We start from the raw sequence: 112,363 nt of genomic DNA, 5'->3' as shown, positions 1-112,363 counted from the left end.
AGCGGTTCGCCCGGTCGGGGGCCGCCGACCGGGACGTGGCGCCCCCGCGCGGTCGGCCGGTCTCACTCCAGGGTCAGCAGGGCCGGTCCCGGTGCTGCCGGGGCGTGTGAACTCGCCCTTGCTGTAGGGAAGTTACCGGCCCTCCCGGTTGGCGTCCCGTCCGTCGTCCGGAGGGGCGGAGACCGGCGGGGCGGCGCCGTCGCCGGGACCCCGGCCGGCACCCCGTGGGCCGGACGGGACCCGGCTCTCGGGGCGCCGGCCCGGCAGCGGGCGGCCGTAGGAGTGCGCGGCGATCCGGCCGGCGTGCAGGGAGTTGAGCCGCCGGATCACGAAGGCCGCCACGGCGGTGAGGACCATGTACGCGGTGAGGGTCAGGACGACCTCCACGACCGTCACGTCCCCGCGACGAGGGGAGCGGGCGGACCGGGGGCGACCACGGGCACGGCAACCGCGCCCGCGACCGCGTCATCCTCCGGCACCGGCGTCGACTCGTCCCGTACGGGCGCGGACGGCGCCGGCGTGGACTCGTCCCGAGCCGACGCGGATGGCACCGGCGTGGACTCGTCCCCAGCCGACGCCGACGGCACCGGCGGGGCCTCGTCCCGTACCGGCGTCGTCTCTGTGTCTGTCCCGGGCGCATCGGCACCGTGCCGGGACTCCTCCGCTGCGATCAGCGCGCTCGCGGTCAGCGGGGCGGCGCCGGGATCGGACGCGGCGGCCATGAGGCGCTCGGCCGCGGCGGTCCCGGTGCCGGGCGGGACGACGAGCAGGTCCCAGCGACCGACGGAGTACGACAGCAGCAGGACCTTGTGCGGATCCAGCTCCTGCGTGAACCAGCCGACCTTCACCACGTGCCCGCGACCCGCCACGTGGCGGGGGACGGCATCCCAGTGGGCTGGGTTGACGGCGACGCGCGTGACGCGGCCCCACAGCGGTTCGAGGGCATCGACCAGCCCGGGCAGCTCCCGCGCGAGGTCGCGCGAGCGCGGCCACCAGGCACCGTCCAGGAGGCCGCCGGACGCGGTGGGGCCCTTGAGCGCGAGGCGGGGAGCGATGTCGTCCTGCTGCTTCTGCCGCGGCAGCTCGCGGTCTTCGTAGGTGGCGGACATGGTGCCGACCCGTCTCCGGGACGGCCTGTGGACGGCCCGGTGTCACCTTTTCTCACCGAGAACGATCCCGGCGTGGCAGCCGGTATGCGAAATGCCCTCGGTATCTCAAAGCTACTCCGCGGCGCGGACGGGCGCGTCGTCCTGGAGGACCGTCTTTCCCGCCGTGACCGTTGACGACGGCGACGTCGGCCCCGCCGGCGCCGCGTCCCGGCCGGAACATCGTGGGCCGGACATGCGGGCCCGACGCGGCGCGCGCGTCGCCGTCAGCGCAGCGTGCGTCGCTCGGTGTGCCCGGAGAGCCGGGCGCCGGCCAGGACGAGGGCGACGGCGCCCGCCCGGTCACAGCCGCAGGAGTCGCTCCGTGATCTCCCGGTACTGCCGCAGCGCGTGCCGGAACTCCTCCGCCTGCGCCTGGGCGTCCTGGTCCTGCCAGCCCGCCCGGAGGCTGCGGCGCCGTTCCGCGAGGGCCTTCGCCAGTTCCGCGGTGACGTCGTCGAGGGCGCTCTCGGCCGACTCCAGGGCCTCACGAGGGGTGTCGGCGAAGTCGAGGAGGGCCTGCCGCAGACGCTGGGAGACCCGGTCCCGTTCCTCGGCGGGGAGCAGCGGCTCCGGCCCCGGTACCCGGCGTGCGCCGGCTCCGGAACCCTTGTCCGGGGGCTGCTGGGCGCGTGCCTGGTCGTACATCATCGTGTCGTCACTTTCCTGTGCGTCGCGCCGACCGGGTGCCGGCCGTGCCCTCGTGCGGATCAGGCCGAGCCCGCGGGCCCTGTTACGCGCCCAGGACCCCGACATCCGGACGGGGGTCCTCGACGCTCCCCGCCCGCCCGGTCGGCCCGCACCGTCCCGCCAGTCAACGCCCGGCGACGGCCGCTGTCAACGAACTCCTGGCGACGGAGAGTTGCGGGCCGGTCACCTGCCCGGGAGGCGAGTCGTGGCCCCGGAGGCACGTCCGGCCGTTCTCGGCGGCCGCCCTCCGCGCCCTTCCCGCCGTCAGGGGCGGGCCGGGAGCCAGCCCCGCTGCACGGCACGGACCCCGGCCTCGAACCGGCTGCGCGCGTTGAGCCGGTCCATCAGTTCGGACGCGATCCGCCGTGCCGTACGAGGGGAGACCCCGAGGCGTTTGGCGATCGCCTCGTCGGTGTGGCCCTCGGCCAGCAGCCGCAGGGCGGTCGCCTGCTGGCCGGTGAGCCCGTTCCGGTCGACGGGGACGACCTCGCCGAGCGGCCGGGCGGACTCCCAGGTGGTCTCGAAGAGCGCGCACAGCGCGGTGAGCGTGCCGTGTCCGGTCAGGAGGACCGCGCCCGCGGCCGTGTCGTCGCTGCTGACCGACATCATGGCGATCCGCCGGTCCATGAGGATCATCCGGGTCGGCAGGGACGGCACCGTACGGACCTGACCGCCCAGGCCGGCCAGCCAGTCGGCGTGCTCGACGGTCGGCCGGCTGGTGCGGACGCTGTCCAGGTAGACCGTGCGCATACGCACCCCGCGGCGCAGCAGGTCCTCGTTGAGCGGCCGGGACGCGGCCATGTTCTCCGCGGTCTGCGGCCCGCCGGGGGCGAAGGTCAGGAACTCCTCGGTGACCTCACGGGTGAGCACGGCCAGCCGGTCGCGTATCTGGTCGAGCCCGACGAGCTGTTCCACTCCGGGATGGCTGGTCGCGGGGCGGAGCTCCGCGTACTCGGAGATCAGCTGGGCGGCGGCCGCCCGCGAGGCTTCGAGACGGTGCTGGTGCGCTGCGAGCTGCGCCTGCTGCCGGGCCATCAGGACCTCCATCCCGATGTCGGGCGACACGGCGCGCAGACGGCCCGCGTCCCCGGCGGCGGGGCGCACCAGGGCCAGCTCGCTCAGGGTGTCGAGGGCGTCCCGCACCTCCTCCTCCGACAGCTCCACGACCGCGGTCAGCGCGGTGACGCCGGCCGCCGGGTGTCTGAGCATCGCGCGGTACACGGTCTCCGCGACGGAGTCGAGGCCAAGTGCGGTCGTCATGTGATCCCCCAGATCCCTGCGTGGAACATCCCCTGCCCGTCGGGGATCTTCGCAGAGAGTGGGTGAATCGTCACAGAGGGAGGGACGGAACAGGCCCAGGCCGCAACCGTCCAGCCCGCGAAACTCCCGCGACAGCGCCCGCGTTGAGACGCTGGAGCGCATGTATCTGGTCCACGCGCAGCTGGAGTTGCCCGACGCCGCGCAACTCCCGCCCGGCATAAGGGCATCGGTGCGACGCGCGATCGACCCCGCGGACCGTGTCGAGCACGTCGCCGTGCATCCGCGCCCGCCCCGCGGGCTCATCCTCGGCCTCTATCTGCTGGCGGGCGCCCTGGAGGAGGCGGAGGAGCGGGCCGTCCTGGTCTGCGAACGGCTGCTGCGCGCGATGCCCGAGCTGGCCGGGGCCCGGCTGACCGGCGCGGGGGTGCCGGTCCTCCCGCTGGCGTTCGTACCGCAGCCGGTGGACTGAGGGGGTCGGGGAGCCGTATCAGGACGGGTACGGGGCGGGCGCCGGATGGCCGATGACCGTCCGGGGCGGTCGGCGGACACGAGTCCGGGACGGTTGACGGCCGACGGATACGGCTTCGGGGGCCGGGCGCCGGATACGGGCGGTCGGTGGACGCGGGTCCGGGGCGGTCGCCGGATACGAGCCCCGGGGTGGCGGACGCGAATCGAGGGCCGGATGTCCGGGGGACGGCGCCGTGGACGGAAACGGCCTGCGTGGACGCATCAGTCCAAGGCCCTTTCCGTCCATCCGTGAACCCTTTCCGCGGGCCTGAGCTGCGACGAACCTATGGGGGACCGGCCAGGCCGACCGCCACCGCGGAGCGCGACGCCAGCCGGACACCACCGCTCACCCCGGAAGGAACGGAACCCGTCATGCTGCGTACTCGCATCGCCCAGGCCGCCGCGGTCGCCACTCTGGCCGTCGCCGCGTCTCTCGCCGCCCCGGCCCTCGCGGCCGTGGCCGGAACGGACACGGCTCCGGCCTCCTCCGTCCTCGCGGACGCCGGTTGGCAGGTCACCCCGCAGGACGCGGGCTGGCAGACCGCCCCGGCTGACGCCGGCTGGCAGTAGGCGAGCGGCCGGCCGTCGGCGCGTACGCACCGGCCGCCGGGACCGACACCGACGGGGCCACGGTCACCGGCCCCACCCACAGGCGCAGTCCGCCCCTTTCGGCACGCCGACACGCCTGCGAGCAGCACGCCTCCTCATACGTCCGTACGACCACAACCGCCCCAGGGGGAACGGGACATGATGAACATCCGCACGACCGGCCGCAGAGCCGCGGGCATGCTGGCCGCAGGAGCCCTCGGCGTCGGGATGCTCACGGCGACCGCCGGTACGGCCGACGCGGCCACCACCTGCTCGGGCGGCGTCAGCATCTACGGCGTACTCGACGACGGCAGGCTGACGTACAGCCAGATCAACCCGGCCACCGGCGACCTCGCGAAGGTGCTCGTGGGACCGGACCTCGGCTTCGAGCCGAAGGCGATGGCGACTCTGAACTTCAACACGGTGCTGGTCACTTCGACCTCCGGCGCCCTGTACCGCGTCGACGTCAGGACCAACAACCTGAGCCTCGACCTGATGAGCGCGCCGGTGCGGATCGCCGACAGCGGCTGGACCCACGACAAGCTCACCTACGACGGTCACGGCCATCTCTACGGCACCACGGCCGCCGGCCTGCTCCTCCGCTACAACGTGACCGAGGACAAGCCCGCCGGCTCCCAGCACATCGGCGTACGCACCGAGGTCGGCACGGGGTTCGTTCTGAAGGCCCTCACCGCGACGGGCGACGACCGGCTCGGCGCCACCACCGAGGACGGGCGGCTGCTCGACTACTCGATCGCGGGCGCGGGTTCCTGGAAGAGCAACGCGCTGAAGCCGTCGGGCTGGTCCGGTTTCAACCAGCTCGTCTCGCCCGGCGGGGGCCTGTACTACGGCCGCCTGTCCACCGGCGCCATGTACTGGTACAAGGACGCCAACCCGATCGACGGATCCGGTACGGACATCTCGTACCACCTCGACGACCCGGTCAACACCAGTGGCTGGACGCAGAAACTGCTGTCCGCGCAGCCCGCCACGTACAACTGCACCACCACCACGACCACGGTCGACCGCGACGACATCGCCGCCGTCAAGGCCGCCGGCCGGCAGATGATGAACAACAAGGACGCCTCGTGGGCCACCTCCGCCCAGTGGTCCTGCCTGGAGACGCTCTGGGACCACGAGAGCAACTGGCGCTGGAACGCGACGAATCCGTCCTCCGGCGCCTACGGCATCCCGCAGGCGCTGCCCGCCACCAAGATGGATGTGGCCGGTGACGACTGGCGGGAGAACCCGCTCACCCAGATCAAGTGGGGTCTCAGCTACATCGACGGCCGCTACGGCTCCCCGTGCGGAGCGTGGAACTTCTGGCAGGCCAACCACTGGTACTAGAAACGCTGTTGGCCCCAGGTCGTGTCCGCCCCCCTCGGTGGTGGCGGGCACGACCTGGGGCCGTCGCCGCAACGCGAGGAGGTGGCGCCCCCGGCCGGGGACGCCACCTCTTCGCGTGTCCGCTCAGTCCACCGGGGAGATGAAGCCCGCGATGTCACCGGCGTTGAGCGGGTTGTTGTTGGTCTTCCAGTTGTACGTGGTCTTCTTCACCATGTCGCTCTCGTTGCCGCCGACGGTGGTGACGTAGTCGCCGCTGACCGCGACCACCAGGTTCACGTGGTTGGCGTCCCCGCCGCCGTGGTAGCCGTAGACGACGGCGTCGCCGACCTTCGGGGTGCTGTGCAGGGTGCCGTTGTTCTGGCCGTAGGTGTAGAGGCTGCCGGCCTCCGGGGTGACCCCCGTCGTCTTCACGCCGACGTTCGCCCACACGTAGCGGACGAACTCCGCGCACCAGGCGCCGTTGTAGTGGAAGTCGAAGTCGTAGAAGTCCTTGCCGACCTGGGCGTTGGCCACCTTGGCGATCTTCTCGCCGGTGGTGGCGGTGGGCGCCGGGGGCACGTAGGCGCAGTTGTTCGCGTAGGCCGACAGCAGGGTCTGCGTCCAACCGGAGGCGTCCACCGGGTCGTTGGGGTGGTAGGCGATGTCGGAGCCGTCGCCGTCCGTCGGGTCGACGTCGTGGTACCAGTACATGCCTCCGCTCGTACGGCCGTAGTACAGGCCTCCGCCGGGGGAGGTGAGCGAGTCGACCGCGGGCCAGCCGTCGCTCTTGAGCGTGGCGCGCGTCCAGTCGTTCACGCCGTCGATCTTGTAGCTGTACAGCTGGCCGCCGGAGGTGGAGGCGATGATGCGGTCGTCGCCGGCCGCGGCGAGCGTCTTGAGGACGAAGCCGGTGTCGATGACCACGTGCTGGCCTATGTGCGCGGACCCCGAGGGCTTGGGCTGGGACACGAGGTACTGGTGGAGCTGGCCGTCGACCGTGCCGTAGAGGTGGCCGGCGCCGTCGTACACCATCTTGTCGAAGGTCCAGCCGCCGTCCCAGATCTTGGTGACGGCGGCCAGGGTCAGCGAGGTGTTGTTCGTCTGGACGTCGACCCGGTAGAGGTCGCCGGTGGTCGAAGTGACCAGAACCGTATTGAAGTTGAGGGTCGCCATCGCCTTCGGCGTGAAACCGAGGTCCGGACCGGTCAGCGTCTTCACCCGGTCGCCGGTGTTCGGCTCGATCTGCGTGTACGTCAGCCGGCCGTCCGAGAGCGTGCCGTAGATCGACACGTCACCGGTGCACGAGGCGGCGGCCTGCGCGACCTGGCCGGTGACGGTGACCAGCCCGAGGGACATCGCACCGACCGCGAGGGCGGCGGAGGCACGGCGGACGGCGTTGCTCAGCTTCATGTTCTCTCCTGCGGCATGGAAGTCGAGCGGGCAGGCCACGTCCCTGACCCGGACAGCTGCCCTGCAGGTGCAGCTGTGAGGGCCGTGACGGGTGTGGCGCCCGGTGGCAGAAGCCACTTTCGCCGCAGGTCACGGCAGGGGGAAGGCGATCCGCGTGGACGCAAGAGTCCCTGGCCGGTTGCGTCCTGAGGCCGTCCAGAGGGGCACGAGGACGCCCGCGGGCACGGGGCGCAGGCGGGAAGGCTGAAGCCGGGTGCGCGGGGGTGGGAGGGGGCGCGCGGGGGCGCGGGAGAGCCCGGGGGCGGCATGGAGGGAGAGAGAGGCGGCCGGCTGTCCGTCCGGGCCGAGAGCTATGGGCTACGGGCTGCCCGGCCGAGGGCTACGGGCTGCCCGGCATGGGGCGGGACAGTGGGCGCGGGTCCGGCGTGGCCTGACGGGTCCGGCAGGCGTGTGTGGGGGGGTGTCCACGCGAGCCGTGGGCGAGGGCGCCGCGTGTCACCGGCGGGGCGCGGCTGCGCGCCCGGTCCGGCCGGGACCCCGACCGCAGCGGTTCCGGCTGCTACGGCTGACGCGGAGGCCGCAGAGACCACGACACCCCCAGGTTCACGACCTGGGGGTGTCTCTGGCACCGGGCCGGGGGTCGGCCCCGGCCGCGGACTGGATGATCAGTGCCCATGGGGCGCGCCCGTACCCGGACCGGATGCGTACGCATCGTCGGACAGGACGGACTCGTCCTCCCCGAAGTCGGGCGGAGCCTGGAAGGGATTCGTCACCGGGGTGGGCGACGCCGCGGCGGAACCGCGAGGTGCTCCCTCCGGAGCGGAGAAAAGCGAGTTCAGGTCGACGGTGGGTCTCCCATTCGGACAGGGGCAAGCAGGAGGCCGGCGTGCCCGGTACGGGCACGGGGCGGTCCTACAGCTTGCTCATCTTGGAGTACGGGCTCATGATCCGCTTCTGCACGGAGCCGAAGTCGACGAGCACCGCGATGCCGTCCTCGATGCCGATCACCTGGCCGAGGCCGTACATGTCGTGCGTGACCCGGTCGCCCACGGCGAACTCGCTCACAGGCGGCGTGACCGGGACCTTGAAGGGGCTGGTAGGCAGATAGCGCTTCGGTGCGGCTGGCTTAGTCATTGACTCCAGTATGCGCCTGCCCGAATCCGGCCGCTGCGGCCTTCGCGTCCGATACCCGCCAAAGACCCGGACCGAGGGCAGCACTTCGCAAGATCGAACAGGGCTCGCCGGGACCGGACGGGGCTACGGAATGCCCGCCAGGCGCCGCCGCGGGCAGCCGGTGACCTGCGCGTGCGAGGTGCGCGGACCTGCCTGACGGGACCCCCGGCAGGCTCCCATCCGGACGTGTTACGCAGGTCACGGGCGGTCTCCGCGGGTTCCAGGCGATCGCTGCGAACGGACGGGACGTACGGCCTGGCCCCCGCTCCGGGCTACGACGCCCTGACCTGCGGCACCGCGTTGATCACGCCGGCCTGGCACGGCCAAGCCGGCCAGCCCTCGACTCCGGTGTCCAGAAATCCGTCCCGGCCGACACCTCACGAGCCGGGATCGCCGGCCCGCAGCCCCCACAGCCCAGCTCCGCCGCTCCCCCCCCCGGACAGTCGGAGCGGCGTAGGACGGGGCTCCCACCGCATACCTCCGACAAGGGGCCTGTTTGGATCAGCGCATGACAGCAGTGGACTCACCGGACGAGACGCGCCAGACGCGGGCTGAGCTGGCGGTCTGGTTCGGCGGGGCGTCCACGGGGTGCTGGCTCGTCTGCCCGTTCTGGATCCTGGTCGCCTTCGTGGCCCTCCCCCTGGCACTGGTGGGCCTGGTGCGGGCGGGCATCGAATACCGCGCGTCGAAAACGGGCGCGACGAGCAGGCGGCGAGCGGTGGTGGGCGGCGCCCTGTCGCTCCTGGGCGCGACGGCGGCGATCGCCTACATCACCTTCCTGGCAACTCACCCGAACCTCCCGGTCCAGGGCCTGGGCCCGAACTGACGGGTCTGCGTACTCCTGCGCGGAGGGCGAGAACGGCGAAGGGCCGTCAGCACCGGAACCGTACGGTGTCGCCCTCGACGTGGATGAGGAAGTCACCGATCTGCTCGGTGCCGGGCGAACGGAACCAGGGCCAACCGGTAGTCCGGCGTCGGGCGTTGGCGCAGGTCACCACGTGTCATGGCCGAACTGGGCCGCTGCTAGTATCCGGCCACCCGGACGATGGTTCGGACATCGACGTCTTGTCGTGCGGCCCTGCCCCGCCATCCGTCGTACGAGTCCCCCGCTTTCCTTGCTCTCCTGGCTTTCATCTCCCTCAACTCCCGTCTCCTGTGGAGGAACCGAGTGGGCAGACGTGCCCTCATACGCGGTGGTCTCGCCGCCGCCACCTCACTCACGCTGGCCATGGGCCTCGGACCGCTGGTCCTCGACGCGCACGCGGACGGACCCGCCGAGGTGATCATCCCGGCGGAGACCTCGCTGCGGCCCCAGACCGTCCTGTTCAGCGCGGGACCTTCGGGGTTCCTGCGCTATGAACCCGGGCGCGGACACCTTTGGACCACGTACACCGGTAAGGACACGGTGGTGGACCCCTCGGCTGCCGAGGTCTGGGGCATACCGGAGTTCGGCGCCGGTTCGGACGTCGTCGCCCGTTACGACGACGACGCGCGGACCGTGACACTGCGGGACATGGCGGCCGGGGGGACGGCCACGACGATCCCGCTCCCGAGCCGGCACACCTACCAGGGGACGCTCGGACGGACCGTCGTGACGACCGCTTGGGCGGGGACGGGCGACGACCTGACGTGGCATCTCTTCGACGTCCGGGCCGACGGTACGGTGCGCGACCGCACCGTGGCGGGCGTCCCGGCCGGCATCACCTCGGTGACCGGCGGCGACTCACCGGTGGCGGACGCCCACGGCATGGTGGTCCTGTACAAGGCCGACGGGACGTTCCGGCGCGGCTGGCTCGACGCCGACCAGGGCCGGCTGGTGGAGCTGCTTCACGACCCGACGGGCAACGGGAGCGGGACCGTGATCCTCACCGCCACCCATCTGCTGTCGTGGAATGGCACCACCGTCTCCGTCTATTCCCGCGACGACCTGAACGCCGTCGTCCGTACCGTGCCCCTGGCGAACGACGGGCCGACGCACCTGCTGGGCATGGTCGGCGACACGCTCCTGGTCTCCCGCTACGACTCCTCGCTGGGCGCCATGGACGGCGCCCTGCCCGTCTGGCGCGTCGACGCGCTCGCCACCGACGGGTCGACGACGGGGACCGTACTGGCTCGCTCGCGCAGCGTCTCCCCCGCCGTCCCCACCCCCGACGGCGGCCTCCTGATACCCGGCAGCGGGTCCGCCACCGCTGACTGGGGAGTGAACCTCGTCCGCGCCGGCGCCGACGGCACTCCCGAGGTCGAGAAGGTGGCCGCCGCCGAACTGGAGCCCGTGGCCGACCCCGTGCAGGAGCTCACCCTGGCCGGCGGGCGGCTGACCGTGACGGAACACGACTGGGACCGGGGCCGTACGTACATGTACGGCCGGACGATCGACGTGACCGGTGGCACCCTGGCGGCCGGCTCGCGCACAGCCCAGGGCGTCACCGACGACAACCCCCACCTCGTCGGCACCGGGGACGGCCGCACGGTGGTCTGGAACCCGTGGGTGTCGGGCGGCGACCGTGTGCCCCGGTCCGTGGGACCGACGGGCTCGCTGCCCGGCACACCCGTCGACGCCGAGCACGACTACGTCCGCGTGTGGGACGCCGGCGGCCGGCACGTCGCGATGGCCGCCGAGTACACCGACGAGACGGCGCCGCAGACGCGCGTGATCGACCTCGACACGGGCGACACGGTGCTGGCCTCGCCGGAGCAGGGTACGGCGATATGGGGCACCACCATGTGGGTGCGGGACGGCAACGACAGTGCGGTGCCCGTCGACGTCCGCACGGGCAAGCGCGGCGAACCGGTGTGGTTCGGGCGAGGGTGCCTGCTGGAGGACCTGCAGGCGGCCGGACGCTGGCTGCTGTGGTCCTGCGTGGGGTCGGCGGAGAGCCAGGGCGTCTACGACACCGTCGCCAAGACCAAGCTGACCCTCACCGAAGGGGCCTGGGAGACCGCGAAGCTCGGTGACGGGTTCGTCGTCACCGGCGTCGGCGACCGGTTCGAGGTCACCGACGTCCGCAGCGGCACACCCGTCACGCACTCGGCGGGGGCCTTCCAGTCGGGGCAGCCCTGGGACGTCGACCCGTACACCGGTCTGATCGCGTACGTGGACGCCAGGGGTGACACCCATGTCGTGTCCAGCGGCGTCCCCGTCTCGGCGCTCTCCCCGCTCGACGCGGCCGTCGCGGGCACGGCCGACGTGAAGGGCGGTGCCGCGAGCTGGAACCCCAAGTGGTGGCTGTCGAAGGCGGCCTCCTCCTGGCAGCTCGTCATCAGGAACAAGGCCACCGGTGGCACCGTGCGCCTGCTCACCGGCGGTGCGGCACAAGGCGTGATCCCGGCGTCGTGGAACGGGAAGGACGGCGCGGGCAAGCTGGTCGGCAACGGTGCCTACACCTGGACGCTGACCGCCGCCCCGGCCGACGGACAGGGCGCGGCCCTGACGCAGACCGGCACCGTGAAGATCACAGGCGCGACGCCGGTCCGGCGGGACTTCGCGACCTCGGACGGCTTCGGTGAGCTGCTCACCCTCAACAGCTCGGGCGGACTGACGTACCAGTACGGCACCGGCACCGGCACCCTCACCGGCAAGAAGACGGGTTCCGCATGGCCGACGAACGCGAAGTTCGTTCCGTACGGCGACGTGAACGGCGACCGGTGCAACGACGTGCTCGTGCGCTACGCCGGCGGCACACTGCGCGCCTACCACCCCGCTTGCGGGGCGGCGGTGACCCCGTCGACCGCGTACACCTCGCTCGGCACGGGCTGGGAGCAGTACGACGTGCTGACCTCGCCGGGGGACGTCAGCGGTGACGGCCGGGCGGACCTGATCGCCCGTCAGTCATCGACCGGGGACGTCTACCTCTACAAGGCGACGAGCACGGGGAAGCTCTCGGCCCGGGTGAAGATCGCGTCCAAATGGACGGGTTACAAGAAGATCCTCGGCGCCGGTGACCTGAACGGCGACGGCCACGGCGACCTGCTGGCGCAGGACAAGTCGAATGACCTGTGGCGGTACGACGGCACGGGGGCGGGCACCTTCAAGAGCCGGGTCAAGGTGTTCGACGACTGGGGCTCGTCGTACAACGTGGTCGTGGGCGCGGGCGACCTGACCGGCGACGGCAAGGCCGACTTCGTGGCGCGCGACACCGCGGGCAACCTGTGGCGCTCCAACGGCACCGGCAAGGGCACCTTCGGCAGCCGTACGAAGATCGCCACGGGCTGGCAGGGGTACAAGGGCGTGTTCTGAGCCGGAGATCGTCTCGTCGGACACCGAGCCCCTGGGGTCGGTGCCCGACGAGGCGACATCACTCCGGCGACTGACGGCGGACAGTAAAAGGCCCCGGTCGGCGACCTGGGCCTTGCTCATGGAGCGGGTGACAAAGACAGACGATCACTCGTACCGAAGTCCGGGAACCGTCGCCTGGGACACCTACGCGGCGCCGGTCTCCGGGTCCTGGTCCGCAGGACGGGGCTTCCGTGCCAGGCTCAGGAGGCCGACGCCGAGCATCGCGACGGCGCATCCGTACTGTGGGTCCGCCCACAGGCCGGTCAGGAAGCCGACGCACACCGCGAGCGCGGCCGCCGCCCACCACCGAGGCCGGGCCAGCTTCCCGAGGTTCAGGATGGACACGGGGACGCGCCCCGCGACCAGCGCCCAGATGGCCAGAGCCACCACCCCGCCCACACCGACGGTCAGGGCGACCTTCATGACGAACACTGGCTTCCCCCCACTTCCGGCGACCGCGCAACGATAGCGGTGCCTAGTGTCGGAGGTCGTGGCTCGACGACCGTTTCGGCTCTCGCCGGTCACGGCTTCAACTGGTGCGCGGTCGCAAGGGGCCCAGGATGCCGGCGGCCTCGGTGCGGACACCGGCGTCTCTGCGCCGACGACGGGCGCCGCGTTCAGTGTTCGCGGAGGCCGCATTCAGCCGCGTACAGGGTTGATCCCGGGATGATCCCAAGCGGGGTTCGAGTCAGTTGAATGCACGCGGCGCCGGTCGAGTCGGCCGTCAGCGCTTCGATGCGTACCGTCATTGCAGGCTGCACGAAGGGCGGCACGTGCAGTTCGGCCTCAGCGGGCGGCGGGAGGGGAGTGCCTTCGAGGACGCCGATGGCCGTGAGAGTGCCGTCGGTTTGAGGCTCCGTCTCCTCGATGGTCAGTCGCCAGTGAAGGTCCGCTTCGGCGAGGAGTTGCCTCCCGTAGCGTCCGTGGGCGAGAAGGACGGCGTGACTGCCGCGCATACGTCGCGCCATGGCGCAGCAGAGCGGGACATCGGTGCCGTAGACGGTGTCCACCCGATTCCGGTCGGCGGGCGGCAGGGCGCACAGTGCGTCAAACAGGAGGCCCAGCGCTGCGTCTTTGATGCGTGGCCGTTGGCCGTGCTCGACGAGATCGAGCAGGATCGGGGTGGCCGCGTAGGCGGCCGGGAACACCATGCCGGCGTGGTCACACACGAAGCCGCCACCGGCGAGAAGGGATGCCGCGTCACCCGTCTCGTTGGCGGTGGTGGACACCGTCAGCCGCCGCAGTGCGTGGGCTACGCGCTCTGGATCGTCGCACTGGTGGCCCGTCGGGTTGGGTATCGCGGACCAGTTCACGGCGTCGACGGCGTCGAGGGACACACTCGCATTCTGCCGGAGCCCGCTACGGGCAGGGTAGGCACAGCGCGGATGACCAGTGCCCCACACCCGGGACCCCGACTGTCTTCGCCAAGGACGCCGAGGGCACCTAGCAGCTCTTCCCCGACCCGCGCCCGGTCACGACGGCCGTGCGCGGCCCCTCTTCACGGAACTAGTCCGGCACCGGGGCGGGGCCCGTGAGGTCGGCCCGGCCGGTCCTCGGCAACGGGACGCAGGTGGGCGCATACATCAATCCGGTACATGGACTAGTGTTGGTACATGTCCATGAAGCGCACGAACGTATACGCGGACCCCGAGGACCTGGCGATCATCAAGGAGGCTGCCAAGCGCCGGGGTATAAGCGAGGCCGAGATCATCCGCCAGGGCATCCACCTCGCAGCCATGGCGAACCGGGTCTGGGACGAGCCGCTGTTCTCGCGCACCTTCGAGGGGCCGGGGCGCACGTTGCCCAAGTCGGAAGTCCGCGACACGGTCGCCGATGCCATCCGGCGTGAGACCGGCTCGGGCTCCGGATCCGCCGCGTGATCATTGTCGTCGCCGATACGTCCGGCCTCCTGGCAGCGCTGGATTCGGCTCACCCGGAACACCGGGCGGCGAACGAGGCCATCATGGCGGCGGGCTTGCTGGTCGTGTCCCCGCTCCTGCTGGCCGAACTGGATCACGTGGCGACGCGCGAGCTCGGCAGGGAGGCTGCCATCAGCGCGGTCGACGACCTGCGGCGCTGGGTGAGCCGGGGCCGTGTCGTCCTGCCGGAGATCACGGAGGACCACCTGGGCGCCGCCCAGTCCGTCCGTGTCCGCTACGGTGCGCTGGACCTCGACCTCGCCGACGCGGTGAACGTGGCGCTTGCCGCCGACTACGACACGGACGCGATTCTCACCCTCGACCGACGAGACTTCCGGGCCGTACGCCCGTTGGGCCACTACAAGGCGTTCCGGGTGCTCCCCGACGACCTCCCGCTCTGACGCAGGACCCTCGACGGTCAAGTGCCCGCTCCCACAAGCGGCTTGGGCCCCGCCGCGCAGCAACGGCACCCCGATTGAAACAAGCCCCAGGCCGCTGGCCTGGGGCTTCAAAAGAGCGGGTGACGAGAATCGAACTCGCGCTCTCAGCTTGGGAAGCTGAGGGCATTTAAGGCTTGCTCTCGGCCTGACCTGCGACGGAGGCAAACAGGCGCACGGTAGACCGTCGATCGGTTACCCGCTATTCCCCGTGGTTCCCCGCTCGATCTGGCACGGGTCTGGCACGACCTCTTCGTCCCGAACTCTCGGCAGGTAGTCCCCGGAAGGGTCTTGGGTGCTCAATCAGCCGCGGATGGCTCTTGAGGTACAGCCTTGGTCTTTGAGGTTGCTGTACTTCCGTGCTGTACAGCAGTACGCGTAGGTGGTGCTCTGTTGCGTCAGGTTGCTGAAGGCTCGTCGGCGATGAGGTCCAGAAGCTGGTCGGGGGTGAGAGCGGCGAGCTCGACGGAGCGGTCTGCGCATACGAGCCGTGCCGCCACCTGCTGCGCCCTGAGGTCTTGGGCGCGTTCGATGAGTTCGCTGGCGCGGCGCCGTTTGCGGATGCGGTCGGCGATGTCCGCGACCGCGAGCATGGCAGATGGGATGGACACGACCAGGGACGTCACCGCGACGGGATCGACGCCCTTGGTGTCCGGATCGTTCGCCGGTTCCGTAGTCGGAGCTGGTTCGGGTTGGTAGCCCCAGCTCGAGGTCAACGCGGCGAAGCTCTTCTCGGCAGTTTCGGCGTTCGCTCCGAAAAACTCGATGATCATGTTTCCTCGTTTTCGTCGTCAGTGACTTTCAGTAGCTCATCAAGCTGGTCAACAGCGTCTGCGAAGCCAGCCTTGGCGGCAGCGGCTCGACTCGTCTGAAACATCTCTCGGGCCCGTCCGCGTTCACCTGCGGCCAGCAGAATTTGCCCCAAGTACTTCCCGACGACCGCGATGCCATCCGGCCGCTGAAGCTGCAAAAGGAGCTGAAATGAGGTGATCAGCCTCGGCGCCGCCGCGTCGAGATCCTGGCGACTCAGATCGATTTGCGCAAGGGCCCAGTTGGCCGCCGCGATGCCGTCCATATCACCGAGCTGCTCATTGACTTCCAAGCGCTTGAGCTGCAGTTCGAAAGCCTCATCGACCTCGCCCCGCTGCTGGAGGATGTCGGCGATCTTTGACCAGGTGACCGCGACCGAGCTGGTGTCACCGATTCGCTCGAACGTCGGCAGGGCGATCTCGCGGCGGATCCGCAGCGCCTCGTCGACCTCGCCCCGCTGCTGGAGGATGTCGGCGATCTTTGACCAGGTGACCGCGACCGAGCTGGTGTCACCGATTCGCTCGAACGTCGGCAGGGCGATCTCGCGGCGGATCCGCAGCGCCTCGTCGACCTCGCCCCGCTGCTGGAGGATGTCGGCGATCTTTGACCAGGTGACCGCGACCGAGCTGGTTTCACTGATCCGCTCGAACGTCGGCAGGGCGATCTCGCGATGGATCCGCGATGCCTCGTCGACCTCGCCCCGCTGCTGGAGGATGTCGGCGATCTTTCCGCAGGTGACCGCGACCTCGCGGGTGTCGCCGATCCGCTCGAACGTCGGCAGGGCGATCTCGCGGTGGATCCGCAGCGCCTCCTCGACCTCACCCCGCCGCTCGACGATATCGGCGATCTTTGACCAGGTGATCGCGACCGAGCTGGTGTCGCCGATCCGCTCGAACGTCGGCAGGGCGATCTCGCGGTGGATCCGCAGCGCCTCCTCGACCTCACCCCGCCGCTGGAGGATGTCGGCGATCTTTGACCAGGTGATCGCGACCTCGCGGGTGTCACCGATCCGCTCGAACGCCGGCAGGGCGATCTCGCGGCGGATCCGCAGTGCCTCGTCGACCTCACCCCGCCGCTCGACGATATCGGCGATCTTTGACCAGGTGACCGCGACCGAGCTGGTTTCACTGATCCGCTCGAACGTCGGCAGGGCGATCTCGCGGTGGATCCGCAGCGCCTCCTCGACCTCACCCCGCCGCTGGAGGATGTCGGCGATCTTTCCCCAGGTGATCGCGACCTCGCGGGTGTCACCGATCCGCTCGAACGCCGGCAGGGCGATCTCGCGGCGGATCCGCAGCGCCTCCTCGACCTCACCCCGCCGCTCGACGATATCGGCGATCTTTGACCAGGTGACCGCGACCGAGCTGGTGTCGCCGATTCCCTCGAACGTCGGCAGGGCGATCTCGCGGTGGATCCGCAGCGCCTCCTCGACCTCACCCCGCCGCTCGACGATATCGGCGATCTTTCCCCAGGTGACCGCGACCTCGCGGGTGCTACCGATTCGCTCGAACGCCGGCAGGGCGATCTCGCGGCGGATCCGCAGTGCCTCGTCGACCTCACCCCGCCGCTCGACGATATCGGCGATCTGACCCCAGATGATGGCGACGGACCTGGTGTCGCCGGCGTCGGTGAACAGTTGGCGGGCCTGGTGGAGCTGGTTCTCGGCTTGGTCGATCTCGCCGCGAGTGATGAGGCGGCTGGCGTGGTCGTAGAGGACTGCGGCGTGGTCGGCCGGGTTGGTCTGCCGGTCGCTGGTGCGGGTCTGCTGGATGGCACGTTGGAGCAGGGTGTCGGCGTGGTCTCCGTCGCCGCTGGTGCCAGCCGCGTCGGCGACGGCCCGTAGCAGGATGAGGGGAACCTCCTGGTGGTGGCGGTCGAGGAGAGCGATCGCGTGGTGGCCGAGCTCGGCGGCGATGGAGGCCGGGCCCTGCCGCAAGGCGTCCACGGCCGCAGTGGCGCAGTCGGCGGTGATGGCCGGGTTGTCGGCGACCAGGGCCAGTCGGGTCAGCTGCAGGTCCAGGTCGCTGCCGCGGGCGGGCCGGGGTGTGGCACCGCCCCACTCGGCATACAGCGGTTCGGCGGCCACGGTGGCGAGGGCGGCTTGCTCGTCGGGGGTGAGGGGGGACAGGCGTCCGGCAGCGAGGGCGTTGACGGCCAGGGCCGGGGCGTCGGGGCGGTGCTGGTCGGGAAAGGCATCAAGGAGCCCGAGGCCGCACAGGCGGGACGCCGATCCGCCGACAGTATCTGCGAGGGTGTCGATGACGGGGTGCGGGACCGGGACGGTGAACAGGGTGCAGGCCCGCAACAGATCACGGTGGGCGGGCCCGGCCTCGTCGAGAAGAGCGTCGAGCGCCAGGTTCTCCAGGAACGCGCCGATGTCGGCGTTGTCGGCCGGCAGGTCGCCCTGCTCGAGGTAGGCCTCCATGCCGACGACGGCGGCCTCGGCGCGGGCCCGGTCGACCTGGTCGCTGTAGACCAGACGCAGCCCGATAAGGTCCTGCAGCCCGGGGTTGCCGCAGCTCACCTTCAGCGCCCGCTGGGCCAGGTCGGCGCGTTGGGTCCGGTAGTGGGCCGGGGCGAGGTCCTGCTGACGCCGTTGGAGCTTGCGCTGGGCCGCTGGCGACAGGGGCTGTAACTGGACCGGTTCCAGCCGGGTCTCCAGCCCGCCGAGAGTGAACGTGTAGCGGCTGGTGACCAGCAAGCGGCTGTCGGTGATGGCCGGGTCGAACGCGGAGAGCACGTCGGCGAGTACGGTGGCGTGCCCGGGATCGAGCCGGTGCGGGCCATCGGGGTTGGCGGTCAGGATCTGTTCGAGATCGTCGATGATCAGCAGCAGGGGTTTGTGAACGTCGTCGAGTTCCTGGGAGCACGGTCCGGCCAGCAGATCGATCAGGAGCGGTTTGAGGCGGTCGGGCTGTTCGCGGACCTCGGCGCGCCTGGCTTCGATGAGGGTGCGGGCAGCGGCATTGGTGGTGGCGGCGTCGGCGATGGCGTCGAGGATCGCGGTGGGGGTGTAGTCGCCGAACACGACCGCCACGGCGCGGTTGGGATGACGGTCAGCGATCCGGGCAGCCAGGCTCGACTTGCCCAACCGGCCCTGCCCGTGAAGCAGAACCCCGGCCCTCTGCCCACCGCGCAGAGCCCGCAGCGTGCGCTGCATCTCCGGGCGGCGGCCCACGAACATTTCCGCGGCCGCGACCGGCAGCTGGTGCTTGCGGTCCAGGAACGCCTTGGTCACATGATGCGGCGGCACCATCTGGCGTTTACGGATTCCCCCGACCAGCACACCGCCACCGGCCGGCCCCAGCCACAGCCGCGCCAGGTGCCATTCGGCGCGCTGGCGCTCTTCGGAACAGGCCAGCAGGTGGCGGCGGGCCTCGGCGACGGCCTCGGCCACCCCGACACGACGGCCCAGCTGCCGGTAGAGGCGTTCGGCGAAACGAGTGGCGGCCTGGTCGCTGACCGAGCCGTCCCAGCCGATGACCGCGGGAATCCCGGCGGCCACCAGCCCGGTGGCCATCGAATGCGCCACCGGCACGCCGGACTCGGCCATCGGGCCGCCGCGGTGGCCGGCGCCGGCGGGAACATGCCCGGCCACGTCGGCACCGGTGGCGGTCAGACAGGCCGACACGAACGCCAGCCGCGGCCGCGGAGTCAACAAGCCCACCAGCGCGTCCGCGCTCGTCGGACACCCGTCCCCTAGATCGTCTTCCATCAGCAGGACGGGGGTGGCGGGCTTGTCGGGCCCCGGGCGCCAGTTGTGCAGCCCGTGACACGACAGATGCACCACCGGCATCCCGCCCAGCTCGGACAGACGCAGGCCAAGATGCTCGGGATTGCCGGAGTCCTCGACGACGAGATCAAGGCTCGTCTCCCCGACGGCGTTGAGGATGGCCAACTCCTCGGCCTCGAAGTCCAGCTCGTGCTGGCCCCGGGGGGCCGAGGCCATGAACGCCACCCCCAGCCGGTACCCGTCCAGGGCCAGCGCCGGACTCGGCTGGCCGAGCCGACGCGCCACAGCGAACAACTCCGGCGCCTCGGCAAGGAATCCACTATCAGGGGCTGCCAGCAGCTCGTACGGGGCCCGTAGCAGCGCCCACGCCGCCGCGGACGGCCTCGCCGGCGCCCGGACCTCGAACACCAGCGGCGCCGACGCCTCATCGAGCAGACCCGTCAACTGACCCAGGTCACCGTCGAGCCACCGATACAACTCGCGCCCCACCGCGAGCAGCGCCTGGTCCTTGGAGCCATTACGCACGGCATCCACATACCGGCCGGCGACGGCAGTGAGCAGCTCGACGTCAGCAGTCTGCAACACCCGACGGGGACCGACCCGCCGGCCATCAACGACGAGCTCAAACCTGTTGGCATCCACAACCAGCCCCGTAACCATGAACTCAGCGTAGGAACAAGGCCCCAACCGTGAGGCCAAAACGCCCGAATCTGCTGAAGCGGCTCCGCGAACACCTCGCCGGATACCGACCCAAGCACGACTGCACCAGAAGAGGGGGGACCGCGGGCTTGTAAGGGCGGACGTGGTCGTTGGCATGTCCGCCCAGGTCACTACCGCCGTAGCGGCAGCCCAGGTGAACGGCGCATCTCGTTCGACAGGCATCCGCCGCGGCAGGGCATGGTGGCGGTCGCGGTCTCGCCAGGCTTGGTCGTAGCTGCTGAACTTGCTGCTATGCAGGCCGTACTTGTTTCGCTCATCGCTGTCCTCGGGACGTTGGTGAGGTTCCGCCACCGGCTACGGAACCGGTCGCCGACGAGCTTCCTGCGAGCTTCGCCACCCAGCCGCCGCCCGTTCCCGCCGTCGCCCTGCCGCCCGCCCTCGTCGACCGCGTCCAGGCCCTCGCCGAGGAACTCCATGCCGCCACCGGACAGGCAGCCGACCCCGACGCCGCCTTGCGCGCCCGCTCCGGCCCCAGTGCCCAATCGGCGGGCTGTCCAGCTCACCGCGGGCAGCACCCTCGCCCTCGCGGCCGGCGGTGGCGCCCTGGTCCTCGTCGTCGGCGCGGTCCTGGTCTCCATGCTCCTCGGGGTCGCGATCACCGCCGCCTCCGTGGCCGTCTGCGCGGTCACCGTCCGCTCGATCCTTAAGAGCGACCGCCACTGACCTCATCGTCTGTCGCGCCTCGGCCTGCCCATGCTGTCTAACCCCCTGGACAAGCCGAGGTGCCTGCCCCGACCTCTGTCACTCCCTGGAGGAATCTGCACATGCGCCTCGAGACTCCGACCGGAGTCATCCGTCAGGTGGCGAACCTCGCCCAATTCGGCGACCTCAGCAGCTACGTCCGGCAGATCCAACGACTCGGCGGCTGCGAGCGGCCCATACGGATGGAGGGCCACCGCCTCGACGTCCACGCCGCAACCGGTGAGATCGTCGGCGAAGTCGTCGACCACGACCTCCCCGCCGGACAGCTCCTCATCCGCTGCAACAATCGCCGCGCCACCCGGTGTGCTGCCTGCGCCGAGGTCTACCGCAAAGACACCCTCCATCTCGTCACGGCCGGCCTGAGCGGCGGCAAGGGAATCGGTCTGGCGGTCGCCCGACACCCGCGCCTCTTCGCCACCTTCACCGCCCCGTCCTTCGGCCCCGTCCACAACCGGCCCGGCGGTGGTCGCTGCCGCTGCGGCCGTCTCCACGCCGACGACGATCCGGTCCTCGGCACGCCCCTGGACCCTGAGCGCTACGACTACCGCGCCGCCGTCCTGTGGAACGCGCACGCCGGTGCCCTGTGGGCTCGCTTAACCACCTACCTCCGTCAACAGCTCGCCTCCCGCGCGGGCATTGGACGCTCCGAGCTGCGCCACTGCCTGAAGGTGTCGTATGCCAAGGTCGCCGAGTACCAGCGACGCGGAGCCGTGCACTTCCACGCCGTGATCCGTCTCGACGGTCCCGAAGGTGCCGAGGACTCCCCGCCCGCCTGGGCCACGACAGAACTCCTCACCGACGCGATCCGCTCGGCCGCACGCCTCGCCGAGACACCCGGCCCGCTCCTCGACGGCCGCGCTGATCTACCAGCACTCCGACGACGACCGACAGCAGGAGGTCGCCGCCGGCCTCGACGCCACCGTGCGAAAGGCGCGGGCCGCCGCGGCCGGGAGATCGCCGGACAGGCCTTCTGGCACGAATCTGGCACGCGGCGAGTGATCGCCGAACACAGCAAAAAAGGCCCCGGTCGACGACCTGGGCCTTGATCATGGAGCGGGTGACGAGAATCGAACTCGCGCTCTCAGCTTGGGAAGCCACGGCGCTTGGCGGACCGGATGGCTTCTGACCTGGTCATATGCGCTCTGGCGTGGCGCCCGGAAGCGTGGGATCGCACCGCTGTTGACCGCGGTTCACCGGTTTTAAGGGCACGCCATGGGCACGCCGTCGGCTTGGAGACGAGGAGGGCCCCTCTTGGTGGCTGGCGCACGGACGAGCCCTGGAAGCGAGCGTTGCCCGGAAGGTCGCCGTTGCAGGAGCACCTGGAGCAGGGCTCAGCGGCGACCGAACAACTCGGGCCGGAGGCGGCTCGGAGCAGTCCCTGCAACACGGGCCTGCTGGACACCGCCGAGGCGATAGAGCGGGCCGACTTCGAGGGGAGGGCTGCGAGGAGATGACGGGCCTGCGGGATCACGGGGGGCAGGCATGTCGTGAAGAAGCCGGGACACAGGCAGGTCCAGGGCTGAGGCTTGATGTGTCCCGTGTCAGTCACCACATCACGGGCACGGATGGCTACGGCAGCACCTCTCTAGGCGGGGACGCCGGGGTGCCTGAGCGGTGCTCCGGCCTGATGGAGGCTGGTGAGGGCCTGCCGGTAGGAGTTGATCAGCCCGGTCTCGACGTAGTCCACGCCCAGTTCCTCGCAGTAGCGGCGGACGATGGTCCGGGCCTTGCGCAGGTTGGGGCTGGGCATGCTGGGGAACAGGTGGTGCTCGATCTGGTGGTTCAGCCCGCCCAATGCGATGTCCGTGAACCAGCCGCCGCGCACGTTGCGTGAGGTGAGCACCTGGCGGCGGAGGAAGTCCGGGCGGTCATCGCCCGTCAGGATCGGCATGCCCTTGTGGTTCGGAGCGAAGAGGGAGCCGAGGTAGACGCCGAACAGGCCCTGGTGGACGGCGACGAACGCGATCGCCATGCCGGGCGGCAGCAGCCAGAGCAGGACGGTCAGGTAGAGCGCGAAGTGCGCGAACAGCAGGGCGCCGTCGAGTGTTCGGTGCTTGAGCGAGCGATTGGCCAGCGCCTTCACGCTTGACACGTGCAGGTTGAAGCCCTCCAAGGTGAGGAGCGGAAAGAACAGGAACGCCTGCCAGCGGCCGATCAGGCGGGGGAGCCCCTTGGCGGCCCGGGCCTGGTCCTGGGACCAGACCAGGAGGTCGGGGTCGAGGTCGGGGTCGAGTTCCTCGTGGTTGGGGTTGGCGTGGTGGCGGGTGTGCTTGTCCTGCCACCATCCGTAGCTCATCCCGACGCCGGTGCCGGCGATCCGGCCGGATGCTTCGCTGGCCCTGCGTCGGCGGAACACCTGGCGGTGGGCCGCGTCATGGGCGAGCAGGGCGACCTGGCCGAAGACGACGGCCAGGAAGCCGGCGACGGTCAGCGTCCACCAGCTGTCGCCGATGAGCGCGACGGCGGCCCACCCACCGACGTAGAGCGCGGCCACCACGGTGATCCGCACTGCGTAATAGCCGGGACGGCGCCCCAGCAGGCCGGCATCAGCGATCTTTCTCGACAATCGGGCGAAGTCACTGCCGGACGTCTCCGATGAACTCCGATGAAGGGGGGCGGACCGTGGTGTTGGTGGTCATGTCGCTGAAGCTCTCTGAAGGAGGCAGATGGTCAGGCGCCGCCTCGGAGTTGCTGAGACCGGGCCACAGGCAGGGATACGCTTTCGCCGTTGCGGACACACATCGCGCGAGGAACAGGGACGACGGCCCTCTCCGCATGCGGGTTCCCTGCCAGGCGGGTCTCACACCGTGGCAGGACAGGGCCGACGGAGCGACGGCCGCGCGCCTTCAGGGAAGAACAGGGAAGAACCGGGAAGGTCGGGGGCGGCTGATCACTGAGGGGCACTCGTCACGGTGACCGGCGAGGTCTGCCGCCAGGCCGCGGTTTCCGTGATGAGGACGGCGACGGTGGCCGGGCCCGGGGTGTCAGTGGTGGCTGCCTCGACTACCGCCTCCCGGACGGCGCGGGCGACTTTCAGTGGATGGTGTCCGGGGCCGACCGCGAGGTGAACCTCGATGTGTCGGCAGGGTGGATCATCATGGTCCTCCACCCTGACCGGGCGGCTGCCCAGTACGGTGGTGAGGCGGGCGACGCCCGGCACGCCCGCTGCGACGGCCGCCAGCTCCCTGGCGAGTCCCCGCGTCGACCCTGTTCCGGTCACCGGGGGCGAGCTCCGCGCGGCCGCAGCTTCCGGCGTGGGCCTCGTGGACGTCGCCGCTGTCCGAGAAGCCACGCCTGCCTCCGGAACCTCACGGAGATCCGTTACGCGCATGTCAGCCGTCACCGTGGCCAGCCCGAGCTGTTCAGCGGCCGCGCCCAGGAGCGCGCTCCTCAATTCTTCGGCGGTCTCCGGCAGCGGCCGCACTGGGGATGCGGTGAAGGCGGCCTCGATGGTGAGCGGGCCCGGCGGTAGCGCGCTGGCCGGCGGACGGACGGCCGGCTCGGACACGGGTTGGTGCGGCGCCGACCCGATGCGCAGGGACTCCAGTCGGACACCGGGAATCTCGGCGGCGGTGCGCCCGAGGGCTTGGACGGCCGCTTGCTCGGTGATCCACGTCCCGTCGTCGGGCCCGCCGAGCGGGAGCAGCCGGCCCAGGTGCAGCCGGCTTCGTACTGCCTGCGTCCACGCCTCGGTCACTGGCCTCTCACCCTTCTTCCACGGCCGCGGTTCTTGTCACGCGGCGCTCTGCCCGAGTGTCCGCGAGAGCTCGGGGCAGGGGCCTCAGGCCCCCTATCGGACCACCTCGTCTCACGCCCTATAGACGGGCAAAAGGTACTAAAAAGACTATAATCGGAGTAATGGATGCTCTGTGGCCTCGCGAGGGAGGAATATCCCGATGACTGAGAACACCGGCGTCAAGCTCGGCGCTGCGCCCGGGTCTCGCGGCCGGACGACCATCGCTGAAGTGGTGGTGGAGAAGATCGCCGGAATGGCGGCACGGGACGTGCTCGGCGTCTATGCCCTGGGCAGCGGATTGGCCCGCTCGATGGGATCCATGCGCGAGCGGATGCCCGGCGCCGGCAGCGGCAGATCCGCCACGCGCGGGGTCAGTGTCGAGGTCGGAGAGCTGCAGGCGGCCATCGATCTGGAGCTCGTCGTCGAATATGGCGTCGCGATCACGGACGTGGCCGCCGCGGTGCGGGAGAACGTGATCTCGGCGGTGGAGCGGATGGCGGGCCGGGAAGTCGTGGAAGTCAACATCACGGTCAGCGACGTGAAACTGCCGGACGACGAGGAGGACGAAGGGGAGGAGCGGCAGCGGATCCAGTAGCAGCGGGGCGGAACAGCCCACTTGAGTGAAGGAGCGCGAAATGAGCAGGGCCGTGGTGGGCTTGATGGCCGGAATGGCGCTGGGTTTCGCCGCGTATTTCGGTGACTTCTGGGCTTTCCTGCTGGTGCTGGTGCTGGGCCTCGTCGGCCTCGTCATCGGGCGGTTCACGGAGGGTGATCTCGAACCGGGCGACTTCGTCCGCCGCCGGGACCGGCAGGATCGGATCCGTGACGACCGGCGCCAGGCTCGGGGAGACTGGCGGCGGTGAACGGGGAAGCCGATGAGCGTCCGGGCGTCCCCCGCGGGGAGCGCGGGGCGACCGCCGTCACCGACCGGGTCGTCGCGAAGATCGCGGCCCGGGTGGCGCGCGAGGCGCTGAGCCGGTTCACCGAGCCGGCCGGCCACGTACCACCCGGCCGCCGGACGCCACACGTGAGCACATCCGTACGGCGGGCGCCGGAACGGACCACCGCAGGACGGGACGCCGAGTCCGCCGCCGGACGGCAGGCGGTGCTCGGCGAGGCGCGGCTGCACATCACCGTCGAGCTCGGCTATCCGTCCGACATCGGGGCGCAGTGCGCCGCGGTGCGCCGGGAGGTCACCGAGCGGATCAGGGCATGGGCCGGCATGGAGGTGTCCGACCTCGCGGTGTCGGTCGGGCAACTGCACTCGGCCTATACGCGGCACACGGACCGGGAGAGGGTGAGATGAGCGCGAACACCTCGCGGCAGCCGACCGGTGACAGCGACCTCTCCTCCGGTCCGGGACAGGCGGCTCCGACCGCCGACGGCACCCCGGGGGCCGCCGAGGACGCGACGAAGGTGATCGACGGATCAGGCCGGTCGACGCACCGTTTCTGGTCGTCGCGGCGGATTCCCGCGGCCTTGGCGGCCCTGCTGTCCGCCGCGGCCGTCGGGCTTCTCCTGTACGACGTGGTCGCGGTGCGGGCAGGCCGTAATGCGATGCGCTGGCGGCGGCGGCTCGCCGAGGAACTGGCGACACGGCCCCTGGACGACGTCTGGATGATCGTCGGGGCCGCGGTGGCGATGGCCCTCGGCCTGTGGCTTTTCCTGCTGGCGGTGACGCCGGGACTGCGTCGGCTGCTGCCCATGCGGCGGCCCACCGGTATCCCTGGGACAGAGGACGTCCGAGCCGGGCTCGACCGCCGCGCGGCCGCTCTGGTTCTGCGCGACCGGGCCGTGCGGGTGCCCGGTGTCCAGTCGGCGCAGGTCGATGTCGGCCGCCGGAAGGTCAAAGCCCGGGCGCGGGCACATTTCCGCGATCTTGAGGAGGTCCGCGCGGACCTGGACGCCGAGCTGGGCGAGGCGGTTGCGTCCTTGGGCCTGGCCCGGCAACCCACACTGGCCGTGCGCGTCCGGCGCCCCAAGAAGGGCTGAGGTGATCCTGATGCTCAAGACGGTGAACCGGGTGCTGCTCGGGCTTCTCGGCCTCGGACTGTTCGCCCTGGGCGGCGGCGTGCTGCTGGGCGCACTGGACCTGCCACGCCACTGGGACTTCGACGTGCCGGGCTGGTGGCCCTTCCGTGGGCCGGACGATGTGGTGCTGGGCACCTGGGGACGCACCCGGTGGCGGGAAGAGGACTGGTGGTGGCCGACCGTCATCGCGGTGCTCGTCGTGCTGCTGGCCCTGCTGCTGTGGTGGCTCCTCGCGCAGCGTAGACACCGCCTGGACCAGGTCCTCGTCGACAGCGAAGAGGGCGCGCCGGCCCGACTCAACGGCCGCACCCTGGAGAACGTCATCGAGGAGGAGGCACAAGCCCTGGACGGGGTCTCGCGGGCCCATGTCCGGCTGACGGGCCGACGTACCGCTCCCACCGCACGCGTACGGCTGCTGTTGGAGCCTCACGCCGATCCGACACGGGCTCTCGGGCGGCTGAGCCGCGAAACACTCGCCCACGCACGAGACTCGACCGGCCTGGACCGCCTTCCCTCGAAGGTGCGACTCCGGGCAGCCCGCCACCGCGCCGAACGCACCGCCTAGGGTCCGCTGGGCGGAAGCCCGGTGGGGGTAGCGGCTGCGAGGCGCTCGGGATTCCCGGAACCCGAGCGTTCCGGTACGCGGAGGATCAAACCGACAGCACGCTGCCCGGGGTACTCGTCTCGCCGACGCGGAGCGCGAAGACACCGGCCCTTGGCGGCTTTGTGCGCCGGGGCCGCACGTACCACTTCTCGGCCGACGCGACATCGAGCACAGGCGCAGCGTGTCGTGCCGTACCGAGAGACCACGCAGATCTCGCACGGCCCTTGCCAGGAGGCATCCCGTCATGCTCCTCTTCCTGACCCTGCTCATCGCCGGAATCGCTCTGGTCGCCATAGGCGTGGCCGTCGACGGCATGCTCTACCTGATGTCCATCGGCGTACTGCTTCTGATCGTCGATCTGCTCTACCTGGCGACCCGGTCCATCTGGCGCTCCACCCGGCGCCCGGCCCGCTGACCGGCTCCCGAATGCCCAGGACCAGAGTGCGATGTTCGGGATCGGCTCGTGCAGCAAGGCGTGAGGGGTGTCGCGGGGGAGGGAACGGGAGAGAACTTCGCGCTGTACCGCAACCGCCTCATCAACGCCGGCTTCCTCTGGGGGCCTTCGCGGCCCTCACCGCCTCACCGGGAGCCACGAGTCACCACCGACGTCGACGCGAGCACGGAGACTGGCATGCCGCCGCACCACGGCTCTTGTTGAACCGCTTCCTCGGCCAGCTCCATCACTGCCTCAAGACCCGGCAGTTCGTCGACGAACAACGGGCCCTTCGCGCCGATGGCTCTGATTCCGGAAGCGTCGAGCGCTCAGACATGGTCAGGGCCGCTGTCGGCTTGCCGCTCACCCGCCTGCCCTGTCCGCTCCCGTTGCCCTGCTCAACTGGGCGGCGAGAGGGACGGCGGTCTTCTCCTCAGACCCTCTTTGGCAGCTGCACGAAGCCAGACCTCCGAGCTGTCCCCATCGGCCTTCAGCACCCGCGCGGTCACCACTACGGGATTCAGACCGCGGCACCGCCGCTGGCAACGATGCGGATAGTTTCCTCCTCACCAAGGCGAACTGTCCTGCTCGTCGGCGACGCCGCCGGCTACATGGACGCCCTCACCGGCGAGGGCATCGCCCTCGCACTGGCCACGGCCGGGGCCGCCGTCCGCTGCCTGACCACCGGACGCCCTGACACGTACGAGCACGCCTGGGCCGGACTGACCCGCCGCCACCGACTGCTGACCGGCGCCCTCCTGGCCGCCACCGGCCGCCCCGCCACCGCCCGCCTCGTCGTCCCCGCAGCATCCCGGCTCCGCCCACTGTTCTCAGCAGCGGTCCACGCACTGCAGTAGTGGTAGGCCGGACCCGGAGACCGCCTGTGTCCCGTGGCCGGGCACAGAGATCGTCTCGCCCTGTGGCCCGGAGGTCCGCTGCAGCCAGAAACTCACCTCGGCCAGGACGGAGGCACGAGCGCCGACCTACTCAGCCTGCACCCACGAGGGACTGTCAGCGTCATTGATCAGCCCCCTGCGCAGTGACATCAATCGCCCTCGACTGTCCACATCCTGAGATGGGGCGGCTTCGGGCCGTCTTTCCCATTGGGGCAGGACTACCATGCTGTACAAGCGTCCCAGACCCCGGCGGCTTGTCGTTGAGCGACACAGATGGCTGCGCGGAGCGGACCTCTCGTCCGTCACCCGACGCATCCCTGGAGAGAACCGGGCGGACCCCATGTCCTGTTGCGCAGGCCCTCGGACCGGCCGTTGTTCCGCCTCCGCCGCACGTACGTCCCTGTCGGCGGCGCGCCAGGAGCTGCCGAGGCTCCCGGCGTCCCCATCTCGCTGCCTGATGGTCTTCTGAACCGAGGCGTCATGCCCCTCCCACAGCTCGCCAGCTATCGTCATGACCGACGGAATCGGGCACTGATCACCCTGGCTGGTGAGATCGACCTGGATACGGCACCGCTGGTGTGCGCGGCGCTGGCGCGATGCCTGAGCGACGGCATCCGCGTCCTCGATGTCGACCTCACCCCTGTGACCTTCTGCGACTGCAGCGGCCTCAACGCCTTCCTCTACGCCGCGCAGCGGACCAGGGAGGCCGGCGGGACCCTACGACTGCACAATCCGCCGCCGTCACTGGCGCACATCCTCGACCTCGCCGGTTGCGGGTTCCTGCTTCTCGGCCTTCCGCTCGGGCATCTTCCACCGTCTCTCGGGGACGTCCCCGACCCGGTCGCTCCGGCCCTGCCGGACCGGAGTGTTCCGCTGGTGACCGTCCTCACGGGCGATGTGCGGTGATGGCCCAGCCCGGACAGGGGCAGCCGCACGAGCGGCATGCGGGCGAGTCGTCCACCATGGACGCGGCGCGGTTGCGCCGCGTTAACCGCTGGCTGGCGCAGGACCTGGGCGAGGAGCTGGGGGATCTGTACGTCGACTCCCGAGAGACGTCCGCCGCTGAGGCGTACCGGAGCCGCAGCCGCCAAGACTTCCTGAACCGTCTCACCGGCGACATCCGGCGGTCGGGGTTCGCCATGGTGATCGCGGAGACGGACCACCTGGTGGGATGCGCCTTCGGGTTCCCGGTGGGCAGTGACGGCATCTGGTGGCTCGGGTTCGACGGAGCACTGCCGCAGAGCATCGAGCAGCTCACCGCGTCCGGCGGCGTCTTCGCGATCACCGGCATCCTGGTCCGGCCACACCCACAGGACCAGGACGTGGCCCGCCGTCTGCAGGAGCGGCTGCTGAGCGGCCACCAGGCATCCCTGGGCGCCACCTTGGTGGATCCGGGAGATCACCCGACCCTCGCGTCGCTCCGCTCCTGGGGATGGCTGGACCTGGGAGAGGTGCGGCGGCCGGCGGACCCGACCATGTTCCGTGCGCTGGTACTCCCCCTCGGGGAACGCACGACGGCGCGGCTGGAGGGCCTGGCCCACGATGCCTGGACGCGGTGGCCCGGATGAGGGCCGACAGCCGGTCGGCGCGCATCCAGGTGCTGGTCGCCGAGCAGGCCGCCCGCCGCGGCGCCCCGGTCGGTGTGGTGGACGTGTGCACCGCGGCCGTGGCCGCCTTGCCGGTCGGCGGAGCCGGGGTGTCGGCGATGTCCCGGACCGCAGCAAGCCATCCGCTGTGCAGCACCGACGACATCAGCGAGCAGTTGGAGGAGCTCCAGCTCACCCTGGGCGAGGGCCCCTGCGTGGACGCCTTCACCCACGGCGCGGCCGTCCTGTCCCCCGATCTGCTGACCGGCGGGCTGCAGGACCGCTGGCCCGTGTTCGCCGACGCGGCCCTGGAAGCCGGGGCACGCGCCGTCTTCGCACTCCCCCTGCAGATCGGGGCGATCACCCCGGGAGTCCTCGACCTGTACGCCGACGTGCCGACCGTGCTGGACGCGGAGCAGCTGGCCGACGCGCTGGCGTTCGCCGATCTCGCGACGCTGCTCCTGCTCGACGCGCGGATCGACGGGACGGGCGCGCAGGCCGGCGCACCGTCCCGGGACCACGGCTTGGAGGACCTGGGTGGATACCGGGCGGAGATCGACCAGGCCACCGGCATCCTCACCGTCCAGCTCGGCGTCGGCATCGACGAAGCCTTCGTCCGGCTCCGCGCGTACGCCTATACGCAAGGGCGCCGGCTCGCCGACGTGGCCGCCGACGTGGTGGCCCACCGACTCCGCTTCCTCCCGGACAGCGAACCGAAACGGACCGACAACGGCAACTGACCCATCGGCTCAGGCCGACGAACGTGCTGCGCTTCCCGCCCCCTCCCGGCGGGACTAGTCTCAATCGAGGGTGTCACGATGAATCAGCAGCTTTTGGCCAAGACTTTCGTCGAGCTGGCCGACAACCTGGTCGCGGACTTCGACCTGATCGATTTCCTGCGCCTGCTGACCGACCGCTGTGTGAGCATGCTCGACGCGAGTGCCGCCGGGCTGCTGCTCGCCGACCGGGACGGCAAACTGCGCGTGATGGCGGCCTCCGACGAAGAGGTGCGCCTGCTGGAGCTCTTCCAGCTGCAGAACGACCAGGGGCCGTGTCTTGAGTGCTTCAGTACCGGTGCGCAGGTGATCGTCCCCGACCTGACGCGGGAGGCCGACCGCTGGCCGCGCTTCGTCACGGCGGCCCACCGCAGCGGGTTCGGCGCGGTCCAGGCCCTGCCGATGCGCTTGCGTGACGAGACCGTGGGCGCCCTGAACCTCTTCCGCGCCGCGCCCGGCCCCTTCGACGCGCCCGACACACTCATCGCCCAAGCCTTGGCCGACGTAGCCACCATCAGCCTCCTGCAGCAACGGTCCGCCCACCGCAGCACCGCGCTCAACGAACAGCTGCAGACCGCGCTGAACAGCCGCGTACTGATCGAACAGGCCAAGGGCAAACTCGCCGAACGCCAGAGCATCGACATGGAACGGGCCTTCACCGCCCTGCGCGGGTACGCCCGCGCCCACAACCGGCGACTGTCCGATGTGGCCCGCGCCTTCATCGACGACTCCGAACCCCTCCCCGGGCTGGTGACCTGACCACCCTGGCGCGGGCTGTCGCCTCCGCGGACGCTGCCGAGGCGGCTCTGGCAGTGGCACGGGGCGGCGTTCACAGCCGGCGCCAGCGAGCCGAGGCGAAGGAGAAGGCACCGAAGAGGATCAGCCCGATCGCGACGGCGACCAGGAGCCACGGTCCTACCGATGTCTGTGCGAAGCTCCGGAGCGTCGCGTCCATGCCCTTGGCCTCGTCCGGATCGAAGCGGACGGCTGCCACCAGGACGAAGACCCCGGCCGCGGCGAACACCACGCCACGCGCCACGCCTCCCCCCACGCCCAGAGCGGTGACGACCTGCTTCGTACGCCGGCTCATGCCGCCGGTGTCCAACTGCTTCAGGAAGCTCCGCATGGCCGCCCGGACGGCGAGTACCGCGCCGATGCCGATCAGGAGGCAGCCTGCGGCCCCCACCAGCACCTGCCCGTACGACAGTTTGAGCGCCGATGCCGTCCAGTCCTGGGACTGCGCGTTGCCGCTGGAGCCCTGCCCGCCCCCGGCGGCGTACACCGCCGTGGTCCAGCAGACGAAGGCGTAGAAGACCGCCCGCCCGCCGTCCAGCGCGCGCGAACCCGCCTTCCGCCGGGGCCCCCTTGTGACCACGGCGCGGGCTCCCCGCCAGAGCGCCATGGCCGCGAAACCGACCACCAGCGCCCAGAGCATCCCTTTCCCGAAGGGCTGCGTCGCGATCTCGTGCAGCGCGCCCTGCCGGTCCGCCTGGCCGCCGCCGCTCCCGACGGCGATCCGGATGGACAGCAGCCCGATCAGTACGTACACGATGCCGCGCGCGACAAAGCCCGCCCGCCCTGCGGCGGTCAGCGTCTCGCGCTCCGTGAACGGGCCGCGGACTTCGCGCCCCGGCCACGCCCTTGTGCGGTGGACGACGTCACGGAGTCCTCCCCATGGTGTGGACGCGCGATACGCGCCGTAGCCGGTCGCGGTTGGCCCGGCCGACGCGTTCGGTGACCCGGCCCCGCAACACCTGTGCCTTGTGCCTGATGGTCCGTCCGACGCTCATGGCAGCCTCCTGCCGGTTTGGTGAGTGGGCGCCCGCGTGATCGCCGTACAGGCCGTTGATCCCGCGGGCAGGATCGAGCCTCCCGAACGGACTACTCGCGGCGGCTACGACCGCGCCCGCGCATCGCGAAACCGACGATCCAGAGGACCAGGAGGGCGGCGGCGACCCACCACAGGATCTGCAGGGTGAAGCCGAACCCGAAGACCACCAGGATCAGCAGAAAGAGAAGAATCCAGATCATTGCCGGGCCTCCAGATCGCGGGGACTTCCTGATGTCCGCGGGGTCCGGGCGAAGCGGGAAGGTGGAATGCCGCGCCCGAATGATCCGGAAGTGGCATGGCCCTACACCGTGCTGCCAGTCAACGCCCGGCATCCTCCCTTGTCAACGCGGTGTCGACACTGAGGAGTTGGGGGAGCTGAGCAGGGGCCGCCGGGGTGAACGGGGCCGCGGCGGGTGGTTCGGCCGGCTCGGTCGGCGACGTCGGCAGGATGTGGTCCTCCCACCAGGACAGGGCCATCACGACGGCGAGCAGGACAAAGGGAGTTGAAGCCGGAACGATCAGCGCGTACATGCGTGCCGCCTGGTTCGGGATGCGTGCGACGCGGCGGACAGCAGCTCGTTGCCCGCTTGAGGCACATCGGGCGCGCCGGGACCACGTGACTCCGAGCGTGTGCGGGAACGGCCTCGCTCGTGACGCGGCGGGTCCCGGCACCGATGTGCAGGGTGCGCCCCCGGAAGGAACGCGAGAGGTGATCGACGCTGCCGGGGGCAGGGGCGGCATGGAGCACGCTAGCCCTCGCGGCGGGTTTCCGACAGGTGTCAAGCAGCCATCCACGCCTGGCGGACGCGCTGACCTCGCACGGTATCCAGGACCGTTGGGCAGGACTACGCTCTGGTGTGAGGCCCCAGTCCCCGGTTTCGACGCAGTGTCCAACTCCCGGGGAGGCCCACCGTGTTCGTCCTGCTCCTCATCCTCATCGCCGCCCTGTTCGGCCTCGGCTTCCTTCACCCGATCTGGTGGGTGGCCGCAGCGGTGCTGGTCTACGGCGCGACCCGGCACGCCCGCGATCGTGGCGGAGGCCGGGGCCGCGGCGGCGGTTCCGATCTCGGGGACTACCGCGACTACGAGGAGCGCCGGGACCGTCAGGACCGCTGGGACCGCCGCTACAGCCGCCAGAACCGGGCGCGCTGGCAGCGCGAGGACCGTCGGGACCACGAACACCACAGGTGACTCGTGGAGGGACCTGGCAGTCATGTGTGCCGGACGGCTTCAGCCGGGCCGGGCACGTCGAACTCATTGAGAGGTGCATGTCATGCATCGCACGACCCTGTTACATGAGGACTACTGGAAGCTGCGGGCCGAGGCCACGTGGGGGAACGGAGCCGCTGGAGACGTTCTCGTCGCACTGCGCGACGAGAACGATCAGCTGCGGCGGGCGCTGGCCGGCCGCGCCGTCATCGACCAGGCCCGCGGCATGATGATGGTCCTGACCCCTTGCACCCGCGGGACGGCCAGGCACCTCCTGGTCGACATCTCGCGGCAGTGCCACACCAAACTTGCCGAGGTGGCCGCGGCCATGGTCGCCGCCTGGGAGGGCAAGCCGCTTCCGGAGCGGATGCAGCGGGCGCTGCGGCGTGCACTGCGGCGGCTTTACGCGGAAGCCGACGGTGCGACTCGCCCCCCGGCCGATGAGCGGTCCAGGTAGGGAGAGGCCATGATCCACGCAGCCGACGTCCGGGAATGGCGCAACCGCGACGTCGTCGACAACGAGTCGCACAAGATCGGTGTCCTGGAGGCGGTCTACGTGGACACCACCACCGACGAACCGGCCATGGCCACGGTACGGACCGGACTGCCCACCCGGCACCCGCTGGTTTTCGTCCCCCTTCAGGACGCGATCGCCGGGCCCGACTATCTCAAGGTCGGCTATGTCAGAACGTCGGTGAAGCAGGCCCCGTCGATCGGCACCGACGGCGTGCTTCCCGCCGAGCAGGAGGAAGCGATCTTCAAGCACTACGGACTGCCCTACCAGGCCGGTGCGGCCGGCGAACGGCGGCTGCGGTAGGAGCCGTCAGGGCAGGGCTGTGGTTGCGGAGGAGAGCACGGGGGACCGTGCCCCAATCCGCTGCGGTGCATGGTCCCCAGACGCTTGGGGACGGAGACGCGACGCTCATCCGGGACGGTCCCCCTGACACGTCGTCACGGGGACCGTCCCCGTTCCACTGCACGGTCCCGGTCTCCGAGGGGACCGAAGGGGCTGCTGCGGGGACGGTCCCCGTCGCTGGGGACGCTCTGGGGACCGGCAGGAAAGGCCCTCTGAGCTGCCGTTTCAGAGGGGACCGGTCCCCGGAAGCCGTCGGCACGGTCCCCGGGACGCGGTCCCCGAAGTGCTCATCGGGACCGTGTACGACAGGTTCGGGACCGACGGTCGTAGCCATGGCAGCTGCCATGAAGAGCGAATCAGGGCCGCGTCACGCAGCTCGGTGTCGGTCCCTCCGGGCAGCGGCGAGGTCGACGCGCGAGGGGTGGGGAATCGTTCGTACGGCATTGCCCCGGGCGGCTCCGTCTGGGGTCGCCCTGCGTTGGCGGCAGGGGGAGCCCACGGGTGCGTGGCACCAGTCGCACCGGACACTGAGCGCATCGGGGACGCCCTCGGCGAGGGCGGCCTCGCGCGCGGCGCGCGTCGGGCGGTAGCGGGCCAACTCGGCGCGGACGGCGGCGGGATGCACGACCCGATCTCGCTCAGCCGCTCCTCGACGTCGCGAGGCCGGCCACCGGTGGTGATCTGGTGGTGTGTCGAAGGGGCGGCAATGCCGGCGGCGACCGCGTTCCGGGACCGGAGCAGCTCGGCACGCCAGGCGGCCGGATCGTCGGGGTCGGCGGCCGGGGTGGGGTCGGTGTGCCGGTCGAGGCGGTCGCGTCGGTGGGCACGCCATCTGCGGGCGATATCCACGGGCAGGATCGGGTACGGCGAGTCGAGGACGTGGGACCGTATCGCCTTGCGGACGTCCCAGCCGTGGTCGGTGGCGAAGGGGACGTCGTCGAGCAGCTCCTGCCACTGGGCGATCTGGTCACGGGCTTCGCCCGTGCCGGTGCGGACGGTGCGGGGGTCGAGGCGGCCGATGTATGCGAGGACAGCTGCGACTTCGCGTCGGTCCAAAGGCGGTTACTCCGTTCCGGTCGGTTCGTCGAGTGCGGCGAGCAGGGCGGCCATGTGTGCTTCGGAGCGCGTCATGCCGGTGGGCGGGGTGGTGGTGCCACCGGGCGGGGCGTAGAGGTTGGGGCGGCCAGGGGCGGGGGTGTGTTCCCGGGCGATCCACGCGCGCCAGTCGATGGCCCATGCGGCGGCGGTGCGGGGCGCCCATGGAGTCCGGTAGGCGCGCCACTTCTCGTCCGCTGCGTGCAGGGCGTGCTCGCCGAGTCGGTCGAGGTGGCCGTGGTGCTGGAGCCAGGCACGGGCGTCGGCGTCGATGTGCCACTCGGTGGCGGAGATGAGTGGGGCAGGGGGTGCGCGCCGGTGAGCGGGTGCTGGTGCACGCGGCGGCCGGCGGGGTCGGCCACCTGGCCGTGCAGATCGCCAAGGCCCGCGGCGCGTACGTCATCGGCACGGCCAGCGCCGGCAAGCACGACCTGCTGCGGCAGCTGGGCGCGGACGAGGTGATCGACTACCGCACGGTCCGCTTCGAGGACGCCGTCGGGGACGTGGACGTGGTGCTGGACGGGCTCGGCGGCCAGAACGCCGAGCGGTCCCTGACGGTGCTGCGCCCGGGCGGCCGGCTGATCACCCTGCCCGGCCCCGACGACGTCCCCGACGACGTCCCCAGCCACGTGCGGGCGGTGTGGATGCTGGTCGAGCCCGACCACCTGGGTCTGCGCGAGATCGCCGCCCTGGCCGAGCGGGGCGCGCTCACGCCCGTGGTCGAGACCGTCGTCCCGCTGGCCGAGGCCGCGAAGGCGCACGAGGTCGGCGAGCAGGGCCGCACCACCGGGAAGATCGTCCTGAGCGTCGCCTGACGCCGGCCGCCCCGGCCGGGTCGGCTGCGCCCGGAGTCCCGGGACCGACCGGTCCCGGGACTCCGGGCGCGGCCGAACGGGACGGGGCGGACCTGCGGGCACGGCCGGACAGGACGGAACTGCGGCTCGGGGCTTCGGAGGGGGCGGGGCTGCGGCTCGCGGGGGTGCTTCGGTGACGGCCGGGGCGGCTCGCACGGGGCGGAGACAGGGCTGCGGCTCGGGCCGGAGGGGTGTCTTCGGTGGTGGCCGGGGCCCGCTGCTGCCGACGGGTGCACGCGGCCGGTATGTGGCACCGGGGAGGGCGCGTTGCGGGCCCAGGACGCCCTCGGTTGAAAATAATCCTGAGCAGACTCATAATTGAGTGCACTCGGGTTGAGTGAGTGAGGCGAGGTCCCATGGCCACGCCGAATTGGCTGATCCGGCCTCACGCCTGGATAAATAGGATGAAGACAAGGAGTAGTGCCCCATGCGAGCGTTCGTCGTCACCAAGTACAAGGAGCCGCTGCAGGAGGCGGACGTCCCCGAACCCACCGTGGGGGAGCACGACGTGCTCGTCCGGGTGGAGGCCGCCGGACTGAATCAGCTGGATGAGAAGATCCGCGCCGGTGAGTTGAAGCAGATCCTGCCCTACAAGCTGCCGCTGATCCTGGGCAACGATGTCGCGGGCACTGTCATCAGCGTCGGGACGGCGGTTCGCGGCTTCAAGCCCGGAGACGAGGTCTACGGTCGGCCCGACCAGGACCGCATCGGCACGTTCGCCGAGCGCATCGCCGTGGCGGAGGGCGACCTGGCGCTCAAGCCCGCTTCGATCAGCATGAATGAGGCCGGCTCGCTGCCGCTGGTGGCGCTCACGGCGTGGCAGGCGCTGGTGGAGCGCGGGAAGGTGCGGCCCGGGCAGAAGGTTCTCATCCACGCCGGGGCCGGCGGGGTCGGTTCGATCGCGATCCAGCTCGCCGCGCACCTCGGTGCGAGCGTCGCCACGACCGCCAGCGGGTCCAACGCGGACTTCGTGCGCGCGCTCGGCGCGGACACGGTGATCGATTACCGCAGCCAGGACTTCGAGCAGCTCCTGACCGGCTACGACCTGGTGCTGGACAGCCTCGGTGGGGAGACTCTCGAGAAGTCCCTGCGGGTGCTCAAGCCCGGCGGCAAAGCCATCGAGATCGCTGGTCCCCCAGAGCCCACTTTCGCGCGCGAGGCCGGCCTCAACCCGCTGCTGCGCCTGGGGGTCGCCGCCTTGAGCCGCAAGATCCGCAAGCAGGCGAAGAAGCTCGGCGTGACGTATGAGTTCATGCTCATGCGCGCCAGCGGCGACCAGCTCCGCCAGATCACCACCCTCATCGACCAGGGCGTGGTGCGTCCGGTCGTGGGAAAGGTGGTCGGCTTCGACCAGACCCCGCAGGCGCTGCAGTCCCTGTCCCAGGGCGGCATCCGCGGCAAGGCCGTCATCGACAACAGCTGACCCGCCGCAACCGCGACGGGCGACACAGAACGCACGAGGACACCACCCATGTCTGTCGCCTCCCAGTCGGTCGGACGGCGCGAGCGGAACAAGCAGGAGAAACTTGACCGCATCGTCGCTGCCGCCAGTGAACTGTTCGCCGAACACGGCGTCGATGAGGTCACGACCCAGCAGATCGCCGACCAGGCCGACATCGGCACCGGGACCCTGTTCCTTTATGCCAAGACCAAGGGCGAACTCCTCCTCCTTGTCCAGAACGCCAAGTACGTCGAAGCACTTGAGCAGGGCCGGGCGGACGCCGAGACCGTCCCGGGCGTGCTGGACGCGGTGCTGACGATCGTCCGGCCGATCGTCGAGTGCAACCGCATCCAGATCGACAACGGACGCACCTACCTGAGAGAGATGGTCTTCGGCGACCCCGAGGAGCCCCGGCACGGCGCGGCGCTGGCCATCGTCGCGCAGACCGAGGAGGCCGTCGCCGCCGTGCTGCGCCGAGACGATCGGGTCGCAGAGAGCGACGCCGCGACGCTGGCACACATCGTGTCCGCCGTGATGTTCCTCAGCATGGCGGCAGGCGTGAACATCGCCTTGAGCGTCGAGGAGATCGTGCAGGACATCCGCAGGCAGGTCGACGTCCTGCTGCCTCGCTGAAGCGCGGCCAGCCGGAGCCGCAACGGCAGCGATCTAATGCTGTGACCGCGTAGGTTCGCCGGGTTGGATCAGGCTGCGGTTGTGAGGGGGCGTCCGCCCCATCGGGTGCCTTTCTCGCTGCGGATGCGGGTGCCCCCTGCCCCGGTAGCGCGGTCTTGGGGCACAGCGAGGCGCTTCGCGCGAGGCCACGACCGAGTCCTCCATGGCCTCGCCGACTGCGACCCGCCCGCTCCACCTCTCTCGCGGCAGCATCACGGCCCTGGCCCCGCCGCTTTGCGTCCGCGACTTCCCTACCCTGCCGCCCATTAGTGGCGCAGGTCACTAATGCGTCTCGCCATTCGCGAAAATCAGCTGATATGTCATCAGAGACGGCCCTTCGATGTCCCTTTCGATGGCACCTCGGCGCGGCTTAGGGCACGCGGAGGGCACGCAACCCCCAAATTGGACTGGACAACAAACAAACCCCAGGCCACTGACCTGGGGTTTCATCATGGAGCGGGTGACGAGAATCGAACTCGCGCTCTCAGCTTGGGAAGCTGATGTTCTACCATTAAACTACACCCGCGTAAGACGCCGGTTGAGCCGGTGTCGAATGCCCGCTCACTCTACCTCATGCCAGGCCCCCGGCGCCGAAGCCGCGGGGCCTCGCGGCGTTTCAGGGGGTGGATGCCGCTGCGGGCGGGCCGAGTTGGGGCGTACGGTGCAGGCGAGGAAGAGGGCCCGGGCGGGACCGGAGTGCCGCCTGTCGGCCCGTCTCTTTCATCCCGTAATGTGGCTTTCGTCGTCAGCCAGACGCGGCTCTTGGGGAAGGGACTCTGAGGACTTGATGGAGCGCACCGTCGTCCGTTGTGCCGAGGGGCACGTGTTCAGCACCGCTTCGCTGCCGATGCAGCAGGCCGAGCGGCTCGGCCCCGGCCGGTTGATCCGGTGTCCGCGATGTGCGCGGCTCCGGAACGTCGTACCGGTGTCACTGCAGAAGCAGTAACCCGCGTATCCCGTCAGCGCGGAAATACACACGCAGCGCCGTCCGCGCCGCGGAGAGCGGAACAGACAGGCGCGCAGGACCGGCCACGATTGTGGCCGGTCCGCGCGCCTTGCGTATCCTCGGGGCGTGCTTCTCTCAGACAAGGACATCCGGGCCGAGATCGACGCCGGACGGGTCCGCATCGATCCGTACGACGAAACCATGGTGCAGCCGTCGAGCGTCGACGTGCGACTCGACCGGTTCTTCCGGGTGTTCGAGAACCACCGCTACCCCCACATCGACCCCGCCGTCGAGCAGGCCGACCTCACGCGGCTCGTCGAGCCCGAGGGCGACGAGCCGTTCATCCTGCACCCCGGCGAGTTCGTGCTGGCCAGTACCTACGAGGTCGTCTCCCTCCCCGACGACCTGGCGTCCCGGCTGGAGGGCAAGAGCTCGCTCGGACGGCTCGGGCTGGTCACCCACTCCACCGCCGGCTTCATCGACCCCGGCTTCTCCGGGCACGTGACGCTGGAGCTCTCCAACCTCGCGACGCTGCCCATCAAGCTGTGGCCGGGGATGAAGATCGGGCAGCTGTGCATGTTCCGGCTCAGCTCGCCGGCGGAGTTCCCGTACGGCAGCGAGCGGTACGGGTCCCGTTACCAGGGCCAGCGCGGGCCGACCGCCTCGCGGTCCTTCCTCAACTTCCATCGGACCCAGGTGTGAGCGGGAGCGGCGAGCAGCGGATGAGCGACGTGCGGGAGAACCTGACCTACGAGCGGTTCGGCGTCGCCGTGCGCGAACTCGCCCAGACCATCGTCGACGACGGCTACGAGCCCGACATCGTGCTGAGCATCGCGCGGGGCGGGGTGTTCGTGGCCGGCGGCCTCGCGTACGCCCTCGACTGCAAGAACATCCACCTGGTCAACGTCGAGTTCTACACCGGCGTCGGGACCACCCTGGAGATGCCGGTCATGCTGGCGCCCGTCCCGAACGCGATCGACTTCTCCGACAAGAAGGTCCTGATCACGGACGACGTGGCCGACACCGGCAAGACGCTGAAGCTCGTGCACGACTTCTGCGTGGACGCCGTCGCCGAGGTCCGCAGCGCCGTCATCTACGAGAAGTCCCAGTCGCTCGTGAAGTGCGAGTACGTGTGGAAGCGCACCGACGAGTGGATCAACTTCCCGTGGAGCGTCCTCCCGCCCGTCAGCAGGTCCGGGGAAGCGGCCCGGCCGAACACCGAGGCGCTCTGAACCAGGGGGACGCCGGGCGCCCGGGTCAGGCCGTGGGCCGGGAGCGTCCGGGTCAGGCCGTGGGCCGGGGGCGTTCGCGGGTCACCAGGGCCACCGTCGTGCCTACGCCCGCGAACAGCAGCCCGATCCCGCCGAAGACCAGCGGCAGCAGCCACAGGGAGGCGAAGCCGTCGATCCGCGCGTCCTCGGGGGAGTCCGCGCGGTAGAGCACCCCGACCCGCTCACCCTCCTCGTACGAGGGCGGGTTGGAGCCCGTGTGGTCGCGGAACCGGTGCGTCGTGCCGTCCGCCGAGACGAACTCCACCACCGGGTACGCCACGCGCCGGTCGCTCATCCGCTTCGTGCGGGTCCCGCTGTCGTGGTCGCGCCGCCACTCCAGGGCCGTCACCGTGCCGGAGGTGCGCTCCGCGTCCGCCAGGAACGAGACGGACACGCCCGTCAGGATCAGTCCGACGACCAGGAACAGCGACCCGAACGCGATCGCCCCGAACACGATCCATCGCCGGGCCCGCCGGCCGCGTATCTCCCGAACCCGTATCCGCACGACATCCTCCCCCTGGCCCGGTCCCCCCGGAGCCGCACAGACGCTACCGCAGGGCCGGCGCGCGCCCGGATACCGGTCCGGCGTGCTGAGATGCGGGCGCCGCGCCACGGCGTGACGCTGGAATGGTCAGCCCCGTCGGTGTCCGTGTGGGACCCGTGAGGTGCGATCGCGCCAGCGGCTCATGACGGCGCCGGGGCCCCGCGAGGAAGAGCGATCGCCATGGACGCCAGCACGTGGGAGGCGATGCGGACCGCGCTGCGCGGTCCGGTCATCACTCCGCAGGATTCCGAGTACGACAGGGCCCGCACGGTCTACAACGCGATGATCGACCGCCGGCCGGCCGCCGTGGTGCGGTGCCGGGACGCCGGGGACGTGATGGCGGCGGTCGACTTCGTCCGCGACCGCGGCCTCGAGACGGCCGTACGCGGCGGCGGGCACAGCGGTGCCGGGCTGAGCATGGTCGACGACGGCGTCACCATCGACCTGTCGCCGATGAGCGGGGTCCGCGTCGACCCGGTGACGCAGACCGCCCAGGCCGGCGGCGGCGCCACCCTGGGCGACCTCGACCACGCCACCCACGCCTTCGGCCTGGCCACGCCCACCGGCATCATGTCCACGACCGGCCTCGGGGGCCTCACCCTCGGCGGCGGGCACGGGCACCTCACCCGCAAGTACGGGCTGACCGCGGACAACCTGCTCTCCGCCGACGTGGTGCTCGCCGACGGCGGCTTCGTCACCGCGAGCGAACGGGAGCACGCGGACCTGTTCTGGGCGCTGCGCGGCGGCGGCGGGAACTTCGGCATCGCGACGTCCTTCACCTACCGCCTGCACCCGGTGCACACCGTCTCGCTCGGGATCACCCTGTGGTCGCTCGACAGCATCGGGGACGTACTGCGCTGGTACCGCTCGTTCCTGCCGCAGGCGCCCGACGACCTGAACGGGTTCTTCGCGGTGCTCGTCGTGCCGCCGGGGCCGCCGTTCACCGAGGAGATCCACGGGCAGAAGATGTGCGGCGTGGTGTGGTGCTGGAGCGGGGACCCGGACCGCGTGGAGGAGATGCTGGCGCCGGTGAACGAGGCGGGGCCGCCCACCTTCCACTTCACGGCGCCGATGCCGTACCCGGCGGTCCAGAGCATGTTCGACCAGCTGATCCCGGCCGGGCTCCAGTGGTACTGGCGCGGTGACCTCTTCGACCGGATCACCGACGACGCCGTCGAGGTCCACGCCAAGTACGCGGAGGGCATCCCGACCGCCCTGTCGACCATGCACATGTACCCGGTCGACGGGGCCGCCGGGCGGGTCGGCGAGGACGACACCGCGTGGGCCCGCCGGGACGCCGTGTGGTCCGGCATCGTCGGCGGCGTCGACCCCGACCCGGCCAACGCCGAGACGATCAGGCAGTGGTGCGTCGACTACTGGGAGGAGCTGCATCCGCACTCCATGGGCGGCGCGTACGTCAACTTCCTGGGCGCCGACGAGGGCGGGGACCGGGTCCGGGCCACCTACGGCGACCACTACGACCGGCTGGCGGCGGTCAAGCGCGCCTACGACCCGCACAACCTCTTCCACGTCAACCAGAACATCGAGCCCGCCCCGGCGGTCTGAACCGCCGCGGACGGGCCCGGGTGCCGGTGCGCTCAGAACGTGCCGAGCTTGACGATCGACAGGATGGCGATCAGCTGGATCGCCGACGCGCCCAGGGCCTTGGGCCAGGGCAGGTCGTGACTGCGGGACACCATCAGCGTGAGCAGGGCGCCGGCCGCCAGCCAGGTCACCCAGCCGAGGAGCTGCACGAAGGAGGCGTCGCCGCCGAAGAACATGGCGACCAGCAGACGCGGGGTGTCCGTGATCGACATGATCAGCATGGAGAGGCCGACCGTCGGCTGCCAGGCGCCGTCGCCGCCGAGCTGGCGGGCCAGGGTGTGGGTGACCACGCCGAGGATGAAGGTGCTGAGGACGATCGCGACACCGGTGATGAGGACGATCGGCACCGCGTTGGACAGCGTGGCGTTGATGGCGTCCTCGCGGGCGCCGTCGAAGCCGAAGACGGCGAGCAGGCCGTAGAGGAACGTGACGCCGAGCGCGGGGCCCCACATCGCGTAGTCGCGCATCTGCAGGAAGGTCTGGTTCGGGCGGAGGACGATGCCCTTGAGCAGGTCCTTCCAGTGCAGACGGGGGCCGACCGGCGGGGCCGGGGCCTGTCCCGCGCGGTAGGTCTCGCCCTGGTTGTACGGGTCCTCGCCGATCGCGAAGGCCTGGGTGTGCCCCGGCTGGTTGGCCGCGTACGGGTCGGGCCCCTGCTGGTAGCCCTGGCGGCCGTCGTCGCCGAAGTACTCCGGCTCGCCCTGGCCGCCCTGCGGCCACCCGCCGCCGTTCGGCTGACCGCCGTAGGGCTGTCCGCCGTACTGCTGCTGCGGCGCGGGTGGGTAGCCGTACGTCGAGCCCTGGCCCTGGGGGGCCTGCTGTCCGTACGGCTGCTGCCGCGGGTGTTGTTGCGGTCGCCCTTGCGGGGTGCGGTTGTCCCGGCCGCGTCCGATCCTGAATCCAGCCACGTAATCGAACGTACCTGGTCCCGGAGAGTGACGTGCCGGGGCCGGGGCAATGGACCCGGCTTTGCGGCCGAGCTGTGACATCCCCTAAGGGGGCAACGGGCCTGGTCTCAGTGGCTGCTCAGGGTCTTCCCGTACGCGAGCGCGCTTGACGCTCCGGGTAGGCCCAACGTGGTGGTGCGGGGCCCCGCACCCGGGGCGTTCGGGTCAGGCGGTGAAGGTGCCGCCGAACTCGGGCAGGACCGTCGGGCCGGACACGGACGGGACCGTGGCGGTGCCGCGCAGGACGAGACCGCCGGTGGCCGCGCCGACGGCGAGGTCCGCCCTGCCGTCCGCGTCCAGGTCGCGCAGGCGCACGGTGTAGCCGAAGGACGTGTGGGAGTCGGGGGCGCCCATGACGGACTGCGCGATCCAGGAGGAGCGGGTGCCGCCGAGGCCGCCCGGGCCGCCCCGGAAGAGGTGCACGCCGCCCTGGTACTCCCGTCCGTCCACGGCCTCGTGGGGTACGCCGACCGCGAGGTCCGCGTACCCGTCGCCGTTCGTGTCGCCCGCCGTGACGTCGTAGCCGAAGTCGTCACCCGCCTCGGGGCTGCCCGCGACGCCGGAGGTGGCCTGGGTGTACGTGGCCGAGCCGCCCGGTCCGGCGGACGTGCCCTTCCAGACGGTCACCGCGCCCTTCCCGCCGCTCGCGTCGGGCAGGGCCAGCGCGACGTCGCCGTAGCCGTCCTTGTCGAAGTCGCCGACGGCGGCCTCGTAGGGCGCGCTGCCGAGCGTCTTGGACGGGCCCGAGGACAGGCCGCTCGCCGTGCCCCTGAGGAACCAGGCCCGGTGGTGGTCCGCGCCGTCGTAGAACTGGTCGCCGAGGACGATCAGGTCGGCCTTGCCGTCGCCGTCGACCTTGCCGGCGGCCAGACCGCCGGAGTACCAGCCGCCGTCCACCTTGTCGATCTTGCTGACGCTGCCGGTGCCGCCCGCCCGGGTGAAGGCGCCCCGGTACAGCCACGCCTCCTCGCCGCCCACGACCGCGAGGTCCGGCGAACCGTCGCCCGTGAAGTCGCCGGTGGCCACGTCGCGGCCGAAGTGGCCGTACGCCCCGGACCGGGGAGTGACGTTGGTGCCGCCGCTCAGCCCCGAGCGGGAGCCCCACAGGATCGTGACCGAGCCGCGGTACTCGTAACTGCCCACGTGTTCCATGGGGTTGCCGACGACGAGGTCCGCGTAACCGTCCTTGTCGAGGTCCGCGCTCGCGAGGCTCTCGCCGAAGGTGTCGTCCTCCTCGCCCGTCCCGGGCACGCCCGGGCTGTCCTGGTGGACGACCTGGGGGTGCGCGGTGTCGAGCCCGGAGGCGCTGCCGTACACGACGGTGACGGCGCCGCCCTCCCAGCCGCCGTCGCCGGAGACACCGGCGTAGGCGCTGCCGTACACGAGGTCGCGGTAGCCGTCGCCGTTGAAGTCGTCGTAGTGCTTGGCGACGGCGGCGGAGGCGGGGGCGGCGAGGGTCACGGGGGCGGTTCCCGCGGCCAGGAGGGCGGCGAGGGCCGTGGTGGTGCGCAGGCGCATGCGAGGGCTCCGGAAGTGGGAGGGGGCCCGCGCCGGGAGCGGCGCGGGCCCGACAGGCGGAAGGCGTGGGTCAGTTGGCCGCGTTGGCGCCGAACACCGGGTAGCCGTCGGTCGAGACGCCGACCGCGGACGGCGCCAGGGCGCGCGCGCCGGTGGTGGTGATCTTCGTGCCGCCGGAGGGCAGGTAGGTGACCGAGCCGTTGAAGTCGTTCTCGCCGCTCGCGGCGACCAGCAGGTCCGCGCGGCCGTCGTGGGTGACGTCGGTGAGCTTGACCTCGGCGCCGAAGTAGTCGTTCCTCTCGTCCGAGCCGGGGACGCCGGCCGTGGACTGGGCGAAGTACTGCGCGCCGGAACCGGTGTCGAGGCCGGACGCGGAGCCGTACAGGACGGTCACGGCGCCGGTGTTGACGACGCTGTTCAGGTTCTCGCCCGCGGCGGCGACGGCCAGGTCCTGGAACCCGTCGCCGTTGATGTCGCCGAGCGAGAGCTCGCCGCCGAACCAGTCGCCGCGCTCGGAATCGCCGGGGACCGAGCCGGAGTTCTGGCTCACGGCCACGGTGTAGTCGGGGCCGGCGGAGGAGCCGTAGATGACGTGGACCTTGCCGCCGGTCACCGACTCGGGCACGGAGGGGGTGTCGTCGTCCGTGGAGGGGTCCCAGTCCTGGCCGGTCACGATGTCGCCGTAGCCGTCGCCGTTCACGTCGCCGATGCCCGTGATCACACCGCGCTTGAGCTCCACGGCGCCGGAGGACACCAGGCCGGAGGCCGAGCCGGGGATGTAGTAGTTGGTGTTCCAGCCGGCGGTGCTGTCGGTCTCGTAGCCGTCGACGACCAGGTCGGTCCTGCCGTCGCCGTTCACGTCGCCCGCGGTCAGGTTGATCGGACCGGTGGGGCCGCCCGACTGGATCGGGGGCTTGACGGTGGCGCGGGCGCCGTAGCCGCCGGCGGGCGTGAGGCCGCCCTTGTAGACGTAGATGGTGCTCTCGCTCGAACCGATCGCGAGGTCGTCCTTGCCGTCGCCGTCGTAGTCGCCCGCGGCGAGCGTCTTGCCCCAGCGGTCGTGCGAGGAGACCGCGGGGTCCTTGATCGTCGTACCGCCGGTGAGGCCCTGCGAGGAGCCCCACAGGACGAGGACGGTGCCGCCGTCGGTGTCGCCGTCGACGTCCTCGTACGAGGCCGACACGGCGAGGTCGTCGTAGCCGTCGGAGTTGTAGTCGCCGTAGGCGCTGACCCAGCCGAAGTGGTCGCCGGTCTCGGCGGAGCCCGGGACGCCCGTGGTGTTCTGGCTGACGGTCGTGCGGTTCGTCGAGGTCACGCCGGTCGCCGAGCCGTACAGGGCGACGATCTGGCCGGCCTCCTTCTTGCCGCCGACGGTGGCGTCGCCCGCGGAGAACGCGGTGTCGCCGTAGCCGTCGCCGTTGAAGTCGGCCTCGTGGTGGTGGACCGAGTCCGCGGCCAGGGCCGTGGTGGTCGTGAAGGTGAGCAGGCCGCCCGTCAGCGTGGCCGCTGCGGCCGTCGCGAGGGCGATGCGGAAGTGCTTGTGCATGCGGGATTCTCCTGCGGCATGCGGGGAACGCCTGGCGGGCGTCCACAGTCGATGGGGTGCTCGTCGCCCGCGTTTTCCTGGAGTTGTCCTGGGTGTAACGGGGCGGTCGGCGAACAGGAGACCCGCGGAGTGATCCAAGGGTTGTACGTGATTTCGAAGAACTTCTGTTCCCGGTGGGGCGCACGTGACTTGTGCGCCCCACGCGGTGCCGTCGGCCGGTCCCCGGCGGGACCGGCCCGCGGTCAGCGGCCGAGTTCCGTGCCGTACGCCTTCGCGCCGGTCAGGCCGAGGCCGCGCGGGGTGAGGGAGCGCGCGCCCACCGGGTACGCGTCGTCCGTCGTCGGGACGTACCAGACACCGCCGGTGGCGGAGTTCTCGCCGGGGGCGCCGGCGGCGAGGTCCGCGAGGCCGTCCAGGTCGTACCGGCCGGCGGCGACCGTCGCGCCGAACAGGTCGCCGGCCTCGGCTGTGCCGGGGACGCCCTGCGTGTTCTGCGTGTACGTGACGCCGCCGGAGACCGGGCCGGTACCCGTGCCGTTCAGCACGGTGACCGAGCCCGCGTTCTCCAGCGAGCCGACGTCCTCACCGGGCGCGCCCACGAGGAGCTCGGGCGCCCCGTCGCCGTCCAGGTCGCCCACCGCCACCGAGGAGCCCCACGCGTCGCCCGCCTCCGCAGTGCCGGGGACCCCGGCCGAGGACTGGGACAGGCAGACGTCGGAGCCGTCGCGCAGGCCGCCCGCGCTGAACCGGACGAGGACCGCGCCGCTCGACTCGTCCGGGCACGGTGAGGGCACGTCGGCCTCGGGGTTGTCGCGCCGGTGGCCGAGGACCAGGTCGTCCGCGCCGTCCGCGTTCAGGTCGGCGGCGGCCAGGGAGGCGGCGTGGTCGCCGGTGCGCCAGACCTCGGCGGGTTCGCCGCCCGCGAGGGACCAGACGGCCGTGCCGTACAGCTCCATGCCGGACCAGGTGACCGCGATGTCGTCGGTGCCGTCGCCGTCGAAGTCGCCGGTGGCCAGGTCGTCGGCACCGGCGAAGTCGTAGCCGTCGAGGAGCGTCGTCGTGGCGGGGGAGGTCAGCGGGCCGGGGCGGAAGAGGAGCGAGCCGCCCTCCTCGCCGCTGGTGCCGATCGCGAGGTCGGTGTCCCCGTCGTGGTCGTAGTCGCCGGCCGTGAACAGGGCGCCCAGCCGGTCGGCGTCCCCGGCGCCCTTGGCGGCCACCGTTCCGCCGCTGCGGAAGCCGGAGGAGGAGCCGAACACGACGGTGAGCGTGCCGTGTTCGTCGTACGCGCTGTCGCTGAGGGACTCGCCGGGGGCGCCGACGAGCAGGTCGGCGAAGCCGTCCGCATCGACGTCGGCCGCGGCGACCCGGGCGCCGAACAGGTCGGTGGCCTCGGCGGTGCCCGGTATCCCGGAGGTGGCCTGGCTGACCGTGGCCGAGCCGGCGGTGCCGGGGCCCTGGGGCCCGCCCCAGACGACGTTCACGTAACCGGCCTTGGCCTGGCCGGAGACGGTGGCGCCGGGGACGCCGACCGCGAGGTCGGCGTAGCCGTCGCCGTTGAAGTCGCCCTGGAGGCCGGTGGGAGCCGCGAGGGCGGCGGGGGACGAGAGGCCGGCGACGGCGAGGACGACGGCCGTGCACAGCACGGCGGCCGGGAGGGGTCTGCGGGTCACGGGGACTCCAGCTTCTGCGACGGGGGAGGGGTGTGGGACGGCGGTCCGGGGAGGCCGCCGGACGGGAGCCGGGGGCTCGGCCGCCGGGAGCGGTCGGCGGCGGGGGCCGCGGGGGTGTCCGGACCGGGGGTCAGCGCGGTCCGGGCGTGACGGTGCGGACGTGGTCGGCGGGGCCCGCGCGACGGGTGAGGGGCGGCGGCCGCCACGTCGTCGCGACGGCCTGCTTCGGTGCGCGCATGGGCCACTCCCGGGACAGGGGCATACGGGTGTCCCCGGTGTGACTCACGAGGTGGACGAAGGGTTGTGCCCGGATGGCCACGGGGTTAACTCCGCCTCCGTGCCGGGTGGTTGGGGGACCGGCCTGGAGGGGAGCCGTACGCGCGCGGTGGTGGTCCCGGACGGGAGCGGTACGCGCGGCGGTGGTCCTGGAAAAGGGCACGCACGGCCGTAGCGCCGCGAGGGGCGGCCCCCGTGCCGGACCCGCAGGGGCCCTCGGCCGGACCCGCAGGGGGACCCCGCCCGGCCGGGCCGCAGGGGGGCCTCGCCCGGCCGGGCCGCAGGGGGACCTCGCCCGGGCCCGCAGGGGGACCTCGCCCGGGCCCGCAGCGGGACCGCCCCTCCGGCCGGCCTCGGCGTTCCCGGGTCGGTCAGTTGGCGGGCCGCAGCCGCAGGCCCATGTCCTCGGGGGTGAACAGCCGCGCCCTCTCCGGGTCGAACCCGGCGTCGGAGCCGTGCAGTACGAGGAACGCGCCCGCGCGCTTCTCGTACAGCGGCCCGAAGACCACCGCGTCGGCGTGGCCGTCGTCGTCGACGTCCAGCAGGGGCGGCTGGTGCCCGAAGGCGTTCCAGTAGTGCGGGTTGGGCGTCCCGGGCAGCCCCTCGGTTCCGGCGTCCACCGACTGCTCCCCGGCGGTGGACGGCACCCCGTCCGCTCCGCCCGGCAGCAGTGTGACCTTGCCGTCGTGCCGCCGGAAGTCGGGGGTGTTCACCACGAGGTCGGGACGGCCGTCGGCGTCGACGTCGCCCACGGCCGGTCCCGAGCCGAAGTCGACGCGCCGCCGGTCACCGGTGCGGTCGCCGATCACGGTCTCGGGGCGCCCCGTGCCGAGGCCGGAGCGGGCGCCGTAGAGGATCGTCACCGCGCCGCCGGTGCCCGGCATGTCGGCGGGCGCGACGACGAGTTGGGTCGGCAGCAGCAGGTCGTCGGTGCCGTCGCCGTCCGCGTCGCCGACGCGCGGGGTGCGCGGGCCGTCGAAGGTGGACAGCGCGCGGCCGATGCGCTCCTCCAGGCGGGTGTCGCGGACGAGACCCCGCTCGCCGCCCTCGTAGACGCCGACGGTGTGCAGTCCTGCGGGGGCGGAGTCGTCCTGCTCGGCGGCGTAGGAGTAGGTGAGGACGGCCTCCGCCCGGCCGTCGCCGTCGAAGTCGCCGGTCGCGGCGGCCCGCGGCGTGCTGTAGCCCTGCTGGTTCACGTCGAGGGGCGCCGTGCGCCGGGGTGTGCCGGCGCGGTCGAAGGGCCCGTACCGCAGGCTCCCGCCGGTGCCGGGCTCCCTGGAGCCGATGTCCCCGGTGCCGCCCCGGCCGCCGTCCAGCAGGTCCACGGCCCCGTCGCCGTCGAAGTCGGCGGCGGCCAGCGGCCGGAAGCCCTCGGGCAGGTCGAGGACGCAGGCCGGACCGAGGCCGCGCGGGCCGCCGAACATCGCGAACGCCCGCGCGCCGGACAGCTCTTTGCCGCGGCTGCCCAGCAGGTCGGTGAAACCGTCCCCGTCGAGGTCGGCTCGCAGCGGCGCCGACATGAGTTCCTGCCCCTCGGCCACTCGGGCTCGGCTCGTCCAGGCCGGGTCGAGCCCCTTCCGCGAGCCGTAGACGACGATCAGGCTCGGGGTGAACTCCTTGTCCCCCGCGGACTTCGCCTGCAGTGCGGTGACGAAGTCGTCGTAGCCGTCGCCGTTGAAGTCGCCCGGGTCGGGATCCGCGGCGGGCTTCCCGGCCGGGGGCCGCCCGTGCGCGGGGCGGTCGGACGAGGGCTCGTCCGCGCCACAGCCGGTGGCGGCGGCGAACACCAGCACGCAGGCCAGCACGGTACGCAGACGTATCAAGGCGACTCCAGGCTCGTCCGGCGGTGGCCTTCGCGCCACGATCCGCCCATGATGGCCCCTGCCGGGCCCGGGGACGAGAACACCCCATGTCCCGGCTTCGCGCGGGGACATGGGGTGTTTCTCGTCAGGGAGCCGCGCCGGCGCGGGGCCGGCGAGGCCGCCGTTCCGGGGCGGCGGGCCTCACTTGGCGGGTTCGGGCTCCGGGGTGCTCTCGGCCTCGGCCGGGCCCGTGGGGTCGGCCGGGGTCTTGACGGAGTCCAGGAGCAGCTGGGCAACGTCCACGACCTGGACGGACTCCTTGGCCTTGCCGTCGTTCTTCTTGCCGTTGACCGAGTCGGTCAGCATGACGAGGCAGAACGGGCAGGCGGTGGAGACGATGTCCGGGTTGAGGGAGAGGGCCTCGTCGACCCGCTCGTTGTTGATGCGCTTGCCGATCCGCTCCTCCATCCACATCCGCGCGCCGCCGGCGCCGCAGCAGAAGCCGCGCTCCTTGTGGCGGTGCATCTCCTGCTGGCGCAGGCCCGGGACGGCGGACATGATCTCGCGCGGCGGCGTGTAGATCTTGTTGTGCCGGCCCAGGTAGCAGGGGTCGTGGTAGGTGATCAGACCGTCCACCGGGGTGACCGGCAGCAGCTTGCCCTCGTCGATGAGGTGCTGGAGCAGCTGGGTGTGGTGGATGACCTCGTAGTCGCCGCCGAGCTGCGGGTACTCGTTGCCGAGGGTGTTGAGGCAGTGCGGGCAGGTCGCGACGATCTTCTTCGCGGACTTCGGCTTCGCGGACTCGGGGACGACCTTGCCCTCGTCGTCCGTCTCCTCGCCGAACGCCATGTTCAGCGCCATGACGTTCTCCATGCCGAGCTCCTGGAACAGGGGCTCGTTGCCGAGACGGCGGGCGGAGTCACCGGTGCACTTCTCGTCGCCGCCCATGATCGCGAACTTGACGCCCGCCATGTGCAGCAGCTCCGCGAAGGCCTTGGTGGTCTTCTTGGCGCGGTCTTCCAAGGCGCCGGCGCAGCCGACCCAGTAGAGGTACTCGACCTCGGTGAGGTCCTCGATGTCGCGGCCGACGACCGGGATCTCGAAGTCGACCTCCTTCGTCCACTCCAGGCGCTGCTTCTTGGCGAGCCCCCAGGGGTTGCCCTTCTTCTCCAGGTTCTTGAGCATCGTGCCCGCCTCGGACGGGAACGCGCTCTCGATCATCACCTGGTAGCGGCGCATGTCGACGATGTGGTCGACGTGCTCGATGTCGACCGGGCACTGCTCGACGCAGGCGCCGCAGGTGGTGCACGACCACAGGACGTCCGGGTCGATGACGCCGTTCTCCTCCAGCGTGCCGATCAGCGGGCGCTCGGCCTCCGCGAGGGCGGCGGCGGGCACGCCCTTCAGGGCCTCGGCCGACGCCTTCTCGTTGCCCTCCATGTCTTTGCCGCCGCCGGCCAGCAGGTACGGCGCCTTGGCGTGCGCGTGGTCGCGCAGGGACATGATGAGGAGCTTGGGGGAGAGCGGCTTGCCGGTGTTCCAGGCGGGGCACTGCGACTGGCAGCGGCCGCACTCGGTGCAGGTCGAGAAGTCGAGGAGGCCCTTCCAGGAGAACTGCTCCACCTGGGAGACGCCGAAGACGTCGTCGTCGCCGGGGTCGGTGAAGTCGATCGCCTTGCCGCCGGACGTCATCGGCAGCAGTCCGCCGAGCGAGGTGCCGCCCTTGGCGTCGCGCTTGAACCAGATGTTGGGGAAGGCCAGGAAGCGGTGCCAGGCGATGCCCATGTCCGTCTTCAGCGAGACCGTGATCATCCAGATGAAGGACGTCGAGATCTTGATCATCGCGGTCAGGTAGACGAGGTTCTGCAGGGTGCCGACGCTCAGGCCGCTGAAGGCGCTGACCAGGGGGTACGAGGCGAAGTAGGCGGCCTCGTAGTGGTCCACGCCGGTGAGGGCGCCCTCCAGGCCGCGCAGCGTCATGATCGCGAGGCCGATGATGAGGATGACGGCCTCGACGAAGTACGCCTGGCCGAAGTTCGAGCCCGCGAAGCGGGACTTGCGGCCCGGCCGGGTGGGCAGCGACAGCTGGCGGATCACGATGAGCGTGAGGATGCCGAGCGTCGTCATCGTGCCGATGAACTCGACGAACAGCTCCCAGGGCAGCCAGTGCCCGAGGACGGGCAGCACCCAGTCGGCCTCGAAGAGCTGGCCGAAGGCGTTGACGAGCGTCAGCACGAGCGAGAAGAAGCCGACGGCGACGAACCAGTGGGCGACGCCCACCACGCCCCAGCGGTTCATCCGGGTGTGGCCGAGGAACTCCCTGACGACCGTGACGGTACGCGCTGCCCAGTCGTCGGTGCGGATGCCCGCGGGGACGTCCTGGCCGAGCCGCACGAAACGGTAGATCTGTGCGATGGCTCGGCCGAACAGCGCCGCGCCGACGACGGCGAGTACCAGCGACACAATGATCGCGGCGAGTTGCATTTGGGGGCTCCTCGGGCCTGCGCGGTGGTGCTTCGAAAGTGATTACTAAGCGGTAACTTATGCAGTCCGTCTGAGACTACCCATTTCTAGCGCCGCACTGTAGCCAGGCGGGCGGTGATCTGTGTCGCTGAGGCTTGCCTCAGGCGCCGCACCGCCCCGCGCCGCCGGGTCGCGGCCCGCCCGGTGGAACCGGATCCTGTCATTCACACCATATTGCGGTATTCGTTCCCTGCGTGGGTGTGTGCTGCGGGGGCACCCGGTGTCGGGTTGTCCCGGCACACGCGTCGGCGGGCCCATCGAAATCCCAGGTCAAAGCTTCATTGCGCGTAAGGAACGGATAAGAGTTGAGCCCACTCGACTCAGCTCTGTTGACCACGCGCCGGACGTGATGCACACTTGAGTCCGTTCCACTCAAGTCAGCTGGAGGAATTGTCATGGCACGTGCGGTCGGCATCGACCTGGGCACGACTAACTCCGTCGTCAGCGTTCTGGAGGGCGGCGAGCCCACCGTCATCACCAACGCCGAGGGCGCCAGGACCACGCCGTCCGTCGTCGCCTTCGCCAAGAACGGTGAGGTGCTCGTCGGCGAGGTCGCCAAGCGCCAGGCGGTCACGAACGTCGACAGGACGGTCCGTTCGGTCAAGCGCCACATGGGCACTGACTGGAAGATCAACCTGGACGGCAAGGACTTCAACCCGCAGCAGATGAGCGCCTTCATCCTGCAGAAGCTCAAGCGGGACGCCGAGGCCTACCTGGGCGAGAAGGTCACGGACGCGGTCATCACCGTCCCGGCCTACTTCAACGACTCCGAGCGCCAGGCCACGAAGGAGGCCGGCGAGATCGCCGGCCTGAACGTGCTGCGCATCGTGAACGAGCCGACGGCCGCCGCCCTGGCGTACGGGCTCGACAAGGACGACCAGACGATCCTCGTCTTCGACCTCGGCGGCGGCACCTTCGACGTGTCGCTGCTGGAGATCGGTGACGGCGTCGTCGAGGTGAAGGCCACCAACGGTGACAACCACCTCGGTGGTGACGACTGGGACCAGCGCGTCGTCGACTACCTGGTGAAGCAGTTCCAGAGCGGCCACGGCGTGGACCTCTCCAAGGACAAGATGGCTCTCCAGCGTCTGCGCGAGGCTGCCGAGAAGGCCAAGATCGAGCTGTCCTCGTCCACCGAGACCTCGATCAACCTGCCCTACATCACCGCCTCCGCCGAGGGCCCGCTGCACCTGGACGAGAAGCTCACCCGGGCTCAGTTCCAGCAGCTGACGGCCGACCTGCTGGAGCGCTGCAAGACGCCGTTCCACAACGTCATCAAGGACGCCGGCATCCAGCTGTCCGAGATCGACCACGTCGTGCTCGTCGGCGGCTCCACCCGTATGCCGGCCGTCGCGGAGCTCGTGCGCGAGCTGACCGGCGGCAAGGACGCCAACAAGGGCGTCAACCCGGACGAGGTCGTCGCCATCGGCGCCGCCCTGCAGGCCGGTGTGCTCAAGGGTGAGGTCAAGGACGTCCTGCTCCTCGACGTGACCCCGCTGTCCCTCGGTATCGAGACCAAGGGCGGCATCATGACCAAGCTCATCGAGCGCAACACCACGATCCCGACCAAGCGGTCCGAGATCTTCACGACGGCCGAGGACAACCAGCCGTCCGTGCAGATCCAGGTCTACCAGGGCGAGCGCGAGATCGCGGCGTACAACAAGAAGCTCGGGATGTTCGAGCTGACCGGTCTGCCGCCGGCGCCCCGCGGCGTCCCGCAGATCGAGGTCGCCTTCGACATCGACGCCAACGGCATCATGCACGTGACCGCGAAGGACCTGGGCACGGGCAAGGAGCAGAAGATGACCGTCACCGGCGGCTCCTCGCTGCCGAAGGACGAGGTCGACCGGATGCGCCAGGAGGCCGAGAAGTACGCGGAGGAGGACCACGCCCGCCGCGAGGCCGCCGAGACCCGCAACCAGGGCGAGCAGCTCGTCTACCAGACCGAGAAGTTCCTCAAGGACAACGAGGACAAGGTCCCGGGCGAGGTCAAGACCGAGGTCGAGGCCGGCATCGAGGAGCTGAAGGCCGCGCTCAAGGGCGAGGACACCGCCGAGATCCGCACGGCCACCGAGAAGGTCGCCGCCGTCTCCCAGAAGCTGGGCCAGGCGATGTACGCCGACGCCAACGCCGCGCAGGCGGCCGGTGGCGCCGAAGGTGCCGGCGCCGAGCAGCCCAAGGCCGCTGACGACGACGTCGTCGACGCCGAGATCGTCGACGAGGACCGCAAGGACGGTGCCGCGTGACGGAGGAGACCCCGGGTTTCGAAGAGAAGCCTGACGTCCCCTCCGGCGCCACCTCTGACGACGCCGAGCCGCAGGCCGCCACCCCCTCCTCGGAGGAGGAGGCGGCGGCGGCCCCGGACGGGGACGCAGCAGCACAGTTGGTCGGCCTGACGGCCCAGCTGGACCAGGCCCGCACCGCGCTCACCGAGCGCACCGGGGACCTCCAGCGGCTCCAGGCCGAGTTCCAGAACTACCGCCGCCGGGTCGAGCGCGACCGGATCGCGGTCAAGGAGATCGCCGTGGCGAACCTCCTGACCGAGCTCCTCCCCGTGCTCGACGACATCGGCCGCGCGCGGGAACACGGCGAGCTGGTCGGCGGCTTCAAGTCGGTGGCCGAGTCGCTGGAGACCGTCGCGGCGAAGATGGGCCTGCAGCAGTTCGGCAAGGAGGGCGAGCCCTTCGACCCGACGATCCACGAGGCCCTGATGCACAGTTACGCGCCGGACGTCACAGAGACGACGTGCGTGGCGATTCTGCAGCCTGGGTATCGCATCGGCGAGCGCACCATCCGCCCCGCGCGGGTGGCCGTCGCCGAGCCCCAGCCCGGCGCGCAGACCGTCAAGGCGGACTCCGCCGAGACCGCCGAGGCGGCGGACGACAAGGAGAGCGGTGGCCCGGACGAGGGCTGACGTACGCACGAGGGAGGAGGGACGTCGAGGATGAGCACCAAGGACTTCATCGAGAAGGACTACTACAAGGTCCTCGGCGTCCCCAAGGACGCCACCGAGGCCGAGATCAAGAAGGCGTACCGGAAGCTCGCCCGCGAGTTCCACCCGGACGCCAACAAGGGGAACGCGAAGGCGGAGGAGCGCTTCAAGGAGATCTCCGAGGCGAACGACGTCCTCGGTGACCCCAAGAAGCGCAAGGAGTACGACGAGGCCCGCGCCCTCTTCGGCAACGGCGGCTTCCGGCCCGGTCCCGGCGCCGGCGGCGGCTCCTTCAACTTCGACCTGGGCGACCTCTTCGGAGGCGGCGCCCAGGGCGGCACCGCGGCGGGCGGTTTCGGCGGAGGCATCGGCGATGTCTTCGGCGGGCTGTTCAACCGCGGCGGTGCGGGCACCGGCGCCCGCACCCAGCCGCGGCGGGGCCAGGACATCGAGTCCGAGGTCACGCTGAGCTTCACGGAGGCGGTGGACGGCGCGACGGTGCCGCTGCGCATGTCCTCCCAGTCGCCCTGCAAGGCCTGTTCGGGCACCGGCGACGCGAACGGCACACCGCGTGTGTGCCCGACGTGCGTCGGCACCGGCCAGGTGGCCCGCGGATCGGGTGGTGGTTTCTCGCTGACCGACCCGTGCCCCGACTGCAAGGGCCGCGGCCTGATCGCGGAGAACCCCTGCGAGGTCTGCCGGGGCAGCGGCCGGGCCAAGTCCTCGCGCACGATGCAGGTCCGCATCCCGGCCGGCGTCAGCAACGGCCAGCGGATCCGGCTGCGCGGCAAGGGCGCCCCGGGCGAGCGCGGCGGTCCCGCCGGCGACCTGTACGTCGTCGTGCACGTCGACGCCCACCCGGTCTTCGGCCGCAAGGGCGACAACCTCACCGTCACGGTGCCCGTCACCTACCCGGAGGCGGCGCTGGGGGGCGAGGTGCGTGTGCCCACGCTGGGCGGGCCGCCGGTCACCCTGAAGCTGCCGCCGGGCACGCCCAACGGGCGCACGATGCGCGCCCGGGGCAAGGGCGCGGTCCGCAAGGACGGCACCCGCGGCGATCTGCTGGTCACCGTCGAGGTCGCCGTCCCCAAGGACCTCTCGGGCAAGGCTCGCGACGCGCTGGAGGCGTATCGCGAGGCGACCGCGGAGGAGGATCCGCGGGCGGAGCTGTTCCAGGCCGCGAAGGGAGCATGAGGACGCCATGGACGGAATCGGCCGTCGACGCAATCCGTACGAACTGACCGAGGAGACGCCGGTCTACGTCATCTCGGTGGCGGCCCAGCTCTCCGGCCTGCACCCGCAGACCCTGCGGCAGTACGACCGCCTCGGCCTGGTCTCCCCGGACCGTACGGCCGGGCGGGGCCGGCGCTATTCGGCCCGCGACATCGAACTGCTGCGTACGGTGCAGCAGTTGTCGCAGGACGAGGGCATCAACCTCGCGGGCATCAAGCGGATCATCGAGCTGGAGAACCAGGTGGCCGCGCTCCAGTCCCGGGTCGCGGAGATGCAGTCGGCGCTCGACGGAGCCGCGGCCGCGATGCAGCAGCGCGAGGCCGCCGTCCACGCCTCATACCGCCGGGACCTGGTCCCGTACCAGGACGTCCAGCAGACGAGCGCGCTGGTGGTCTGGCGGCCGAAGCGGTCGTCCGAGCAGTAGCCGTCACGGCGTCGCTCACTTGTGCAGGGGCCCGGGAGGGAGACCTCCCGGGCCCCTGCACGTGCGTGGGGCGGCCGAGGGAGTGGTTCACGGTCGGTCCGTGCCGTCGTCCGGGAGGGCGCCGCAGACGGGGTCGGCGCAGCGCACCTCGTTCCGCTCGGGGAACGCCCGCAGGGACGCCGCGCCGCAGCGCGGGCAGCGGCCCGGCAGCCGAACCGACGGCTCGGGGTCGCCCAGCGCCCGGGCGCAGCGCGCCGCCATCCGCCGGGCCTCCTCCTCGACGTGCGCGGCGAGCAGCGGGTCGCGGGCGATGCGCTCCAGGAGCCCGGCGACGCGGCGCAGCCGCACGGGTACCGGGGCGGGCGCGACGGGCCGCAGTCCGAGCCGCTCGCGGACCGCCTCCTCCAGCTCGGTCACACCGTCGGTGATGTCGCGTACGGCGTCCGCGAGGTGCGGCCCCGCCGGGTGGGCGGGACCGCTGTCCGGGGCGCTCACGGGGCCGTCCCGGGCCCCGCGGGCCGGTTCCTCGACGAGATCGGGGAAGCGGCGGATGAGCGAGCCGATCCAGACCGCGCTCCCCGTCGCTCGTGCGCCCCTCACGACCGGCCTCCCTCCACCTGCCACTTGGAACAGGTGTTCGATAACAGAGGTGAGGCAACAGGCTTGCACGGGGAGGCGGTGTACGCAAGTGACTACCGTCCGTGACGGCCGGTTCGGTCCGTGCGGTCGCACGAACATTCCACGAGGTGGAGAGGGTGCAACGTTCCCGCACGTCCGGCGAGTTGGTACCTTCACAAGCCGAACACGGAAGTCCGTTGCCATCTCGTTAAGTGGTTACTCCTTGACGCTGCGGTGATCGACGCGTTGGCTTTCAGCCACCTGGTCGCAAAGCTGCGCCCTCGTCCGGAAGGCACATGAAGTGAACACCCGTTTCCGTATGCGTCGTACTGCCATAGCCTTGGGCGCATTTGCCATGGCCGTCCCGCTCGCCGCCTGCGGCGTGGTCGACGGCATCGGCGACGACGGCAGTTCCGCGAGCCCCAAGAAGGGCGACGACATCACGGTCGGCCTCCTCCTTCCGGAGAAGGAGAACTCCCGGTACGAGAAGTTCGACTACCCCATCATCGAGAAGAAGGTGGCCGAACTCACCAACGACAAGGGCCGCGTCGAGTACGCCAACGCCGAGCAGGACGCGGCGCGGCAGAGCGCGCAGCTCAACCAGATGGTGGCCGACAAGGTGGACGTCGTCCTGCTCGACGCGGTCGACGCCAAGGCCATCGCGGGCTCCGTGCGCAAGGCCAAGGAGGCGGGCATCCCCGTCATCGCGTACGACCGCCTGGCGCAGGGGCCGATCGACGCGTACATCTCCTTCGACAACGAACTCGTCGGCCAGGTGCAGGGCAGGGCTCTCGTGGAGGCGCTCGGTCCCGGCGCGGAGAGCCGCAAGATCGTCATGATGAACGGCTCGGTCACCGACCCGAACGCCGCGCAGTTCAAGGCCGGCGCCCTCTCCGAGCTGGAGGGCAAGGTGATCATCGCCAAGCGCTTCGACACCAAGGACTGGAAGCCGGAGAACGCCAAGGCCAACATGGAGCAGGCCATCACGGCCGTCGGCCTGGACAACATCGCCGGCGTCTACTCCGCCAACGACGGCATGGCGGGCGCGATCATCTCGGCCCTCAAGGAGACCGGCGCCACCAAGCTCCCGCCGGTCACCGGCCAGGACGCCGAACTGGACGCCGTGCAGCGCATCGTGTCGGGCGACCAGTTCATGAGCGTCTACAAGTCCTACGCGCAGGAGGCCAACGCCGCCGCGCAGATGGCGGTGGCGAAGGTCCAGGGCCGCTCGATCGAGTTCGACGCCCTCACCCGCGACAAGGTCGACAGCCCCACCAAGAAGAACATCCCCGCGCAGCTGGTCCCCGTGGTCGCGCTGACCAAGAAGAACATCGAGGAGACCGTCGTGCAGGAGGGCTTCTACACGGTGAAGCAGATCTGCACCTCGAAGTTCAAGGCGGACTGCTCGGCGATCGGCCTGAACTAGCTTTCCGCGGGCGCCCGCCGGGGTCGCCCGCCCGCCGACACCGCCCGCCCGCGGAACACCGCGCGCGGGCGGTCCCGCGTTCCGCCGCGGCCGACGTGTGCCGCCGCGTCACCCGGCGACCCGTGCCCGTGCCCGTGCCGGCGATCCGTGCCCGTGCCCCGGCCCGACGACCGCTCCGGCAGCAGCATTTCGGCCAGCCGCGGGCCACCTCCGTATCCCCTCCTGCCCCTTCCGGCGCACCCGCGAAATCCCCATACACAGGGACATAAACCTCTCTTCCGCCGTGCCGGTGACGGAACTTGTGGCCGCGGTTGCGTACGACCCCCGCACCGTCAGCTTGTTGCAAGCGGCCGTTGCGGAGGTGGGGACATGTCCCGGCTTGTCGGGGCGATCGGGGGCAGGCGCGGGAAAGAGGCGTGTTGCGATGGCGGACCGGGCCGCGCATAGTGTCGCTGCGGAAGACGCCGAGGCGTTGCATCGCGCAAGACGCTGGAGCCAGGAGTTTGGAGCCAGGGGTGGGAGATGGCGGGGCACGGGACGGACACGCATCCGCACGGTGCTGACCGGCTGTGCGAGGCCGGGGACCGCGTGTATTCCCGTGCCGTACGGCGTGGCCGCGTGCTGCGCTCGGACGCCGACGCGGTGCCCTGCCTGCTCGAACTGGCGCTGCTGCACCCGGATCCCGACGACATGGGCTGGCTCGTGCCGACCTCCCCGCAGGAGGTCATGACGCGGCTGCTGCGCGGCGTCTACGAGGAGGTCACCGCCAGCCAGTCGCGGGTGGGCGACGCGGTGGCCGCCTTCGAGTGGTACGCGGGGCTCGGCGGACGCGTCCGGGCGCCGGCCGAGGGCGCCGCGATCCGCGTGCTCGACGGACTGCCCCGGATCCGGGCCGCGATGGACGAGGCGACCGAGGCGTGCCGTACCGAGGTGCTGACGGTGCAGCCGGGCGGTATCCGCCGTGAGGACGAGCTGTCGGAGGGGCTGCACCGGGCGCTGGGGCTGCGCCGGCGCGGGGTGCGGATGCGCGACCTGTACACCCATGTGGCGCGGCACGGCCAGGGCCTGCACACGTACATGGAGCTGATGGGGGAGGCCGCCGAGGCCCGCACGCTCGACGAGGTCGTGGAGCGGCTGATCGTCTTCGACCGCAAGGTGGCGTTCATCCCCGCCAACGCGGACCGCACGATCGCCCTGGAGCTGCGCCACCCGGCGCTGGTGGACTACCTGGTCACGGTCTTCGAGCGGCTCTGGCGGCTGGGCATCCCGCTCGCCGCGCCGCTGCCCTCGACGGGCATCGAGGGGATCACGCACCGGGAGCGGTCGATCGCGGCGCTGCTCGCGGAGGGCCACCAGGACGCCGTGGTCGCCGAGCGTCTCGGCATCAGCGTGCGCACCTGCCGCGCGCACATCGCCCGGCTCTCCGAGACGCTCGGAGCCGCCAGTCGTACGCAGCTGGGCGTGCGGATCGCCCAGGCGGGCCTGGACGGGCCCCCCAGGGCCTCGGACGCCGCCGAACTGCTGCCGGTCAGCGTCCCGGGCCGGGACGCGCCCACGGCCCGCTGAGAGCGCCCGCGGGCGGACGGCGGTACGGCACCGGGGCGTCGCCGGCGCGTGTGGCCGGCGGGCCGGGTCCGCGCCGTCAGCGTTCGGGGTCGAGGATGCCGGACTGGGCTATCAGGAAGCCGAGTTGGGCGCGGCTGCCGCTGCCGAGCGCGGCGGCGAGCTTGGCGATGTGGGCGCGGCAGGTGCGGACGTTCATGCCCAGGCGCCGGGCGATCGCCTCGTCGACGTGGCCCTCCACGAGCAGTTTGGCGATGGAGCGCTGGACGCCGGTGATGCCGTCCGTGGGGGGCGCGTAGGGGGCCTCCTCGAGGAGCGGGACCGCCCGGGCCCAGAGCTGCTCGAAGACCTTCGCCAGGTACTCCACGAGGCCGGGGTGGCGCAGTTCGAGGGCCATCTGGCCGTCGCCGCGCGCCGGGATGAAGGCGACCGTGCGGTCGAAGATCATCAACCGCTCGATGAGCTCTTCGAGGGTCCGGATCTCGACGTTGCCCTTGGTCATGTGCTCCGCGTAGGCCAGCGTGCCCTGGCTGTGCCTTGCGGTGTGCTGGTAGAGCGTGCGCATGGTGATGCCGCGGGCGATGACCGCCCGCCCGCGCTCCAGGGCCTCGATGAGAGAGTGTTCGCTGCGTCCGCCGCCCGGCTGGACGGTGAGGATCTCGGAGTGGCACTCCGTCATCGCCAGCTCGATCGCCGAGTTGATCCGGTTGATGCCTTCCAGCACGGTGATGGCGTGCGTGGTCGGCGGATCCTGGGCGGTGATGGCCATGAATGGCTCGAAGGAGTCGGTCAACTCCACAGCCAGGCTTCTACGCTCCTGGATCTCCCGCTCTATCGGGTGCAGGCGCTGCGCGAGGGCGGCCGCCGGCGGCACCGGACGGAGCCACAGGGGGTCGTCCGGGTCGGGGTGCAGCAGCGCGAACTCCATCAGGCAGGGAGCGGGTTCCACCTCCTTGCGGGCGATGCGCCCGGAGCGCAGCGCGGAGGCGTAAAGACGCTTGCCTTCGTCGCACAGTTCAGTCTCGGCATGAGGATGTGTCCGATGTGAGTTCTTTGTAGGCAAAGCTCCACCCCCCAGGGTCCTGAACGTGCAGGAACATGATGCATCGACCCTGTGGTGTTTGCCTGACTGAATGAGCCATCGTCTTGGAGGACGGCGGGGGAGAGTATCCAAGGAAGTGAGGACGAAGCCGACTATGTGCAAGAGAATGGTTCGCTCGGTGCTCGCTGTCGCCTTCTCCGCTGGGATGGTCTTCAGTGCCGCGAGCGCCCTGGACCTTTCCTGGAGCAGTGAGCCTGCCGATGCACAGGTGTCCAGCACGACCGAAGCCGTGCCCGGCGACCTCTCCTGGAGCATCGCCCCGCCGGATCTCTCCTGGAGCAGCGTGCAGGGGGACCTCTCGTGGAGCATCGGTTCGCCCAAGGGCGTGGCCGCATGACCATCCCGCCCGACGACCGCTCCTTCCGCCGGGAGATGGCGACCGCCTACCGGTCCGGCTGGCACTTCATCGACCTGGTCACCGCCATCCCCCACAGTGGTGACTCGTTGATGGTGACGGTCTTCGGAGAGCCGGTCGTCGTCACCCGGGACGACGACGAGGACGTCCGGGCGTACCGGTGTCTGCGGCGGCCTCGGGGGGCGCCACAGCCGGTACGGTGCGCGATCCGGTACGGCATGATCTTCGTGAACCTGGACCAGCGTGACCATCAGCTGGTCGAGCCGGAAGCCCCGGACGTACGGACCATCTCAGCCACCCCCCGCAGTGCCTGACGCGATTCCCCCGTCGTTGTAGATCGCGCAGGTGCTTCCCCCCGCAGCGGCGTCACCGTGACCTGAACACGGTGACGCCGCTGTCGTTTCGGGCGAAAGATCCCGGTACGCCCCGGTCTCGGAGCGGCCGGGCGACTCTGGCGACTCCGCGTGCCCGGCCCGCGGTCAGCCGCGACCCATCGCCGAGGTCAGTCCGATCTCGATGACCACCCGGGCCGGATTCGGCGAGGGCACCCGGCCGTACCGCTCCGCGTAGCGCCGCTCCGCCTCGGCGACCTGCTCCGGCTCCCGGCGCACGACCGCGATCCCTTCGAGCGTCGCCCACCGCCGCCGGTCCACCTGGCACACCGCGACCCGGGCCCCGCCGGGCCCCGCCGCCAGGATGTTGGCCACCTTCGTGCTGGACCCGTTGGTGATCACCCGGGCCAGCCCCTCCTCCGGCGCGTACGTCACGCCGACGGGCACCACGTGCGGGGAACCGTCGGGGCGCGGGGTGGTCAGGGTGCACAGGTGGTGCTCGCGCCAGAAGCTGAGGTACGCGGCGTCGGGATCGCGCGGATCCACGGGGTATGCGGCCATGGCGGGAACTTAACCGTTTCTCGTCCCGCGGCACTCCTTGAGTGGAATAGACTCAACTTTGTGTACGTTGCTGGAGTCAGGCTGAGGACGACTGACGCAAGGAGGAGACAGCGACCGTGGACGCCGAGCTGACCAACAGGAGCCGGGACGCGATCAATGCGGCCAGCAGTCGGGCCGTGTCCGAGGGGCACCCGGACCTCACCCCCGCCCACCTGCTGCTCGCTCTGCTGGCGGGGCAGGACAACGAGAACATCACCGACCTGCTCGCCGCCGTCGAGGCCGACCAGGCGGCCGTGCGCACCGGTGCCGAGCAGGTGCTGGGCGCACTGCCCAGCGTGACCGGCTCCACCGTCGGGCCCCCGCAGCCCAGCCGCGACCTGCTCGCCGTCATCGCCGACGCCACCGAGCGGGCCAAGGAACTCGGTGACGAGTTCCTGTCCACCGAGCACCTGCTCATCGGCATCGCCGCGAAGGGCGGCCGCACCGCGGACGTACTGTCCTCACAGGGGGCCAGTGCGAAGAAGCTGCTGGACGCGTTCCAGAAGACCAGGGGAGGGCGCCGGGTGACGACCGCGGATCCCGAGGGCCAGTACAAGGCACTCGAAAAGTTCGGTACCGACTTCACCGCCGCAGCGCGGGAGGGCAAGCTCGACCCCGTCATCGGACGGGATCAGGAGATCCGCCGGGTCGTCCAAGTGCTGTCCCGGCGCACCAAGAACAACCCCGTCCTCATCGGCGAGCCCGGCGTGGGCAAGACCGCCGTCGTGGAGGGCCTCGCCCAGCGGATCGTCAAGGGCGACGTGCCCGAGTCCCTCAAGAACAAGCGGCTCGTCGCGCTCGACCTCGGCGCCATGGTCGCCGGCGCGAAGTACCGCGGCGAGTTCGAGGAGCGCCTCAAGACCGTCCTGGCCGAGATCAAGGACTCCGACGGCCAGATCATCACCTTCATCGACGAGCTGCACACCGTCGTGGGCGCGGGCGCCGGCGGCGACTCCGCCATGGACGCGGGCAACATGCTGAAGCCCATGCTGGCCCGCGGCGAGCTGCGGATGGTCGGCGCGACGACCCTCGACGAGTACCGCGAGCGGATCGAGAAGGACCCCGCCCTGGAGCGTCGCTTCCAGCAGGTCCTGGTCGCCGAGCCGACCGTCGAGGACACCATCGCGATCCTGCGCGGCCTCAAGGGCCGCTACGAGGCGCACCACAAGGTGCAGATCGCGGACAGCGCCCTGGTGGCCGCCGCGGCCCTGTCCGACCGCTACATCACCTCCCGCTTCCTGCCCGACAAGGCCATCGACCTCGTCGACGAGGCCGCGTCCCGGCTGCGCATGGAGATCGACTCCTCCCCGGTCGAGATCGACGAACTCCAGCGCTCCGTCGACCGGTTGAAGATGGAGGAGCTGGCGATCGGCAAGGAGACCGACGCCGCGAGCCGGGAGCGCTTGGAGAAGCTGCGCCGCGACCTCGCCGACCGCGAGGAGGAACTGCGCGGCCTCACCGCCCGCTGGGAGAAGGAGAAGCAGTCCCTCAACCGCGTAGGTGAGCTGAAGGAGAAGCTCGACGAACTGCGCGGCCAGGCCGAACGGGCCCAGCGCGACGGCGACTTCGACACCGCCTCCAAGCTGCTCTACGGCGAGATCCCGACCCTGGAGCGGGACCTGGAGGCCGCCTCCGAGGAAGAGGAGGAGGCCGCCGGAACCGACACCATGGTCAAGGAGGAGGTCGGCGCGGACGACATCGCCGACGTCGTCGGCGCCTGGACCGGCATCCCCGCGGGCCGCCTCCTGGAGGGCGAGACGCAGAAACTCCTGCGCATGGAGGACGAGCTGGGCCGCCGCCTCATCGGGCAGACCGAGGCCGTCCGCTCGGTGTCCGACGCCGTGCGGCGCACCCGCGCCGGGATCGCCGACCCCGACCGGCCCACCGGCTCCTTCCTCTTCCTCGGCCCGACCGGCGTCGGCAAGACCGAACTCGCCAAGGCGCTCGCCGACTTCCTCTTCGACGACGAGCGGGCCATGGTCCGCATCGACATGAGCGAGTACGGCGAGAAGCACAGCGTCGCCCGCCTCGTCGGCGCCCCGCCCGGCTACGTCGGGTACGAGGAGGGCGGCCAGCTGACGGAGGCCGTGCGCCGGCGCCCGTACAGCGTGGTCCTGCTCGACGAGGTCGAGAAGGCGCACCCCGAGGTCTTCGACGTGCTGCTCCAGGTGCTGGACGACGGCCGGCTGACGGACGGTCAGGGGCGCACCGTCGACTTCCGCAACACCATCCTGGTGCTCACCTCGAACCTGGGCAGCCAGTTCCTGGTCGACCCGCTCAGCACCGAGGAGGAGAAGAAGGAGCAGGTCCTGGAGGTCGTACGGGCCTCCTTCAAGCCGGAGTTCCTGAACCGGCTCGACGACCTGGTCGTCTTCTCGGCGCTAACCAAGGCGGAGCTGGAGCGCATCGCCCGGCTCCAGATCGACCGGCTCGCCCGGCGTCTGGCCGACCGCAGGCTCGCCCTGGAGGTCACCGACGCGGCCCTGGCCTGGCTCGCCGACGAGGGCAACGACCCGGCCTACGGTGCCCGGCCGCTGCGCCGCCTCATCCAGACGGCGATCGGCGACCGGCTCGCCAAGGAGATCCTCGCGGGCGAGGTCAAGGACGGCGACACGGTCCGCGTCGACGCCTTCGGCGACGGCCTCATCGTGGGCCCGGCGACTGACCGCCCGGCCGGCAAGACCTTGTAGTCCCCGGCGGCCGTCGGGGTACCCGGCGGGGGAGCCCCGCAGCGGGGGTTCCCTCCCGGGACCTCGTGCGCACGCCGTAGCCGCCCGGCCACGGCGAGGCGCGCCCGGCCCGCCCGTCGGCGGAGATCGGCCAGATCGTGTCAGCCCCCGGCGGACAGGCCCGCCAGGGGTTGCCACTCCCCGCCCCGCATGGGGGAGGATGGCGTAATCCGTACGAAGGGAAATACACGGTGAGCATCGACCCGTCCTCGATTCCGAACTTCGGGGGCCAGCCCGAGCCGCAGCCCGGCGGACCGGCGGGCCCCGTCGTCCCGGATCAGGACCTCGTGAAGCAGCTCCTCGACCAGATGGAGCTCAAGCACCTCGTCGACGAAGAGGGAGACCTCGTCGCGCCGTGGGAGCAGTTCCGTACGTACTTCATGTTCCGCGGTGAGGGTGACCAGCAGGTCTTCTCGGTCCGGACGTTCTACGACCGGCCGCACCAGATCGACGAGAAGCCCGCGCTGCTGGAGTCCATCGACGACTGGAACCGTCGCACCCTGTGGCCGAAGGTCTACAGCCACACGCACGACGACGGCACCGTCCGGCTCATCGGCGAGGCGCAGATGCTGATCGGCACCGGCGTCAGCCTGGAGCACTTCGTCTCGTCGACGGTCAGCTGGGTGCGGGCCGCCATCGAGTTCGACAAGTGGCTCGTCGAGCAGCTCGGCCTGGAGCAGGAAGTCAACGAGGCGGACAAGCCCGGGGACGACGAGGAGTAGTCCCGGCCCGCACTCACAGGGGCGTATGGGCGACCACCACCAGATACGCCCCGTAGGCGAAGGAGAGCCCGGCGAGGGCACCGGCCACCAGTGCCGCGTGCCACGGCCGGGCTCTTGCCGTCCGCACCAGCGCGCCCGCCAGCGGCAGCAGCAGCGGGAACGCGGGCAGCAGGAAGCGCGGCTTGCACTCGAAGAAGCCCGAGCCGCCCAGCGCGATCAGCAGCAGTACGCCGCTGTGCACGAGCAGCGGCAGCGGGGTGCGGTCCAGGGCGAGCAGCGCGAACAGCAGCACGGCCGCCGCGACGATCACCATGGTCATCGGGAAGACGAAGCGGTCGCCGTGCAGCAGCAGGTGCTTCACGAAGCCCAGGGAGCCGCGGCCGAAGTCGAAACGGGACCCCCACAGGCGCTGCACCGCGAAATAGCCGCCGAGCGGGTCACCCTCGCGCAGGCCCACCCACAGGACGTAGCCGCCCCAGCCCAGCGGTGCGAGCGCCGCGCCCGTCCACAGCCTGTGGGTAACTTTCCGGCCGCGCGCCCTCCACAACTCGTGCGCCGCCGCCGCGAGGACCGCCGCGGCCACGGCGACCCCGTTGGGCCGGGCCAGCCCCGCCAGCGCCGCGAGCGTCCCCGCCCACAGCCAGCGCCCGGTCAGCACCGCGTACAGCGACCAGGCGGCGAAGGCCGTCAGCACCGGTTCCGTGTACGCCATCGACAGCACCACCGAGTGCGGCAGCAGCCCCCAGAGCAGCACGAGCACGGTGGCGACGGCGCGACCGCGCAGCCGCGCCCCGACGAGGTAGATCCCGTACGCGGCGGCCGCGGCGGCGGCCCAGGCGACCAGCAGGGCCGCGGCGCCCCCGCTCAGCGGGGTCAGGGCGGTCACGCAGCGGATCAGCGCCGGGTACAGCGGGAAGAACGCCAGGTCGCTGCGGACGACCTCCGGTCCGGCCTGCAGGGTGCGGCCGTACCCGTGCGCCGCGATGCCCAGGTACCAGGCCGAGTCCCACGAACGGCCGAGCAGGGCCAGCGGATGTCTTCCCTGCGCCCAGGCGGCCACGGCGACCACGAGGAGGCCCGTGAGGCGGGCGGCGGCGAACAGTCCGAGCGCGGTGGCCGCCGTGGTGGGCGGCCGACGGCGAGCGGGAACCGGACGGCCACGGTCCCCGGCGCCGGACTGCCTGGCGGGGGCGGGAATGGTACTCGCGTGGGTCACACCCGCACTGTGCGTCCCTTACGGGGCATTTGCGAGCATTACAGCGCCGTGCGGGTACGGATCGCGCCGGTCCGGCGCGCCACCCGCGACACGGGCCGCCACGGTGCTAGAAACGCGCCTTCCGCCACCGTCAGGCGCTGCGGAACGCGGCCTGCACCGCTTGACGGCGTCCTGGAGCACCTCGGCGCGCTTGCAGAACGCGAAGCGGACGAAGGGGGCGCCCTCCTCGGTTGTCCTGCACGATCCGAGGGCGCTGTCACCGGGCCGGCGGCGCGGGCCGGTTGCGAGAAGGTGCTGTGCCCGACCCTCGAGTCCCGTCAGCTTTCGTAGTGGTAGCGGCACTGTGCGATCAGGACGCCGTCCCCGGTGGCCTTGTAGATCAGTCGGTGCTCGTCGTTGATGCGGCGCGACCAGTAGCCCTGAAATCCGTGCTTGAGGGGTTCCGGTTTGCCGATGCCTTCATTGCCGTTCCGGGTGATGTCCGTGATGAGCGTGTTGATGCGCTTGAGGGTCTTCCGGTCCTGAAGCTGCCACCACAGATAGTCCTCCCAGGCACGGGAGGAGAAGGTGATCTTCAACTCGCGGCCTTACTCGTCGGTCGCCAGCCCGCGCACGACGCCACCGCCGTTTTCCAGCTCGTCGATGGACGCGAGCAGGCGCCGGGCGTTGGCCGGACTGCGCAGCAGGTACGCCGTCTCCTTCAGGGACTCGTAGTCCTCAAGGGAGACGATGACGACCGGCTCATGTCCGGCCCGGGTGATGACGACCTCTTCGCGGTCGTCTGTGACGGAGTTGAGCACCTCGGCGTACCGTGCGCGCGACTCGGAATACGTCATGGTCTTCACAGTCGGCCCTCCCTTCAACGTACAGAAAATTGTACGTCCGTCCCTGTCGGTGCGGCAAGCGCCGAAAGGACGGCCTCCGGCGCGAAGGGCGGGCGAGGCGTGGCAGGCGCGGGGGACGCGTCGACCGGCCGCGCAAGGCGCCGATCAGCCCGCGAACGCCTTGCGGAGCCGTTCCGCGGCGTCTGTCAGCACCTCGGTGCGCTTGCAGAACGCGAAGCGGACGAAGGGGGCGCCCTCCTCGCGGTGGTCGTAGAAGACCGCGTTCGGGATGGCGACGACGCCGGCGCGTTCCGGCAGGGCGCGGCAGAAGGCGAAGCCGTCCGACTCGCCGAGCGGGCGGATGTCGGTGGTGACGAAGTACGTGCCCGCGGGCCTGAAGACCCCGAAGCCCGCCTCCTCCAGCCCAGCGGCCAGCAGGTCCCGCTTGGCCAGCATGTCCGCGCGGAAGGCGTCGAAGTACGCGTCCGGCAGGGCGAGCGCCTCGGCGACGGCGTACTGGAACGGCCCCGAGGCCACGTACGTCAGGTACTGCTTGGCCGAGCGCACCGCCGTGACCAGGCCGGGCGCCGCCGTGATCCAGCCGACCTTCCAGCCGGTGAACGAGAACGTCTTGCCCGCGCTGCTGATGCTGACCGTCCGCTCGCGCATCCCCGGGAACGACGCCAGCGGCAGATGCTCGGCCCCGTCGAAGACGAGGTGCTCGTACACCTCGTCCGTGACCACGAGCAGGTCCCGCTCCACGGCCAGCCGCGCGATCTCCGTGAGCTCCTCGCGGCTGAGCACCGTGCCGGTCGGATTGTGCGGTGTGTTGATCAGCAGCAGCCGGGTGCTGTCGGTGACCGCGTCCCGCAGTTCGTCGAGGTCGAGCCGGAACGCCCCCTCGTGCGGGCGCAGCGTCACCGGCACCCGGGTGCCGCCCGCCATCGCGATGCAGGCGGCGTAAGAGTCGTAGTACGGCTCGAACGCGACCACCTCGTCGCCCGGCTCCAGCAGCGCCAGCAGGGTCGCGGCGATCGCCTCGGTCGCGCCGGCGGTGACCAGCACCTCGGTGTCCGGGTCGTACGTCAGCCCGTAGCGGCGCCGCTGGTGCTCGGTGACCGCCGTCCGCAGCTCGGGCACGCCGGGGCCCGGCGGGTACTGGTTCCCGTGCCCCTCGCGCAGCGCCCGCACGGCGGCCTCCCGGATCTCGCGCGGGCCGTCGGTGTCGGGGAAACCCTGGCCGAGGTTGATCGCGCCGGTGCTCAGGGCGAGGGCCGACATCTCCGCGAAGATCGTCGTACCGAACTCGGCGAGCCGGCGGTTCAGAAGAGGGCGTGCGCTGGAGGTCATGCCGGCCATCCTGCGCCGAAGCTCTGGAGTTCCTCAACTCTGCTTTGGCGGGCGTGGCGTGAGGGCATCCCCCTGCCACGCAGGAAGCAGCACCGGGAAGTACCACCGGAGAACGCCCCGGGGAAGCACGGGGGGCGCACGGTACGCATCAACGGACAAGGGGCCCACGGGGGGTCGCTTCGGGGGAAGTGGAAGGAGGGTGGCGCCATGTTCGCAGGCATCATCCTGGCTGTCGGTCTGGTCGCGCTGGTCGCGGTGTTCAAGGCCGCCGGACGGGGCCGGGGGAAGGCCGCGCGCCTGTCGAAGGGCCGCACCTCGCGCTCGCGCCGCACGGGCGGGAACGGGAGCTGGTGGGCGGGCGGTGGCGGCGCGGCCCAGTCGTGCGGATCGTCCGGCGGTGGCCACCACGGCCACTCCTGCGGCGGAGGCTCGTCGTGCAGCAGCGGCTCGTCCTGCGGAGGCGGGTCGTCGTGCGGCGGCGGAGGCGGATGCGGAGGAGGCAGCTGACACGGGGCAGCTGAGCTCCCTTCGGGGGAAGCGCGTCCGCGCACCGGAGTGCCCGTCGGGGGAGTGCCCCCGACGGGCACTCCGGCGTTCCGGCGGGCCCGTTCCCGTGACTTCGGCGGCGACGGCGGGTCCCGGTTCCGCGGCCGTGCGGAACGGCGGCGTCCGGGGGGCGCGCCCGCGCTCCGGGCGCACGCCGTGGTTGAACAGTTGAGCTGTGGAGCCCTCGGGGGGATGGAAACCCTACGAAGTTGGGTAAAAACGCAGTGGTGCCGCCACAGTTCATGATTCCCTCTAAATCACCAACGCGGCCCTCGGATTTGTCCCTCCTGACCGGACTGACCTGGCCGATCCCCCGGTACCGACGGGGTGCGCCGGGCCCCCCACCTCCCTTTGCGTAATAGCGGAGCCGACCCATGCTCACGACCCTGAACACCTCGTACACCGACACGCGTGCGGCCGACCTCGCCTGGACCCTGGGCCGCGAGCCGCTGCCGGCGCTCGCCACGCTCGACCTCGAACTGGCTGGCGCGAAACTCCAGTTGCGGCTGCTCGGAGCCTCCCACCAGGTGATTCTGGAGGAGGACAGGGGCAGTTGTTCGGAGACCGTCGCGTGCATCGCCGGCAGCAGCACCCCGCTGCCGCTCGGCGTCGCCAAGCGCATCGGCGACTGGGAGTACGAGTTCGCGGCCCGCGTCGAGACGCTGTCGCACGGCTCCTTCGCCGGGCGCGCCCAGGAGTTGCTGGCCCTCGTGGCCGACCACCCCCACGGCCTCGCGGGCGTCTTCCCCGGCAGCCCGCACGCCTTCACCGCCATGCTCGCCCAGCGCCACGAGGGCCAGGTGCACTGGCGCACCTGGCACGCCTACCCGCAGGACGGTCAACTCGTCGCCACCCGGACGAGAGTGGGTGTACGAGTCCCGTCCCTCAGTCCGTCCGCCGTCTGACCGGCCGGACCCCCATTTCCCTCCGGCCCCGCGGGGCACGGCCGTCGCGGGCCCCGGCCCCGGCGGGCGGTCTCGCACAGACGGCCACGTTCCACACGTGTGGGTGACGAGGCGTGCCGCCGCCGTGACGTAGCGTTCGCAGCGTGATCGATCCGCACGCGCCCTCCCCCACACGCGGCTTCACGCGATCACGGGGAGCCCCGACGCCCGGCGCGCCGCCGCCGGGGGGCGAGCGGGGCCCGGCGCGGCTGCCCGTGCGGCCCGGCACCGGACGGTTCTTCGTCCTCGCCTGCGTCTTCGTCTGCGCCGCCTGCGGACTCGTGTACGAACTCGAACTCGTCGCCCTCGCCTCGTACCTGATCGGCGACTCCGTCACCCAGGCCTCCGTCGTGCTCTCCGTGATGGTCTTCGCGATGGGCATCGGCTCCCTCGCCGCCAAACGGCTGCGCTGCCGCGCCGCGGCCGGCTTCGGCGCCGTCGAGGCCGCCCTCGCCCTGGTCGGGGGATGCAGCGCGATGGCCCTGTACGCGATGTTCGCCTGGACCGGGGACTGGGGCGGCGCCTGGGCGAGCGGATCGCGCTGCCTCCTGGTGGCGTTCTCCCTGGCCATCGGCCTCCTCATCGGCGCCGAGGTCCCCCTCCTCATGGAGCTGATCCAGCGCATCCGGCGCCAGGACGCGGGCGGCGCCGTCGCGGACCTGTTCGCCGCGGACTACGTCGGCGCGCTCGTCGGCGGCCTGGCCTTCCCCTTCCTGCTGCTGCCGCTGCTCGGCCAGCTCACCGGCGCCCTGCTCACCGGCGCGGTCAACGTGGTCGCCGGCGGGACGCTCGTCCTCGGCCTGTTCCGGCAGGACCTCACCCGGCGCGCGCGATGGCTGCTGGTCACCGCCAACGTCGTCGTCCTCGGCCTGCTCGCCACGGCCGCCCTCCTCGTCGACGACTTCGAACGGGCCGCGCGCCAGGCCGTGTACGGCAGCGACGTGCGCGTCGCCCTGCAGACCGGCGTCCAGGAGGTCGTCCTCACCGGCGGCACCCACGGCCGTCCCCTCGACCTGTTCCTCGACGGACGCCTGCGGGTCAGCGGACGCGACGAGCACCTCTACCACGAGGCGCTCGTCCACCCCGCGCTGAACGGACCGCGGGCGCGCGTTCTTGTTCTCGGCGGCGGCGACGGGCTCGCCACCCGCGAGGTGCTGCGCCACTCCGGGGTGCGCCGCGTCGACGTGGTCGAGCTGGACGCCGGAGTCGTGCGCCTGGCCCGCCACGACCCCGCCCTGTCCGCGCTCAACGGGCACGCCTTCGACGACCCGCGCGTCCACGTCACCGTCGGCGACGCCTTCGACTGGCTGCGCCGCGCCCGGGGCACGTACGACGTGGTGATCTCGGACCTCCCGGACCCGGGCATCACCCCGAGCACCAAGCTCTACTCGCAGGAGTTCTACGGCCTCGCCCGGCACGCCCTGGCCCCCGGCGGCCGGCTCGCCGTGCACGCGGGACCCGTCCTCTCCCGGCCCCGGATCTTCTGGACCGTCGACGCCACGGTGCGGTCCGCCGGGCTGCGCACCGCGCCGTACTGCGCCGGCGGGCGCGACTTTGGGTTCGCGGCCGGCCCCGACCGTACGACCGGCGCCTCCCTCGCCCCGCGCGACTGGGGCTTCGTCCTCGCCGCCCGCAGCCGCCCGCCGCTGCGCGCGGACCCGCGCGAGCCCCCGTCGCACGGCCTCACCGGCGCGGCGCTCGCCGCCGACGCGCGCGCCGCGGCCGCCACCCGCGTCACCGGCCTGCCGCCCTCCACGCTGATCCACCCGCGGTACGCCGACTGAGTCCCCGGGCGCACGGATACCGGGAGAATCCCGTGACGCAGGGGTGCGCTTCGAGCCATGCTGGGTAGGCTCGGCTGACATGGACCATGAGGTGTTCGTTCCGGTTCCGGCCGAGCGGCTGAGGGAGGCGCTCGCCGACCCCGCGCGGGTCGCTCGGGCGGTCCCGGGGCTCCATCAGGACGCGGGGACCGCGCCCGTCTCCGGGCGGCTGAAGGTACGCGTCGGGAGCCACAGCATCACGTACCGCGGAGCGCTGCGGGTCGCCGCCCGGGACGACGGTTCCTACGCCGTCGAGGGCGACGCGACCGAGTCCCGCGGCAGCGGCTCCGTCAAGCTCGCCCTCACCCTGCGGCTCACCGCCACGGACGGCGGGACCACGGTCGCCTTCGGCGGCGGCGCCACGGCGGACGGGCGGGTCGAGGAACTCCCCGCCGACGCGGTGGCCTCGGTGGCCGCGCGGCTGCTGGACCGGTTCGCGGAGAACCTGGGAGCGGGAACCGCGCGGGCCACGGAGCCCGCCGAGGGCGCCGGTGAACCGGCGTCCGCGGGCGACGGCTCCTCCGCGACGGCGGACGGCGGGTCCGCCGGGACCGGGCCCGGAGCGGCACCCCGCGAGGACGCCTCGCCCGTCGCGCCGACGCCTGCCGCGCCCGCCGAGGACGACGGGACCGACGGGGCCGACGAAACCGGCGACTCGGCGGGGCCCGTCCCGCCCTCCGTCTTCGAGACCGACGTGCCGCCGCCCGCCCTCGACCCCCTCGCCGAGGAGGAACTCGACGCGGAGCAGGCGGAGCGGGAGTTCGTGGCCGAGGGCCTCGACGGACCGGACGCACCGCCCGCCGAGGCGGCGCACGCTCGCCGGACGATGATCGGGCGGAGCGCGGAGGAGGTCGACCACGCGCCGCCGCGCGGACGGTACGCGCCGGTGCCCGCGCCCGAGTCCGGGGCGGCCGGTGCCACCCTGCGCTGGGCGGCGCCCGCCGCGGCCTTCGCGCTGGCCTCGGCCATCGTCGTCAGCCGGGCCCTGCGCAGACGCCGCTGATCAGCCATCGTCGTCAGCCGGGCCCTATGCAGACACCGCTGAGGTGTCCCGGCGAGGCGGGCCCCCTCGGCGGCGTACGTGCTTCGCCTCCGGTGCCGGACGGGCTGATCGGCACGCCGCCGGGCCAGTAGGGTCATCACGTGAGTAACGAAGACATCACGCTGACCGCGGGCGACGCGGAGGTGACCGTACAGCCGGGAAACGGCGGACGGGTGGGCGGACTGCGGATCGGCGGCGTCGAACTGCTGCGGCAGGGACCCAAGTTCGGCTGCTTCCCGATGGTGCCCTGGTGCGGGCGCATCCGAGACGGACGCTTCCGCGACGGCGGCGTCCTGCGGCAGATGCCCCTCAACTCCCCGCCGCACGCCATCCACGGCACCGTCCGGGACGGCGCCTGGCGCACCGCGCGGGCCGGCGACGGCGAGGCCGTCATCACGTACGACCTCGTCGACCCCTGGCCGCACCCCGGCCGCGTCACCCAGATCGTGACCCTGACCGAGGACAGCCTCACGCTCGCCATGGCCGTGGAGGCGCACGAGTCCTCCTTCCCGGCGCAGATCGGCTGGCACCCCTGGTTCAACCGGAACCTCGGCACGGGTGAGGACGCACGGCTGGACTTCGCGCCCGCCTGGCAGGAGGAGCGCGGCGACGACCACCTGCCCACCGGGCGGCGCACCGAGCCGGGGCCCGGCCCCTGGGACGACTGCTTCGGGATGCCCGACGGCGTCGACGTCACGGTCACCTGGCCCGGGCACCTGGAGCTGAAGGTCACCAGCCCCGAGCAGTGGGTCGTCGTGTACGACGAGCAGGAGGCCGCCGTCTGCGTGGAGCCGCAGACCGGACCGCCCGACGGGCTCAACTCCCAGCCCAGGCTGGTCACCCCGATCGAACCCCTGGAAGCCGCCACCACCTGGACCTGGCGACGCCTCTGAGGCGGGCGCGGGACGGGCCCGGCGGCGCCTCTAAGCTGGCTGGCATGAGTGACGTACGCGGCGCGCTGCTGCAGCAGATCAAGGACAAGGCCGTGGTGCACGGCAAGGTGACCCTCTCCTCGGGCCTGGAGGCTGACTACTACGTCGACCTGCGCCGCATCACCCTCGACGGGGAGGCCGCCCCGCTGGTCGGCCAGGTGCTCCTGGACCTCACCGCGGAGCTCGACTTCGACGCGGTGGGCGGCCTCACCATGGGCGCCGACCCCGTCGCCGCGTCCATGCTGCATGCCGCCGCCGCGCGCGGGCGTCGGCTCGACGCCTTCGTGGTGCGCAAGGCCGCCAAGGCGCACGGGCTCCAGCGCCGGGTCGAGGGCCCGGAGATCAAGGGTCGCCGGGTCCTCGTCGTCGAGGACACCTCCACCACCGGCGGCTCCCCGCTCACCGCCGTCGAGGCGGTCCGCGAGGCGGGCGCCGAGGTCGTCGGCGTCGCCACCATCGTCGACCGGGCGACGGGCGCCGCCGAGAAGATCCGGGAGGGTGCCGGGGTGCCGTACCTGTTCGCCTTCTCCAAGGACGAGCTGGGCCTCGACTGAGCCTCGTCCACCAGGTCGTGTCCGCAAAGTCCCGTCGTCCGCCCGGAGGGCGGGTTCCGGGGCCGTCTGGTGCGTGCTCTCGGGGTGCCGGGCGGAGTCCCTCGTACTGGGCGTACTCGGGGCTTCGCCCGGTGCGGCGAGAGTGCGTGCCAGGCGTCGCGGAACAGGCGGGACTTTGCGGACACGGCCCAGGGCCCGGCCCGGTTGTCCACAGGCCGGACGCCCTGGATGGACCATCGGGCCGAGTCTGGAAAGATGGGGCCGACGATGACGTCGCCCCCCTAGGTCAGGGCCGTAAGCACCACGCCACCCGCACATACAAGGAGCGGACAGATGCCCATCGCAACCCCCGAGGTCTACAACGAGATGCTCGACCGGGCGAAGGCAGGCAAGTTCGCCTACCCGGCCATCAACGTGACCTCGACCCAGACCCTGCACGCTGCGCTGCGCGGCTTCGCGGAGGCCGAGAGCGACGGCATCATCCAAATGTCCACCGGCGGCGCCGAGTTCCTGGGCGGCCAGTACAGCAAGGACATGGTCACCGGTGCCGTGGCCCTGGCCGAGTTCGCCCACATCGTCGCCGAGAAGTACCCGGTCACGGTCGCGCTGCACACGGACCACTGCCCCAAGGACAAGCTCGACGGGTACGTGCGCCCGCTGCTGGCGGTCTCCGAGGAGCGCGTCAAGGCCGGCCGCAACCCGCTGTTCCAGTCCCACATGTGGGACGGCTCGGCGGAGACCCTCGCCGACAACCTGGCCATCGGCCAGGAGCTGCTGGAGCGCGCCCGCGCCGCGAAGATCATCCTCGAGGTCGAGATCACCCCGACCGGCGGCGAGGAGGACGGCGTCACGCACGAGATCAACGACTCGCTGTACACGACGGTCGACGACGCCATCCGTACGGCCGAGGCCCTGGGTCTGGGCGAGAAGGGCCGCTACCTGCTGGCCGCCTCCTTCGGCAACGTGCACGGCGTCTACAAGCCGGGCAACGTCGTCCTGCGTCCGGAGCTCCTCAAGGAGCTGAACGAGGGCGTCGCCGCCAAGTACGGCAAGCCCTCCCCGTTCGACTTCGTCTTCCACGGCGGCTCGGGCTCCTCGGCCGAGGAGATCGCCACGGCCCTGGAGAACGGCGTCGTGAAGATGAACCTCGACACCGACACGCAGTACGCGTTCACCCGCCCCGTCGCTGACCACATGCTCCGCAACTACGACGGTGTCCTGAAGGTCGACGGCGAGGTCGGCAACAAGAAGACCTACGACCCTCGCACCTGGGGCAAGCTCGCCGAGGCCTCCATGGCCAAGCGGGTCACCGAGGCGTGCGCCAACCTCCGCTCCACCGGCACGAAGATCAAGTAGTCCCGGTCCTCTCCGGCGAAGGGCCCGCCCCCCGTGGGGCGGGCCCTTCGCCGTCACCAAGCCTGGCCGTACGGCGCCCGACGCGGGATGATCGGCTGCATGGCTGCCCCGCCGCAGGAGACCCCGGCCATCAGGATCGCCTCGCCCCAGGGCAGGTGGATCCTGCTGGCCACGGTGCTGGGGTCCGGCATGGCCCTGCTGGACTCGACCGTCGTCAACGTCGCCCTGCCCCGCGTCGGCCGCGACCTGGACGCCGACCTCGCCGCGCTCCAGTGGACGGTCAACGCGTACCTGCTCACCCTGGCGGGCCTGATCCTGCTCGGCGGTGCCCTGGGCGACCACTTCGGGCGGCGGAAGATCTTCGTGATCGGGGTGGTGTGGTTCGCGGCGGCCTCGCTGCTCTGCGGGCTGTCGCCGAGCGCGGGCGTCCTCGTCGCGGCGCGCGCCCTCCAGGGGGTCGGCGGGGCGCTGCTCACCCCCGGTTCGCTCGCGCTGATCCAGGCGTCCTTCCATCCGGACGACCGGGCGAAGGCGGTGGGGCTCTGGTCCGGCTTCGGCGGGGTCGGGGCGGCCGTGGGGCCGTTCCTGGGCGGCTGGCTGGTGGACGGGCCGGGCTGGCGCTGGGTCTTCCTCCTGAACGTCCCGCTGGCCCTGCTGTGCGTGCCCGTCGCGGTACGGCACGTCCCCGAGTCGGCCGACGGGCGAGCCCACGGGCACTTCGACGTGCTCGGCGCGGTGCTGGCCGCCGTGTCGCTGGCCCTGGTGACGTACGCGCTGACGGAGGCCCGCAACGGCACCGTCGTCGTGGTGGTCACGGCGGTCGCGGGGCTCGCGGCCGGGGTGGCGTTCGTGGTGGTGGAGCGGCGGCGGCCCGATCCGATGCTGCCGCTGGAGGTGTTCGCGTCCCGGCAGTTCACGGCGGTCAACCTCGTGACCCTCTGCGTGTACGCGGCCTTCGGCGGCTTCTTCTTCCTGACCGCGCTCCAGCTCCAGGTGGTGGCCGGCTACTCGGCCCTGGAAGCGGGTACGGCCCTGCTGCCGACGACCGTGCTGATGCTGCTGTTCTCGGCCCGTTCCGGTGACCTGGCCCAGCGGATCGGCCCGCGGCTGCCGCTGACGGTGGGGCCGCTGCTGTGCGCGGCCGGGATGCTGCTGATGCTGCGGGTGGGGCCGGACACCTCGTACGTGCCGGACGTCCTGCCGGCGGTGCTGGTCATGGGCGCGGGCATGGTGACCCTGGTCGCGCCGCTCACGGCCACCGTGCTGGCCTCGCTGGACGCCGGCCGGGCGGGGCTGGCCAGCGGGATCAACAACGCGGCGGCCCGGGTGGCGGGCCTCGTCGCGGTGGCGACGCTGCCGTTGCTGGCGGGGATGGGGCCGGAGGCGTACCGGTCGGCGGAGCAGTTCGACGCCGCGTTCCGGCGGGCGATGCCGTGGTGTGCGGGGGTGCTCGTCGTGGGGGCGGTGGTGGCGTTCACGACCGTACGGCGGCCTCGGCCGGAGTGCCGGCGCCCGCAGTGCCGTACGCACGGCTGGCTTACGGCCCCTCCCCTGGAGTCGGCCCGCCCGTCCCCCGACCCTCCGGAACCCCCGCGCTGACCCCGGCCGACGGGGGTGGACCGGCGCCCACGGGTACCGCCCACGCAGGCCCAGTCACCCCACGCAGATCCGGCACCCGGTGCCACGGCTGGGTGGGGTGGGTCGGCGAGCCCGGCGCCTACGGGGTGCCGCTGCGCCCACCCGTGCCGCCCCGAGCGGCACGCATGCCCGCAGCTAGGGCCACCGGGCCCGCGCCCCCGCGCCACGGCCCCCACATACCGCAAGCCGCCATCGCACCGGAGGGGCCGTGCCGTTACATCAAATGGCCGTCGAGACGGGGACGTACCCGACCGAGGAACGCTGGTGACGGACGCCCACAACAACTACCGACGGCCGGATGTACCGGCACGGCCCCGACCCATCCACCGGCCCCACAGCGCGCGGCGCCCACCGCTCCCTCCGGCCCCGCCGCGCCCGGCGCCCACCGGCCCCTCCGCATGGCGCAGACTGGAGCCCATGAGCCTTCACGAGAACCTCCTCGGGGGACCGCCCCCGACCGAACTGCCCGACGACCCGGAGCCCCGCGAGCTCCTCGCGAACGGCACTCCCCCCGCCGACGTCGCCGCGAAGTACCCCACCTCCTCGCTCGCCTGGGCCCAGCTGGCCGACGACGCCTTCGAGCGCGCCAGCGTCGTCGAGTCGTACGCCTACGCCCGTACGGGCTACCACCGCGGCCTGGACTCCCTGCGCCGCAACGGCTGGAAGGGCCACGGCCCGGTCCCGTGGGAGCACGAGCCGAACCGCGGCTTCCTGCGCGCCCTGCACGCCCTCGCCCGCGCCGCGCAGGCGATCGGCGAGCAGGAGGAGTACGAGCGCTGCAGCCAGTTCCTGAAGGACTCCTCGCCCACGGCGGCCCAGACGCTGGGCTAGGTCCCGTCGCCCCGACCGCCGGCCGCGGTCGCCGGGCCCGCCTGGTGTGACCAGGCGGGCCTTGCGGTTTCGGGGGACCATTGCGGAGGATGCGCGGTGGGGACCGGGGCCCCCGTGCCGGTAACGGCAGGGGCGGACCGCTACCCGGAGTACGCAACAGGAGACAGCGATGTCCCAACAGGCTCATCAGACTCAGCCCGCAGAGGCTCAGGAGCCCGAGACCCCGCATCTCGACTTCCAGGGGACCACGCCGTACGAGGACTACGTACAGGCGGACGTCCTGACCCACCTCCAGCACACCCTCTCGGACGACCCCGGCGAGATGGTCTTCCTGGTGACGACCCAGGTCATGGAGCTGTGGTTCACGGTCATCGTGCACGAGTGGGAGACCACGGCGCGCGCCCTGCGCGCGGACGACGTGAAGACGGCCGTCGCCGCGCTGAAGCGCTCGGTCCGCGAGCTGGAGGCGCTCAACGCGTCCTGGCGCCCGCTGGGCCAGCTGACCCCGGCGCAGTTCAACTCGTACCGCAGCGCCCTCGGCGAGGGATCCGGCTTCCAGTCCGCGATGTACCGCCGCATGGAGTTCCTGCTCGGCGACAAGTCCGCGTCGATGCTCGTCCCGCACCGCGGGGCACCGCGCGTGCACGCCGAGCTGGAGAAGGCGCTGCACGAACCGAGCGTGTACGACGAGGTGCTGCGGCTGCTCGCGCGGCGCGGGTACGCGATCCCGGACGCGGTGCTGGATCGCGACGTCGCGAAGAAGTACGAGCCGTCGCCGGAGGTGGAGGCCGTGTGGACGGAGCTCTACGCCGGGGACGAGAGCGGTGAACTCGCCCGCCTGGGCGAGGCGCTGACCGACGTGGCCGAGCTGGTGTGGCGCTGGCGCAACGACCACCTGGTGGCGACCCGCCGCGCGATGGGGGCCAAGACCGGCACCGGCGGCTCGGCGGGCGTGGCCTGGCTGGAGAAGCGGGCGCAGAAGAACGTGTTCCCCGAGCTGTGGACGGCGAGGTCCCATGTCTGAGGTGCGCACCAGGGCGAAGGAACTGGACGCGGCCGACCCGCTCGGCGCACTGCGCGAGCGCTTCGTGCTCGACGACACCGTGTACCTGGACGGCAACTCGCTGGGCGCGCTGCCCGTGGCGGTGCCGGGCCGGGTGGACGACGTGGTCCGCAGGCAGTGGGGCGAGCTGCGCATCCGGTCCTGGGAGGAGAGCGGCTGGTGGACCGCTCCGGAGCGGATCGGCGACCGCATCGCCCCGCTGGTGGGGGCCGCCGCCGGCCAGATCGTCGTCGGTGACTCGACCAGCGTCAACGTGTTCAAGGCGGTCGTCGGCGCGGTGCGCCTCGCGGGGGAGGGGCGCGACGAGATCCTGGTCGACGCCACGACGTTCCCGACGGACGGGTACATAGCGGCGTCGGCGGCGCGGATGACCGGGTGCACGCTGCGCGCGGTGGCCCCCGACGAGGTGACCGGGGCGCTGGGCCCGCGGACGGCGGCGGTGCTGCTGAACCACATCGACTACCGCACGGGCCGGCTGTACGACCTGCCCGGGCTGACGGCGGCGGTGCACGAGGCCGGGGCGTACGCGGTCTGGGACCTGTGCCACAGCGCGGGGGCTCTGCCGGTCGGACTGGACGAGCACGGGGTCGACCTGGCCGTCGGCTGCACGTACAAGTACCTGAACGGGGGCCCGGGTTCACCGGCGTACCTCTACGTGCGCGCGGAGCTCCAGGACCGTTTCGACTCGCCGCTGCCCGGCTGGAACTCGCATGCCGAACCCTTCGGCATGCGGGGGGAGTTCGAGCCCGCGCAGGGTGCGCTGCGCGGCCGGGTCGGCACGCCGGACATCCTCTCCATGCTCGCGCTGGAGGCGGCTCTGGAGGTGTGGGACGGCGTCGGAGTCGAGGCGGTGCGGGCCAAGTCGCTGGCGCTGACGGACTTCTTCCTGGAGTGCGTCGCGGCGTACGTGCCCGAGGGCCGCGTGGAGTCCCTGACCCCGGCGGCGCACGAGGAGCGGGGCAGCCAGGTGGCGCTGCGCTGCGCGGACGCCGGTGCGGTGATGAAGCGGCTCATCGAACGCGGAGTGGTGGGCGACTTCCGGCACCCGGACGTCCTCCGCTTCGGGTTCACCCCGCTGTACGTCGGCTTCGCGGACGTGGAACGGGCGGTACGGGTCCTGGCGGAGGTACTGGAGTAAGCCCCACGGCCCGTCGTGCGGGCGGAACCCACAGCCCGCCCGCACGACGCACCGGCCATCCACCGGGGCCCCACGCACCGGAACCCGCATCGCGCCGGACCCGGCACCACACACCGGACCGGGGCGCCACGCACCGGAACCCGCACCGCGCCGGACCCGGCACCACACACGGACCGAGGCGCCACGCACCGGAACCCGCACCGGAAAACGGCCCCTCCGCACGGAGCGGCGGCGGTCACCCGTCGGTCGTGTACACCCCGGCCGCCGCCGCGGCCACAGCGGCCCGTGCCGCCCGGTCCGCGGCGGCCGGGTCGGGAGCCGTGCCCGTGGTGAGCAGGGTGTAGTAGAGCGGAGCGGACACGGCCCGCACGACCTGCGCCGGGTCGGTGCCGGCAGGCAACTCCCCGCGCTCGACGCCGCGTCGGACGCACGGCACCCACTCCGCGACGCGCACCTCGTAGAAACGGGCCAACGCCTCCGCCGTACGCGCGTCGCACGTGGCCGCCGCGATGACGGCGCGGAACAGCGCGCCCTGCCGGGGGTCGGCCAGCGTCCGCTGGACCAGCGCGGCGTTGGCGCGCAGGTCCTCCAGCACGGAGCCCAGGTCGGTACGGCTCAGGGACTGCTCGGCCATGTCGGCGAGGAGGTCCGCGACGAGGCCGGTGACGTTGCCCCAGCGGCGGTACACGGTCGTCTTGCCGACCTCGGCCCGCCGGGCCACATCCGCGAGGTCGAGGTGCGCGAAGCCCCGCTCGACCAGCATGTCCCCGGCCGCCCGCAGTACGGCGGCACGCACGCGCGCGGTGCGGCCCCCGGGTCGTACGGTGCCGGGCTCGGCGGACATGCGGCCTCCTGGGGATGCGGCGGAAGGGGTGGGGCGGACAGGAACATGCCGGACAGGGACAGGGACAAGCCGGCCGAGAAGCACAGCGCACAGCGCATGTCGCACATCGCACGTCACGCGCCGCCCGGCCGGGATGCGGTGGTCCGAACCGGGGGAACCGGGGACTACCGCGCACCCACCACCAGCGTAACGAAACAGCAGAACCGTTTAACCCTCACCCAGCGTGACATCCACCTGTCCGCGCACGTCACCGGCCTGATACCGTCCCCGCCAACGGCCGAATCCCTCCTGGCCCCCTCCGAACCACCTCCGTCTTCCCGTCCAATTCCGTTTCGCCGCTGAGAGGTTGGAGCATGCCGGACGACGCCGTCCCCCGTGATGCCGAAGGCCGTGACGACATCGTCCGCGACGCCGCCGAAGAGGCGTCCGCCTTCTCGCATCCGGCCGTCGACCCGGACTCCACCGTGGCGTACGGCGACCACCCCGACCAGGTGATCGACTTCTACGCCCCGCGCGGCCCCGAGACGGCCGTGCCCGCGCCGGTCGTGGTGGTCCTGCACGGCGGGGCGTGGCGGGCGCCGTTCGACCGCCGGCACGTGACCCCGTTCGCCGACTTCCTGGCCCGGCGGGGCTTCGCCGTGGCCAACGTCGAGTACCGGCGCGGCAGCGCCATCCCCGCGCAGGGCGGCACCGGCCCCGTCGCGGGCCGCTGGCCGGACACCTTCGACGACGTCGCGGCGGCGCTCGACGCCCTGCCCGGCCTCGTCCGGGAGGCGCTGCCCCAGGCCGATCCGCGCCGCGTCGTCGTCACCGGTCACTCGGCGGGCGGGCACCTGGCGCTGTGGGCGTCCGCCCGCCACCTCCTGCCGGCCGACGCCCCCTGGTTCCTCGACCGTCCGGCCCCGCTGCGCGGCGTCGTGGCGCTCGCCCCGGTCGCCGACCTCGGTGTCGCCGAGGAGCTGGACGTCTGCTCGGGCGCGACGGTCCAACTCCTCGGCGGCGGCGCCAAGTTCGCCGAGCGCAGGGCGTACGCGGACCCGGCCCTGCTGTTGCCGACCGGCATCGCGACCACGCTCGTGCAGGGCCGCGGCGACATCGTGGTGCCGCAGGCCGTCGCGGAGTCGTACGCGGACGCGGCGGCCAAGGCCGGCGAGGTGGTCGGCCTGACCCTCCTGGAGGGCGTGGGCCACTTCCCTCTCATCGACCCCGCGGCGGACGCGTGCGCCGTGGTCGCCGAGGAGATCGCCCAACTGGCCTGGTGACGACGGGAGCGGAGCCGCTCTGCACGGCTCCGTACCGGCGACCAGGCACCCGCACCCTCCGCCGCCCGGTCCTTGCCGTAGTACCTGAGAAGGATCCGGGAGGACCCCTCTCACTGGGGACGACCGGGGCCCGCGCTCGCCCTACGGTTCTGTATGTGACCGAGACGACCCGGACGAAGACGATGCCGATACCGGTGGGCGGTGCCGACGACGGGCGCAGCCCCGAGTTCAGGCTGGCCATGGGTGCCCTGCGGAGGCTGCGCGAGGACCTCTTCCACGACGCCTTCGCCTACCGACCCCTGCCGCCGCTGCGCGGGGACGGTCCGCTGTCCCGCCGGCTCCCCGAGCGGGCCCGGCGGTACGCGGCCTGGACCCCGCACGCGCTGGTGACGGCGGCCGCGCTGCTGGTGCTGCTCATCTCCGCCACGTCCAGCGAGGGCGGCGGCGGTCTCACGGACCTGCTGACGGTGATCCTCTCGGTGACGCCGGTCCTGCTGACGCTGGTGAGGCCGGTCGGCGCCTTCTGGTTCTCCATGGCGGCCTCGCCGGTCGTCGCCATGTTCGGCACCGCGTGGTCGGACTGGCCCTGGGCGCCCGCCACCTTCGCCACCCACCTGGTCGTCCTCACGGTCGTCGCCGCCCGGACCCGTCCGCGCACGGCGGCCTGGATGTGGGCGCTGACGGCGGCGTACGGCTTCCTGATCGAGACGCTCCTGGGCGGCGGGCACTACGCGAGCAACAGCGTGCCGTTCCTGTTCGTGTCGGCGCTCGCCCTGCTGGTCGTCACGGTGGGGCAGGTGCGCCGGCAGGCGGAGCGGGAGGTGACCGCCCAGCAGACGGTCACCGCCCACGAACGGTCCCGGCGCACGCTCCTCGAGGAGCGCACCAACATCGCCCGCGAGCTGCACGACGTGGTCGCGCACCACATGTCGGTGGTCGCCATCCAGGCCGAGGCCGCCCCGTACCGCGTCGAGAACCCGCCCCCGGAGCTGGAGAAGGCCTTCGTCACGATCCGGGAGAACGCGGTCGCGGCGCTGACCGAGCTGCGCCGCGTCCTCGGCGTCGTACGGGCCGAGGACTACGAGGCGCCGGACGCCCCGCAGCCGACGCTCGCCGACCTCGACGCGCTCCTGGCGAACGTGCGCGAGGCGGGCCTGCCCGTCGACAAGGCGGTCACCGGCGCGGTGCGCGAACTGCCGCAGGGCGTCGAGCTGTCGGCGTACCGGATCGTGCAGGAGGCGCTCAGCAACACCCTGCGGCACGCGCCGGGCGCGACGGCCCGTGTCGAGATCGGCTACGTGCTCGGCGGACTCGGTCTGCGCGTCGTGAACGGCCCGGCCCCCGGGCCGTCCTTCGAGAAGTCCACGCACGGCGCGGGCCACGGCATCACCGGGATGCGCGAGCGCGTCTCGATGCTGAACGGCGAGATGACGGCGGGCGGCACGGCCGACGGCGGCTACGAGATCTCGGTCTTCCTCCCGGTGGCCCTCGCCGAGGAGTCCGCATGACGGGCGACACGGCCGGCAGGGACGGCGACACGTTGAACGGCACCCACGGCACCCACGGCACCCAAGCCCCCGGCGCCCAAGGCACCCCCGGCACCATCCGCGTACTGATCGCCGACGACCAGGTGATGGTGCGTGAGGGGTTCTCCGTGCTGCTCGGCGCCATGCCGGACATCGAGGTGGTCGGCGAGGCGGTCAACGGACGCGACGCCGTGCGGCGGGTGCGCGAACTCTCCCCGGACGTCGTCCTGATGGACATCCGCATGCCGGAACTGAACGGCATCGAGGCGACGCGGGAGATCGTCGCCGCGGACGGGGCGGCGAAGGTGCTGGTGCTGACCACCTTCGACCTGGACGAGTACGTGTACCAGGCGCTGCGGGCGGGAGCCTCCGGGTTCCTGCTGAAGGACGCCTCGGCCCGCCAACTGGCCGACGGGGTAAGGGTGGTGGCCTCGGGTGAGGCGTTGCTCGCCCCCTCGGTGACCAGGCGCCTGATCACGGAGTTCTCCAAGCTCTCGGAGGCGCCCCGCTTCCCCGCCGGGGCCCAGGCGGCGTACGGGGAGCTGACCGAGCGGGAGACGGAGGTCCTGGTCCTGATCGCGCAGGGCCTCTCCAACGCGGAGATCGCGAGCCGCCTGGTCGTCGCCGAGTCCACCATCAAGACCCACGTCAGCCGGATCCTCGTCAAGCTGGGGCTGCGCGACCGCACGCAGGCGGCCGTGTTCGCGTACGAGGCACGGCTGGTGCGGCCGGCCTGAGGCGCCGGACGGGTCCCCGAGCCGGGTCCGGAGGCGGACGCGGGGCGCGGCCCGCCACGGGGCGACACCCCTGGTCAGCCAGGGGTGTGGCGGGCTAGCGTCCGGACATGACTGCCTTCGACCCCTGGGACCCGGCGTTCGTCGCCGACCCCTACCCCGCGTATGCCGAGCTGCGTGCCCAGGGCCGCGTGCACTTCTACGAGCCGACCGGCCAGTGGCTGGTGCCGCACCACGCGGACGTCTCGGCGCTGCTGCGGGACCGGCGCCTGGGCCGCACGTACCAGCACCGGTTCACGCACGAGGACTTCGGGCGCACGGCACCGCCCCCGGAGCACGAGCCGTTCCACGTCCTGAACGACCACGGCATGCTCGACCTGGAGCCCCCGGACCACACCCGGATCCGGCGGCTGGTGTCGAAGGCGTTCACCCCGCGCACGGTCGAGCAGCTGCGGCCGTACGTGCACCGGCTGGCGTCCGAGCTGGTCGCGGGCCTGGTGGCGGCGGGCGGCGGCGATCTGCTGAGCGACGTCGCCGAACCGCTGCCGGTGGCGGTGATCGCCGAGATGCTGGGCATCCCGGAGTCGGACCGGGCACCGCTGCGGCCCTGGTCGGCGGACATCTGCGGGATGTACGAGCTGAAGCCGTCCCCGGAGACGGCGCGGCGGGCGGTGCGGGCGTCCGTCGAGTTCACGGAGTACCTCCAGGAGCTGATCGCGCTCCGCCGCAAGGAGCCGGGCGACGACCTGGTCTCGGGGCTGATCGCGGCGCACGACGAGGGCGACCGGCTGACCGAGCAGGAGATGATCTCCACCTGCGTGCTGCTGCTGAACGCGGGACACGAGGCGACGGTCAACGCGACGGTGAACGGCTGGTGGGCGCTGTTCCGGCACCCGGACCAGTTGGCGGCCCTGCGCGCCGACCGGTCGCTCGTCCCGACGGCGGTGGAGGAGCTGATGCGCTACGACACCCCGCTCCAGCTCTTCGAGCGGTGGGTCCTGGACGACATCGAGATCGACGGCACGACGGTCCCGCGGGGTTCGGAGATCGCGATGCTGTTCGGTTCCGCCAACCACGACCCGGCCGTGTTCACCGAGCCGGAGAAGCTGGATCTGGCGCGGAAGGACAACCCCCACATCTCGTTCAGCGCGGGCATCCACTACTGCATCGGGGCGCCGCTGGCCCGGCTGGAACTGGGCGCCTCCTTGGACGCGCTGCTGGAGCAGGCACCCGGCCTGAGCCTGGCGTCCGAGCCGGAGCGCAAGCCGAACTTCGTGATCCGGGGGCTGGAGGGGCTGCGCGTCGAGGTCTGAGAGCCCGCCCCGTGGCGCCGCACCGATCCGGCGGCGGCACGGGCGGCTCCTCCAGAGCGGCTTACGACCCACCCTCCGCCGCGAGCCGCCCGCGCCCTCTCACCTTCAGCCGCGAGCCGCCCGCGATCCCTCACCCTGAGCCGCGAGCCGCCCGCGCCCCCTCACGCTGAGCCGCTGACAGCCGCTCACGGATCTCCCCTCAGCTGCTCATGTCCCGTCGCCTCAGCGCCGCCAGGCCCGCCGCGGTGAGGGTCGCCGCGATCCCGGTCAGGACGAACACCGGCGGCCACGCCATCGAGCCGCCCGGCAGCTTCGGCAGGTGGCCGAAGGGGGAGAGGTCCATGACGGACCGCGGCACGTCCAGCGCGGGTCCGATCCAGCCGAGGAGGAGGGCCGCGCCCGCGACCGCCCAGGCGGCCGGGGCAAGGCGCGGCGAGACACCGTGGAGGAGGACGGCGAGTCCGCCGACGACCCAGACCGCGGGCAGCTGGACCAGGCAGGCGCCGAGGACGGGGCCGGGCCCGTGGCCGTATCCGGCGGCGAGCCCGAGACCGCCGACGGCCATGAGCAGGGCGGACCCGCCGAAAGCGACGGCCAGGTGCCCGGCGGCCCAGCGCAGCCGCCCGACCGCGCCCGCGAGGACCGGCTCGGCCCGACCCGAGGTCTCCTCGGCGTGCAGGCGCAGCACGGACTGCACGACGTAGAGGGCGCCGACCATGCCGAGCAGGCCGGCCAGGGTGCCGAGGAAGGCGTCCGTGATCCCGGACTCACCGCCCATCCGCTCGATGATCTCCCGGGTCCTCTCGTTGTCGCCCACGAGACCGGCGGCGCCCTGGGTCATCGCGCCGAAGGCGGCTCCGGCGGCCAGGTAGCCGAGGCTCCAGCCCAGTAGGCCGCCCCGCTGGAGGCGCCAGGCCAGCGCGGCCGCCGATCCCAGGCGCCCGGTGGCGGGTCCGGGCCGGGTCGGCAGGAAGCTCATGCCGAGGTCGCGGCGGCCGGCCAGGACGTAGGCGGCGGTCCCCTGGAGGGCGACGGCGGCGGCGAGGAGCGCGAGCACCCACCACCGTTCGCCGGCGAAGGGGCGCAGGTTCTCCAGCCAGCCGAGCGGGGAGAGCCAGGCCGGTACCGACGAGCCGACCGCCGTGGCGGAGTCGCCGGACGCCCGCAGCACGAACGCCGTCCCGAGCAGGGCACCCGTCAGCCCCTTGGCGAGCCGGGCGCTCTCGGTGAACTGGGCGAGGACCGCCGCCGCCGTCGCGAAGACCATCCCGACGCCGGCGACGCCGAGGCCGAGGGCGAGGGCTCCGGCGGCACCACGGCCGGCGAGTCCGGCCGTGACGAGCAGCGCGAGGGCCGCGTTCGCCACGAGCGCCACCAGCAGCGACGCGGTCAGCGGGGCGCGCCGTCCGACCATCGCCGAGGAGATCAGCTCCTGACGTCCGCTCTCCTCCTCGTCGCGGGTGTGCCGTACGACGACGAGCAGGCTCATGACGGCGGCGAGGACGCCCGCGAAACCGCCGATGCGCCAGGCCGTGAGCGCGCCGAGCGAGTCGCCGTACACGGGCCCGTACATGGCGCGCAGGGAGCCGTTCGCCCGCACCTGGGCCACCACCCCGGCGCGGTCGGCGGCGGTGGCGTACACGCTCTCCAGGGCGCCCGGCACGGAGAGCACGGTCGTAGCGACGACGAGGACCCACAGGGGGATCATCAGCCGGTCCCGGCGCAGCGCGAACCGCAGGAGGGCGCCCGTCCCGGCCAGCGGGCGTGACCCGCCGGGGCGGGGGACCGCACGGGCGCCGGTGGTCAGGGCGGTCACCGCGTCACCGCCCGCCGCGCGTCCCGCGCCGGTACGTCGTCCTGGTAGTGCCGCAGGAACAGCTCCTCCAGGGTGGGCGGGGAGGACTTCAGCGACCGTACGCCCGAGGCGGTGAGCGCCCGCAGGACGGCGTCCAGCCTGTCGGTGTCGACCTGGAGCCGCACCCGGCCCCAGACGCCGTCAGGGCGGGTCCCCGCGGGCTCCACGGCCAGGTGGTGGACGCCCGGCAGGTCCGCAAGGCCGTCGGGCGGGCCGGCGAGCTCGGCGGTGACGCTGGTACGGGTCAGGTGGCGCAGTTCGGCGAGGGTGCCGCTCTCCACGGTGACGCCCTTGCGGATGATGCTGACCCGGTCGCACAGCTCCTCCACCTCGCTGAGGATGTGCGACGACAGCAGGACGGTGCGGCCGCGGTCCCGCTCCTCCTCGACGCACCGCTGGAAGACCTCCTCCATCAGCGGGTCGAGGCCGGAGGTGGGCTCGTCCAGGATCAGCAGGTCGACGTCCGAGGCGAACGCGGCGACGAGGGCGACCTTCTGGCGGTTGCCCTTGGAGTACGTACGTCCCTTCCTGGTCGGGTCCAGTTCGAACCGCTCGATCAGCTCGGCGCGGCGCGCGGGGTCGAGGCCGCCGCGCAGCCGCCCGTACAGGTCGATGACCTCACCGCCGGACAGGTTGCGCCAGAGGGTGACGTCGCCGGGCACGTACGCGACCCGGCGGTGCAGTTCCACGGCGTCCGACCAGGGGTCCCGGTCAAGCACCCGTGCCGTGCCCGAGTCGGCGCGCAGCAGGCCGAGCAGGACGCGGATGGCGGTGGACTTCCCGGCGCCGTTCGGGCCGAGGAAGCCGTGGACCTCGCCGGCCGCGACCTCCAGGTCGAGGCCGTCCAGCGCGCGCGTCGTCCCGAACGACTTGTGGAGCCCGGAGACGCTGATTGCCTTCGTCATGCTTCTGAACGTACGCTTCTTTCAGAAATTTGTGAACTTAAGGAATTGCGGAAAGCCTGGATAGACTCGGGGGTGGTACGCGAGCGGGGAAGACGACGGGAGATGGTCCAGGGATGACGGAATCGGGCGGAGCCGCACGCGTCGGTGAGGATCCCGGGCGCGACGAGGAGTCGGTCTCCGTGTTCGTCGAGGGCTTCGCGGCGCAGCTCGTCGAGGCGGGGATGCCGCGGATGCCGGCCCGGGTGTTCACCGCGTTGCTCGCCTCCGACTCCGGGGCGCTCACCTCGGTCCAGCTCGGTGAGGGGCTGCGGGTCAGTGCGGCCGCCGTGTCCGGGGCGGTGCGGTATCTCGCGCAGCAGCACCTGGTGTCCCGGGAGCGGGAGCCCGGGTCGCGGCGGGAGCGGTATCGCGTGCACAGCGACCAGTGGTACGAGGCGCTGACCAACCGGGACGCCGCGATCAAGCGGTGGCAGTCCGCTTTGCGGGACGGGGTGGAGCGGCTCGGGGCCGGTACGCCCGCGGGGCGGCGGCTGGCCGAGACTCTGGCGTTCTTCGAGTTCGTCGACGGGGAGTTGGCCGGGGTGATGGCGCGGTGGCGGGTTCATCGTGAGCGGCTCTTCGGCGACGCCTGACCCGACGCCTGCGGTCACCCGGCCCACCGGGTTGACTCACGCCGACGTGGCCGAACCGGCGTCCGGTCCCGCTCCGGCCCGCCGCTCTGGACCGCGCCCAGGGGGCGCCGACCTGCGGTCCGTTACGTCGGCCCGGTGCGCCTGCCTCCACCCGGTTCCGCCGGTCTCCGTACGCCGGTCCGGCAGCCTTTCCTCGCCCCCTCCGCCCCTACCCGTCCCGCCGCGGGGCTCCGCCCCGGACCCCGCTCCTCAAGCGCCGGAGGGGCTGAAAATCCCCCGTCGCGGAGAGGCCGACACCCTCGGGGCGCCGGCTTTCCGTCCCGACACGGGGCTCCGCCCCGGACCCCGCTCCTCAAGCGCCGGAGGGGCTGGATTTTGCCCCGCTCCTCGAACGCCGGAGGGGCTGAAGTGTGCCCCGGGGTGATCTGTCAGTTCGGGAGGGTCAGGCCCCAGGCGGATTCTCGGACCGTCCAGGTTCGGGTGCGGACCGGGCCGGTGATCACCGAGTCCGCCCGGTAGCGGAAGTCCGCGCCCGAGACGGTCACGCGGCGGCCCACCGCCCGCAGGGGGGAGGCCTCCGCGCCCAGGGACAGGCGCCGCACCTCCACCTCGGCGCTGCCGCCCGCGCAGGGCGTCACCGAGACCGCCTCCACGGGCTGGTCGAGGTCGACGAGGGTCACGCCGTCGACCTCGATCCGCAGGCGGCTGGGGCCGGGGCCGGTCACGGCCGCCGGCCGGGAGGGGCGGGTGGCCAGCGTGCGGACCAGGGACTGGCAGGTCCGCAGCCAGGCATGGGCGGGGGAGTCGTCGGCGGCGGAGCCGACGGTCAGCGGCAGGGAGGGGATCCGCAGCCCGCCGACCACCACACCGTCGCTGTCGTCCACCAGCAGATCGAGGCGCCGCACGGCGCCCTCCAGCACGCAGCGGGCCGCCGCCACCGCGCCCGTCGGCACACCCAGGGCGCGGGCGAGCGAGAGCGCGCCGCCCACGGGCACCAAGGAGAGCGCGCACGCCGTGAGCTCGCGCTGCCGGTGGAGGAGGGAGACGGCACGCAGCAGCGCCCGGTCGTCGCCGATCACCACTGGCCGCCGGGAACCCCTTCGGGCCAGTGCCCGGGCGAATTCCTCGGGCCCGTCAGGGAGGCACACCTTGGTGGCCGCACCCGCGCTGAGCACGTCTTTCGCGATCCGTACCGACTCCCCGTCGCCGCGACGGGCGACCGGGTCGATGACCACCAGGAGCTGGTCGGAAGCCGCCACCTCGGTCATGCCTCGCTTCCTCGGGTAGCATCTTGGTGCAAGAGCCCCTTGCGCTATTGCGCCAGGGGCTTCGTCTATTCCGGGGCATCCGGTCCGACGGTCGCGGCCAAAGGTGGTCGCCGGCGCACGCAGCCGTACAGCAAAGACAGCAGCGTACGTCCCCGACCTTGGACATGCCCCGCCCGGAAGGGGTGTACGCCTGTGCCCGCACTTGTGCTGCTCGGTGCTCAGTGGGGTGACGAAGGCAAGGGAAAGGCCACCGACCTGCTCGGTGGTTCCGTGGACTACGTGGTGCGATACCAGGGCGGCAACAACGCCGGCCATACGGTAGTCGTGGGCGATCAGAAGTACGCCCTCCACCTCCTCCCTTCCGGAATCCTCACGCCTGAGTGCACGCCGGTGATCGGCAACGGAGTCGTCGTCGACCCCTCGGTCCTGTTCTCCGAGCTGAACGGGCTCAACGAGCGCGGCGTCGACACCTCCAAGCTCCTGATCAGCGGCAACGCGCACATCATCACGCCGTACAACGTCACGGTCGACAAGGTCACCGAGCGCTTCCTCGGCAAGCGCAAGATCGGTACCACCGGCCGCGGTATCGGCCCGACGTACGCGGACAAGATCAACCGCGTCGGCATCCGCATCCAGGACCTGTACGACGAGTCGATCCTGACGCAGAAGGTCGAAGCGGCCCTCGAGGTCAAGAACCAGCTGCTCACCAAGCTCTACAACCGGCGTGCCATCGAGGCCGGCCAGGTCGTCGAGGAGCTGCTCGGCTACGCGGACCGGCTCAAGCCGTACGTCGCGGACACCGTCCTGGTCCTGAACCAGGCCCTGGAGCAGGACAAGGTCGTGCTCTTCGAGGGCGGCCAGGGCACGCTCCTGGACATCGACCACGGCACGTACCCCTTCGTGACGTCCAGCAACCCGACCGCCGGTGGTGCCTGCACCGGCGCGGGTGTCGGGCCCACGAAGATCAGCCGGGTCATCGGCATCCTCAAGGCGTACACCACGCGCGTCGGTTCGGGCCCGTTCCCGACCGAGCTGTTCGACGAGGACGGCGAGGCGCTGCGCCGCATCGGCGGCGAGCGCGGTGTCACCACCGGCCGTGACCGGCGCTGCGGCTGGTTCGACGCGGTCATCGCCCGGTACGCGACGCGGGTGAACGGTCTGACGGACTTCTTCCTCACCAAGCTGGACGTGCTGACCGGCTGGGAGGAGATCCCGGTCTGCGTGGCGTACGAGATCGACGGCAAGCGCGTCGAGGAACTCCCGTACTCGCAGACGGACTTCCACCACGCGAAGCCCGTCTACGAGACCCTGCCCGGCTGGTCGGAGGACATCACGAAGGCCAAGTCCTTCGCCGACCTGCCCAAGAACGCCCAGGCGTATGTGAAGGCGCTGGAGGAGATGTCCGGCGCACCGATCTCCGCGATCGGCGTCGGCCCCGGCAGGGACGAGACGATCGAGATCAACTCGTTCATCTAGCCGGTCCCGGGACCACGGAAAGGGCGCCCCGCGGGGCGCCCTTTCTGCTGGGGCGAAGGGGACGAAGCGGGCATACGCTGAAGGTGTAGGAGTGCGTGCGTCCCAGCCAGGAGAAGGTGAGTGCGATGCGCGTCATGCTCAAAGCCACGATGGACACCGACAAGGCCAACGAGGCCCTGACGAGCGGCAAGATGCCGCAGCTCATCAAGGAGACGATGGAGCACCTGAGGCCCGAGGCCGCGTACTTCGGCCCCGAGGGCGGCCGCCGGACGTGCTACCTCGTCTTCGACATGTCGGACAGCTCCGAGCTGCCCCCCGTGGGCGAACCGTTCTTCACCCAGCTCAACGCCAAGGTCGAGGTCTTCCCCATCATGAACGCGGACGACCTCCAGAAGGGCCTCTCCCAGCTCCGCTGACCAGCGCCGGGAGCCCTCTCAGCTGAAGATGATCATCGATCCCTGGGCGAGGCTGCGCGTGGCGGCCGCGTGCAGGCCCAGCCAGACGTGCCGTTCACGGGCGAAGGGGCTCGCGTCGTAGGGGGCGGGCGCGGCCGGTTCCTCCAACTCCGTGGGCGCGTGCGGCGGTTCCGGTGCCACGGGCGGATTGCCCGGGTCGATGCCGATCGACGGTCCGACGAACTCCAGCTCCCGCAGCAGGCCGTGGGCCGAGCCGAGGGGCCCGCCGCCGGCCAGGAGCTCGTCGCTGGAGAGCGGGTACGCGAAGTCGACCGGGACATAGGCGCCCGCGTGGTCGTAGTGCCACACGAGGTGCGACTGCTGGGCGTTGGTCTCGAACATCTCCAGGAGCTGCTCGTAGTCGCCGCCCAGTTCGTCCACCGGGGTCACCGCGAGACCGCACATCTGCAGCAGGTACGCCCGCCGCAGGAAGTGCAGCGCGTCGTAGTCGAAGCCCGCGACCGGGGCGACCTCACCGGTCAGTCCGGGCATGTACGCGTAGACCGGGACCGGTGGGAGTCCGGCTTCGCCCAGCACCTTGTCGTAGAGCGCGAGCTCCTCGGCGAAGGGGTTGTCGGGGGTGTGGCACAACACGTCGACGAGCGGGACCAGCCACAGGTCACAGGCCAACAGACGACTCCTCTGGTTCGTTGCGCGGCAGCGGTACGACGATGGTCAGGGAAGCGTAATGCGCGCGGCGCCCGCCGGTGACTCCCGGTGCGCAACTCCGGCCCATATCCGTCCCCGGGGCGGCACCGAGGGCTGCCCGTCCACGGCCCCGCCCGGGGGCTGTGCCCCCACACCCCCGATCGCCCACCGGACCGGCCCTCAAACCCCGGCGGCCGGACGCCGCTACGACGGGCTGTACCTTCCGGAGCCGTCCAGGTCCCAGACCCAGGCCCCGCCGGTGAACGTGCCCGGGTGCCCGACCAGCTCGTCCACCGCCTGCCGCAGCGCGTCCTGGTGGACCTGCGGGCCGAGCACCAGCACCCCCGCCTTCCAGTACGCGAAGTCGTAACGCGCCTGCGCCCGCCAGTTCTCGCCGATCTCCGGGACGGCGCCCGTGTTGGCGATCTCGCGCAGCAGGTTGGACGTGTAGCGGGGCGCGGCGCCGTAGATGCCGACCCGCTCCTCGCCGAACGGGCCGTTGAAGTAGCCGCCGGGCAGCCGGAAACCGAGGTCCGCGGTCGTCTGCCAGTGCAGCGCGTCCGCGTTGACGGGGTCCGGCAGCGGCACCGGCACCAGGGACTCGCCCTGGCCGACGTACGGCTTCCAGGTCCCGTCCGCGACGAAGGCGGGGACGTCCGCCCGGTCCACGGACTTCAGCGGCGCCGGGACCAGGGGGAGCAGCGCGGCGGCGACGGCCACCATCCCCAGGTACTGGGTGACGAGGGCGCGGGTGCGGACGAGCCTGTCGAAGGCGAGCGCCACCAGCATGCCCAGGGCGGGCGCGCAGACCATCGCCACCCGTCCCTCGATGACCGACTCGAACAGCGGCTTGCCCGCCAGCGCCGCCCAGGGGCCGGGCAGCACCACGTCCGTCAGCGGGATGCGGAACTCGGGGCCGAGGGACAGTGCCGCGGCCGCGAGCACGGTGAACGCGAGCGCCTTGACGAGCGCCCGGTCCCACAGCCGTACGACGATCGCGAAGGCGAGCGCGGCCAGCGGCCAGCCGTAGAAGGCGTTCTGCTCGGTGGGGTTCAGGGACAGCGCGCCCGCGGTCTCCGCGTTCCCCGCCACCAGCGAGCGCTCCGCGAAGGACAGCAGCGCGAGCGGGCTGTTGCCCGCGTTGTCGCCGTGCAGCACGCTCTTGTAGCTCTGCGGTCCGGCGAACTGCCAGTACAGGGGGAAGGCGACCAGCGGCAGGCAGACGGCCGCCGCGATCCCGAGGCCGCGGAGCAGCGGGCGCCAGGACGCCTTGGCGACGTCCCGGCGGACGGCCGCGTAGGCGAGCGCGAACAGGGCCATCCCCATCGAGGCGAGCAGCAGCGGCTCCTCGCCCAGGAAGATCTGGTAGGCCGCCATCAGCCCGAGGACCACGCCGTCGCGGACCACCCGGGTGCCGGCGCACAGCCGGAGGGCGCGGTCGATGATCAGCGGGATCATCAGCAGGATCACGAAGTTCGGGTGCGCGTTGGCGTGGCTCACCATCGGGGGCGCGAAGGCGGCGAGCGCGGCGCCGAGGAAGGCCGCGCCCCGCTGCCGTACGACCCGCTTGACGATCAGCCAGTACCAGGCGGCGGCGGTGGCGGCGAGGCCCAGCGTCATCACCAGGTTGAGGGAGACGGCGGGGCCGAGGAGCAGGGTGACCGGGGTGAAGGGGACCGACAGGCCCAGCATGACCGTGTTGGCCATCAGGTTCACGCCGTCAGGGAAGCCCTGGAGGGTCGTGAACAGGGGGTTGTGCAGATGGCGGACGTTGTCGGCGGTGACCGCGAAGAACCACTCCCACTGGTTCTGGTCCTGGAGCGAGTCGACGAGGTAGCGGTCGTCGGGGTTCGTCCAGCGGCCGGAGTACAGGGCCACCGACATGAGGAGGAAGAGGGCCGCGGCCAGCACGTCCGCCGGGCCGATCAGGCGCAGTTTGAGGAGGGACAGTTCGGCGAGGACCCGGCCGTAGTCCAGGGGCCGTACCTTCGAGCCGGACTGGTGCGCCCAGCGCACCGGGACCTCGGCGACCGCCCAGCCGGAGCGGCGGAAGTGCTGGAGTATCTCGACGTCTATGCCCCAGCCGTTGAGCCGGGAGGCGGCGAACGCCTCGCGGGCGCGGTCGCCGTCGAAGAGCTTGAAGCCGCACTGGGTGTCGCGTATGCCGGGCACCGCGACCCTGCGTATCAGGAAGTTGCCGGCGCGGCCGAGGAACTCGCGCAGCCGGTGCTGGTGCGTCTCTATCGTCGCGCCGGCCGTCGCCCGGGAGCCGATCGCCGCGGCCCGGCCGTCGGCGAGCGCCTTGTCGAGGTGCTCCAGCTCCTCGATCGGGGCCGCCAGGTCGGCGTCGGTGACCAGCACGCGCCGGCCGCGCGAGGCGGCGACACCGAGGCGCAGCGCGTGGCCCTTGCCGCGGTTGCTGGGGCTCGCGACGAACCGGACCCGGGGGTCGCGGGCCGTCACCGCCGCGACGACGTCCGCGGTCGCGTCCGTGGAACCGTCGTCGACGACGATCAGCTCCCAGTCCCCGAACCGGCCGTCGTCCTCGCCGAGGTGGGCGACGATGGCGTCGAGCGTCGGGCCGAGCCGCCGCTCCTCGTTGTAGGCGGGCACGACGACCGTGAGTTCCACGTCCTTGGCCGGCCGGTCCTCGACGACGTCCGTGTACTGCGGCGCGCTCATCCGGCGGCCAGCCGTTCGACGAGGGCGAGGGAGTGCGCGTTGTACGCGGCGACGATCGCGTGCGCCTCCCCGGGCTCGCGCCGCGCCAGCGCGTCCACGAGATCGGTGTGCCCCGACCACAGGTGCCCCTTGAGGTCGGTCAACCGCCGCAGATGCTGCACCGTGCACACCCAGGACTGGACGCGCATGCGGTGCAGGAAGTCGGCGAGGTAGGGGTTGCCGAACAGTCCGCTCAGCTCGCGCCAGAAGCGCAGGTCGTAGCCGATGAGGACGTTCAGGTCGCCGGCGACGGCGGCGCGGGCGGCCTCCTCGCCCCGGCGGCGCACCCCGGCGAGCGCGGCGAGGGCGCGCGGCTTGTCGGCGTCCTTCATGGAGCCGCCGGCCAGGCTGCGGAAGATGCCGTCCGTGATCATGCTCCGGGCCTCGATCATGCCCCGGTAGTCGTCCAGGGAGTACTCGTGGACCCGGAAGCCGCGGTGCTGGACGGAGTCCAGGAGGCCCTGTGCCGACAGGTCGACTAGGGCCTCGCGGACCGGGGTCGCGGAGACGCCGTACTGCTCGGCGATCTCCTTCACCGTGAACTCCTGCCCCGCCTGGAGCCGGCCGGCCAGCACCTCGTCACGGAGGGCGTCCGCGATCTGCTGCCGCAGGGTGCTACGGGTTACGGCGCCGCCGCCGGTGCCGGGCATGGTGTCTGGCTCCCCCATCGCGTACGGGTACGTGGTCGTCGCTCATGTGTGTCTACGAGCACGTCACCTTACGCGGTGGGGTCGCTGAGCCAGGAGAGTCCGTGCGGACGTCCGCGTCCCGGCGTCCGGGGCGGCGTCCGCCGGTCGTCACACGGTGTGTTCGTCCGCCACGGACAGTGCCTCGTCCAGCGCGGCGAGGCCCTCCTTGGCCTCCGCCTCGCTGATGTTGCACGGCGGCACGACGTGCGTGCGGTTCATGTTGACGAAGGGCCACAGGCCGTGGGCCTTGGCCGCCGCCGCGAACGCCGCCATCGGCGCGTTGGCCTCGCCGCTCGCGTTGTAGGGGACCAGCGGCTCCCGGGTCTCCCGGTTCCGCACGAGTTCCAGGGCCCAGAACATGCCGGTGCCGCGCACCTCGCCGATGCTCGGGTGGCGCTCGGCCAGCTCGCGCAGCGCGGGCCCGATGACGCTCTCGCCGGTCCGGGCCGCCTGTCCGACGACGTCCTCCTCCTCCATCACGTTGATGGTGGCGACGGCGGCGGCGCAGGCCAGCGGGTGTCCGGAGTAGGTGAGGCCGCCGGGGTAGGGCCGCCGGGCGAAGGTCTCCGCGATGGCCCCCGAGATGGCGACGCCGCCCAGCGGCACGTATCCGGAGTTCACGCCCTTGGCGAAGGTCAGCAGGTCCGGCGTCACGTCGTAGTGGTCGGCGGCGAACCACCTGCCGGTGCGCCCGAACCCGGCCATGACCTCGTCCAGGACGAAGACGATGCCGTACCGGTCGCAGATCTCGCGGACGCCGGCGAGGTAGCCGGGCGGCGGGGTCATGATGCCCGCGGTGCCCGGGACGGTCTCCAGGACGACGGCCGCGACGGTCGCCGGGCCCTCGAAGGCGATCGTGTCCTCCAGGTGCTGGAGCGCGCGCTCGCACTCCTGCCGCTCGCTGTCGGAGTGGAAGGGGGAGCGGTAGAGGAACGGCGCCCAGAAGTGGACGACGCCCGCGGCGCCGATGTCGTTCGGCCAGCGGCGCGGGTCGCCGGTGAGGTTGATCGCGGTGGAGGTGGCGCCGTGGTACGAGCGGTAGGCCGACAGCACCTTGGGGCGGCCGGTGTGCAGCCGGGCCATGCGCGTGGCGTTCTCGACGGCCTCGGCCCCGCCGTTGGTGAAGAAGATCTTGTCCAGGTCGCCGGGGGTCCGCTCGGCTATGAGCCGCGCCGCCTCCGAGCGGGCCTCGACGGCGAAGGCGGGCGCGAAGGTGGACAGGGTCGCGGCCTGTTCCTGGATCGCGGCGACGACCTTGGGGTGCTGGTAGCCGATGTTGGTGAAGACGAGCCCGCTGGTGAAGTCCAGATACCGCTTGCCGTCGTAGTCCCAGAAGTACGACCCCTCCGCGCCGGCGACGGCGAGCGGGTCGATGAGCTCCTGCGCGGACCAGGAGTGGAAGACGTGCGCACGGTCCGCGGCCTTCACGGCGGCGCCGGCCTGGGGGTTGGGCTGAGGGGTCATGCCGCGAGGGTAGATGTCCCGGACACGGACGCGACATCGGCGTCCTGTCTGCGGACGGGGGCTTTCCGCGACAGGTTGTCGGCCCCCGCCGCGCCCCCTCGCCCGGCGGAGGGGCGCCGCCCGGCCCTGGTCCGCCGCCCTCCGCTGTTACGGAACCGTAGACGCCGCCTCGCCCCTGACCCCGTACCCGCGCATTATCCTCGGGCTGTTGCTCACGTACGGGGGAAGGCGGCGCGGCGATGGAGAAGCTGGGGGCTGGGGAGCCGCAGCGGATCGGGGGCTACCGGCTGCTCGCGCGGCTCGGGGCAGGCGGGATGGGCCAGGTGTATCTCGCCCGGTCGGGCCGGGGCCGCACGGTCGCCGTGAAGCTCGTACGCCAGGAGCTCGCGGAGCAGGAGGAGTTCCGGGCCCGCTTCCGGCAGGAGGTGCAGGCGGCCGGACGCGTCGGCGGGTACTGGACGGCGCCGGTGCTGGACGCGGACACCGAGGCGGCCATCCCGTGGGTGGCCACCGGCTATGTCGCGGGGCCCACGCTGCAGACCGTCGTGGGGCAGGACCACGGCCCGCTCCCCGAGCGGTCCGTGCGCATCCTCGCCGCCGGACTCGCACACGCCCTCCAGGACATCCATGCCGCCGGGCTGATCCACCGGGACCTCAAGCCGTCGAACGTGCTGGTCACGATCGACGGGCCGCGGGTCATCGACTTCGGGATCGCCCGGGCCCTGGAGACCGTCACCGACGGCGGCCTCACCAGGACCGGCGCGCTCGTCGGGTCCCCCGGGTTCATGGCGCCGGAGCAGGTCCGCGGCGACCGGATCACCCCGGCGTGCGACGTCTTCTGCCTCGGGTCCGTCCTCGCGTACGCCGCGACGGGAGCCCAGCCCTTCGGCAGCACCGACAGCGGGGTGCACGCGCTGATGTTCCGCATCGCGCAGGAGGAGCCCGACCTCTCCGGTGTGCCGGAGGCCCTGTCGGAGCTCGTACGGGACTGCCTGCGCAAGGACCCCGCGGCCCGGCCGACCCTCGACCGGATCCTGGAGCGGACGGGGGCGGAGGACACCGTCTCCGACGGACGGGCCCGCGACCCGTGGCTGCCGGGTGCGTTGGTGGCCCAACTCGGCCGTCACGCCGTGCAGTTGCTCGACACGGAGAACCCGGACGAGCCCGGCGGCGCGGCGGGTCAGCCCCCGGCCGCCCTGCCCGCCCTGCCCGCGGGCACCGCGGGGGCGCCGGACGGCTCCGGCGCGCGGGACCCCCGCGCCACCCCGGCCCCCGGCTCCGCCGACCCCGTCCAGCGCCCCGCGCCCGAGGTGCCCCCCGAGCACGCCGCCGTCCCCGAGGCGCCGGGCGGTCCCACCCCGCCCCCGCCGGGCGGTCCGGCCCCGCTGGACCACCTGCCGACGATGGTCTCCGGGCCCGGCATCGCGCCCCCGCCGTCCGCCCCGCCCGGGTACGGCTATCCCCAGCAGCACCCGCAGCCCTCCGCGTACGGGTATCCGCAGAACGGCTGGGGCGCCGGACCGCCCGCCGGGTACGCCCAGGGCTCCACCCCGCCGTACGGTCCGGGCGCGGCCCCCGCGTACGGGCCCGGCGCGACCCCGCCGTACGGTCCCGGAGCCGCGCCGCGGGCGCCGGAGCCCGAGCGCCGCAGCGGGCGTTCCACGGCGGCGCTCGTCGCGGTCGCCCTGGTGGTGGCGCTCGGCGCGGGGGGTTCCGTGTACGCGCTGATGAAGGGCGGCACCGACGACGACGGCAAGGCGCCGACGCCGACGACCGGCGCCCCGACGACTCCCGGCCCGGACCCCACGCGGTCGCCGGACCCCGTGTCGGAGTCGCCGACCACCAAGGCGCCGAAGGACGGCGGGATCCCGGAGAAGTACCTCGGCACCTGGAACGGCAGCATCGACAACGCCACGGGCCACAACACCCGGCGGCTGGTGATCCAGCAGGGCAAGGCGGGCGACACCGTCCTGTCGCTCACCGCGGACGGCCCGGCCGGCAGCGGCACCTACCACTGCGTGTTCCGGGCCGACCTGGCCGAGACCCCGACCGACGGCGGTCCCCTGAAGATCGGCCCGTCCGAGGTCGTCGTCGGCGAACCGGCGTCCTCGTGCTCGCCCGGCGGCAGCTCCGAGGTCACCCTCCTGCCGGACGGGCGGCTGCGCCGGGTGATCACCGACTCGGGCCAGGAACTGACGTACACGAAGGGCGGCTGACCCCGGCCGGCACACCCCTCGGGCGGTCACCTGTCCGGCGGGGCGAACCGGCGGCGAACTTCATCTGCCGTACCCCGGCCGTTCCCCGTTTGGGCCGTACCGTGTCCGCACCGCGCGGCTCGGGGTCCGCGCGGCCCGGGGGAGTGGCCAGGTGGAGTGGCTGAGCGCGGAGAACGTGGTGGCGGTGGCGACCGCCGTGGTGGGCATCGCCGCGTCGGCCGGGATGGTCTGGTACGAGCGCCGGGTGCCGCGGCGCAAACGGATCGGCTACCGCGTCCAGATGGACAACCCGATCGGCGACGACGTGCGTTCGGGGATCGCGAACGTACGGCTCGGGCTGTTCGACGAGACGCCGGGGATGGCAGACGCGACGCTCGTGCTGCTGCGGATCGAGAACGACGGCTCCCGGAGCATCGCCGACGACGACTACACCGGCCGTGAAAGGCACGGGCTCACCGCGGTGTTCACCGGCCGCACCATCCGGGGCGTCTCGGTGACCCAGCCGCCGGGCACCGAGCACCTGATGGGCCACTTCAGCCCGGCCGCCGGCCTGAGCTACGAGGACGGCACCCTGCGCATCCCGCGCGTCCCGCTCAACCGGGGCGAGCACTTCAAGCTGCTGGTGCTGCTGTCGGGCGGCGACGTCGGATGCCCGATACGGCTCATCGGCGGCATCCGGGACGGCGTGGTGAGCCCCAACCGCAGTACGACGCCGGACGACAAGCCGCCGCTGTTCAGCCGTCCCGCCCGGCTGATCACCGTCCTGCTCACGGTGTGCGTGGTGACGCTCGCGGCGATCGTCGTCGTCCGGGACGACACCCCGCCCCCGATCGGCTGCGCGCGGGGCACCCTGACGGTGACCGGTTCGACCGCGTTCGCGCCGGTGATGCGTGAGCTGGCCGGCAAGTACGAGAAGGACTGCGCGGGTTCGCAGATCACGGTGGACGCGCACGGCAGTACGGCCGGGGTGCGGGAGCTGGAGGCCGCGGGTGCCGCGTCCGAGGGCGGCTCCCCGGCCGTGGTCGCCCTCTCCGACGGGCGCAAGCCGGGCGGACTTCCCCAACTGCGGGAGAGCCGCGTCGCGGTGTCCGTGTTCACGCTCGTCGTCCACGAGGACATCCCCATCAAGAGCCTGTCCCGCGCCAACGTGCGCCGGGTCTACCGCGGGGACATCAGGAACTGGAAGCAGCTCGGCGGCCCGGACCGGCCGGTCGTCCTGGTCAGCCGCGACGCCAACTCCGGTACCCGGCAGGTGTTCCAGCGGCGGGTGCTGGGGCGCGGCGAGATCGCCAACTCCTCGCTCGACTGCGTCCACAAGGACGACGCCTCGGCCCCGGTGGTGCGCTGCGAACTGGACTCCACCGAGCAGGTGTTGAGTACGGTCGCCCGGCAGCCCGGCAGCCCGGCGCGATCGGCTACAGCGAGCTGAACCTCGCCACCGGCTTCGACGGACTGCACCGGCTCGCCCTCGACGGCCACGACCCGTCCGTGGAGGAACTGGAGCACGGGATCGGCGACTACCCGTACCGCGAGATCGAGTACGCCTACATCTACGGCCGTCCGCCCGCCGACTCCCTGACCTCCAGTTTCCTGGACTACATCAGCCGCGGCGGCGGCCAGGACGTCATCCGCACGCACGGTCATCTGCCGTGCGGGACGCCGGTGGGGCTGCGGATCTGCGGCCAGGACTGACCCGGCCGGTCCGCGCCCTTGCCCGCCGCTTGTCGCGTACACGACTCTGGCAGGGTCCCGTTCCACTCGCCGCGCGCCAGTACCGGGAGGCACCATGCGGCCCAGCAGGAGATCGGTCCTGACCGCGACGGCGGCCGGCGCGGGGGCGACGGCGCTGGGGGCGCCGGAGACCGCGGCCGGCACCGGGTACGGCGCCCGCCCGCCCGCGACCGCCCAGCCGCCCTCCCGCGAACTGCGCGCGCTGCTGCGGGAGATCGACCGCGACCGCGTCGAGGCGACGGTCCGCACCCTGGTCTCCTTCGGCACCCGGCACACCCTCTCCGTGCAGGACGACCCGGTGCGCGGCATCGGCGCCGCCCGCGACTGGCTGCTGGCCGAACTGCGGTCGTACGCGGCCGTGTCGGGCGGCCGGATGACCGTGGAACTCCAGTCGTACGTCCAGGAGCCGGCGAGCCGCATCCCGACGGCCACCCGCATCACGAACGTGGTGGCGACGCTGCGCGGCTCGGTCACGCCGGAGCGGATCTACGTCGTGTCGGGGCACTACGACTCCCGCGTCACCGACGTCATGGACGCCACCTCGGACGCTCCCGGCGCCGACGACGACGCCTCGGGGGTCGCGGTCGTCCTCGAACTGGCCCGGGTGATGGCACGGCGCCGGCCGGCCGCGACGATCGTCTTCGCGGCGGTCGCCGGGGAGGAGCAGGGCCTGTACGGCGCCACGCACATGGCGGAGCGGTTCAGGTCGGCCGGCGCGGACGTGCAGGGCATGTTCACCGACGACATCGTCGGCAGCTCCACGGCGGACGACGGCACCCGTGACCCGTACACGGTCCGGCTGTTCGCGGAGGGCGTCCCGAGCTCGGAGACCCCGGAACAGGCCGCGGTCCGCCGCTCGGTGGGCGGCGAGAACGACTCACCGGCCCGGCAGCTGGCCCGCTTCGTGCGGGACACGGCCGACAACGACGCGACCGGCATGCACGTCCGCGTCGTCCACCGGCGCGACCGCTACCGCCGGGGCGGCGACCACATCCCCTTCCTGGAGCGCGCGTACCCGGCCGCCCGCTTCACGGAGCCGGCCGAGGACTTCGCCCACCAGCACCAGGACGTGCGCGTCGGCGAGGACGGCACGCGGTACGGGGACCTGCCGGAGTTCTGCGACTTCGGGTTCGTCGCCCGGGTCGCGAAGGTGAACGCGGCGGCGCTGTGGACCCTCGCCCAGGCCCCGGGCACCCCGCGCGGGGGCCGGATCGCGACCGCCGCCCTCACCAACACGACCACGCTGTCCTGGACCCGGGGCACGGAGCCCGACCTCGCGGGCTACGAGATCGTCTGGCGCGAGACCACGGCGCCCGAGTGGACCCACGTGATCGAGGTGGGCGACGTGACCTCGCACGAGGTCGGCCTGTCCAAGGACAACGTCTTCTTCGGCGTCCGCGCGGTGAACCGGGCCGGGCTCAGGAGCCCGGTGGCCTTCCCGGACCCGGCGCCGTAGCCGACGGCAACCGGGCGGGCAGGGCGTCCCCGCGGCTCCGGGCGGCACCGAGCCGGGCGGGCAGGGCGTCACCGCGGCTCCGGCGGGCGCTGGCGGGGCATGTTCGGGCGGGCGCCCGGCGGCAGCGGGAACCGGCTCGGCGGCGTCCCGTCCACCCGGGGCGCCCCCACCACGGACGTCTGCATCCCCAGCGGCGCCGAACCCGTCCGGAACTCCACCATCCAGTCCGCCGTCTCCGCCCGCACCAGCTCGGTCACGTCCTCGCAGAACCGGCGCAGCACCCCGAGGCACCGGTCGGCGGCGTCCCCGGCCGTCCCCTCGGCCGGGCCCAGCACCTCGCGCACGCTCGCGGACGCCCAGTCGAACTGGAGCACCTGGAGCCTGCGCTGCACGGCCTGCGCGGTGGCCACGTCCCTTATCCACCCCGAGGTCACCCCGAAGAACCGGTCGCCGGCCACGCACGCCACCGCGAGCAGCAGCGCCAGGCACCCCCAGGAGGCGACCCCGGCCACCACCCCGGTGAGGTCGAGCAGCGGCAGCGCCGCACCGGTGACGGCCCCCGCCGCCGCGCCGGACCGCAGCGCCCGCGCCCCGCGCCGCTTCCACACGCGGTCCGCGAGATACCAGGACGCCGTGTCCAGCGCGCCCTGCTCCACCCAGCGGTACAGCTCGTGCAGGCGCTCGGCGGGCTCTCCCCAGTCGCCCAGCGGAAACGGCCGTCCGGTGAAGTCGCCCGGCCGGGGACCCGCGGCGCCCTCGCCACGGTCGTCCCGGGGCGGCCCCTCGGGCTGCATCTCCGGCTGGCTCACCCGGCACTCCCTACTCATGACGTTGCGTGACGGCTGCTCGACGCCTGTGACGGCTGGTGCTGGAGCGCCGCCCCCTTTCCTACCGCCCAATGGGTGGCGATGGCCCGGGTTTCAGCGCTTTTCCGCCCGGAAGTGGGCCTTGATCAGGTATAGGCTTCCGGGTCGCCTCACTCGAAAGAGTGCTTGGGCGGCCGACCCCCCGACCACGTAGGCTCGTGCTGGACGGGAAACCCCCGCCCATACAGCCGTACGAAACCAGGAGCTGATCGTGATTCCCGGTGGTGGCCAGCCCAATATGCAGCAGCTGCTCCAGCAGGCCCAGAAGATGCAGCAGGACCTCGCGACCGCGCAGGAGGAACTGGCGCGCACCGAGGTCGAAGGCCAGGCGGGCGGCGGTCTGGTGAAGGCGACGGTGACGGGCTCCGGCGAGCTCAAGGCCCTGAAGATCGACCCGAAGGCCGTGGACCCCGAGGACACCGACACCCTCGCGGACCTGGTCGTCGCGGCCGTCCAGGCGGCCAACGAGAACGCGCAGACGCTCCAGCAGCAGAAGCTCGGCCCGCTCGCCCAGGGTCTCGGTGGCGGCGGCAGCGGCATCCCCGGTCTGCCCTTCTGACGCGGGGCGGGGCCGGAGCCGCCGGTTCGGGGCCCGGCCCGCCTTTCGGAGACCGGCGGCGGCCAACTACCGTACGTACCAGGACACTGATGCGTACCGACGAAGCACAGGAGAGGCAGTCCGTTGTACGAAGGCGTGGTCCAGGACCTCATCGACGAGCTCGGGCGGCTGCCCGGCGTCGGTCCCAAGAGCGCGCAGCGGATCGCCTTCCACATCCTCCAGGCCGAGCCGACGGACGTCCGCCGGCTCGCGCAGTGCCTCATGGAGGTCAAGGCCAAGGTCCGCTTCTGCGCCACCTGCGGCAACGTCGCGCAGGAGGAGCTGTGCAACATCTGCCGCGACCCGCGCCGCGACCTGACGGTCATCTGCGTGGTCGAGGAGCCGAAGGACGTCGTCGCGATCGAGCGCACGCGTGAGTTCCGGGGCAAGTACCACGTCCTCGGCGGCGCGATCAGCCCGATCGAGGGCGTCGGCCCGGACGACCTGCGGATAAGGGAGCTGCTGGCCAGGCTGGCCGACGGCACGGTCACCGAGCTGATCCTGGCCACGGACCCGAACCTGGAGGGCGAGGCCACGGCCACGTATCTCGCCCGCATGATCAAGCCCATGGGCCTCAAGGTCACCCGCCTGGCCAGCGGCCTCCCGGTGGGTGGCGACCTGGAATACGCGGACGAGGTCACGCTCGGCCGCGCCTTCGAGGGGAGACGACTCCTAGATGTCTGACGCCACGCTGCACGCGACGACACCCGATCCCGGCGACTTCGCGGTCCAGATCGCGGACCAGATCGAGAGCTTCCTCGTCGCCGTGACCGAGGTCGCCAAGGGCGACGAGCCGGACTCGGCCGTGCCCTTCCTGCTGCTCGAGGTCTCCCAGCTGCTGCTGGCCGGCGGCCGCCTCGGCGCCCACGAGGACATCCTCCCCGACGAGCGCTACGAGCCGGACATGGGCCCGGAGCCGGACGTGGACGACCTGCGCCTGCGCCTCGCCGCCATGCTCGACCCGGTCGACGTCTACTCCGAGGTCTTCGACCCGTACGAGCCCCGCAAGGCCCCGGTCCCGGCGCGCATCTCCGACGACCTGGCCGACGTGATGGCCGACCTGCGGCACGGCATGGCCCACTACCGCGCCGGCCGCACCACCGAGGCGCTCTGGTGGTGGCAGTTCTCCTACTTCTCCAACTGGGGCTCCACCGCGTCGGCGACGCTGCGCGCGCTGCAGTCGCTGGTCGCCCACGTGCGGCTGAACCAGCCCCTGCAGGAGCTGGACGGGCTCGACACCGACCAGGACCTCAGCGAGGACGCGCTCGCCGAGGAGGCGGGCCGGGTCATGGCCGAGGAGATCGCGGGACCGCTGGGGCTGCGCGAGGTCAAGTGACGTCCCGGGCCGGGGCGCCTACCAGGCGCTCACGGCCCGCACCGGCCGCTCTGTGACACGGCGCACTTTCCGAGTGACCCGCCCGGCTTCGGGCAGGTGCCGTCCTGGAGCGGCCGGGACCCCGGTCCGGTGATCATGTGGTGAGCGGGACATCTCACCATGCGATACCGGGGAGGGGAATTCCGGCCGCTCGATAGACTGAGCCGACCGCAGTTGTGCGGTGCAGAGACGGATTGAGCGAGGAGCGCACGTGGGCCTTGTCGTGCAGAAGTACGGAGGCTCCTCCGTAGCCGATGCCGAGGGCATCAAGCGCGTCGCCAAGCGGATCGTGGAAGCGAAGAAGAACGGCCACCAGGTGGTCGTCGTCGTTTCCGCGATGGGCGACACGACGGACGAGCTGATCGATCTCGCCGAGCAGGTATCTCCGATGCCCAGCGGACGAGAGTTCGACATGCTGCTGACCGCCGGAGAGCGGATCTCCATGGCCCTGCTGGCGATGGCGATCAAAAACCTGGGCCACAGCGCCCAGTCGTTCACGGGCAGCCAGGCGGGTGTCATCACCGACTCGGTCCACAACAAAGCGCGGATCATCGACGTCACGCCGGGCCGCATCAGGACGGCGCTCGACGAGGGCAACATCGCCATCGTCGCCGGCTTCCAGGGCGTCTCGCAGGACAAGAAGGACATCACCACCCTCGGCCGCGGCGGCTCGGACACGACCGCCGTCGCGCTCGCCGCGGCGCTGGACGCCGAGGTCTGCGAGATCTACACCGACGTGGACGGCGTCTTCACCGCCGACCCGCGGGTGGTGAAGAAGGCGAGGAAGATCGACTGGATCTCCTTCGAGGACATGCTGGAGCTCGCCGCCTCCGGCTCCAAGGTGCTGCTCCACCGCTGCGTGGAGTACGCCCGCCGCTACAACATCCCGATCCACGTGCGCTCGTCCTTCTCCGGACTGCAGGGCACCTGGGTCAGCAACGAGCCGAAGCAAGGGGACCAGAAGGTGGAGCAGGCCATCATCTCCGGTGTCGCTCACGACACCTCCGAGGCCAAGGTCACGGTCGTCGGCGTCCCGGACAAGCCCGGCGAGGCCGCCTCGATCTTCCGCGCGATCGCCGACGCCGAGATCAACATCGACATGGTCGTGCAGAACGTGTCCGCCGCCTCCACCGGTCTGACGGACATCTCGTTCACCCTTCCCAAGACCGAGGGCCGCAAGGCCATCGACGCGCTGGAGAAGGCCAAGCAGAAGATCGGCTTCGACTCGCTGCGCTACGACGACCAGATCGGCAAGATCTCGCTGGTCGGCGCCGGTATGAAGACGAACCCGGGCGTCACGGCCGGCTTCTTCGAGGCGCTCAGCGACGCCGGGGTGAACATCGAGCTGATCTCCACCTCCGAGATCCGCATCTCCGTGGTCACCCGCGCCGACGACGTGAACGAGGCCGTGCGCGCCGTGCACACCGCGTTCGGTCTCGACTCCGACAGCGACGAGGCCGTCGTCTACGGAGGCACGGGCCGCTGATGTCCCCGTCAGGGTCGCGGAGCGGGCGGCCGACGCTCGCGGTCGTGGGTGCGACCGGCTCCGTCGGAACCGTCATGCTCCAGATCCTGTCCCAGCACGCGGACATCTGGGGCGAGATCCGCCTGATCGCCTCCCCGCGCTCGGCCGGCCGCAAGCTGGCCGTGCGCGGCGAGGAGGTCGAGGTCGTCGCGCTCACCGAGGACGCCTTCGACGGCGTCGACGTCGCCATGTTCGACGTGCCCGACGAGGTGTCGGCCCGGTGGGCGCCTCTCGCCGCGGCCAAGGGCGTGATCGTGGTCGACAACTCCGGTGCCTTCCGGATGGACCCCGACGTGCCCCTCGTGGTGCCCGAGGTCAATCCGCACACGGTGCGGATGCGGCCCCGCGGGATCATCGCCAGCCCGAACTGCACGACCCTCTCCATGATCGTCGCCCTGGGCGCGCTGCACGCCGAGTTCGGCCTGCGCGAGCTGGTCGTCTCCAGCTACCAGGCGGTGAGCGGCGCCGGGCGGTCCGGGGTGGACACGCTCCGCCAGCAGCTCGCGCTGGTCGCGGGCACGGACCTCGGGACCAAGCCGGGCGACGTGCGGCGGGCCGTCGGGGACAACACGGGGCCGTTCCCCGAGCCGGTGGCCCTGAACGTGGTGCCGTGGGCCGGGACGCTCGCGGACGACGGCTGGTCCTCCGAGGAGATGAAGGTCCGCAACGAGTCCCGCAAGATCCTCGGCCTGCCGGCGCTGAGGGTCGCCGTGACGTGCGTACGCGTCCCCGTCGTGACCACGCACTCGCTGACCGTCCACGCCCGCTTCGAGGGCGAGGTCACCGTCGACAAGGCCCGCGAGATCCTCGCCACCGCCCCCGGGGTCGTCCTCTTCGACAACCCGGCCGCCGGGGAGTTTCCCACCCCCGCCGACGTGGTGGGCACCGACCCGACCTGGGTCGGACGGGTGCGCCGTGCGCTCGACGATCCCACCGCGCTCGAACTGTTCGTCTGCGGCGACAACCTGCGCAAGGGCGCCGCGCTGAACACCGCGCAGATCGCCGAGCTCGTGGCGGCGGAGATCTCCGGCGCGTAGGTTCTGCGCCCCGGAGGGCCCCCGGCCGGAAAACCCGGGGGTCCTCGGCGGATTCGTTTGTAGGATCTCTGGAGGTTGTGCCGGAACTGTGTCCCGGTAAATGGTCCGGACCACTTGAATCGCACGGCCTCGGCGTCCGAAGATTCTTCTCCCCGTCCTCCGCAACCGCGCGGAGGGCGGGGAGCGTCTTTGCGGACGCACTTCGGGGGCGTCCGAACTTCACGGCAAACGGGGCACAAGGGAAGAGCTGGTACGCATGAGGGCATTTGACTCCACGTCAAACGGGGTGCCTGACGCAAATGCGATGCCTGACGCGTACAACCCTGACGGGGGCAGACGTGTCCAACTGGCGTGGCAGAGGTACTCGATTTCACCGCGGTACAGACGAGGGGCACCGCCCTGCGTCCACCCCGCCGACCCCGCAGCCCCGGCGCGCCCGGCGGCATGCCGGTGATCGCCCCCATGCCCGCAGCGCGGCCGGCCCGCATACCGAACCAGCGCGACGGCGCTGAGGACAGCACGGCGGCGGGCACCACCGTCGACCATCTGACCGAGACCTATCGCGCGCACTACCGCTCGCTGCTGGGTCTGGCGGCGCTCCTGCTCGACGACACCGCGTCCTGCGAGGACGTCGTTCAGGAGGCCTTCATCCGGGTGCACTCGGCGCGCAAGCGCGTCCGGGACCCCGAGAAGACGCTCGCCTACCTGCGCCAGACCGTCGTGAACCTCTCGCGGTCCGCGCTGCGCAGGCGCATCCTCGGTCTGAAGCTGCTCTCCAAGCCGATGCCGGACATGGCGAGCGCCGAGGAGGGTGCGTACGACCAGCTGGAGCGGGACGCCCTGATCAAGGCGATGAAGGGCCTCCAGCGGAGGCAGCGCGAGGTGCTGGTGCTGCGCTACTTCGCGGACATGACCGAGGCCCAGGTCGCCGACACGCTGGGGATATCGCTGGGGTCCGTCAAGGCGTACGGCTCCCGCGGCATCGCGGCGCTGCGCGTCGCCATGGAGGCACCGGCATGAGCAGGCACGACGAACGGCGCCCCGAGCACGACCACGACCACTCGCACGCTGGGAACGGAACTGTGAACTACGGCCCCGAAGAACAGGGCC

General features: G+C 71.8%; 102 protein-coding genes, 1 tRNA gene and 6 pseudogenes (1 of these 109 cut by a window edge). 68 read left to right on the top strand and 41 right to left on the bottom strand.

All coding sequences use genetic code 11. The features are described from left to right. Positions 1-132 precede the first annotated feature (132 nt). From ACZ4VA_RS26590 to ACZ4VA_RS26575, 4 genes are all read right to left on the bottom strand, one after another. Positions 133-396 carry a hypothetical protein gene (locus ACZ4VA_RS26590; RefSeq protein ID WP_356238052.1) on the bottom strand — a complete coding sequence of 88 codons (264 nt, stop codon included), beginning with the start codon at positions 394-396 and terminating at the stop codon, positions 133-135. Further along, entirely contained in the window at positions 393-1,109 is a 717-nt protein-coding gene (locus tag ACZ4VA_RS26585; protein WP_388904821.1) for a DUF5994 family protein, read from the bottom strand. The genes ACZ4VA_RS26590 and ACZ4VA_RS26585 overlap by 4 nt, the downstream gene beginning before the upstream one ends. Positions 1,110-1,448: 339 nt before the next feature. Beyond that, positions 1,449-1,796, bottom strand: coding sequence for a hypothetical protein (locus ACZ4VA_RS26580; protein ID WP_355788623.1), 348 nt, complete (start codon positions 1,794-1,796; stop codon positions 1,449-1,451). Positions 1,797-2,099: 303 nt separating this feature from the next. Further along, complete coding sequence (locus ACZ4VA_RS26575; RefSeq protein ID WP_356163752.1) at positions 2,100-3,095, bottom strand: helix-turn-helix transcriptional regulator; 996 nt, start codon at positions 3,093-3,095, stop codon at positions 2,100-2,102. A gap of 160 nt (positions 3,096-3,255) precedes the next feature. Here ACZ4VA_RS26575 and ACZ4VA_RS26570 point away from each other — a divergent pair, with 160 nt between their 5' ends. The 3 genes from ACZ4VA_RS26570 (at position 3,256) to ACZ4VA_RS26560 (ending at position 5,537) form a co-directional block, all read left to right on the top strand. After that, positions 3,256-3,564: a hypothetical protein gene (locus tag ACZ4VA_RS26570; RefSeq protein ID WP_356163753.1), complete on the top strand. Its 309-nt coding sequence runs from the start codon at positions 3,256-3,258 to the stop codon at positions 3,562-3,564. A gap of 410 nt (positions 3,565-3,974) precedes the next feature. Further along, positions 3,975-4,172 (top strand): hypothetical protein, encoded by a 198-nt coding sequence (locus ACZ4VA_RS26565; protein ID WP_356238050.1) that lies wholly within the window; start codon positions 3,975-3,977, stop codon positions 4,170-4,172. 177 nt (positions 4,173-4,349) lie between these two features. Beyond that, positions 4,350-5,537, top strand: coding sequence for an aggregation-promoting factor C-terminal-like domain-containing protein (locus ACZ4VA_RS26560; protein ID WP_468082694.1), 1,188 nt, complete (start codon positions 4,350-4,352; stop codon positions 5,535-5,537). A 123-nt stretch (positions 5,538-5,660) separates the two neighbouring features. Here the strand turns inward: ACZ4VA_RS26560 and ACZ4VA_RS26555 are convergent, their stop codons facing one another. Together ACZ4VA_RS26555 and ACZ4VA_RS26550 are read right to left on the bottom strand one after the other, a co-directional pair. Further along, positions 5,661-6,926, bottom strand: a complete 1,266-nt coding sequence (locus tag ACZ4VA_RS26555; RefSeq protein ID WP_468082692.1) for a tachylectin-related carbohydrate-binding protein — start codon at positions 6,924-6,926, stop codon at positions 5,661-5,663. Positions 6,927-7,838: 912 nt separating this feature from the next. Beyond that, complete coding sequence (locus ACZ4VA_RS26550; RefSeq protein ID WP_355793919.1) at positions 7,839-8,060, bottom strand: hypothetical protein; 222 nt, start codon at positions 8,058-8,060, stop codon at positions 7,839-7,841. A 547-nt stretch (positions 8,061-8,607) separates the two neighbouring features. Between ACZ4VA_RS26550 and ACZ4VA_RS26545 the strand changes: the two genes are divergently transcribed. Continuing rightward, complete coding sequence (locus ACZ4VA_RS26545) at positions 8,608-8,925, top strand: hypothetical protein (protein WP_355793920.1); 318 nt, start codon at positions 8,608-8,610, stop codon at positions 8,923-8,925. Positions 8,926-9,267: 342 nt separating this feature from the next. After that, positions 9,268-12,336: an FG-GAP-like repeat-containing protein gene (locus ACZ4VA_RS26540; protein ID WP_356238048.1), complete on the top strand. Its 3,069-nt coding sequence runs from the start codon at positions 9,268-9,270 to the stop codon at positions 12,334-12,336. 183 nt (positions 12,337-12,519) lie between these two features. Here the strand turns inward: ACZ4VA_RS26540 and ACZ4VA_RS26535 are convergent, their stop codons facing one another. Further along, complete coding sequence (locus ACZ4VA_RS26535) at positions 12,520-12,798, bottom strand: hypothetical protein (RefSeq protein WP_356163756.1); 279 nt, start codon at positions 12,796-12,798, stop codon at positions 12,520-12,522. A 194-nt stretch (positions 12,799-12,992) separates the two neighbouring features. Beyond that, positions 12,993-13,712, bottom strand: coding sequence for a hypothetical protein (locus ACZ4VA_RS26530; protein ID WP_356163757.1), 720 nt, complete (start codon positions 13,710-13,712; stop codon positions 12,993-12,995). Positions 13,713-13,988: 276 nt separating this feature from the next. Between ACZ4VA_RS26530 and ACZ4VA_RS26525 the strand changes: the two genes are divergently transcribed. Together ACZ4VA_RS26525 and ACZ4VA_RS26520 are read left to right on the top strand one after the other, a co-directional pair. Continuing rightward, a complete protein-coding gene (locus ACZ4VA_RS26525; RefSeq protein ID WP_355780896.1) occupies positions 13,989-14,255 on the top strand; it encodes a ribbon-helix-helix domain-containing protein in 267 nt (88 codons plus the stop codon). Further along, positions 14,252-14,695 carry a PIN domain-containing protein gene (locus ACZ4VA_RS26520; RefSeq protein WP_355780899.1) on the top strand — a complete coding sequence of 148 codons (444 nt, stop codon included), beginning with the start codon at positions 14,252-14,254 and terminating at the stop codon, positions 14,693-14,695. Before ACZ4VA_RS26525 ends, ACZ4VA_RS26520 begins: the two co-directional genes overlap by 4 nt. A 434-nt stretch (positions 14,696-15,129) precedes the next feature. On the opposite strand, the gene ACZ4VA_RS26515 is transcribed toward ACZ4VA_RS26520, so the two are convergent. Further along, the gene (locus ACZ4VA_RS26515) at positions 15,130-15,504 is read right to left on the bottom strand and encodes a hypothetical protein (RefSeq protein WP_355780903.1); all 375 of its coding nucleotides are present in this window, start codon (positions 15,502-15,504) and stop codon (positions 15,130-15,132) included. Next, complete coding sequence (locus tag ACZ4VA_RS26510) at positions 15,501-19,934, bottom strand: CHAT domain-containing protein (protein ID WP_468082688.1); 4,434 nt, start codon at positions 19,932-19,934, stop codon at positions 15,501-15,503. The genes ACZ4VA_RS26515 and ACZ4VA_RS26510 overlap by 4 nt, the downstream gene beginning before the upstream one ends. Before the next feature lie 474 nt (positions 19,935-20,408). Here ACZ4VA_RS26510 and ACZ4VA_RS26505 point away from each other — a divergent pair, with 474 nt between their 5' ends. Then, positions 20,409-20,657, top strand: a complete 249-nt coding sequence (locus tag ACZ4VA_RS26505) for a SpdD protein (protein ID WP_355781551.1) — start codon at positions 20,409-20,411, stop codon at positions 20,655-20,657. A 101-nt stretch (positions 20,658-20,758) separates the two neighbouring features. Next, positions 20,759-21,556 (top strand): annotated as a pseudogene (locus ACZ4VA_RS26500) (replication initiator); the annotation flags it as partial. 725 nt (positions 21,557-22,281) lie between these two features. Here ACZ4VA_RS26500 and ACZ4VA_RS26495 read toward each other — a convergent pair. Further along, on the bottom strand, positions 22,282-23,262 hold the full coding sequence (locus ACZ4VA_RS26495) for a fatty acid desaturase family protein (protein WP_355781547.1): 981 nt from the start codon (positions 23,260-23,262) through the stop codon (positions 22,282-22,284). A 324-nt stretch (positions 23,263-23,586) separates the two neighbouring features. After that, entirely contained in the window at positions 23,587-24,393 is an 807-nt protein-coding gene (locus ACZ4VA_RS26490; protein WP_468082685.1) for a hypothetical protein, read from the bottom strand. A 199-nt stretch (positions 24,394-24,592) separates the two neighbouring features. Here ACZ4VA_RS26490 and ACZ4VA_RS26485 point away from each other — a divergent pair, with 199 nt between their 5' ends. The 12 genes and pseudogenes from ACZ4VA_RS26485 to ACZ4VA_RS26430 all read left to right on the top strand — a co-directional run bounded on the left by ACZ4VA_RS26485 (position 24,593) and on the right by ACZ4VA_RS26430 (position 31,517). Then, positions 24,593-25,027 (top strand): Asp23/Gls24 family envelope stress response protein, encoded by a 435-nt coding sequence (locus ACZ4VA_RS26485; RefSeq protein ID WP_355781541.1) that lies wholly within the window; start codon positions 24,593-24,595, stop codon positions 25,025-25,027. A gap of 40 nt (positions 25,028-25,067) precedes the next feature. After that, complete coding sequence (locus ACZ4VA_RS26480) at positions 25,068-25,295, top strand: hypothetical protein (protein WP_351472778.1); 228 nt, start codon at positions 25,068-25,070, stop codon at positions 25,293-25,295. Next, positions 25,292-25,738 carry an Asp23/Gls24 family envelope stress response protein gene (locus ACZ4VA_RS26475; protein ID WP_355781537.1) on the top strand — a complete coding sequence of 149 codons (447 nt, stop codon included), beginning with the start codon at positions 25,292-25,294 and terminating at the stop codon, positions 25,736-25,738. The genes ACZ4VA_RS26480 and ACZ4VA_RS26475 overlap by 4 nt, the downstream gene beginning before the upstream one ends. Next, complete coding sequence (locus ACZ4VA_RS26470) at positions 25,735-26,424, top strand: DUF6286 domain-containing protein (RefSeq protein WP_468082682.1); 690 nt, start codon at positions 25,735-25,737, stop codon at positions 26,422-26,424. The genes ACZ4VA_RS26475 and ACZ4VA_RS26470 overlap by 4 nt, the downstream gene beginning before the upstream one ends. A 10-nt stretch (positions 26,425-26,434) precedes the next feature. Next, positions 26,435-27,028, top strand: coding sequence for an alkaline shock response membrane anchor protein AmaP (gene amaP, locus ACZ4VA_RS26465; RefSeq protein ID WP_468082680.1), 594 nt, complete (start codon positions 26,435-26,437; stop codon positions 27,026-27,028). 283 nt (positions 27,029-27,311) lie between these two features. After that, positions 27,312-27,482: a hypothetical protein gene (locus tag ACZ4VA_RS26460; protein ID WP_355781529.1), complete on the top strand. Its 171-nt coding sequence runs from the start codon at positions 27,312-27,314 to the stop codon at positions 27,480-27,482. Positions 27,483-27,593: 111 nt separating this feature from the next. After that, a pseudogene (locus ACZ4VA_RS26455) lies at positions 27,594-27,790 on the top strand (IS110 family transposase); the annotation flags it as partial. Between the two features lie 258 nt (positions 27,791-28,048). Then, complete coding sequence (locus ACZ4VA_RS26450) at positions 28,049-28,357, top strand: hypothetical protein (RefSeq protein ID WP_468082777.1); 309 nt, start codon at positions 28,049-28,051, stop codon at positions 28,355-28,357. A 519-nt stretch (positions 28,358-28,876) separates the two neighbouring features. Then, positions 28,877-29,302, top strand: coding sequence for an STAS domain-containing protein (locus tag ACZ4VA_RS26445; RefSeq protein ID WP_468082678.1), 426 nt, complete (start codon positions 28,877-28,879; stop codon positions 29,300-29,302). After that, a complete protein-coding gene (locus ACZ4VA_RS26440; protein WP_355781523.1) occupies positions 29,302-29,964 on the top strand; it encodes a hypothetical protein in 663 nt (220 codons plus the stop codon). The genes ACZ4VA_RS26445 and ACZ4VA_RS26440 overlap by 1 nt, the downstream gene beginning before the upstream one ends. Further along, the gene (locus ACZ4VA_RS26435) at positions 29,961-30,722 is read left to right on the top strand and encodes an ANTAR domain-containing protein (protein WP_468082676.1); all 762 of its coding nucleotides are present in this window, start codon (positions 29,961-29,963) and stop codon (positions 30,720-30,722) included. Before ACZ4VA_RS26440 ends, ACZ4VA_RS26435 begins: the two co-directional genes overlap by 4 nt. A gap of 78 nt (positions 30,723-30,800) precedes the next feature. Beyond that, the gene (locus tag ACZ4VA_RS26430; RefSeq protein WP_389390102.1) at positions 30,801-31,517 is read left to right on the top strand and encodes a GAF and ANTAR domain-containing protein; all 717 of its coding nucleotides are present in this window, start codon (positions 30,801-30,803) and stop codon (positions 31,515-31,517) included. A 70-nt stretch (positions 31,518-31,587) separates the two neighbouring features. Here ACZ4VA_RS26430 and ACZ4VA_RS26425 read toward each other — a convergent pair whose 3' ends face one another. The 3 genes from ACZ4VA_RS26425 to ACZ4VA_RS26415 form a co-directional block, all read right to left on the bottom strand. Next, positions 31,588-32,307, bottom strand: a complete 720-nt coding sequence (locus tag ACZ4VA_RS26425) for a DUF1206 domain-containing protein (protein ID WP_468082674.1) — start codon at positions 32,305-32,307, stop codon at positions 31,588-31,590. Positions 32,308-32,639: 332 nt separating this feature from the next. Further along, positions 32,640-32,789 (bottom strand): hydrophobic protein, encoded by a 150-nt coding sequence (locus ACZ4VA_RS26420; RefSeq protein WP_355786914.1) that lies wholly within the window; start codon positions 32,787-32,789, stop codon positions 32,640-32,642. Positions 32,790-32,907: 118 nt separating this feature from the next. Then, positions 32,908-33,120, bottom strand: a complete 213-nt coding sequence (locus ACZ4VA_RS26415) for a hypothetical protein (RefSeq protein ID WP_355786912.1) — start codon at positions 33,118-33,120, stop codon at positions 32,908-32,910. Positions 33,121-33,501: 381 nt separating this feature from the next. On the opposite strand from ACZ4VA_RS26415, the gene ACZ4VA_RS26410 reads away from it, so the two are divergent. The 3 genes from ACZ4VA_RS26410 to ACZ4VA_RS26400 all read left to right on the top strand — a co-directional run bounded on the left by ACZ4VA_RS26410 (position 33,502) and on the right by ACZ4VA_RS26400 (position 34,615). Next, entirely contained in the window at positions 33,502-33,780 is a 279-nt protein-coding gene (locus ACZ4VA_RS26410; protein WP_355786909.1) for a hypothetical protein, read from the top strand. A gap of 82 nt (positions 33,781-33,862) precedes the next feature. Beyond that, positions 33,863-34,255, top strand: coding sequence for an ANTAR domain-containing protein (locus tag ACZ4VA_RS26405; protein ID WP_468082671.1), 393 nt, complete (start codon positions 33,863-33,865; stop codon positions 34,253-34,255). A gap of 9 nt (positions 34,256-34,264) precedes the next feature. After that, positions 34,265-34,615 carry a PRC-barrel domain-containing protein gene (locus ACZ4VA_RS26400; protein ID WP_468082669.1) on the top strand — a complete coding sequence of 117 codons (351 nt, stop codon included), beginning with the start codon at positions 34,265-34,267 and terminating at the stop codon, positions 34,613-34,615. 406 nt (positions 34,616-35,021) lie between these two features. Here ACZ4VA_RS26400 and ACZ4VA_RS26395 read toward each other — a convergent pair. Together ACZ4VA_RS26395 and ACZ4VA_RS26390 are read right to left on the bottom strand one after the other, a co-directional pair. Further along, positions 35,022-35,710, bottom strand: a pseudogene (locus tag ACZ4VA_RS26395) (zinc finger domain-containing protein). Positions 35,711-35,716: 6 nt separating this feature from the next. Next, positions 35,717-36,127, bottom strand: a pseudogene (locus ACZ4VA_RS26390) (helix-turn-helix domain-containing protein); the annotation flags it as partial. Between ACZ4VA_RS26390 and ACZ4VA_RS26385 the strand changes: the two are divergent. The 3 genes and pseudogenes from ACZ4VA_RS26385 to ACZ4VA_RS26375 form a co-directional block, all read left to right on the top strand. Then, a pseudogene (locus tag ACZ4VA_RS26385) lies at positions 36,058-36,564 on the top strand (NADP-dependent oxidoreductase); the annotation flags it as partial. The pseudogenes ACZ4VA_RS26390 and ACZ4VA_RS26385 overlap by 70 nt on opposite strands. A 466-nt stretch (positions 36,565-37,030) precedes the next feature. Beyond that, positions 37,031-38,026 (top strand): NADP-dependent oxidoreductase, encoded by a 996-nt coding sequence (locus tag ACZ4VA_RS26380; protein WP_389390098.1) that lies wholly within the window; start codon positions 37,031-37,033, stop codon positions 38,024-38,026. A 48-nt stretch (positions 38,027-38,074) separates the two neighbouring features. Further along, a complete protein-coding gene (locus tag ACZ4VA_RS26375; RefSeq protein ID WP_355786897.1) occupies positions 38,075-38,677 on the top strand; it encodes a TetR/AcrR family transcriptional regulator in 603 nt (200 codons plus the stop codon). 491 nt (positions 38,678-39,168) lie between these two features. On the opposite strand, the gene ACZ4VA_RS26370 is transcribed toward ACZ4VA_RS26375, so the two are convergent. Next, positions 39,169-39,242 (bottom strand) — tRNA-Gly (locus ACZ4VA_RS26370). A 546-nt stretch (positions 39,243-39,788) separates the two neighbouring features. Between ACZ4VA_RS26370 and dcd the strand changes: the two genes are divergently transcribed. Both dcd and ACZ4VA_RS26360 read left to right on the top strand, forming a co-directional pair. Beyond that, positions 39,789-40,364, top strand: a complete 576-nt coding sequence (dcd, locus tag ACZ4VA_RS26365; protein ID WP_355790461.1) for a dCTP deaminase — start codon at positions 39,789-39,791, stop codon at positions 40,362-40,364. A 20-nt stretch (positions 40,365-40,384) separates the two neighbouring features. Next, positions 40,385-40,894, top strand: coding sequence for a phosphoribosyltransferase (locus ACZ4VA_RS26360; RefSeq protein WP_356238042.1), 510 nt, complete (start codon positions 40,385-40,387; stop codon positions 40,892-40,894). 52 nt (positions 40,895-40,946) lie between these two features. Here ACZ4VA_RS26360 and ACZ4VA_RS26355 read toward each other — a convergent pair whose 3' ends face one another. Continuing rightward, positions 40,947-41,438 (bottom strand): DUF3592 domain-containing protein, encoded by a 492-nt coding sequence (locus ACZ4VA_RS26355; protein ID WP_355790463.1) that lies wholly within the window; start codon positions 41,436-41,438, stop codon positions 40,947-40,949. A gap of 219 nt (positions 41,439-41,657) precedes the next feature. Here ACZ4VA_RS26355 and ACZ4VA_RS26350 point away from each other — a divergent pair, with 219 nt between their 5' ends. After that, positions 41,658-43,043: an FAD-binding oxidoreductase gene (locus ACZ4VA_RS26350; RefSeq protein WP_355790466.1), complete on the top strand. Its 1,386-nt coding sequence runs from the start codon at positions 41,658-41,660 to the stop codon at positions 43,041-43,043. Positions 43,044-43,075: 32 nt separating this feature from the next. On the opposite strand, the gene ACZ4VA_RS26345 is transcribed toward ACZ4VA_RS26350, so the two are convergent. The 6 genes from ACZ4VA_RS26345 to ACZ4VA_RS26320 all read right to left on the bottom strand — a co-directional run bounded on the left by ACZ4VA_RS26345 (position 43,076) and on the right by ACZ4VA_RS26320 (position 53,325). Further along, the gene (locus ACZ4VA_RS26345; RefSeq protein ID WP_355790469.1) at positions 43,076-44,071 is read right to left on the bottom strand and encodes a YIP1 family protein; all 996 of its coding nucleotides are present in this window, start codon (positions 44,069-44,071) and stop codon (positions 43,076-43,078) included. A 123-nt stretch (positions 44,072-44,194) separates the two neighbouring features. Continuing rightward, positions 44,195-45,547: an FG-GAP and VCBS repeat-containing protein gene (locus ACZ4VA_RS26340; RefSeq protein WP_468082665.1), complete on the bottom strand. Its 1,353-nt coding sequence runs from the start codon at positions 45,545-45,547 to the stop codon at positions 44,195-44,197. 70 nt (positions 45,548-45,617) lie between these two features. Further along, positions 45,618-47,093, bottom strand: a complete 1,476-nt coding sequence (locus ACZ4VA_RS26335; RefSeq protein WP_356163770.1) for an FG-GAP repeat protein — start codon at positions 47,091-47,093, stop codon at positions 45,618-45,620. Between the two features lie 242 nt (positions 47,094-47,335). Next, positions 47,336-48,763, bottom strand: a complete 1,428-nt coding sequence (locus tag ACZ4VA_RS26330; RefSeq protein ID WP_356163771.1) for an FG-GAP repeat protein — start codon at positions 48,761-48,763, stop codon at positions 47,336-47,338. A gap of 647 nt (positions 48,764-49,410) precedes the next feature. Continuing rightward, on the bottom strand, positions 49,411-50,862 hold the full coding sequence (locus ACZ4VA_RS26325) for an FG-GAP repeat protein (protein WP_468082662.1): 1,452 nt from the start codon (positions 50,860-50,862) through the stop codon (positions 49,411-49,413). Between the two features lie 180 nt (positions 50,863-51,042). Next, on the bottom strand, positions 51,043-53,325 hold the full coding sequence (locus tag ACZ4VA_RS26320) for a (Fe-S)-binding protein (protein WP_468082661.1): 2,283 nt from the start codon (positions 53,323-53,325) through the stop codon (positions 51,043-51,045). Positions 53,326-53,759: 434 nt separating this feature from the next. Between ACZ4VA_RS26320 and dnaK the strand changes: the two genes are divergently transcribed. The 4 genes from dnaK to ACZ4VA_RS26300 are packed head-to-tail and all read left to right on the top strand — an operon-like array spanning position 53,760 to position 57,953. Continuing rightward, complete coding sequence (gene dnaK / locus ACZ4VA_RS26315; RefSeq protein ID WP_355785522.1) at positions 53,760-55,610, top strand: molecular chaperone DnaK; 1,851 nt, start codon at positions 53,760-53,762, stop codon at positions 55,608-55,610. Beyond that, complete coding sequence (gene grpE, locus ACZ4VA_RS26310; RefSeq protein ID WP_355785525.1) at positions 55,607-56,278, top strand: nucleotide exchange factor GrpE; 672 nt, start codon at positions 55,607-55,609, stop codon at positions 56,276-56,278. Before dnaK ends, grpE begins: the two co-directional genes overlap by 4 nt. A gap of 30 nt (positions 56,279-56,308) precedes the next feature. Further along, positions 56,309-57,490 (top strand): molecular chaperone DnaJ, encoded by a 1,182-nt coding sequence (gene dnaJ, locus ACZ4VA_RS26305; RefSeq protein WP_355785528.1) that lies wholly within the window; start codon positions 56,309-56,311, stop codon positions 57,488-57,490. A 7-nt stretch (positions 57,491-57,497) separates the two neighbouring features. Next, positions 57,498-57,953, top strand: a complete 456-nt coding sequence (locus ACZ4VA_RS26300; protein ID WP_355785531.1) for a heat shock protein transcriptional repressor HspR — start codon at positions 57,498-57,500, stop codon at positions 57,951-57,953. An 87-nt stretch (positions 57,954-58,040) separates the two neighbouring features. Here ACZ4VA_RS26300 and ACZ4VA_RS26295 read toward each other — a convergent pair whose 3' ends face one another. Continuing rightward, positions 58,041-58,553, bottom strand: coding sequence for a hypothetical protein (locus tag ACZ4VA_RS26295; protein ID WP_468082658.1), 513 nt, complete (start codon positions 58,551-58,553; stop codon positions 58,041-58,043). A 337-nt stretch (positions 58,554-58,890) separates the two neighbouring features. Here ACZ4VA_RS26295 and ACZ4VA_RS26290 point away from each other — a divergent pair, with 337 nt between their 5' ends. Together ACZ4VA_RS26290 and ACZ4VA_RS26285 are read left to right on the top strand one after the other, a co-directional pair. Beyond that, positions 58,891-59,997, top strand: coding sequence for a sugar ABC transporter substrate-binding protein (locus ACZ4VA_RS26290; RefSeq protein WP_356163862.1), 1,107 nt, complete (start codon positions 58,891-58,893; stop codon positions 59,995-59,997). 522 nt (positions 59,998-60,519) lie between these two features. Continuing rightward, entirely contained in the window at positions 60,520-61,563 is a 1,044-nt protein-coding gene (locus ACZ4VA_RS26285) for a helix-turn-helix transcriptional regulator (RefSeq protein ID WP_356163775.1), read from the top strand. Positions 61,564-61,639: 76 nt separating this feature from the next. On the opposite strand, the gene ACZ4VA_RS26280 is transcribed toward ACZ4VA_RS26285, so the two are convergent. Then, positions 61,640-62,509 carry a helix-turn-helix transcriptional regulator gene (locus ACZ4VA_RS26280; RefSeq protein ID WP_388904814.1) on the bottom strand — a complete coding sequence of 290 codons (870 nt, stop codon included), beginning with the start codon at positions 62,507-62,509 and terminating at the stop codon, positions 61,640-61,642. A gap of 361 nt (positions 62,510-62,870) precedes the next feature. Here ACZ4VA_RS26280 and ACZ4VA_RS26275 point away from each other — a divergent pair, with 361 nt between their 5' ends. Both ACZ4VA_RS26275 and ACZ4VA_RS26270 read left to right on the top strand, forming a co-directional pair. Next, positions 62,871-62,999: a hypothetical protein gene (locus ACZ4VA_RS26275; RefSeq protein ID WP_355794964.1), complete on the top strand. Its 129-nt coding sequence runs from the start codon at positions 62,871-62,873 to the stop codon at positions 62,997-62,999. After that, positions 62,996-63,331: a hypothetical protein gene (locus ACZ4VA_RS26270; protein WP_121405144.1), complete on the top strand. Its 336-nt coding sequence runs from the start codon at positions 62,996-62,998 to the stop codon at positions 63,329-63,331. The genes ACZ4VA_RS26275 and ACZ4VA_RS26270 overlap by 4 nt, the downstream gene beginning before the upstream one ends. A 165-nt stretch (positions 63,332-63,496) precedes the next feature. Here ACZ4VA_RS26270 and ACZ4VA_RS26265 read toward each other — a convergent pair whose 3' ends face one another. Beyond that, positions 63,497-63,910: a pyridoxamine 5'-phosphate oxidase family protein gene (locus tag ACZ4VA_RS26265; protein WP_468082655.1), complete on the bottom strand. Its 414-nt coding sequence runs from the start codon at positions 63,908-63,910 to the stop codon at positions 63,497-63,499. Between the two features lie 116 nt (positions 63,911-64,026). On the opposite strand from ACZ4VA_RS26265, the gene clpB reads away from it, so the two are divergent. Both clpB and ACZ4VA_RS26255 read left to right on the top strand, forming a co-directional pair. Beyond that, the gene (clpB, locus tag ACZ4VA_RS26260) at positions 64,027-66,639 is read left to right on the top strand and encodes an ATP-dependent chaperone ClpB (protein ID WP_355789322.1); all 2,613 of its coding nucleotides are present in this window, start codon (positions 64,027-64,029) and stop codon (positions 66,637-66,639) included. A gap of 230 nt (positions 66,640-66,869) precedes the next feature. After that, complete coding sequence (locus tag ACZ4VA_RS26255; protein ID WP_355789325.1) at positions 66,870-67,400, top strand: YbjN domain-containing protein; 531 nt, start codon at positions 66,870-66,872, stop codon at positions 67,398-67,400. Between the two features lie 13 nt (positions 67,401-67,413). On the opposite strand, the gene ACZ4VA_RS26250 is transcribed toward ACZ4VA_RS26255, so the two are convergent. From ACZ4VA_RS26250 to ACZ4VA_RS26235, 4 genes are all read right to left on the bottom strand, one after another. Further along, positions 67,414-68,616, bottom strand: a complete 1,203-nt coding sequence (locus tag ACZ4VA_RS26250) for a hypothetical protein (protein WP_468082653.1) — start codon at positions 68,614-68,616, stop codon at positions 67,414-67,416. Between the two features lie 317 nt (positions 68,617-68,933). Beyond that, positions 68,934-69,194 (bottom strand): Txe/YoeB family addiction module toxin, encoded by a 261-nt coding sequence (locus tag ACZ4VA_RS26245; RefSeq protein ID WP_356163778.1) that lies wholly within the window; start codon positions 69,192-69,194, stop codon positions 68,934-68,936. Between the two features lie 9 nt (positions 69,195-69,203). Next, positions 69,204-69,461 carry a type II toxin-antitoxin system Phd/YefM family antitoxin gene (locus ACZ4VA_RS26240; RefSeq protein ID WP_355794378.1) on the bottom strand — a complete coding sequence of 86 codons (258 nt, stop codon included), beginning with the start codon at positions 69,459-69,461 and terminating at the stop codon, positions 69,204-69,206. A 144-nt stretch (positions 69,462-69,605) separates the two neighbouring features. Next, the gene (locus ACZ4VA_RS26235) at positions 69,606-70,799 is read right to left on the bottom strand and encodes a pyridoxal phosphate-dependent aminotransferase (RefSeq protein ID WP_468082650.1); all 1,194 of its coding nucleotides are present in this window, start codon (positions 70,797-70,799) and stop codon (positions 69,606-69,608) included. A gap of 198 nt (positions 70,800-70,997) precedes the next feature. Here ACZ4VA_RS26235 and ACZ4VA_RS26230 point away from each other — a divergent pair, with 198 nt between their 5' ends. The 11 genes from ACZ4VA_RS26230 to kynU all read left to right on the top strand — a co-directional run bounded on the left by ACZ4VA_RS26230 (position 70,998) and on the right by kynU (position 82,657). Then, positions 70,998-71,297: a hypothetical protein gene (locus ACZ4VA_RS26230; RefSeq protein ID WP_389390089.1), complete on the top strand. Its 300-nt coding sequence runs from the start codon at positions 70,998-71,000 to the stop codon at positions 71,295-71,297. 413 nt (positions 71,298-71,710) lie between these two features. Continuing rightward, entirely contained in the window at positions 71,711-72,241 is a 531-nt protein-coding gene (locus ACZ4VA_RS26225) for a DUF2617 family protein (protein ID WP_356163781.1), read from the top strand. Positions 72,242-72,384: 143 nt separating this feature from the next. Then, positions 72,385-74,064 (top strand): polyamine aminopropyltransferase, encoded by a 1,680-nt coding sequence (locus ACZ4VA_RS26220; protein WP_468082648.1) that lies wholly within the window; start codon positions 72,385-72,387, stop codon positions 74,062-74,064. A 79-nt stretch (positions 74,065-74,143) separates the two neighbouring features. Further along, on the top strand, positions 74,144-75,106 hold the full coding sequence (locus ACZ4VA_RS26215) for an SRPBCC domain-containing protein (RefSeq protein ID WP_468082646.1): 963 nt from the start codon (positions 74,144-74,146) through the stop codon (positions 75,104-75,106). A 140-nt stretch (positions 75,107-75,246) separates the two neighbouring features. Beyond that, positions 75,247-76,038 (top strand): aldose epimerase family protein, encoded by a 792-nt coding sequence (locus ACZ4VA_RS26210; RefSeq protein WP_356163783.1) that lies wholly within the window; start codon positions 75,247-75,249, stop codon positions 76,036-76,038. 44 nt (positions 76,039-76,082) lie between these two features. Continuing rightward, positions 76,083-76,631, top strand: a complete 549-nt coding sequence (gene pyrE / locus ACZ4VA_RS26205) for an orotate phosphoribosyltransferase (protein ID WP_355790993.1) — start codon at positions 76,083-76,085, stop codon at positions 76,629-76,631. 333 nt (positions 76,632-76,964) lie between these two features. After that, positions 76,965-77,987, top strand: a complete 1,023-nt coding sequence (fbaA, locus tag ACZ4VA_RS26200; protein WP_355790996.1) for a class II fructose-bisphosphate aldolase — start codon at positions 76,965-76,967, stop codon at positions 77,985-77,987. Positions 77,988-78,086: 99 nt separating this feature from the next. Then, the gene (locus ACZ4VA_RS26195; protein ID WP_355790999.1) at positions 78,087-79,586 is read left to right on the top strand and encodes an MFS transporter; all 1,500 of its coding nucleotides are present in this window, start codon (positions 78,087-78,089) and stop codon (positions 79,584-79,586) included. Between the two features lie 456 nt (positions 79,587-80,042). Further along, positions 80,043-80,456: a DUF3151 domain-containing protein gene (locus ACZ4VA_RS26190; RefSeq protein WP_355793884.1), complete on the top strand. Its 414-nt coding sequence runs from the start codon at positions 80,043-80,045 to the stop codon at positions 80,454-80,456. 169 nt (positions 80,457-80,625) lie between these two features. Continuing rightward, on the top strand, positions 80,626-81,480 hold the full coding sequence (locus ACZ4VA_RS26185; RefSeq protein WP_468082642.1) for a tryptophan 2,3-dioxygenase family protein: 855 nt from the start codon (positions 80,626-80,628) through the stop codon (positions 81,478-81,480). Further along, complete coding sequence (kynU, locus tag ACZ4VA_RS26180; protein WP_356163784.1) at positions 81,473-82,657, top strand: kynureninase; 1,185 nt, start codon at positions 81,473-81,475, stop codon at positions 82,655-82,657. The genes ACZ4VA_RS26185 and kynU overlap by 8 nt, the downstream gene beginning before the upstream one ends. Positions 82,658-82,892: 235 nt before the next feature. Here the strand turns inward: kynU and ACZ4VA_RS26175 are convergent, their stop codons facing one another. After that, complete coding sequence (locus ACZ4VA_RS26175) at positions 82,893-83,501, bottom strand: TetR/AcrR family transcriptional regulator (protein ID WP_356163785.1); 609 nt, start codon at positions 83,499-83,501, stop codon at positions 82,893-82,895. Between the two features lie 353 nt (positions 83,502-83,854). On the opposite strand from ACZ4VA_RS26175, the gene ACZ4VA_RS26170 reads away from it, so the two are divergent. The 4 genes from ACZ4VA_RS26170 (at position 83,855) to ACZ4VA_RS26155 (ending at position 88,336) form a co-directional block, all read left to right on the top strand. After that, on the top strand, positions 83,855-84,763 hold the full coding sequence (locus ACZ4VA_RS26170) for an alpha/beta hydrolase family protein (protein WP_468082640.1): 909 nt from the start codon (positions 83,855-83,857) through the stop codon (positions 84,761-84,763). Positions 84,764-84,918: 155 nt separating this feature from the next. Continuing rightward, positions 84,919-86,271, top strand: coding sequence for a sensor histidine kinase (locus tag ACZ4VA_RS26165; protein ID WP_468082638.1), 1,353 nt, complete (start codon positions 84,919-84,921; stop codon positions 86,269-86,271). Beyond that, a complete protein-coding gene (locus ACZ4VA_RS26160) occupies positions 86,268-87,026 on the top strand; it encodes a response regulator (protein ID WP_388904811.1) in 759 nt (252 codons plus the stop codon). The genes ACZ4VA_RS26165 and ACZ4VA_RS26160 overlap by 4 nt, the downstream gene beginning before the upstream one ends. A gap of 107 nt (positions 87,027-87,133) precedes the next feature. Continuing rightward, positions 87,134-88,336 carry a cytochrome P450 gene (locus ACZ4VA_RS26155; protein ID WP_355787996.1) on the top strand — a complete coding sequence of 401 codons (1,203 nt, stop codon included), beginning with the start codon at positions 87,134-87,136 and terminating at the stop codon, positions 88,334-88,336. A gap of 199 nt (positions 88,337-88,535) precedes the next feature. On the opposite strand, the gene ACZ4VA_RS26150 is transcribed toward ACZ4VA_RS26155, so the two are convergent. Beyond that, positions 88,536-90,152 carry an ABC transporter permease gene (locus ACZ4VA_RS26150; protein ID WP_468082635.1) on the bottom strand — a complete coding sequence of 539 codons (1,617 nt, stop codon included), beginning with the start codon at positions 90,150-90,152 and terminating at the stop codon, positions 88,536-88,538. Then, complete coding sequence (locus tag ACZ4VA_RS26145) at positions 90,149-91,096, bottom strand: ABC transporter ATP-binding protein (protein WP_389390084.1); 948 nt, start codon at positions 91,094-91,096, stop codon at positions 90,149-90,151. Before ACZ4VA_RS26145 ends, ACZ4VA_RS26150 begins: the two co-directional genes overlap by 4 nt. A gap of 113 nt (positions 91,097-91,209) precedes the next feature. On the opposite strand from ACZ4VA_RS26145, the gene ACZ4VA_RS26140 reads away from it, so the two are divergent. Further along, on the top strand, positions 91,210-91,728 hold the full coding sequence (locus ACZ4VA_RS26140; RefSeq protein ID WP_355788006.1) for a GbsR/MarR family transcriptional regulator: 519 nt from the start codon (positions 91,210-91,212) through the stop codon (positions 91,726-91,728). Positions 91,729-92,156: 428 nt separating this feature from the next. Here ACZ4VA_RS26140 and ACZ4VA_RS26135 read toward each other — a convergent pair whose 3' ends face one another. After that, positions 92,157-92,996 carry a diacylglycerol kinase family protein gene (locus ACZ4VA_RS26135; protein ID WP_468082631.1) on the bottom strand — a complete coding sequence of 280 codons (840 nt, stop codon included), beginning with the start codon at positions 92,994-92,996 and terminating at the stop codon, positions 92,157-92,159. A 192-nt stretch (positions 92,997-93,188) separates the two neighbouring features. Here ACZ4VA_RS26135 and ACZ4VA_RS26130 point away from each other — a divergent pair, with 192 nt between their 5' ends. Then, positions 93,189-94,472 (top strand): adenylosuccinate synthase, encoded by a 1,284-nt coding sequence (locus ACZ4VA_RS26130; RefSeq protein ID WP_355793428.1) that lies wholly within the window; start codon positions 93,189-93,191, stop codon positions 94,470-94,472. Between the two features lie 125 nt (positions 94,473-94,597). Beyond that, positions 94,598-94,888 (top strand): hypothetical protein, encoded by a 291-nt coding sequence (locus tag ACZ4VA_RS26125; protein ID WP_355793432.1) that lies wholly within the window; start codon positions 94,598-94,600, stop codon positions 94,886-94,888. A gap of 18 nt (positions 94,889-94,906) precedes the next feature. On the opposite strand, the gene ACZ4VA_RS26120 is transcribed toward ACZ4VA_RS26125, so the two are convergent. From ACZ4VA_RS26120 to ACZ4VA_RS26105, 4 genes are all read right to left on the bottom strand, one after another. Next, entirely contained in the window at positions 94,907-95,557 is a 651-nt protein-coding gene (locus ACZ4VA_RS26120) for a hypothetical protein (protein ID WP_355793430.1), read from the bottom strand. A gap of 222 nt (positions 95,558-95,779) precedes the next feature. Next, positions 95,780-98,257, bottom strand: coding sequence for a glycosyltransferase (locus tag ACZ4VA_RS26115; protein ID WP_388904810.1), 2,478 nt, complete (start codon positions 98,255-98,257; stop codon positions 95,780-95,782). After that, entirely contained in the window at positions 98,254-98,946 is a 693-nt protein-coding gene (locus tag ACZ4VA_RS26110) for a GntR family transcriptional regulator (protein WP_355788578.1), read from the bottom strand. The genes ACZ4VA_RS26115 and ACZ4VA_RS26110 overlap by 4 nt, the downstream gene beginning before the upstream one ends. 147 nt (positions 98,947-99,093) lie before the next feature. Then, a complete protein-coding gene (locus ACZ4VA_RS26105) occupies positions 99,094-100,449 on the bottom strand; it encodes an aspartate aminotransferase family protein (protein ID WP_355788574.1) in 1,356 nt (451 codons plus the stop codon). Between the two features lie 239 nt (positions 100,450-100,688). On the opposite strand from ACZ4VA_RS26105, the gene ACZ4VA_RS26100 reads away from it, so the two are divergent. From ACZ4VA_RS26100 to ACZ4VA_RS26090, 3 genes and pseudogenes are all read left to right on the top strand, one after another. Then, positions 100,689-102,665, top strand: a complete 1,977-nt coding sequence (locus ACZ4VA_RS26100) for a serine/threonine-protein kinase (protein WP_356238030.1) — start codon at positions 100,689-100,691, stop codon at positions 102,663-102,665. 151 nt (positions 102,666-102,816) lie between these two features. Next, positions 102,817-104,357, top strand: a pseudogene (locus ACZ4VA_RS26095) (substrate-binding domain-containing protein). A gap of 94 nt (positions 104,358-104,451) precedes the next feature. Next, the gene (locus tag ACZ4VA_RS26090; RefSeq protein WP_356238028.1) at positions 104,452-105,852 is read left to right on the top strand and encodes a M20/M25/M40 family metallo-hydrolase; all 1,401 of its coding nucleotides are present in this window, start codon (positions 104,452-104,454) and stop codon (positions 105,850-105,852) included. Between the two features lie 68 nt (positions 105,853-105,920). Here the strand turns inward: ACZ4VA_RS26090 and ACZ4VA_RS26085 are convergent, their stop codons facing one another. Continuing rightward, on the bottom strand, positions 105,921-106,661 hold the full coding sequence (locus tag ACZ4VA_RS26085; RefSeq protein ID WP_468082627.1) for an SLATT domain-containing protein: 741 nt from the start codon (positions 106,659-106,661) through the stop codon (positions 105,921-105,923). Positions 106,662-106,929: 268 nt separating this feature from the next. Here ACZ4VA_RS26085 and ACZ4VA_RS26080 point away from each other — a divergent pair, with 268 nt between their 5' ends. The 7 genes from ACZ4VA_RS26080 to ACZ4VA_RS26050 form a co-directional block, all read left to right on the top strand. Then, positions 106,930-107,277, top strand: a complete 348-nt coding sequence (locus ACZ4VA_RS26080) for a YbaB/EbfC family nucleoid-associated protein (protein WP_355784007.1) — start codon at positions 106,930-106,932, stop codon at positions 107,275-107,277. A 123-nt stretch (positions 107,278-107,400) separates the two neighbouring features. Beyond that, positions 107,401-108,000 carry a recombination mediator RecR gene (gene recR, locus ACZ4VA_RS26075; RefSeq protein WP_351419838.1) on the top strand — a complete coding sequence of 200 codons (600 nt, stop codon included), beginning with the start codon at positions 107,401-107,403 and terminating at the stop codon, positions 107,998-108,000. Then, positions 107,993-108,652, top strand: a complete 660-nt coding sequence (locus ACZ4VA_RS26070) for a DUF5063 domain-containing protein (protein WP_355784003.1) — start codon at positions 107,993-107,995, stop codon at positions 108,650-108,652. The genes recR and ACZ4VA_RS26070 overlap by 8 nt, the downstream gene beginning before the upstream one ends. A gap of 250 nt (positions 108,653-108,902) precedes the next feature. Then, positions 108,903-110,177, top strand: a complete 1,275-nt coding sequence (locus tag ACZ4VA_RS26065; protein WP_355784000.1) for an aspartate kinase — start codon at positions 108,903-108,905, stop codon at positions 110,175-110,177. Further along, a complete protein-coding gene (locus ACZ4VA_RS26060; protein ID WP_355783997.1) occupies positions 110,177-111,253 on the top strand; it encodes an aspartate-semialdehyde dehydrogenase in 1,077 nt (358 codons plus the stop codon). The genes ACZ4VA_RS26065 and ACZ4VA_RS26060 overlap by 1 nt, the downstream gene beginning before the upstream one ends. A gap of 444 nt (positions 111,254-111,697) precedes the next feature. After that, a complete protein-coding gene (locus ACZ4VA_RS26055) occupies positions 111,698-112,273 on the top strand; it encodes a SigE family RNA polymerase sigma factor (RefSeq protein WP_355784016.1) in 576 nt (191 codons plus the stop codon). After that, on the top strand, positions 112,270-112,363 hold the beginning of the coding sequence (locus tag ACZ4VA_RS26050; RefSeq protein ID WP_468082624.1) for a hypothetical protein. It continues 974 nt past the right edge of the window; the window shows 94 of its 1,068 coding nt (coding positions 1-94); its start codon is at positions 112,270-112,272; its stop codon lies beyond the right edge, outside the window. Before ACZ4VA_RS26055 ends, ACZ4VA_RS26050 begins: the two co-directional genes overlap by 4 nt.

The organism is Streptomyces sp. NPDC028308 (assembly GCF_055565855.1).
The sequence above is the reverse complement of the archived record's forward strand: the minus strand, read 5'-3'. Positions and strand labels throughout refer to the sequence as shown.

Bases quoted from the DNA above. Each gene is read 5' to 3' on its own strand.
- ACZ4VA_RS26460 (WP_355781529.1), top strand. From the start codon at position 27,312: ATGCTCCTCTTCCTGACCCTGCTCATCGCCGGAATCGCTCTGGTCGCC.
- ACZ4VA_RS26515 (WP_355780903.1), bottom strand. From the start codon at position 15,504: ATGATCATCGAGTTTTTCGGAGCGAACGCCGAAACTGCCGAGAAGAGC.
- ACZ4VA_RS26585 (WP_388904821.1), bottom strand. From the start codon at position 1,109: ATGTCCGCCACCTACGAAGACCGCGAGCTGCCGCGGCAGAAGCAGCAG.
- ACZ4VA_RS26290 (WP_356163862.1), top strand. From the start codon at position 58,891: ATGCGTCGTACTGCCATAGCCTTGGGCGCATTTGCCATGGCCGTCCCG.
- ACZ4VA_RS26375 (WP_355786897.1), top strand. From the start codon at position 38,075: ATGTCTGTCGCCTCCCAGTCGGTCGGACGGCGCGAGCGGAACAAGCAG.
- ACZ4VA_RS26345 (WP_355790469.1), bottom strand. From the start codon at position 44,071: ATGTCACAGCTCGGCCGCAAAGCCGGGTCCATTGCCCCGGCCCCGGCA.
- ACZ4VA_RS26545 (WP_355793920.1), top strand. From the start codon at position 8,608: ATGACAGCAGTGGACTCACCGGACGAGACGCGCCAGACGCGGGCTGAG.
- ACZ4VA_RS26560 (WP_468082694.1), top strand. From the start codon at position 4,350: ATGATGAACATCCGCACGACCGGCCGCAGAGCCGCGGGCATGCTGGCC.
- ACZ4VA_RS26185 (WP_468082642.1), top strand. From the start codon at position 80,626: ATGTCCCAACAGGCTCATCAGACTCAGCCCGCAGAGGCTCAGGAGCCC.
- ACZ4VA_RS26100 (WP_356238030.1), top strand. From the start codon at position 100,689: ATGGAGAAGCTGGGGGCTGGGGAGCCGCAGCGGATCGGGGGCTACCGG.
- ACZ4VA_RS26525 (WP_355780896.1), top strand. From the start codon at position 13,989: ATGTCCATGAAGCGCACGAACGTATACGCGGACCCCGAGGACCTGGCG.
- ACZ4VA_RS26175 (WP_356163785.1), bottom strand. From the start codon at position 83,501: ATGTCCGCCGAGCCCGGCACCGTACGACCCGGGGGCCGCACCGCGCGC.
- ACZ4VA_RS26225 (WP_356163781.1), top strand. From the start codon at position 71,711: ATGCTCACGACCCTGAACACCTCGTACACCGACACGCGTGCGGCCGAC.
- ACZ4VA_RS26070 (WP_355784003.1), top strand. From the start codon at position 107,993: ATGTCTGACGCCACGCTGCACGCGACGACACCCGATCCCGGCGACTTC.
- ACZ4VA_RS26420 (WP_355786914.1), bottom strand. From the start codon at position 32,789: ATGATCTGGATTCTTCTCTTTCTGCTGATCCTGGTGGTCTTCGGGTTC.
- ACZ4VA_RS26435 (WP_468082676.1), top strand. From the start codon at position 29,961: ATGAGGGCCGACAGCCGGTCGGCGCGCATCCAGGTGCTGGTCGCCGAG.
- ACZ4VA_RS26555 (WP_468082692.1), bottom strand. From the start codon at position 6,926: ATGAAGCTGAGCAACGCCGTCCGCCGTGCCTCCGCCGCCCTCGCGGTC.
- kynU (WP_356163784.1), top strand. From the start codon at position 81,473: ATGTCTGAGGTGCGCACCAGGGCGAAGGAACTGGACGCGGCCGACCCG.
- ACZ4VA_RS26440 (WP_355781523.1), top strand. From the start codon at position 29,302: ATGGCCCAGCCCGGACAGGGGCAGCCGCACGAGCGGCATGCGGGCGAG.
- ACZ4VA_RS26580 (WP_355788623.1), bottom strand. From the start codon at position 1,796: ATGATGTACGACCAGGCACGCGCCCAGCAGCCCCCGGACAAGGGTTCC.
- ACZ4VA_RS26145 (WP_389390084.1), bottom strand. From the start codon at position 91,096: ATGACGAAGGCAATCAGCGTCTCCGGGCTCCACAAGTCGTTCGGGACG.
- ACZ4VA_RS26535 (WP_356163756.1), bottom strand. From the start codon at position 12,798: ATGAAGGTCGCCCTGACCGTCGGTGTGGGCGGGGTGGTGGCTCTGGCC.
- pyrE (WP_355790993.1), top strand. From the start codon at position 76,083: ATGAGTGACGTACGCGGCGCGCTGCTGCAGCAGATCAAGGACAAGGCC.
- ACZ4VA_RS26335 (WP_356163770.1), bottom strand. From the start codon at position 47,093: ATGCACAAGCACTTCCGCATCGCCCTCGCGACGGCCGCAGCGGCCACG.
- ACZ4VA_RS26155 (WP_355787996.1), top strand. From the start codon at position 87,134: ATGACTGCCTTCGACCCCTGGGACCCGGCGTTCGTCGCCGACCCCTAC.
- ACZ4VA_RS26125 (WP_355793432.1), top strand. From the start codon at position 94,598: ATGCGCGTCATGCTCAAAGCCACGATGGACACCGACAAGGCCAACGAG.
- ACZ4VA_RS26230 (WP_389390089.1), top strand. From the start codon at position 70,998: ATGTTCGCAGGCATCATCCTGGCTGTCGGTCTGGTCGCGCTGGTCGCG.
- ACZ4VA_RS26235 (WP_468082650.1), bottom strand. From the start codon at position 70,799: ATGGCCGGCATGACCTCCAGCGCACGCCCTCTTCTGAACCGCCGGCTC.
- amaP (WP_468082680.1), top strand. From the start codon at position 26,435: ATGCTCAAGACGGTGAACCGGGTGCTGCTCGGGCTTCTCGGCCTCGGA.
- ACZ4VA_RS26055 (WP_355784016.1), top strand. From the start codon at position 111,698: ATGCCGGTGATCGCCCCCATGCCCGCAGCGCGGCCGGCCCGCATACCG.
- ACZ4VA_RS26360 (WP_356238042.1), top strand. From the start codon at position 40,385: ATGAGCGACGTGCGGGAGAACCTGACCTACGAGCGGTTCGGCGTCGCC.
- ACZ4VA_RS26320 (WP_468082661.1), bottom strand. From the start codon at position 53,325: ATGCAACTCGCCGCGATCATTGTGTCGCTGGTACTCGCCGTCGTCGGC.
- ACZ4VA_RS26480 (WP_351472778.1), top strand. From the start codon at position 25,068: ATGAGCAGGGCCGTGGTGGGCTTGATGGCCGGAATGGCGCTGGGTTTC.
- ACZ4VA_RS26565 (WP_356238050.1), top strand. From the start codon at position 3,975: ATGCTGCGTACTCGCATCGCCCAGGCCGCCGCGGTCGCCACTCTGGCC.
- ACZ4VA_RS26285 (WP_356163775.1), top strand. From the start codon at position 60,520: ATGGCGGGGCACGGGACGGACACGCATCCGCACGGTGCTGACCGGCTG.
- ACZ4VA_RS26270 (WP_121405144.1), top strand. From the start codon at position 62,996: ATGACCATCCCGCCCGACGACCGCTCCTTCCGCCGGGAGATGGCGACC.
- dnaJ (WP_355785528.1), top strand. From the start codon at position 56,309: ATGAGCACCAAGGACTTCATCGAGAAGGACTACTACAAGGTCCTCGGC.
- ACZ4VA_RS26485 (WP_355781541.1), top strand. From the start codon at position 24,593: ATGACTGAGAACACCGGCGTCAAGCTCGGCGCTGCGCCCGGGTCTCGC.
- ACZ4VA_RS26445 (WP_468082678.1), top strand. From the start codon at position 28,877: ATGCCCCTCCCACAGCTCGCCAGCTATCGTCATGACCGACGGAATCGG.
- ACZ4VA_RS26160 (WP_388904811.1), top strand. From the start codon at position 86,268: ATGACGGGCGACACGGCCGGCAGGGACGGCGACACGTTGAACGGCACC.
- ACZ4VA_RS26575 (WP_356163752.1), bottom strand. From the start codon at position 3,095: ATGACGACCGCACTTGGCCTCGACTCCGTCGCGGAGACCGTGTACCGC.
- ACZ4VA_RS26140 (WP_355788006.1), top strand. From the start codon at position 91,210: ATGACGGAATCGGGCGGAGCCGCACGCGTCGGTGAGGATCCCGGGCGC.
- dnaK (WP_355785522.1), top strand. From the start codon at position 53,760: ATGGCACGTGCGGTCGGCATCGACCTGGGCACGACTAACTCCGTCGTC.
- ACZ4VA_RS26300 (WP_355785531.1), top strand. From the start codon at position 57,498: ATGGACGGAATCGGCCGTCGACGCAATCCGTACGAACTGACCGAGGAG.
- ACZ4VA_RS26405 (WP_468082671.1), top strand. From the start codon at position 33,863: ATGCATCGCACGACCCTGTTACATGAGGACTACTGGAAGCTGCGGGCC.
- ACZ4VA_RS26265 (WP_468082655.1), bottom strand. From the start codon at position 63,910: ATGGCCGCATACCCCGTGGATCCGCGCGATCCCGACGCCGCGTACCTC.
- fbaA (WP_355790996.1), top strand. From the start codon at position 76,965: ATGCCCATCGCAACCCCCGAGGTCTACAACGAGATGCTCGACCGGGCG.
- ACZ4VA_RS26505 (WP_355781551.1), top strand. From the start codon at position 20,409: ATGCCGCCACCGGACAGGCAGCCGACCCCGACGCCGCCTTGCGCGCCC.
- ACZ4VA_RS26110 (WP_355788578.1), bottom strand. From the start codon at position 98,946: ATGCCCGGCACCGGCGGCGGCGCCGTAACCCGTAGCACCCTGCGGCAG.
- ACZ4VA_RS26190 (WP_355793884.1), top strand. From the start codon at position 80,043: ATGAGCCTTCACGAGAACCTCCTCGGGGGACCGCCCCCGACCGAACTG.
- ACZ4VA_RS26380 (WP_389390098.1), top strand. From the start codon at position 37,031: ATGCGAGCGTTCGTCGTCACCAAGTACAAGGAGCCGCTGCAGGAGGCG.
- ACZ4VA_RS26195 (WP_355790999.1), top strand. From the start codon at position 78,087: ATGGCTGCCCCGCCGCAGGAGACCCCGGCCATCAGGATCGCCTCGCCC.
- ACZ4VA_RS26550 (WP_355793919.1), bottom strand. From the start codon at position 8,060: ATGACTAAGCCAGCCGCACCGAAGCGCTATCTGCCTACCAGCCCCTTC.
- ACZ4VA_RS26400 (WP_468082669.1), top strand. From the start codon at position 34,265: ATGATCCACGCAGCCGACGTCCGGGAATGGCGCAACCGCGACGTCGTC.
- ACZ4VA_RS26350 (WP_355790466.1), top strand. From the start codon at position 41,658: ATGGACGCCAGCACGTGGGAGGCGATGCGGACCGCGCTGCGCGGTCCG.
- ACZ4VA_RS26105 (WP_355788574.1), bottom strand. From the start codon at position 100,449: ATGACCCCTCAGCCCAACCCCCAGGCCGGCGCCGCCGTGAAGGCCGCG.
- ACZ4VA_RS26060 (WP_355783997.1), top strand. From the start codon at position 110,177: ATGTCCCCGTCAGGGTCGCGGAGCGGGCGGCCGACGCTCGCGGTCGTG.
- ACZ4VA_RS26430 (WP_389390102.1), top strand. From the start codon at position 30,801: ATGAATCAGCAGCTTTTGGCCAAGACTTTCGTCGAGCTGGCCGACAAC.
- ACZ4VA_RS26450 (WP_468082777.1), top strand. From the start codon at position 28,049: ATGCGGATAGTTTCCTCCTCACCAAGGCGAACTGTCCTGCTCGTCGGC.
- ACZ4VA_RS26470 (WP_468082682.1), top strand. From the start codon at position 25,735: ATGAGCGCGAACACCTCGCGGCAGCCGACCGGTGACAGCGACCTCTCC.
- ACZ4VA_RS26510 (WP_468082688.1), bottom strand. From the start codon at position 19,934: ATGGTTACGGGGCTGGTTGTGGATGCCAACAGGTTTGAGCTCGTCGTT.
- ACZ4VA_RS26115 (WP_388904810.1), bottom strand. From the start codon at position 98,257: ATGAGCGCGCCGCAGTACACGGACGTCGTCGAGGACCGGCCGGCCAAG.
- ACZ4VA_RS26170 (WP_468082640.1), top strand. From the start codon at position 83,855: ATGCCGGACGACGCCGTCCCCCGTGATGCCGAAGGCCGTGACGACATC.
- ACZ4VA_RS26415 (WP_355786912.1), bottom strand. From the start codon at position 33,120: ATGTACGCGCTGATCGTTCCGGCTTCAACTCCCTTTGTCCTGCTCGCC.
- ACZ4VA_RS26340 (WP_468082665.1), bottom strand. From the start codon at position 45,547: ATGCGCCTGCGCACCACCACGGCCCTCGCCGCCCTCCTGGCCGCGGGA.
- ACZ4VA_RS26090 (WP_356238028.1), top strand. From the start codon at position 104,452: ATGCGGCCCAGCAGGAGATCGGTCCTGACCGCGACGGCGGCCGGCGCG.
- ACZ4VA_RS26135 (WP_468082631.1), bottom strand. From the start codon at position 92,996: ATGACCGAGGTGGCGGCTTCCGACCAGCTCCTGGTGGTCATCGACCCG.
- ACZ4VA_RS26215 (WP_468082646.1), top strand. From the start codon at position 74,144: ATGGACCATGAGGTGTTCGTTCCGGTTCCGGCCGAGCGGCTGAGGGAG.
- ACZ4VA_RS26570 (WP_356163753.1), top strand. From the start codon at position 3,256: ATGTATCTGGTCCACGCGCAGCTGGAGTTGCCCGACGCCGCGCAACTC.